This is a genomic window from Clostridium sp. C2-6-12 (assembly GCF_009928485.1).
Taxonomy (GTDB): Bacteria; Bacillota; Clostridia; order Clostridiales; family Clostridiaceae; genus Clostridium.
Genome location: NZ_JAABNP010000007.1, coordinates 1 through 115,343, shown reverse-complemented (window position 1 = coordinate 115,343; position 115,343 = coordinate 1). Strand labels below are relative to the sequence as shown.

The window sequence follows — 115,343 nt, the reverse complement described above, 5'->3', positions numbered from 1 at the left end:
ATGATAATTAAAGATTCAGAAGCAGAAATAGGATGGATATCAAACAAAAAGTATTGGAATAAAGGTTATATGAGTGAAGCTGTTAATGCAGTTATTGATGGTGCATTTAATAAGTTATCCATAGATAGAATAGTAGCAACCTGTACAGATAAAAATATTGGTTCTTATAAAGTTATGGAAAAATGCAATATGGCAAGAGTGAGTTTTGAAAAGGATCATAAGGCAATGCGAAAGGGAATTGAGGTAACATATGATAAACTAACATATGCTATTGATAAATATTAAAATAAAAATTAATTATTGATATATTGGAGGAATAAATAATGTTTCTAAGTAAACAAATAGCAGAAGAAGAACTAAAGATAGCTGGAAAATTGAATCAGGGACCTTGGATAGAACATTCTATTAACGTAGGATTAGCAGCTCAAATAATTGCAGAAAAGTGCGGTAATATTGATTCAGATAAAGCATATGTAGTAGGACTCCTCCATGATATAGGTAGAAGATTTGGAGTAAGTGGAAGAAAACATATTATTGATGGATATAATTTTGCTATTGAAAGGGGCTGGGATGAAGTGGGAAAAATTTGTTTAACCCATTCATTTCCAATACCTGACTTTGATAAAGAAATAGGCAAGAATGATATGAGTGATGAGGAAAGCGAATTTATCAGTCAGTATTTAAAGAATATAAAATATGACGATTATGATAAATTAATCATTGTTTGTGATTCATTAGCTGATTCTCAAGGCTTTTGTATGTTGGAAAAACGTTTTGTAAACACAACAAGGCGATACGGTGTATTTCCATTTACTGTTGAACGCTGGAATGGGACTTTTGAAATGAAAGAATATTTTGAACAAAAAATGGGGTGTTCTATTTATGACGTACTTCCTAATGTAAAGGAAACTACATTTATTGATGCGCCTTTATGGAATTCTCCACTAAAGTAGTAAAAGCAATGGAATAAGTAGAATTTAAAGAATCATATTTAGAAGATAAATTAAAGCTTTAGAAGTAAATAGAAAGGATTTTATACAAAAAAGGTAAAATTAAGGATAATTTAATATTAAAATTAAATTTTTGCTGTATAATCAATAAGTATAAGAAAAAACTGGGGGAGATTATTGAATGAACAAAAAACAAATTATAGGTTTGATAGCAGCTGCTTTATGCTTTGTATTTGTTAGCGGAGCAAGCGTTATCACAAAAGCAGTTTCAGAAAAAATGATTAATAAAAATGGAAAGACAGAAAAATCTTTTGAGTCAATTTTAAATTCACAAAATATTGAATTGCCTAATAAAGATTTTGTTGGAGTAGTTAAAGTAGAAGGTACAATTCAAAGTGGAGCAAATGCGACTGGTATTTTTCAAAATCCACAAGTATATAATCATAAACAAACATTAAAATATATTGATGAAATGATTAAGTCAAAAAATAATAAAGGTATTATTTTATATGTTAATAGTCCTGGTGGAGGCGTTTATGAAAGTGATGAGCTTTATTTAAAGCTTAAAGAATATAAGGAGAAAAAAGGATGCCCTGTGTGGACATATATGGCATCACAAGCATGTTCAGGTGGATACTACATATCTATGGCTACTGATAAGATATATGCAAATAGAAATACTTGGACAGGTTCAATTGGAGTAATTGTATCCTTAACTAATGTAAAAGAATTATATGATAAATTAGGAATTAAAGAAGTAGATATTACAAGTGGACCTAATAAGGCAATAGGAGCTGCAGGAGCAGAAATGACACCAGAACAACGCAAAATTTTACAAAGCTTAGTTGATGAAGCCTACGAACAATTTGCAGGTGTTGTTGCAGAAGGAAGAAAAATGGATATTAACAAAGTTAAACCTATTGCAGATGGACGTATATATTCAGCTAAACAAGCATTGGAGTTAGGATTAGTTGATCAGATTGATACTTATGAAAATATGAAACAAAATATGCTAGATACTGTAGGTAAAAATGTAGAAATATTTACGCCAGATAGTAAGGCAAATGTTTTTGCATCAATATTTGAAAAAGCAGAAAATTTAAAACCTAAATCTGATGCACAGGTTATTTCTGATTATTTACAAAAAGAAGGTAATGGAGGCTTGATGTATTATGCTAAAACAGAATAAGGAAGGTCTATTATATGCAGGTTTTTTTGTAAGACTGTCAGCATATATAATTGATTGTATTATTGTGGGCATTGCATTACTAATTATAAGAATACCTAAGCTTATAATACATATGATGAATCCAGATGTATTTTTGATCAAACCAATTTTATTTGAATTTTCTATATTTGATGTGGTAATTTATTTAATTGGATTAACATATTTTATTTTAATGACATATTATTGCGGTGGAACTTTAGGAAAAAAATTACTTAATCTTAAGGTATGTAAAGGTAATGATGAAAAATTGACTTTATTTACTGTAGTTTATCGTGAAAGTATTGGAAGATATTTAAGTGGATTAATATTATTCATTGGATATATTATAATTGGAGTAGATTCTAAAAAGAGGGGATTGCATGATATCTTAAGTGATACTTTAGTCGTTTATGATATTGAACCTATATATGTTTCTAATAATGATGAAGCAAAAGAACTAATATAAAAATGAAAAGGGCTTTGCCCTTTTTTTCTTAAGAAATAATTACTTCACCTTTTCCAACAATTACAATTCTATAACCAGGTTCTAGAGGAATTAAACTGTAATTTTCTGATTTAGGCGATAAATGTATAGATTGTATCTGACGTTGATCTTCGTCAAAAAGTGCCATATAAACACTATTGTCAGGAGATATATTTTGAATTGTATAACGATTTTTTTGCGTAACATTTAGATTAGATAATTGATAGACTCCTTCCTTAAATGAAGTTGCAGAAAATGCTGGAATTAATGAAATAAAATTGAATATTAGGCATAATAAAACTAATATTACTATAGTATTTTTTTTCATAATATAAAATCACCTTCCAAGTAATAAAATAATGGTTTTATTTTAGTCAATAAATACGTCTCCGTTGCCAACAATGACAATTCTATAATCAGGTTTAAGTGGTAATAAATTATATTTTTCTGATTTAGGATCTAAACGTATAGATTGCAGTTGCAGTTGATTTTCATCAAAAAGAAGTATATAAACGCTATCTTTTGGAGAAACATTTTGAACAATATAGGTATTTGCAGATGAAAAATTAAAATCTGATGCTTTATAAACACCTTCTTTAAAAATGTTAGCAGCAAATGCGTAAAAGGTTATATTTAATAACAAAAACAATGAAATGGAGAATAAAAATATAAATTTTTTCATAGCATAACCACCTTTAGAAGTTAGTATAAACATAATATGAACAAATTTATTATTTGAAAGTTTGAAATTAAATATTCAAACTTGTATTAATTTTTTAAAATTAATATTTAAAGCATATGAGTGAATTATAAGTGTCATAATATTACAATGTTGTGCACTATAAATAAAATAGATAATAGTAATATATAATTAATTAATATACTTTAATGAGAATTATAGTGTGTACCAAGAAGGTATTGAATCTTGGACAATAGTAGTTTCTAGTGATATCTCACTAAATTTTGCCCTTTTTACTGGTTGCCTATATGGATTAATAGATTCTGATAATGAAAAAGGTGAAATTATACTATGGCCTTCAAAATATTTTAAGGATAAATTGCCTGCCCAATTGCCCTTATTAAAGGAACAATAGAATGAATGGTAAAGATAGAGGAGAAAAAGTTATTTCAAAACAAAGGATTGAGTATAAATACAATATGTTTAATCCACCTAGTTTTCCTGACTTTCCGTATTATGAATTAAGAGAATGCTTAATAAATGCATGGCAGCCTTTTAGAGAATGGTGGGAAATGGTTGGTGGAGGAATAAGTTAGAACAGATTGGCTAAAATGAATAAAATTAATTAATGGTAATATATTTCAAAATATTCTTATAAAAAATAGAGTAATAAACAATAGAGAGGTTTATTTATGGATAAGAGCATAACAAAGATTATTATTACAGTGCTAATTGTATATATAGTTTTACTAGCTGGTGGGGCCTGCTTATTAATGCAGGGCGGAAAAATGATGATGAATTCAATGGAGAAGTCAAAGCAAATAGAACAATATAAAGGGAATGGAGATTTCGATGATAATGGAAATGGAAGCCTTCTTCATTAAGTCTTATAAGCTGAAATTATGAACTAGAAGTAATTAATTTAAATTAAACAATTAGTTTTTAATTAGAAAGAAGGGTAGAGAATGAAAAACTTAAAATCAAGAAAAGTGTTATTAAGTGTATTGGTTGCAGTTTCAGTATTAGCTATAATGCCAATTGAAGCAAATGCAGAATTAAAAAGTGATTCTAAGGGCTGGTGGAATAAAGAGGGAGATTCATATTCTATAGGCTGGAAAAACATTGAGGGAGAATGGTATTACTTTGATAATAATGGATATATGAAGACAGGTTGGATACAATCTGATAATAAGTGGTACTATTTATATGACTGTGGAACAATGGCTATAAATACAAATATTAATGGACAGGTAGACTATGAAGGAGTATGGCATAAATCTGATTCAAATGAAAAATCAAGTACAAGTGAAATTTTAGATGCTAAACCTGTTATATATCTCTACCCTAAAGAAAAAACTGATATTAAGGTTAATTTAGATTATGAAGGTCAAATAACATGTTTATATCCTAAATATAATAGAGATAATACTTGGGAAGTAACTGCATATCCTGATGGTAAATTAATGAACAAACTTGATAATAGAGAATATTCATATTTATATTGGGAAGGAAGCTCTGATAATAACTATAATTTATCAAAAGGGTTTGTTATAAAGGGAGAAGAGACAGCAGAATTTTTACATGAAAAATTAGAATATTTGGGTTTAAATCCTAGAGAAAGTGATGATTTTATATCTTATTGGCTTCCTAAAATGAATAAAAATAAATACAATTTAATAAGCTTTCAAAAAGAAGAATATACAGATAAAGCTAAACTAAAAATATCACCAGCTCCAGATAGTATGTTGAGAGTGTTTATGGTATTTAAACCTTTGGATAATGAAATACAAGTTCCAGTGCAACAATTAGAAAAGTTTAATAGGAAAGGTTTCAGTGTTGTTGAGTGGGGAGGATGCGAAGTTAAATAGCAAAGTGACAGAAAAACTTTTGAGCATGAAATCAGATGATAGTTGCTTTTATAATAATATTATGCTAGAATTAATTAGCAAATTTGTGTTGGTAAATTATAAATTTAATATATATAAGTTTTCTAGGGTTCCGCAGTTTATAACTGGCAGGTCCGAGAGAAAACGCACATTTAAATGTGTACACGGAAGGATAAAAGCCTGGGAGATATTTAATAATATCTCTTAGGCTTTTTTTATTTTTTTATTATTAAGGAGGATAAAGGAATGAGTAGTTTCAGTTACAAAGATATTTATATTGAAGAGGGTAAAAGGGTACTTGAAGTAAACATACTCCCTACAAAGAATTGTAATTTTGATTGTATATTTTGTCCTATTGGAAGGGAAGGAGATAAGATAGATACACAGAAGTCCTTTGATGAAATGGATAGTTCATTGAGAGAACTGGAAAGAATGATAGAAAGTACTAAAGCGGAATTAATTTTTATCAACTCAAAAGGAGAAGCTCTAGTAAATGATAAAATTGGATATATAATTGATTTGATTAAAGATAAAGGATTACCTATAAGACTGCTTTCTAATGGATATTTACTAGGTAGAGAAGAATACATAGAAATAGCAAATAAGTGTGATGAAATCATTGGAGAGATAAAAACTATAACAGAAGAAGATTTTCAAAAAGTACAAAGACCAATTGAAGGATACACGATAGCAGAATATATTTCAAATATGGCTTCCTTTAATAAACAATATAAAGGGAAGTTTATATTTGAAATTACAATAATCAAGGGCTATAACGATGATGAAAACTCAATTAAGAAAATAAAAAATATTATCAAGGAAATATCTCCTCATAAGATAATTGTTGCAAGAATGGATGATGAAAGATTTGTGAAAAAACTTGGAATAACGGATGAAAGATTTGAAGAAATTTCAAAGGTATTACTAAACAATGAGTAAAGTTTAAAAATATAGAATAATTATAGTATTTACAGAGGTATAAGGGCCTGGAAAATACTTCAATAATTAGCTAGACTTTCATACTGGTTATCGTTATAATTTATATATGAAAAGATAAGTAATAATTTAGAATCATGGAGGTTAAGAGAATATGGCAAGGGGGATTATTATTTTTGGTTCAGCTGGTTCTGGAAAAACAACTTTGGGAAAATTAGTTGCAAAAAGACTTGATTATCCGTATTTTGATATAGATGATTATATTTGGAGAAAAGATACAGATAAACCTTTTACCGTTATGTATACCCGTGACGAGAAAATTAACAGATTAATGTCTGATATATCAAAAGGAACTAATTTTGTGATGGCAGGTTCAATGGATAGTTTTAATGCACCATTTGTTCCATTATTTGATTTAGCAATACATATTACAGCATCCATTGATACTAGAATTGCGAGAATTAATAAGAGAGAATATGAAGTGTATGGTGATAGAATTATGGAAGGCGGCGATATGTATGAAGAACATTGTCGTTTTCTTGATATATCAGCAAGATATGACACAGATGGCTCTCCTTGTATGAGTACACATGAACAATGGGCTAATTCGCTACCTTGTAAAGTGCTTAGGCTAAATGGAGATGAGGATTTAAATACAAATGTTGAAATTATAGTACATGAATATTTAAATCAGGATACTCAATAAATAAATAAATACATAATCAGATATGCCCTCCTTATTTTAGGAGGCTTTTTCATTATAAGTGAAAGCTTAGGAGCAATCATTTTTATCGGGAAACATTTTTTATAAATAAATTTTCAATAGTATGTTGTTTACAAAATATGCTATGATTGGTCTATAAAGGTTAGTGTACATAGATTATCGATTTGCAATTATAAATTAATAGTCTATTTATTTAATTAACACATGAAAAGGATGGGATTATATGGAGAGCAATATAATAATAGATTTATTAGAAAAGAAAATTAATAATATGAAAAATTTTTCTGGGGTTGTACAGATAAGAAAAGCTGAAAAAACAATTTATGAAAAGGCTTATGGATTTGCAGATATTTCAAATGAGAGATCGAATAATATTAATACAAGGTTTGGAATAGCATCAGGAGCTAAATTGTTAACAGCAATTGCTATATGCAAGTTAGTTGAACAAGGAAAGCTTAAATTTGATTCATTCTTAAAAGATTATTTAGAGGTTCAAAAGTTTGATGATAATGTGACGATTAAGAATTTATTGACACATACTTCAGGCTTGCCAGATTATTTTGATGAAGAAGAATTAACTGATTTTAGTGAGATATGGAATAATAATCCTATGTATATGATGAAGGAACCTAAGGATTTTATCCCTCTTATAGAAGCGCATAAAACTATGTTCAAGCCAGGTGAAAATTTTCATTATAATAATGGTGCATTTGTAATTCTGGCATTTATAGTTGAAAAAGTTAGTGGAATAAGATTTATTGATTTTGTAAAAGAAAATATTTTTGATGTCTTAGATATGAATTCTAGCGGATATTTTAGCATGAACATGCTACCTAAAAACTGTGCATATGGGTATGTAGAAAATAGTGATGGCAATTTAAAAACTAATATATATTCAGTTCCTATAATTGGTGGAGGAGATGGTGGAGTTTTTGTAACAGCTCATGATATAAGCAAATTATGGGATGGATTATTAAACTATAAATTATTAAGCAAGGAGATCACTGAAGAATTATTAACTCCACAAGCATATGTTCAGCATGATGTTTATTATGGTTATGGAATTTGGATTATAAAAAGAAAGGGTAATATTTATAAATATTATATTACAGGCTCAGATCCAGGAGTTAGTTTTAAATCAGCAGTATATCCAAATGAAGAAATAGAGGTAACCATATTGGGGAATCAAGAATTTAGTACTTATGAAATAATAAAGGAAATAGAAAAATAATGAAATAGGAGAGGGGTAAAATGAAAATTAACAATAATATATTTTATATGGCAAGCCTTGTATTTAGTATACTTACAGCTATTTCAATGTTTTTAATCAGTATGGATGTTGCAGGTGTATTTTTGGGATTGACACAATTACTTTTTGGTTTAGATCGATACAAATTTGGAGAAAAAATTGATTTGGAAGAAAATCAAAAGGGAAATAAGTATGTAGGTATCCTTTCTATAGGTGTAGGTATTTTTTGTATAATTATCTCTATTAGTAGATTAATTTCTTAATGTATTATATATTAATATAAAATTTAATGAATCATAATTTGAAAGGAAGTATAATTATGGGAGAATTATCAAAGCTGCCTAACATTGGAAAAGAAGTTGAAAGACAATTAAATGAAGTAGATATATTTACTTATGATGAATTAAAAGCTATTGGAACAGAACAGGCTTGGCTCAAAATACAAGAAATCGATTCGTCTGCATGTATTCATAGATTATTAGCACTTGAAGGTGCAATTCAAGGTATAAAAAAAACTGCTTTACCACAGCAAAGAAAAACGGATTTAAAAGATTTTTACAATTGGCATAAGGAGAAATAGTAATTTGAAAAGTGTGTCAGTTCAGAAGTATAAATAATATATTAATATGATAGCTAATAATTAGGAGAAAATAAAGTGTTATCTAATAGTAAATTTATACGACAATCCTTGGAATTGCACCTTTTTTTCATGAGGATTATGAAAGAACATTCATTTTTTTTAGAAATAGGTTTTACACCAAAAAATTCAAATTATACAGAGGAAGCAGATGCTTTTAGAATGGGATTTGATAATCTTTTATGCGATGTAATAGCTATTTCTGACGGAGTTGTGAGTAAAGATATATTACAATCTGGTGAAGTCATAACCCCTTACACTCTTGATGCAGAAAAAGCCTCAGCTTATTATACAGGAGTGAAAATTGCAACTAATATTACTAAGTTAGAGGAAGAATTAACGGGGGATTCTTTAGGCAGGCATAGTGATAAAGGCCTTGAAGGTGAAGTATCTACTATTAACAAGAGAGCATTGGAATTGACTGCTGGTTTAATAAGATTTAAAACTAAATTATTATCAGAGGTCCTATCATGTAAATTGTTTACTGTTAATTATCCATTACTTATAGATCATATTATGAGAGAAGCAAAGCTTTATTTTACTTTAGTTAAAAGATTGGAAAAACGTGAAGAAATCAATGTAGAGAGAGAATCTTATGCACAAGAGGCTTTTTGGAATAGAATTATGGCTGAACACTCAAAATTTATACGAGGATTGCTAGATCCAACTGAAGAGAATCTAATAAATACAGCTAATAATTTTGGAAATCAGTTTGATATACTCACATATGAAGCAAGAGAAGCAATGGATAAATCAATGCCAATTTCTAAGGTTACAAATGATAGTTTAGAAGCAACTAAAGCAATAAAAAAATTTAAGACACAAGGAACTGAAGGATTAATAGAGTGTAAAATAAAATCAATAATTTTACCATTATTAGGTGATCATACTTTACGTGAAGCAAATCATTATTTACGGTTATTAAAAATATTTAGAAGCGTGCCTGAATGTGATTGTGAACAAATTTAGCTTATAGAATAACAAGAGTAGTCAATCTATACATAAAATGAATGACTACTCTTGTTTTTTTATCCTAACATAGTATTAAATAATTAATTTCTAGATTGTATCCCTTCAGCTTTTCTTATTTCCTTTAAAGCTTTCTTAGAGCCTCTTTCAATATCTCTTTCAAGCTTTCGTTCTTTAAAGCTTACAAATAATTGATTTAAATCATAACCGTCTGGATAAAGCTCACTGGCCTTTATATCAAGCTTTATCCTTTTATAATTTACTTCAATAAATTCATTATTATAGAGTACAGTAACATTATTTAATTTATCTATTTCCTTATACACAATTGCTGATTGGTTTTTATCTAAAAGAATAACTCTGTCTCCTACTGAATACCTATAATAATTCTCATTAATTTGGGGAAGCTTATTTTTCATAACCTTACTTTCTTCAATTAAGGAATAATTATAATTTTTATTATCAAAATATTGTCTGGCTCTATTTATAATAGAATCATCTAAGCCCATTTTTTTAGAAATATATAAGGCATTACTGTGACCTACTTTCCCAATTTTTAGCTTATATAAAGGTTGTAAGGTTTCTTTTTCAAATTCCATAGCTGCATTTTCAAAATCAGGATGATGCTTGGAGAAATTTTTAATCTCTCCATAGTGAGTAGTTGCAATAGTGATGCAGCCCTTATGGTACAGCTCTTCTAGTATAGCAATAGCTAAAGCAGAGCCTTCATTAGGTTCTGTTCCACTTCCAATTTCATCAAATAAAAGTAAGGTTGATTTTGAACTTTCTTTAATAATTTCAGCTAAGTTTTTTACATGGGATGAAAATGTACTTAATGCATTTTCAATACTTTGGTTATCACCTATATCTACAAATATCTTTTTAAATACTGAAAGCTCTGTACCTTCTTCAGCTCCTATATGAAATCCAGATTGTACTGCTAATGTTAATAATCCAATTGTTTTTAATACCACGGTTTTTCCACCTGCATTAGGTCCTGTTATTATTAAGCTTCTATAATCTTTTCCAATCTCAAAATCTAAAGGTATATTATTTTTAATAAAGGGATATGAACCTTTAATTATATTTATATATCCATATTCGTTTAATTTAGGCTCAATTCCATTTATGGCTCTGCTGTATTTAGCTTTTGCCCATATCATGTCATATTCTGATATTACCTCAATGTTAAGTTTTATATCTTTTATTCTTTCAAAGAGCATTTCTGTTAAGTTTGCTAATATTCTATATTCTTCTACGCTTTCTTCTGCCTTTAGGATACTTAATTCACTTGTATATCTTGAAATAACATTTGGCTCCATAAAAACAGTATTTCCTTTAGAAGAGGTTTCGATAACAGTTCCTTGAACATAATTTTTATAAGAAGCTTTAATAGGAACCGTATATTTACCATTTCTTTGACTTATAAATGCGTCTTGGATATATTCTTTGTTTTGAGGATTTTTAAGAAATTTATCTAACCTCTCTTTTATTTTACCCTCACACATGTCAATGTGGCGCCTAATTCTATTAAGCTCCTTACTGGCATTAGAATCTACCATGCTTCCTCTAATTGATTTATTGATTTCCTCCTCAATATATTCTAGATCAGAAATATTACCACCATAGGTGCTTAAAGTTGGTGCATAGCCTTCTTTATCCTTCATAAAAGTCTTAACTTTTCTGCATCCTCTTAGAAAATTAGAGATTATAGTTAAATCTTCTGCTTCTAAAGAAGCTCCTTTTTCAATTTTTTCAATAAGGGGAAGTATATTAAAAACCCCTTCTAATGGAATAGCATATGAAGCATCTAATAATCTACGCCCTTCAGTAGTTTCAGCTAACCTTTGGTTTACAATTTTAATATTACTGCTAGGTTCTAATTTATCAAATAATCTTTTTCCTAATCCGCTTACGCAATATTCTTTTATAATTTTTTTTAATTCATAGTAATGTAATTTATCTAAAGTTTCTTTATTCATAATAATAATCATCTCCTAAAAATCTGTTACATTACAAGCCCGCGAATACTAATAGATTTCTGTAATTAATATAAAATAAAAAAGCCATGGATACTACCACAGCTTAAAATTCAACAATTAATAAAGGTAACTATATTACCTTTGTATAAAGTAAATTCGTGGACTTGTATCTTAATAGTTATAATTAATTCAACAACAAATAAAAGGTATAAAACCTCAATTTTTTTGAATCAATATTAAAATTTACTATTTAGATACTAAACACTCACAAAAATACCTCTCTTTTCTGAAATCTATTAATTAAAATATACATTAAATTCATCTTAGATGTCAATATTAATTTTTGGTTATATATACCTTCTTTTTTATAGTATGTGATATAATATGATTTATTGTATTTTTTTTGATTAAAAAGAAAAATTATATAGTTAGGAGGATTTTTATGAATGTTGATTTGGAAAATAAGGTTGCAGTTATTACAGGAGCAGGAAGAGGAATCGGAAAGTCTATTGCAATATCATATGCTCTCAATGGTGCAAAAGTATGCTGCATATCAAGAAGTCAAAATGAAATAGATGATACTGCAAATTATATAAAAAGACAAAATAAGAGTGCAATAGCATTAGCTTGTGATGTTAGCAATTATACTGAATTAGAAAAAGTGTTCAATAATATTTATAAAACATATGGTAGAGTAGACATAGTAGTTATAAACGCAGGTGTTGATTGTGATAAAGCACCAATTGAAGAATTAGCTATTGAAGAGTGGAAAAAAGTAATGGATGTGAATTTTACAGGAGCATTTTATACAGCTAAGGCAGCAATTCCATATTTAAAGAAACAACAAGGCGGGAAGATAATCACTATAGGCTCAGGACTTGGACATAAAGGGAGAGCAGATAATGCAGCTTATTCATGTTCTAAAGCAGGATTATGGATGTTAACCAGAGTTTTAGCTCAAGAGTTATATAAATTTAATATTAGTGTAAATGAATTGATTCCAGGACCTGTTGTAACAGATATGGGAAACGACAGCATGAAAGATAATGATTCTGCCTTTTCAGTTGACAGTGAATGGATTAAGAAACCAGAAGATGTAACAAATCTAGCTCTATTCATGGCAACACAACCATTAGTTGGACCAACAGGTCAGAGCTATAGTTTGATGAGAAGAGATTTGTAATTTAGAAGTAGATAAATAAAAAAATATATTTTTTGATAATGGAGAAATAATTATGAATAAAGATTTATTAGAAAAAACATTGCTATATATTCAGGAGAGATTTCAAAATGATTATAGTGGGCATGATTATTATCATAGTGTTAGAGTTTATAAATTAGCCACTTCTATTTGCAAAGGCGAAAATGCTGATTTAGAAATAGTACAATTGGCTGCCTTATTACATGATGTAGATGATTATAAAGTATTTGGTGGAAATGTAGGAGCTTCGTCAAATGCAGAAGCATTTTTAAAAAGAAATAAAATAGCTGATACAAAAATAAAGGCAATATGCGAAATAATTGCTACAATATCTTTTAAGGGTATAGATACTCAAATTCCAAAGAGTTTGGAAGGAAAAATAGTACAAGATGCGGATAGACTTGATGCAATAGGAGCTATTGGAATTGCAAGGACCTTTGCATATGGAGGCAGTAAAAATAGAAGTATGCATATACCAAATGAAAAACCACGTAAAGATATGAATGGAGAAGAATATTCTAAATCAAATGGAACAACTATTAATCATTTCTATGAAAAGCTATTAAAGTTAAAAGATTTAATGAATACAGAAACAGCTAAAACTATAGCTGAATCGAGACATAAATATATGGAGAATTTTCTAAAAGAATTTCTTAATGAATGGGAAGGACTAATATAATCATTGAATAGAAAATGGCTCAAATCATCGTGTGATATGAGCCGTTTTTTTATTGGTATAATCCAGCACTTATAAGTCGTTTTTTTATTTGAGGTCCAATTAATGATGCAATTACTATTTTTACTAGGTCTCCTGGAATAAATGGAAGAACGCCAGCTGTTAAGGCTGCATTAAATGTTATATGTGCCTGATATGAAAGCCATGCTGACCCAAATATATATGTAATAATTGTACCTAGTACCATTCCTAAAAAACACATATAAATTTTACTTGAAAATTTGTCAATGAAAATACCACTAATAAATGCCATAAAAATAAATCCAAATAAATATCCACCTGTTGGCCCAAATAATTTAGTAAATCCACCAGAAAATCCTGAAAAGACAGGTAGACCAATAAGACCTATGAAAAGATAAACTATATAACTAATAGTTCCTTTTTTTCCTCCTAGTGCATATATTGCAAAATAAATTGCAAGATTAGTTAATGAAATTGGAACTATTCCAATAGGTAGTGACAGTGGACCTAGGATACAGGTAACTGCTGTCATAACTCCAATCAATGTTAATTGATAAGTATTCATTTTTTTTGTGTTTTCCATAATTAATCCTCCTTTTAATTTTGAATTTCAAAGCCAAGCGTTGTAAACATAAATTTATCTTGCTCAGTGTTATTTCCTACAGTAGTTAACATATCACCAGTAATTGTTGCGTTAGCACCAGATTGGAAGATTTTCGTGCCTCCATCTGTAAAATAGTTTCTGCCAGCTGCCATACGAACATAAGCAGTTGGATTTAAATAACGGAAAATTGCTATTGTTCTTAAAATATCATCATGAGATATTCTTTCTAAATTAGCAAATGGAGTACCTTTTATAGGCATTAATACATTGATTGGTATTGATACAACTCCAAGTTCTGATAAACTAATAGCCATATCAATTCTATCTTTCCAGGTTTCGCTCATTCCTATAATTCCACCTGAACAAACCCTAAGACCTGACTTTTGAGCAAGTTTAATTTCAGCGATTTTGTCTTCGTATGAATGTGTAGTACATATATTATGAAAATTTCTTTTGGAAGTTTCAATATTAGAATGATACATTGTAACTCCAACTTCTTTCAAGCGTGTAAATTCTTCTTCAGTTAAGAAACCATGAGATGCACATAAGTTAATTGAACATTCTTCATGCATCATTTTGTAGGCTTGTATAGCTTTATCAAAATCAGCTCCTGTTAATGACCTTCCAGCTGTAACAATAGAATAGCGATGCACACCATTTTCCTCGTTTTTTTTACAATCGTCTAAAATTACATTTGGATCTAAAAAAGCATATTCATTAATGCCAGTATTATGATGAGCAGACTGAGCACAAAATTTACAGTTTTCGCTACACTTTCCGCTACGTCCATTAATAATTGTACAAAGGTCTACCTTATTGCCGCATAATTTTTCACGAATTTTATTTGCTCCTGAACAAAGCTCTTCTAAGTTTACAGTTAATAAAAATTCTAAATCATCACTTCTAGTCAGGCGTTTCCCTGATATAATTTCTTCGGATATATTTTCCATGTTAGTTCACCCCGTATCAAATTGTCAAAGTAAGTTTAACTTAGTATATAATTAATAACATGGATTGTCAACTCGATTTTGATACGAGGTTTACAATTGCGATAAAATATAAAGAGCATCATAAAAAAGGTGAAAATTAAATTTGCATAGAGAAACCTGATTAATAAACTTGAAATATTTCAAATTTTAAGCAATAATAGAAAAATATAATAAACACAATAGGAGGTAGCAGCAGTTGAATTACTTTAAGGCAACATTTATTTTGGTTTTAGTTTCTATTGGATTTTTTATTACATATCCATTTAACAATACTTTTTTGGGTGGCTTATTAAGCAGTACCTTTTGTGCTGCAATGATTGGAGGCTTTGCTGATTGGTTTGGAGTTAGTGCATTATTTAGAAAACCTCTTGGAATTCCTTTCAAAACAGAGATTATCCCAAGAAATCGTGAAAATATATTTAATGCTTTAAGTGATATGGTAGGAGAGGAACTACTGACAAAGGACAATATAAATGAAATGATTAATAAAAATAGTATATCAATACTATTAATAAAATATTTAAGCATAAATAATGAAAAGCAACAGCTTAAGGAAGTAACAGTAAAAATAGTTGAAGATATAATATGGAATATTAACCCTGAGGACGCAGGGAAATTACTTGAAGGATTAATAAAAGATAATATTCTTAAGCTAAAAATATCACCTATAATTGCAGCTGCAGGTGAGCTGTCTATTAAAAAAGGGTATGATGAAAAATTAATTAATTTTATTATAGATGAATTGAAAAAGCTTGCAAAAACAGAGCAAGGGCTTAAGCTCATTGTTAAGCTGGTAGAGGAAACAATGAAATCTTATGAAAAAGGCATGAAAAGAAGAAGATTTGTAAATACAATAATTTTTGATATGTTATTTCAATTATCACCTCAAGATATTGCTATTATAGTTCAAAACAAATTAGTTGATTCCTTAGAGGAGTTTAAAAATCCTAAACATGAAGTTAGAGAAAAGTTTATGAAATGGATAGATGAAAAGTTTGTGGAGTTAAAAGCTGATTCTGAATTACAACAAAAGATAGAAAACTGGAAGGCTGTTCAGCTAAAGGATGGGCTAAAATTACATACTAAAATAGCTGAAGTTATAAAAAATATAAGAAAGAGTAATTTGGAAAATCCTTCTCAAGTTAATAATTTAAAAGAAAAAATAGAAAAACAAATTGATAAACTTATAGAAGAATTTCAAGTGAATCTAGAATGGCAAAATCAATTAGATTTTAAGGTAAAGGGAATATTAATGGAATTTGCTGATAATAATCATAGTAAACTAGGTATTATGGTTAAAGAAAATTTAAATAAGTTTTCAAATGATATGATAGTAAATCTAATTGAAAGCAAAGTAGGAAATGATTTGCAGATGATTCGTATTAATGGCTCTGTAGTAGGTGGACTTGTAGGCATGGCAGTATTTCTTTTAACATTTTGGATTTAATTGAGGTGTGAATATATGAAGAATAAAAAATTAGCCAATAGAATATTATTGTTTTTATTTTTAGGATTTAGTTTAGTTACACTTTTTAGAATATTTATCTTAGATAATTTTACAGTAAGGATGTTAAGTTTTACAATTGAGGCGGCTTTAGTTGGAGGTGTTGCAGATTGGTTTGCAGTTACAGCCCTATTTAAAAAGCCTTTAGGTTTTCTTTGGCATACAGCAATTATACCTAGAAACCGAGATAAGGTAATAGATTCAGTAGCAGTAATGGTGGAAAATGAACTGCTTAGTTCTCAATTTATTGAGGGAAAAATAAAAGAACTTCATATAATTGATTTACTTATTTCATATATAGATAATCCAAATACAAAAAAGAGTGTGGGTAAATTAATAGAAAAATATGCACAAGATATATCTAGAAAATTTGATACAGGTAATATAGCTGAAAATATTGAAAGCTTTTTAAAAGGTAAATTGAAAAATACTAATATTTCTGTAGGACTAAAAAAACTAGCTGATTGGGCCATTGAAAAAGGTGAATATGAACATGTTTTAGAAACTATAATCAATGGTTTAATAATTCTTGTTAAGAAGGATAGCACAAAAAATGAAATTTACAAAATACTTAATGAAGTTGTTGAAAAAAGAAAAAGTAAAACAACAGGCTTTAAACAGCTGTTTCTAGAATTATCCCTTGATATAGCACAGGGAACTAATAGCATTAATATTCAGGATGCAGCTGATTCATTGCAGTTGGAATTACTTAAAATATTAATTAATATGAAAGATAAAAATGATCCAATGTATATAAAGTTAGATCAGATGATTAAGGAAGCAGTACAAAAAATGGAGACAGATCCTGTAACAATAAAGTCTATTGAAAATTGGAAAGAAGAAATAATAACAAGAATTCAATTAAAAGAAGAACTTGAAAAATTAATAAAAGGTGTAATTGAAGTTTCTGTTAATGCTCCAGCTCAAATAGAAAATTACTCAAAGGGAAATAGTTCTCAAGTAATTAAATGGCTTATGCTCCAAATAAATAAGTATTGGAGAAATTTTAAAGAAGATGAGAATATTAAAAGCTGGCTAGAAGCATATATTAAAGAAAATATCATGAAAGTAATAAAGGCTGAACATCATCTATTAGGCGTTATGGTAAAGGAAACCTTAAGAGGATTTACAAACGAAGCCTTAAACGAATTTATTGAAAGTAAGGCAGGAAATGACTTACACTGGATTAGAATAAATGGTTCCATAGTAGGGGCTGTAGTTGGAATGATGCTATATTTATTTGTGAATTTATTTTATGGTCCTATAGTTGCACCGATAATTAGAGGATGGGTTGGAATGTAAAAGTATAACATGAGAAGTGATTAATATACTTCTTATGTTATATATTTTTTTGATTTGGAATAGTAACTTATATATACATAACTTAATGTCAATAGTATAATCATGTTAACAATATTTTTGTTGAAATTGAGTTTTCATATTTAGGGAGGAATTGTTTTGTCAGAAAAAAATAAAAAATTGAATATTACCAGAGCTCATATAAATGATAAGGAGAATCCTGGAGTTATAGTAGAGGCTGAAAAGCCATTATCACAGTCCATGTTATGGAAATTACAGACGGATTTTTTTGCTAATCAGGGACCAGAGGCATGGATTAAAGGAATCGTACCTCAATACATAACAACAAACCCCTATATTGCAAACCAATATGCTAAAACTGTGTTTGGATATTTAAGAGACTATGCTGCAAGAGAAAATATAGATAAAGACACTGTAATTTATATTATGGAACTTGCTGCAGGAGTAGGTAGATTTACTTATACTTTTTTAAAAAGATTTTTACATATGGTTGAGAATTCTTCTTTAAAAGGAATTAAATTTAAATACATAGTAACAGATTTTGCAGAGAGAAATATTGAATATTGGCAAAGTCACAGCTTTTTGCAGCCTTACTTTGAATCTGGTATCCTTGACTGTGCAACATTTGATATATCTAAAGATGAAGAAATCAGGCTTAGGCATAGTGGTGAAGTATTATCTAGTGGAAATATGAAAAATCCTTTAATCTTATTTGCTAATTACACTTTTGATAGTCTTCCTCAAGATACTTTTTATGTTAATAATGGAGAACTTTTTGAAGGAGTAATTACAGTTTCTGATAAAGAAAAGCGTGATCCAGAAGATAAATCAATTTTGGCAGGCTTGAACTATCATTACACAGATAAAAAAATTGAAGGCAACGATTATTACGAGGATAAGAATTTTAATGATGTACTTATGCATTATAAAGATTCTTTGGAGGATACAGCATTCTATATGCCTGTTATTGGCTTAAGGTGTATTTCAAGATTAAGAAAATTATTTAATGATGATGTTATTTTAATATCTGCTGACAAGGGTTATAAAAATGAAGAAGCTATGATAGGTAATTATCATCCGTTCCTATCAAAACATGGATGCATTTCTATGACTGTTAACTTCCATGCTATAGAACTATATTTTAATGAGCTTGGTGGAAAAGCAATACATAGTATATATGAACATGAAAATGTAAATGTATCTTTATTTTTATTAAGTAAAGATACCAATGAATTTATAGAAACTTCAATGGCTTATAATGATGTCATGGAAACTATAGGCCCAGATGATTTCTATAACATGAAAAAAGCAATTATGCCTTTAAGTAAGTCTTTAACTACTAAAGAACTTTTAACTTTTTTAAGGTTTACAATATGGGATTCAAGAACTTTGCTTGAATTATATAATATATTACTTGAAAGAATACAAACTGAAGAAAACTTCCCTCAAGATGAACTTGTTGATTCAATCAATAAAGTTTGGGAATATTATTTCCCAATTGGAGAGGAAGGTGATTTAGGATATTATTTTGGTTCAATATTAGGTTATTTGGGGCAGGATATTGATGCCTTAAGATTTTTTGAAACTTCATTAGAATTTTATGGTGAATGCTCTGAAACTTATTATGAAATTGCACTTTGTTACTACAACTTACAACTAATTGATAGAGCACTAGAATATACAGAAAAATCTTTAAGTTTAGATCCAAACTTTGAAGATAGTAAAAATTTAAAAAAATTAATTAAAGATATATTAAGGGATAATTAGAATTTGAACTATTCTGCTAGAAAAAGCTACATATATACAACGACAGTTTGCCCATATCAATAGAATTTTGGGCCGCATTTCCTGTAATTATAATTTGTAATATTGGTTAATATAGTACTATAAAAATTATAGTTATTGGAGGTATATTTTATGTCTATAGATGATAATGAAAAGAAAAGAAAGTCAGTGTATACAAAGCAAGCAGATTTAAGTACAGGGAATGCTCAAGGTATTTCAGAAATTGGGTTCCCTAATAATAAAGATAAAGGCAAAGGAAAAAAGGGTGGAATAGTTGGAAAAGGATAGATAAAATTCGATAAATAAAAAGGACCTTGGATAATTGTACCTATATTAAATTTCCAATAAACAAAATTAAAGTATTAAATTGAAAAATAGATTTTTATTATAAGTTTCTACATTTACCATAGCCTGTCTATTGTTTCTGTAGGAACTTTATTTATACATTCAATAAAATTTTGTACAGGCCAATAATTACAATTAATACTAAGAAGCATAAAAATAAGTAAAATATTTAACTAGAGGTGAGATGGTTGGAGAATAATGATTTTATATATGATTCAGAAGAAAGATGTAAGGAAATTCAGTTGGATTTGAAAAATAAGATTAATTTACATATTCCTTTTCAAACAGAGAATATTAAGTATGTTGCAGGAGTAGATTTGGCATACTGGAAAGAGGAGGTAGAGAAAGCTGTGTGTAGCATTGTTGTGTTGGATTACACAACAGGAGAAATAGTAGAAGAAGTACATAGTGTAGGTGAAATTATATTTCCATATATTCCTGGCTATTTGGCCTTTAGAGAATTACCACTTGTTTTGGAAGGAATAAAAAAGCTAAGCATTAATCCAGATTTATTTATTTTTGATGGAAATGGGTATTTACACCCAAGGCATATGGGAATAGCTACACATGCATCTTTTTATTTGAACAAACCAACAATTGGTATTGCAAAAAATTATTATAAGATTAATAATGTTGATTTTGTTATGCCTGAAAACGAAAAGGGGGCATATACTGATATAGTTATTGATGGAGAAATATATGGACGAGCATTAAGAACCAGTAAAAATGTTAAGCCAATCTTCATATCCGTGGGAAACTATATTGATTTGGATACAGCTACTAAGATTACAAAGGAATTAGTAGGAAAAGATAGTCATATACCAATGCCAACCAGATATGCAGATATTGCAACACATAAAATGAGAAGTGTATATATAAAAAAAGAGGTCTAGATTTAAGTATAATAATAGATAATGTTGAATTTATAGAGGAAGATGTTAATACAATTGTGTCTTTTTTATTTTTGAGTTGATACATATTATTAAATAAATGGGGGAATAATAAATGCTTTTAAATTGGAGAAGAATTATTTCAGTAGTAATGGTATGGAGTTTTATTTTAGTAAGTAATGTTGGAACAAAAAAAGCCAAGGCGGAAACGATACCTACAGGTTTTGTTGTAATAGATCAATCAAATTGTGGGGAATTTATTAATGTTAAGATTAATCAACTTTTAAATGATGGAGTAAAAAATATTTATATAAAAAATGGTATTTACAATCTTAATAGCATGATAAAAATAAATAAAGCTGATATTAAGCTAATAGGAGAAGATAAGAACAATACAAAGCTCGTTCAAACTCAAAAAAATTGTGATAGTATAGGTGTGCATAATGCTGATAATGTTATGGTATCAAACTTAACTATTGACAATTCGGCATCTGGCTTCGCAGGATTTTCAGAGGGAAATTCAAATAATATAACTTTGCAAGATTGCATAATATATGGAGATAATAGTACCTTTGCTGTATATTTTTCAGGGAAAAACTATCCGAGTGATATATCTATTAATCCAGTCAGCGGATTTGAGAAGAGCGATATGGATTATAATAACAAAATGATTAGTAACATAGTATATTCAAAGTACTGGGGAGATGGTGTGTCTTTTTCAGTTCAAAAGAATGGTTTAGTAGAAAATAATATAGTGAATGGAACAAGAATTGCTTTCTATATATGTAGAGACTCTCAAGTAAAAAATAATAATATAAGAAATTCTGCTTCAAATGGAATACATGTATCGATTCCTTCAGAGAACAATATTATTACAGGAAATGTTATAGAAAATTCAAAAGCTTCTGCAATCAAAGTGTCAGCAGAAGTGGAATATCCAGTAGAAACAAGTTATTATGGAAATAAAATAACTATAAGCAATAATACTATAAGCAATCCACATTACATGGGAATTGAAATTAATCAATTAGCTAATTCATTTATTGAAAATAATAATATAGATAAGCCTGATAATGTAGGTATTTATCTTTTACGAGCTAATAATGTTAAAGTAAGAAATAACATACTCAAAAATATTGGATACTCAGTAATAGATGGCAACTTGTGGTACTGGAGAGAAGATTGGAATACAGGTATTTTTGCAGATTATAAAGTTACAAATTCAATAATAGATAGTAATACTTTAAATAATCAAGAATTTTATTGTGCTTATGGTATTAGAGAGTTACAAGGAAATTATAATGAAATGAATGTTTTTACTAACAATAATATAGAAGGAAAATTTATAGTTCCTAGTGCTATAATTTTGTAATAAAAGGAATATAAAATAAAGATATACCCAAATAAATAGAAGTATATATATATTATTAAATTTGTTGTGAAGTAGAATATAGGTTTCGTAGTTATTAGAGATTATTAACGGTAGTATGAAATGATTCCATGAATAATAACTAATGGGGCATGAGGAGGAAACAGCATATGAATGGGAATGATAAAACATCTTTAAGCAAAGAAGAGTTAATACAACGTATATTAGAAAAAGATAAAGATTTAAGTGGAAGTAATATTAATGAAGAATTGATGCATGAACTAATCAGTGGAAAAATATCAAAAAATATAAATGAAACAGATGATAAAAATTCAACATTAGGACAAAGAGCAGCTGACAAAATAGCAGCCTTTGGTGGAAGCTGGAAATTTATAATAAGTTTCGGTATGGTATTAGCAATTTGGATTATAGGAAATGCTTTTATTTTAAGCAATAAAGCCTTTGATCCATATCCATTTGTATTTTTGAATCTAGTATTATCATGTCTTGCTGCTATACAAGCACCAATAATTATGATGTCACAAAATCGTCAATCTGAAAAAGATAGATTAACTGCTGCAAATGATTATCTAGTTAATTTAAAATCAGAAATAATAATAGAAGATTTGCACTATAAAATTGATGTGCTAATGGAGCAACAAGAAAAGAATACGAAAACTATAGAAAATTTATTGAAAACAATAGAAGAATTGAAGAATATTAATTAAAGGGAATATATTTATTTTACGTATAAAAGATTGCAGTCATTAAGTTGGCTGCATTTTTAGTATGTTTTTATTTCTAAAAATATCTGATTTTACAAAGGTATTTACAAATGTATGTAGAATACTATATTAAAATCATATTTAAGGAGGTATTATTATGAAAGAAATGGCAGGTTTGTTTGGTTGGATTGGTGTTTGGGGTTATGTAATTGCATTACTTAATTTTTTTATGAAGTATATAAATAAAAATTATGTAAATAAGCTACCTAAAGATAAACAAAAATTTATAGGAATTTATAGAGGAATTATGAAATTTGTAGTAAGGTACCATAAAATTGCTGGAATAATAGCTTCAATATCAATAGCAATTCATTTTTATTTAATGTATAGTTTTAGAGGTTTGTCAATATCTGGCCTTGTTGCAGCAGTAGTAATGTGGATTGTTTTTACTTTAGGTATATATGGATTTGGAATAAACAAAAATATGAGAGGATCGTGGGTAAAAATTCATAAAATATTATCCTTTATATTAATATTATTAATTATTTTTCATGTAGGATTATAAAAGGAAAGTCAGAGCTATAGCTATAACAATGGATTATCAAATATATTTTAAAGTATAAAAAATTACAACAATAGGGGCAGTATTTAGATGATTAACTTTAAATATTACCTCTTTTTATTTGGGATAAATATTTACAAAATACTCTAAATGTAGTAATGTATAAACAAACGTATGTTTGTATAAGTTGATATTTGTATTTTAAATAATCAGGAGATAAGATGATGAAAGTTGTTTCTAAAGAAATTGAAGTTATAGCTTATTTTGATATTGACGGAAGTATAAAACCTATAAAATTTAGAATAGATGAAAATGATACTTATAAAGTTATAAAGATAGAGAAAATTATAAGCACTCAATTAGAAGACAGAATTTTATTATTCAAGTGTAGCTCTTTCATAAGTGATAGAGAAGTTATATTTGAGATTAAATATGATATAGATAATTTTACTTGGATACTATGGAAAATCTAAATAAAATATTATACTTTTAACTGGCATTTTTATTATTAAGAAATTGGAAAAACATTAATATTGGGTAGAGAAAATTTATTACTTAGAATTCATTAATGAATTTTCATCTACTATTGTAATAGAATATGCATCATATTTTATTAATCCATCTTTACGCATTTTATTTAATTCACGAGATAGAAAAGGTCTTTGTATTCCAAATTTTTCTCCTAATTGTTTTTTAGTTAAAGTTAACTTTATAACATTATTTTTTTGAATATATTTTTCGTATAACAAAAAATCAACAATACATTGTCTGATAGATTTTAAGGACAATGTTTTTATTTTGTCTGTTAGGATTAGGGTTTTATCTGAAATCTCCTGAAGAAATCTAACAAGAAAATTTGTATTCCATTGGCATAGTTATAAAACTAGGTCTTTTTTTTAGTTGCAATAAAGTTACATCAGTTTTGGATAAAATCATACTATTAAATTCATTACAACTCGCCATGAACAAGGTGCAGCTATCCCAGCTTTAGATTGTAGGCAATGGAATGGTTTAACTTAGGTTTTGATTATTTTATGAAAAATACTAAAACAGATAAAGCGTATCCAATGCATTTTTGGAATGATAATTCAGTAGTAAAGATGTTAAAGGCAATAAATTGTTCAGAAATGTATCGAGAGAGGATAATTTCGTTTTGATAATTAAAAGGATGAGTATTAATTTATATTTATTCTTTAGAATATTACATAGGGGAATATATGGATCTATGTCAATATTTTGGACACATTTTTTATTAAATTGCTATTAGTACTAAATCTTCTTTCATTTGTGGGGTAATATAACCGATAGAGCCATGAATTCTTTTACGATTATACCACGCTTCAATAAAAGTAAATAAATCTAGTTTTGCACTTTCAAAATCTAAGTATTGAACATTGTTTACTTGTTCTTTTTTTAAAATTGAATGAAAAGACTCAATACATGCATTATCATAAGGACATCCTTTTCTGCTATTTGAGCTTTTCATTCTATATTTTTTTAATCTATTAATAAACTCTGTGCTTGTGTATTGTACGCCAAGATCAGAGTGAAAAATAACAGACCCGACAGGCTTCTGAATCTTATAAGCATTATCTAAAGCAGCAATAGCTACGGAAGAATCTATTGTCTTTGAAAATGAGTGACCTATTATTTTTCTTGTATGCAAATCCATGACAGATGCTAAATAACACCATCCATCCTTTAATGTGTGAATGTATGTTATGTCTCCAACCCATTTCTCATTTATTTTAGTAGTTGAAAAATCTTGATTAAGTAGATTTTCGCGTTCTATAACTTTCTTATTAGCTTTTGATGGTCTAAATTTTTTAATTACTATCGAATGAATATTTAATTGCTTCATAAAACGTTGAACACGCTTAATACTAATACATTTCCCAGATTGTTCAAGGATTTTTTGAATTTTGGGCGCACCATACCTATGATTACTTTCATTATAAATTTCAAGTATATTTTGTTTTAATTTTTCATTTTCTAATGCCCTTCGGGACGGAGTATAGTGATGGGATTGGTAATAAGTACTCTTTGGCATATGCAGTACTTTACACATAACTCTTACCGGATAATTTTCTCTATTGTTATCAATAAATTTGATTATATCTCGTGGTCTTGTGAGAATATGGCTATAGCTTTTTTTAATATTTCAAGTTCCATTTTAACTTTTTCATTTTCTTTTCTTAACTTTGAAATTTCTTCAGCATCTTTTTTCTCTTTTAGCTCATTATTTTTGTTCTTATTAACAGCTATTATAGGTTTTTTTGAAATTTTTTCTTTTGACTGAACTTGATTAATCCAGTTATTAAGTGATGTTGTTGATACGCCATATTCTTCACAAATCTCTTTAATTGGTTTTCCGGTATTATAAACTTCAATTATAGTCTTCTTAAAATCTTCCGTATAAGTTTTCTTTCTCATTTAGACACACCTCTCTTAATTCAATTATAATTTATTTTCAAAATGTGTCCATAAAACTATACTAGCATCAATGGAGGTAGCATTAAGGGAAATTAAACAAAACACTATCTCTTTTTGAATGAATAAGTCAATTATAGGATTAATAACATTCAACTCATAATAAAAAATAAATATATTTATTACATTTTAGAGGAAATTGGATAATAATGTAGAAATATAAATATTATTGAAGTAATTATGAAGGGGGATGTTTAATAATGCAAAAATTTAAAAGACTGATTGCTAGTTTTATGATGGCATTATCATTATTAGCAATAACACCAGTAGCTGCTAATGCAGAATGGAGATCAAATTCTACAGGTTGGTGGTATACTGAGGGGAATTCTTATGCTACTGGGTGGAGACAAATTGAAGGAAAATGGTATTATTTCTATTCTGATGGATATATGGCTCATGATGAATGGATAGGTGACTATTATCTTGGTAGCAGCGGAGCTTGGACTAGTGGATCATTATCATATAGCACAAATAGCATATCCACTACTAATGATAAAAGCCAAATAGTGTATGTTGCAAGTAGTGGGAATGGTAAGAAATATCATTCTAATCCAAAGTGCAGCAATATGAAAGATACAAGACATATTACTTTATCTGAAGCACAATCGGAAGGTTATGGCCCTTGTAGTAAATGTTATTAGAGATATTTTAAGAGATAGCAAAAGTATTAATTTACTCAAGCTGTCTCTTTTTTGATTTGGTTAATGAATTTAATTAATAGAAATGAATATTTTATTATTACAAGAACTGCCTCAAAATAGAAATTATATTTTTATTATAGGCAACTTATTTTATATGTTAATAATACGAAAGAAAATTACGAAATGTAGTTGAAATAAATTGAATATGGTAAAATATAGTTATAACTAAGGTGAATTTTATTAAAAAGCATAAAATAAAAATAAGGATAGAAGAAATTATTTGGTTTTGAATATATAAAATATTGTGTAGTAATACAAGATCAGAAATATGAAGGGAGATTAAAAGAATGACAAGTAAAGAAGATATGAGAATTAGTAAATTTATGAGTCTTATATTAAGACATAAGCCAGAAGAAATTGAATTGAAATTAGATGAATATGGATATATTAAAACTTCGGATTTAATGAATGGATTAAACAGAAAAGGATATAAAGTAACGATATTGGATATTGAAAGAATTGTAGATGAAGATAATAAACAAAGATATTCATTTAATCATGATAAAAGTAAAATTAAAGCCAATCAGGGGCATTCGATTAAAGTAAATCTTGAATTGCAAGCTATAGAGCCTCCCAAAGTATTATATCATGGAACGGCAACAAGGTTTAGTGAATGCATCTGTAAAGAAGGAATAAAGAAGCAAAGCAGACAATACGTTCATCTATCGGCAGATGTTGAGACAGCTGAAAAAGTAGGTAAGAGACATGGCGAATTAGTTGTTTTTAAAATTGATAGTGCACAAATGTATAAAGATGGTTATAAATTCTTTTTATCTGAAAATAAAGTATGGCTGACAGATTACGTTCCAATTAAATATTTAACGAAAGAATTATAGTTAAATTCTATATTTGAATTTCAAATGATATATATGAAAATTAAATAGAAGAATCTATAAAATTTATTTCATTCCTAATGAATTGTTACAATGGGTCAGCTCATCGAACAGAGGTACTTGTTTCAAGCAAAAATAGTTCAGCATATATATGCAATAAGTATTCATTGGAGTAATTAGTTTGAATATTAGAATTATTCTAAGGGCAGCATGGAGATTAATTTTTCTGTGCTGTCCTTTATTTTAGTTAAGAACTTATTTGAATATTTATCATAATATAAAGTGAAAATAATAAGTCTGTTTATAATATCAAGGAGGATGAAAAAATGAGTTGCGGAAGAAAATTAGTAAGAGTGTGCCCAAATAACTGTATAACAGAACAACAGTTAGCAGATGCTTATAATCAAGGGTATTGCGATGGAGTTGAGGCAGCACGTGAAGAAGAATATTGTCGTGGTTATTCAAGAGGTGTTGTAGATGGATGTCAAGAGGCAAAACGAAAAGCTATAAATTGTATAAAATGTATTGATTGTTAATAATTTTGATTTTATTTTATGTAAATAAACTTTTATAACAATTACACAAAAAAGGTGGGGTGAGTGGTGAATGCTTAGCCTACCTTTTCTAATTATCAAAACACAATAATTTTAAATAATTGAAGATGATTTAAAAAGAGATTTTTATACGCCTATGTATATTAATTAGCATTGAGTGTAAGAACTCTAGCTGATAGAATAAATCCTATTAAAGCAAAAAAAGCTGAACTACTCATTATGAACATGGATAGTACAGCTTTTTTTATAGAGTTAGTTTAATATTGCAGCTATAGAATGTTATTATATCTCATCAAATTCATAAAAGTAAAATGAATTAAAAGAAAAAGGTGTAAACATACTTCTAGTCATAGATAGATACTTAATAATAGAAACTTTAGTAAAATGTTTCAGTGTCTTCATGTATTATATTATTAAGATAAAAGTTACTAATATTTTTTAGTTTAACTCGCCAAGGCATAGGAAAATACAAGCTTTGAAGAGTTGGTTTGAAAGCATCTTCTTTTCTAAATAATTGTGTTCAGAAAAATGGTTTTCTATTTGAAAGATGAAATAGAAAACAAAATATAATAATTTTTTAAAAGGCAGTATGGAGATTAATTTCTCTGTGCTGTCTTTATTTATTATGTTTTTAGTATTAGCCTTTAAGGTTATTATTTCATATTATGTTATGAGGAGTGATGATATATGTCGCAGTGGAAATGGTGTGTAACTGATGATAATGGAAAAGTGATCAAGGGTTGGTACAATGATAAAGGTAAATGGTATCATTTAGATGAAATTACAGGAGTAATGAATACAGGCTGGTTTCAAGATAAAGATAGCAGATGGTATTATCTAGACGAAAAAAATGGAGACATGAAAACTGGATGGATTAAGTTAAAGGATATATGGTATTATTTAGAAACCGAAAGTAATGGATATCAAGGCGCTTGTTATATTAATTGCACTGCTACTATAGATGGCAAAGAGTATACTTTTGATTCAAGTGGTCACATGTTAGAAAATAATTTAGTATCAGATGAACTTATCAATTTTATAAAGTCATGGGAAGGCTTTTCAGCAACTCCATATTATGATGAAGCTGGAGTGTTAACATTAGGCTATGGAATGACTGGAGATGAAATCAAAGGATTGAAAAGTGTTACAGAAACCGAGGCAAGTGAAATGTTAAAAAATTTGGTCAATACAAAATATGCAAAAGTTATTAAGGCTGACCTAGACGATAAAGGAATAACACTATTACAAAACGAATTTGATGCACTTGTAAGTTTTGCATATAATTGTGGAACAGGTGCTTTACTTGGATCAACATTATATAAAAATGTAGTTGCTGGTGTAAGGGATGCTGAAACTATAAGATCTAATTTTCAAGCATGGAGTAATGGTGGAGGTAGAAGATTAGAAGGGCTTTACCGAAGAAGAACTAAAGAATATAACCTTTTTATTTCGGGGGATTACACGGGAAACATTTAAAAATATTAATATGTTCTTCTTTCTAATTTTATGTTATAAGTAATATATATACAAAATTAGAAAGAAGGATTTTTATTGAAAAATATAGACTATAAATATTCGGTAAATCAAATAATAATTATGCAAGGTAAAAAGCTTAAAATACTAGAAAAAATTAGAAAGAAAAATTCTCTTAATTCTAATTTAAAGGCATATAAGTATAAATGCTTAGAATGTAATAATATAGATATCATTTTAGAAAATCAGTTGAATCGTGGTACTGGATGTAATTTTTGTTGTACCAACCCTCGAAAAATAATCAAAGGGTTAAACGATATATCTACAACACATCCTAATTTATCAAAATACTTTGTTTATATAAAAGATAGCTATAAGATTTCAAAAGGCAGTCACAAAAATGTATTGCTGAAATGTCCAGAATGCGGATATACTAAAGAAATGCAAGAATACAACTTAGTAAATAAAGGTTTTAGTTGTCCGATTTGCAGTGATGGTATAAGCTTCCCTAACAAACTTATGTTTATTGTACTAAAAAAACTTGAAATAGGCTTTGAGAATGAGTATTCCCCTGAATGGATTAAACCTAAAAGATATGATTTCTTCATAAATGAAATGAATTTAATTATATAAACCATATTACCATATATATTCTGAAGAATATGCGCCTAAAATGCGGCCTTAGAGTGATTTGATAAAAAACAAATAGCTATTGTACTTAGAATTCTAATTTTGAATATTAACTTAACAGTGATTATTATTAAGAAGTTATATTAGATGAATCAAAGGCTAAAACATTAAGAGTGTATATTACATATAGTGGATAATGTGTATTGATTTTATGTGAAAATTGAAGGTTTTAAACATAAAAGTTAGAGTATACTATAAAAATTAGTTGTTTTTTAAGTAGCTTATTTTTATATAACTGGAGGAATATAATGGGGAAAGGCGTTACTATATCATTATTTTTAGTAGATGATGAACTATCAGGGATTGTATTGCATATTTATCTAATTGGACAGGCCGAAGTATTAAAATACCTAGAAATCTTTTAGATAAGGCTGAAGATAGAACTGAAGTAAATGGTATGAGAATATATTTCCTTTTTGGTTATAATATTTAGCAAGATTAATGAGAATATAATATTCCTCTCTAAATAATCTTAACAATTCTAAGAACTTCACTGAATCGTTCTGTTGACAGTGAGCAAAACAACAGTAAAATCGTGGTGTTGCGAAATCGATTTACCTTATATAATCTTTTCTTATAGTTTTTGCAGTATAAAATAGTATTCTGTTATATAATTGTATAAGCACAAGATGAAGCGAATTTATTTAATATGCACAACAAAGTAGGAATACTTTAATCTACAAATACTTGCAAATAATATCGGGTATTTACCCTTAACTTATATTATATTTAGCGTGAAGGGAGGGAACATATGGATACACTTGAAAACATGAGGCATGCAATTATGTGGTAATCAATAGATACTATGTATTAGTAAATTTAGAGGTGGTTTATGGAATATATAGATGCTAAGACGATTGTAAGGAAATGTATACCTAATTGGAATTATCTGTCGTTTGAATATGCTATGGATATATATCGGGGCTGTAGCCACGGATGTATATATTGTTATGCTCGAAGTAGTTATTATGAAAAAACTGATAATTTCCACTGCGTAAGAGCAAAAAGGGATGCATTGCAAATAATTCGCGACGAACTTAGGGGGAATGTAAGAACAGGTGTCGTGTTAATGGGAGGCGTGTCAGATTCATACAATCCTAAAGAAAAGGAACTAAAATTAACAAGGAATGCTTTAGAATTAATCAACGCATTTAATTTTGGAACATGTATTATTACGAAAAGCAATTTAGTGACCAGAGATATAGATATTTTATTAGACATAAAAGAACATTCACCTACCAGCGTTAATTTTTCTATTACCTGTTCGGATGATGAAACATGTAAAAAGGTTGAACCATTTGTATCAACAACAAAAGAAAGATTTGAAGCAATTGAGCATTTGACTAAAAACGGAATAACAACTGGTGTATTAATGGATCCAGTGATTCCGTATATAACAGATACTAAAGAAAACGTACAAGAAATGGTGAAAAAAGCTAAGAATTACGGCGCTAATTATATATACCTTTCAACTCAAGTAACCATGGCTGATGTTCAGCGTGATTATTTTCTTCATGAAGCAGAAAAACATTATCCCGGAATTTCAGAAAAATTTTTGCAACGATATAAGGATTACTACCGCTGCTGGCCGTTTAACAGTAAAAAATTGTGGCATACATTTGTGGAAACATGTGAGAAAGAGAGTATGCACTATGATATGAGGGCAGTTAATCAAAGGTTAAGGGCCGGATATAACTCTACTCTAAATATATTTAAGTAATATTAACATAACAGAAAATAAGCATTTTTAAACTATTAGTAAGTCATGCCCAAGTGTGTAGTTATCTGAATTAACTATGCACTTGGGCTTATAATCTATTTTTTGTAGTCTGGTTTTGGCATAATAAATAATTTTGGTTTCTGTGGGTAATCTTGAACAATTCTAAGGGCTTCACCAAATCGTACAAATGACAGTGAGCCACGACGCCTGTAAAATTAAAATGTCAAGACTATGTAAAAGTTATTGACTTGTAATTCCTTACAGTGAACTATATCAATAATGAAGAAATTTTACAAAAAAATAATACTGACCCAAAATAAAACTTAAATATATATTATAATTGTGTAACTAAGAACAGGAATGCCTGAAGTAATATGAAGCTTTAAGCATTCCTATTTCTATTTTGAAGGAGGAGATATTCATGAAAAAGATATGGAAATTAGAACAGTTAGAAGAGCCGAAATCAAAATATGCAAAAGAGATGTTGCAAAGCATTTGAGAGATTATTACAGTACTTGATGAAAATTACGGAGACGATGAGTCTAGAAATGTCGATTCAGATTTGGGTGGCTATGTAATATGAACTTGGGATTTTGGGATGCATAATTCTTAAAAAGCACCAACAATTTAGCTCTCTAAATGCTGATGTTTACTATAATGGTGACCCATAGGAGAATCGAACTCCTGATTCTGAAAAATATCAATTACATAGCATTATATTTAATTATAAATCTCTACGAAGTAGCTTAAATACTGACTTGTATGCGTATGGATAATTATAATAAATTATATCTATTTAGAACTTAGTCGGGAAAAAGTCGGGAAAATTTTATAGCGTAAAACGTTGATTATTAAAGGTATCCTACATGTTATAACTTAAAAATTTAAATTTAGTAATGAAAAATCACAATATTAGGATAATATTCAAATTATCTTTTATATGAGTTAAATAAGAATTATAGTTATATCTAATGTGTATATCTAATATAATAATTATTAGTTACTGTATTTATACAATTATATGTTTAATATTATAAATGGATATATATAAGTACTTACTTTTAAAATAGAATAGAGGTGATATGAACATGAGTAAATATGATCTTATGTTTTCAATTTTTAGCATATTAGCATTTGTAATTATATGTTTTATGGCTAGAAATAATCATGATTAATTTATTTTCTAATCTTTAGAAAGGAGGGAATCCTCCCCCTCTCTCAGATAAAAGATAAATTATGAAATAAAATAAATATAAAATCATATTCATGTTCTTATCAGAGATTTAGAATGAGGAGCTAACATAGTGTGTTATGCTCCTTATTTAGGTTATAAGTTAATAGATATAGTTTAAAATAAATCATAGGAATTTATTAAAATAGTTATAATTAAAGCCTGAAATAATAACTCTAATTTATATTTGGAGCTGTTATAATAAATATCTAGCTTACTACCTATGGTTACGCAGACAAATATAAATTATTTAAAGAGATAAATTAAAAATATAGAGGGGATTTTTTTATAGTTAAGAGATGAATTATTTTAGTGTTATACAATAACAGATAGGCTTTTATATAAGATGAATGTTGGATATAATATTAATAGCAGATTGTATAAAAGCATGGCAAGATAATGTTATGCTATTTAGAATTTTACTTATATATGTTAAAATTTATTTAATAAATTAAACTCATATAAGTGAAAAGCTTATTAAGAAAAATAAATTAAAGTAATAAAAAAACATTTTTCAGATGAGGAGGTGCATTGGTGAAACAAATAAATTATGAAGATATGATAATGAAAAGAGCAATGGACATATTTGCGGAAGAAGGTTTGAAATTTTTTGGTATAAATAGAAAAGTAAAAGATGCGGGATCTACTGAAATTGTTATTCTTGAAATAAAGAACATGTTAATGGATTATACATTTTTAATGGAAGATGATAGCTATATACACTTTGAGTTTCAAACAACTGAGAAGGGCATTTCAGATTTAAGAAGATTTAGAACTTATGAGGCACTTCTTAATTTTCAAACAGGTAAAGAGGTTGAAACCTATGTAGTTTATTCAGGAGATATTAAAGATCCTATAAGTGAATATAAATGTGGAATGAATTCGTATCAAGTTAAGGCAATCTCAATGGCTAATAAGGATGGGGATGCAATTTTTAATGATATAATAAATAAAATAAACAATCAAGAAGAACTAAGCAAGCAAGATATTATATCATTAACATTTACACCAATAATGGGTGGTAAGCTTAGTAAAAGCGATAAAATAATAAATGCAATTAGAGTAATTAAGGATATAGATAAAGATTATAGATATGATGTAGAGTCAATCCTATATGCTTTTGCAAGTAAATTTTTGGAAGGTAAAGATTTAGAAAAAGTAAGGGAGGAGATAAAAATGACTGAACTAGGTAGAAGCTTAATAAAAGAAGGAAAATTAGAAGGAAAGCAAGAAAATTCAATAGAAATTGCTAAAAGAGCCATTAAAGAAGGCATGAGTGATGAACTTATTAGCAAATTAACAGAATTAACAATTGAACAAATTCAAATAATAAGAAAAACTATTGAAACTAATTAGTGAAAATGGATAAAATAAGTATGACTGAATTAGATAACATGTTAATTGAAAATGGCTATAAACAAGGAATTGAGCAAGAGCAAGTTATAAAAAAAAATTTGTTTTTTGCTAAATATTTTATATTGAAGATAAAATAAAGTGATAGTATACGAAAAAATCAGAAGGCTATAGATATTCGGAAATTGAATGTTTATGGCCTTTTTATAACTACCTTATTAAATTCATCATTATTTATAACAACTTCGAGTTTTGTTAACATTAAGGTATTAAGTAAATTAAATTAATTTAATATGATAAGTTATTGATTTTTTTGTGAATGAGAAAATAAATTGTTACTGCCATAGTAAACCATTGAAACATTAAGAAAGCTATATATAGACAAAAATTTACCTATACTATAGCTTTAAATTTATAATATTTATTAATAAGCCTTTGGACGAAGTTCTATATGAAGTTCTTTTCCAAGACCAGCAGCTATTTTTTCTAAAAAGTCAAGACTCGGATTATAATTGCCACTTTCTAATCTGGAAATATTGCTTTGTTTTAAGCCAAGCTTATCAGCAAATTCCCTTTGGGTTAAATTTTGTGCATTTCTCTCTCTTATTATTTCTTTTATTAATTCATATTTAGGAGTTAAAGCATCGTATTCTTTACGAAATTCTTCATTTTGCAGTTGTTTTTCAAAAAAGTTACTTAAATCACTCATTACTATATCTCCTTTCATAGTCTTTTTTATACTCTAGTGCTTTATTAATTTGACTTCTAGGGGTTTTTTGAGTTTTTTTTAATAAAACCATTAGTAAGAATAATCTTATTTCCTATACGAAAAAAATAAAAAATTCTAGAAATATTGCTAGCAATTTCAATTCTCAGTTCAAATATTCCATTTTCAATTGGTTTTGAATGAGGTTATCTTAAAGCTGGTCCAAACTCTTGTAATATATTCAACTCATGAATAGCTTTTGCACGCATTTTAGAGTCTAGACTTTTTAAAAATTCTTCAACAGGAGCTATATTATCTTTTGTCTTATAAAAATCTACATTCCACATGAGAATCCTTTCTTATAGTTTACTATATGCATCTCTTAATATAAATATACCATATATGATATAAAAATAATACATTATATTATAAATAATGAAAATATAAAATTTCTATATAAAGAAATAGTTAAAGCATTTGATAATATTAAGAGCAATGTAGTTATGGCAGTAAATTCAGAAATGGTAGTTTTATATTGGAATATAGGCAAAATTATTAAAACTGAAATACTGCAAAATGAAAAGGCAGAATACTGAAAATCAATAGTAAGGAGCTTAAGTAAGGAATTAACTAATGAGTATTGGAAAGGTTATAGTCAAGCTAATTTAATAGTGCAGATATAGAATGCCATTATATATCTGCAAATTCGTATTGAACTCCTGCATTTTCTTTTATATTATAATCAAAATTTTTGTAACCTTTAAGCCTTTTATTATATCAATATTTAGGCTTACAATTGATTATAGGTTTATTAAATTCTAAAAAAGATTAAATAAAGTCTAAGTAAAAATAAAAAATGCCAAGTAGATAAATTAAAGAACAAGTAAAATAAATTATAATAATAATTAAAAGTAAAAAATATATTGGAACAAGCAGGATTATTAGACTATAGAATAAAATAAATAAAGACCAAGTAAAAATGAAAAGTGCCAAGTAAGATAAGCATAGGCTAGTTTGTATATAATAATAAGAATAATAAAATAAATATACAGATACAAACCATTGATAAAGGAATTAATGATTTGAGAAAATTTAAGGTATATAAATTACAAGTTGAGCTTGAAATGAATAAGGAAATGGTACCTTTTAAGAAAAATTTTATTATATGAGAAGTAATCTGAAATATAACTAGAAATTATTAATAAATTAAAACAAGGGATTTAGTATAGAAAAATCCATGGAGGCCATATATAATTCATTAGTTTTTCATAAATTAGCAGATATAGAAACGGTATTATATAAGGAAAGTTCAAGTTATATTTATAAATTATTAATTGATGAAATATGTGAAGGTGGATTAATTCAAAAGGAACAATAAATAGTGATAGTGTATATTGTGAACAAAATAAACAAACAATAAAGTGAGGAAAGCAAAATCAAAAGAATAGTAAAAACAGTAAATAGTACTTAGTAAGAAAGTTTTAGATGGAAAGAAAAGTGATAAATTAGATAATAAAATTTAGTAAAAAGAGAAGTACCAAGTAGAAATGGTGCCCATAAAAAGGAAATATTATTGTAAAAGGATTAAAGGTTGTATTATTCACAGAAATGAATGGTATGACTTTTTTTATAATAAATATTTCACGTCCCTATTTGTAAAAGAAATAAGGATTATTGATAAAGTATATTGATATGAAAATAAATTAAACAAATAAAGAAGAATAAAAGAATGGTGAAAATATACCAATAAAACAACAAGAAGAAATTAAGGAGCTTAAACAATATTATCTTTAATGATTATAATATAGATAGTATGGATAAGTTTAAAATACATGAGGTAGTTAGTTGGATTTGAAGTAAGATAGTACATAATTTTAAGACACTTGCATTATGGTGAGTGCTTTTTATATTAAGTATATACTTAACTTGTTTTAATAAAAATATTAAAATTTATCAAAAATAAAGTAAAAACGAATTATTGGTGATAAAATCTCGATAAAATGCGTTAATTATTGAAAGTATGTTAAAAAGTACGCTTTCACTATTTATTTATTTTATCTTCTTTGGTATGAGTGTCTCTTTTGATAAAATACACTAATTTAGAAGACTCGTCAAGTCATTGTATCAATCTTTTTTTCCTGTATTATATGTATTAGGAGATGCATCTCAAATACTATTTAATATGGGAGGAAAACAAATGATTAAGAATTATTTTATTTCGAACTGTTTGTTAATAATTAATGATCTGAGTGAATATCATAGAAACAAAAGCGATAAAGAACTTAAAGATTTTTCAGATTTAGACTTTTCTGAAGCTGATCTTCAAGCAAAATTATATTATCCATTAGGAAACATGGCACAATTAAGACAGCAAGGAAATTTCGGTGATATACGTATCCCATCAAAAGATTTCATTGTAGAAGTTAAGTACTTGAGAAACTTTAATAATGCAAGTAATATTAGAAATCAGAAGGCTGTTTGGAAAGAGGCGTTTGAAAAAGACTATAATTGGCTGACAAATGAAATTAAGCTTGGCAAAAAAGGAAAAAGAGCTTTTATACTTGGCTGGTTTAATTTAGAAGGTCGTAGATTTAGTGATATTATGCAATTAGGTACTGGAATAGGCAAAAATCCTTTAATAAACAAAAAAAGAATGTTATTTTTCCCTTTTCTGAACTATAATCCAGATACGAATAAAATTAATGATATAAGTTATATTTATAATTCACACTTTAAAGAACATGACATTAACATTCCAGGATTCAATGACGATAAAGCAACATGCATGTTTATTGGACAAAAGAATGATAAATTCCACTTTGCTTTATATTATTGAATTTAAAGATAAAAAGGACTTCAAGAACTCTAGAAATAGGGTTCTTTTCATATAATTTGTAATTTAAAGAAGGAATATACCGACTTTTGTATAATTGTATTATATGGAAGGGGTGAAGAAATGAGTAATAGAAAAAATTATAGTGTTTATATGATATTTTTCATATTTTTAGTGTTATTGATACCAATTTTGATATTTGGTCTAGTCAATACGTTTGGTGGAAGTGAATTTGCTAAAAAAGGTGAGTTACTTTCATATTACGGAACAATTATTGGAGCTTGTTTTACAGGTTATATAACTGCTTTAGGTTTATTTTATACGTTAAAGCAAAATGCTGAAACATTTAATGATCAAAGAAATATTGACAAGGGAAATAGAGAAGAAGAAAAAATTAACTCAGTAATGCCAGTATTTAAAATTGGTATAGATTTTAGAACAGGTGCTAATATGTGGTTTAAGACTAATCATCAATTTAATGGCACATCAACAAGTGACCATTTATTATTTTATATAAAAAATATAGGAGTAGGTCCAGCTCTAGATATAAGAATTAAAATTGGAGATGACTATATTAATAATTTATACAACGTAAGTACTGTTTTTGACTCAGGTGTAAGTGAATTAATATCAATTGATGTAAAAACTAAGTTTGATGAAATAGAAAAAACAATAAATGGGAATAAGCATATTGACATGCAATTGGAGTTTAAAGATGTCTATAATAAAAGAATATACAAATATTTCGTTGAACTTATAAAAACAAGTAATTCTTCTCTTTATGAAACAGTTATAATTAAGGACAAGCAAATAATACCAATAGTACAGTAAGAAAACAATAAAGAACTCTAGAAATAGGGTTCTTATTATTATGACATAAAGGAGAGAAATAGTTAAGCAAAGTCATGTGAATGTTAATGGAGTACGAGTGGCAATATTAGAAATATTGCCACTATCAAAAGTTAAAGGTATGCATAAAGGAAGTATATTAATTATATCTTATGGTTGTGAAATACATCCTGAATGTCAAAGATATTGTGATTTGCATGAAATTAGAATATTGAGAATGGATTAATTAAAGGATTATAACTCTTTCTGTAGAATATTGTATTTTGTGGAAGGAGTGATTTTTAATGTTAACTTATATTACTATTGCTGCTGGGATTGCTTCAATAATTTCAGCAGCTGCAGCCTTAATTGCAGTTATATTTCAAATTAGGGAACAAAGAAAAAATGAAAAAGAGAAAAGAGAATTGGCAAAAGCACGTTTTTCTATAATAGGTGGATTTATTAGTGGAAAAAAGCTTTCCATAAATATTCATAATGGAGGAAATAAATATATATATAATATTGATCCTAAATGGAGCCTAAACAATAAAGTAAACTACACAGTATCAAGAGCTATTGATAATAGAGCTCCATATGAATACGTAGTGGAATTAGAATTTGAAGATAATGATACAGCAAATTTAGATGGAGATATCATAGTAAATTATAATACTATTTACGGAAAACTTGAAAGTATGAAAAAGAAGATATTAATTCAAAATGCTGAGTTCAAAGAATTTAAAGGAGATTTTATTGAAAATATTTAATTAGAAAGGGTGATAAAGCCTGTTAATACTATTTGAATTTCCCTAGGATGAAGCAAGAAACAAATAGCGCTTTATCATTACCTTAAAAAATATTATACTGACATATTAATTCCTGAGGATAAAGCTGAGGAATTAACTGAAAAAAGAATACTTGATAACTCTAAGAAAGAATTTGTTTGGGAACCATGGATTGGCATGGAAACTTGGACAAATATCCTTAGAGTTTTTTTGTATGTATTTTATGCAAGACATATATTTTTCTAAAGAGGATAATGCAGCAGTTCCACGTGCTCATGTTCATGAAGAACTATGGTATGATATTCAAAGGTACTGTTCTTATGGATTGGAGAACTTAGCAGCATAAGAATGTGTTACAGTAGGCTTATGAAATCTGATACCTGGAGAAAAAAAGAAAAAGGTGTCTTAGTTGATGATTTTATAGATGATGAAGGCAAGAAAGTAAATGCAGTTGATCATTTATTCACTACTGAATTATGGGAACTACATACTCTTTCTTCTATTTGTTTTTTATTAGCCAAACAATTACATTAATAATAACTAGCTATGTTGTTAAAAAAGAAAAACACCAACAATTTAGCTACCTAAATGCTGATGTTTTCTATAATGGTGACCCATAGGAGAATCGAACTCCTGATTCCACCGTGAGAGGGTGGCGTCTTGACCGCTTGACCAATGGGCCGTACAACAAATATGATTTTACTCTTATTTGGATATTATGTCAATAACTTTTTTATTTTAAAGTGTTTTTATATGATTTTAAATATTGTTAATAGAGAATAAATTAATTTGTACTTAGAAGTGATGCTCATTTATTCAACAAATCATAATTTTCTAAATATTTAAAAAACACTCTTGTATTTCGAGAAAAATGTGTTAAACTATAATATAGTTAGTAATTTTTTATAGAGGTGTATATTATACTCAATATACTCATCGCTCCTCTTGTATAGCAAATAGTTATACAAAATTACGACTCCTTTTTAATATTTTGTGGAATATCCATTAAGATTTAGCTGTTCGCAGGCTAAATTTTTAATGGATATTATTAATTTTAAGCCATTATCTAAATAGGGGTATTATCAGAAAAAAGATTTAATAGATATTTTAATGAAAGTTTAAATGATAAGAAATAAAAATGGAGTTATGTCATTAATACAAAGACATAACTCCATTTTTATAATACTTCAAAAGTAAATCATATAATAATAAATTTATTCCTAAATGATATTATAATAGTAATTTAAATTTGAATTTGCAGGAAATTATTCTGCTAGCCAGTCTAAAACTGCTGGATTTTTGCAAGCTGAAGTTTTGGCATCTATTTTAGTTACAAAGATAATGTCACCTTTATTTGCAACAGAGTTAACTTCTTCAAAGATTTCTTCTGCAGTTGAGTCTGTTTTTACAAAAAAGCCTTCAGGCAAAAATTGAGCCCATGCTCCTAATGATTTGATTTTTCCTACTATATTTCCACGACTGCTACCTTCATGAGAATGTGTATGTTCATGTCCGTGATCTCCTCCACATCCACAATTTTCATCATGTTCATGACCGTGACCAGTAGTATCACTTAAAAAATATGTAATCATATATACTGACATAATTGCACCGCCTTTTAACTTATTTAAGAAAATAATCTTAATTTTTATTATGAATATTTTATTTATAAATAGGATTCATTAAATTTAAGAATCTAAAATATTTAAAATACTCTATGATTTATTATACTAAAATAATGTAATTTGTACATTAAAAATTCATAGAACAAACAAGTTTTAATTATTTGTTCTATGAATTTTTTTATGGGAATTTACATACAACTTGTGCAGACAATCTATTTACTTTTGATAAAAATGGTAGTATTATGAAAAAGGAGGTTTTTGTTTAAAAAAATATATAATAAAGATAAAAAAATGCCTACTTATGAAGTTTTATTTAAAAAAAACTAAAATAAACAACTCTAAGAAAACGTATTCTAATGACTGATGGTAATTTATATTTTTATCAATAGCCAAACAATAATTGATTATGGGGAGGAAAAAATAGTGCAAAAAAAATATATAATTTGTTTAGTTGCAGCTGTAGTATGTGTTGGAGCTGGGTTTGGTGTCTATAAAAAAGCTCAGGCAGAAAATAATAAGGATGCCTATACACTTAAGATAAGTGCAGATGAAAAGAAATTTGACGTAAGTGATATGCTTACAGGAATATTTTTTGAAGATATAAACCATGGTGCTGATGGTGGTTTATATGGAGAATTAGTTGAAAACAGATCTTTTGAATTTAAGAATTCAATGGATTCCTGGCAGTTAGATAAGAAGGGACAAAGCCAAGGTGAAGTTGCAATAAAAAAGGACAGTCCTTTAAATAGCAACAATCCAACTTATGTTGAACTAAATTCAACAAGTGAAGGAGATGGCTTGAGATTAGTTAATGATGGTTATCAAGGAATAAATGTAAACCAAGGAAAGAAGTATTATTATTCCTTTTGGGCAAAAAATGTAGATGGACAATGTCCGTTGAGCGTACAAGTTGAAAATAATGGTGGAACAGTTTTATCAGATGTAAAAACTGTAGATAATATAAATAAGGAATGGACTAAATATGAAGGTGAATTAACTGCTAATAAAGATGAAAAAGCAGCTAAGCTTGTAATTTATACTAAGGGAAAAGGCACCGTAGATTTAGATATGATTTCTTTATTTCCACAAGATACTTGGAAGGATAGAAAATATGGTTTGAGAAAAGATTTAGTGGAAAGAATTGCTGATTTAAAACCAAGATTTATACGTTTCCCTGGTGGATGTGTAGTTGAAGGTCATACTCAGGAACAGATGTATGATTGGAAAAATACTATTGGTAAGGTTGAAGAAAGAAAAGAAATTCAAAATATGTGGGGATATTATCAATCATATGGTCTTGGATTTTATGAGTATTTTCAATTATGTGAAGATGTAGGAGCAGTTCCAGTGCCAGTAGTAAATTGCGGCATGACTTGTCAAGGTGGAGTTCATGGAGGGAAATCAAAGTATATGGCAAAGCTTGGAGATGAGCTTGATACTTATATTCAAGATGCCTTAGATTTAATAGAATATGCTAATGGTGATGAAACTACTACTTGGGGTAAAAAGAGAATTGAAGCTGGTCATAAGGAACCTTTCAACTTGAAATATTTAGCAGTTGGTAATGAACAATGGGGAGATGCATATCATAAAAGATTTGAGGAATTTCAAAAGGTTTTAAATGAAAAACATCCTGAAATAACCTTAATATCTGCAGCAGGACCAATAGCAGAAGGTACATTATTTGATGATGCTTGGAAATGGATTAAGAGTAAAGCAGATAAAACTATAGTTGATGAACATTATTATATGGACCCTAATTGGTTCTTACTTAATACTGAAAGATATAATAGTTATGATAGAAATGGACCTAAAGTATTCCTTGGAGAATATGCTTCACAATCTAATACTTTAAACTCTGCTTTATCAGAAGCAGCTTATTTAACTGGTCTTGAAAGAAATTCAGATGTTGTAAAAATGGCGTCTTATGCACCTTTACTTGCTAAAGTTGATAGTTTTCAATGGAAGCCTGATATGATTTGGTTTAATGGAACAACAAATTATGCAACTCCAGATTATTATGTTCAAAAACTATTTAGTAATAATCTAGGAACCCAAATGCTAAAGGATGAATTACTAAAGCCAGAAGTTCTAAAACAAAATACTCAAGATGCAAATAAGGCTAAAACTCCAGAAATATTTACATCTTCAAGTTACGATGAAAAAACAGGGGAATTAATAGTTAAGGTTGTTAATGTAACAGGAGAAGCTAAAAAGGTTAATATTGATATAAACAGCAACAAGAAAATAGAGTCAAAGGCTTCAGTTGACTATATTAATGGAGATAAAAATGATATAGAAAATTCTTTTGATAAGCCAGAAGAAATTTCTATAAAAAACAAGACTATAGATAATGCTTCAAAAGATTTTCAATATGTGGCTGATAAATATTCAGTGTCTGTAATTAGGTTGAAATTTAAATAAAAATACATTTATGTTAAAAGGTGTAGTAGTTACAAACTTGTAATTGCTACGCCAAATCTATTTTAAACATAGTTAGGTCTATACATGTTAGTAAATATATGGTAAGGTGAAAATGTTTAATAGATTTTTTGGGAGAGTGAATAATGTATGAATAATAAAGATATATGGAAGATTGCTATGGAACAGTCAGCAATAGATTTAAACTGTTCAGTTGATGATTTTATGAATAAAGGAAATACTGTTGTATTATCAAAGCTAAATGAGGGAAGAAAAAAGTGTTATAAAAAACCAATGTTTTGTGGATTTGCTTATTATGGTGATGGATTAGTTGCATCTGTAGATGAAAGAATAAAAGATTTTATAGAAAAGTTTGTTTCTAGACATTCTGAATACAGATGCTTTGATACACCACAGTTAATTGTATTAAATAAGGAGTTTGAAAAGCATGGTAAATCTGTATGTTTTATTGCTGAATTTTTTCTGCCTGATGTAGAAAAGCAAGTTGAAATCAATGAAAGCCTTGAAGTGAAAATATTTTTAGAAGATGAAATTCCTTCATTATATAAAGATGATAGATTTCATATGGCCTTGGGATATGACTGTGAAGGTGATAAAAAAGATATTTTGGCAGCGGTTGGATATATAGATGGAAAAATAGCAGGTGTTGCAGGTGCAAGTAATGATTGTGATACTATGTGGCAGATAGGAATTGATGTACTTCCAGAGTATAGAAGATTAGGAGTGGCATCAACTCTTACAAAGATTCTGACAGACGAAATTATTAAGCTTGGAAAAGTACCATATTATTGTACAGCTTGGTCTAATATTGCATCTAAAAGTAATGCTGTTAAATGCGGATATAAAACTGCATGGGTAGAAATGACTGCAATTGATACTGTAGATGCCATGAAAATGATAGGTGAATAAATAACTAATAAGTGTAAGATGAATTTTGCAACTATTAAGTATTTATGTAATATAAGCACGTAAAAGAATAATTAAAGACAAGGAAGGGGTAGAAAATCTTGGCCAGTATAAAAGGTTTGGAAACAAAATTTAATGAAGTTTATGCTGAATATGATAAGTGGAGACCAACTTATGTTTCTGAGTTATATAAAGATATAATGGATTTTAAGCAAATAAATCAATCCAGTAAGGTTCTTGAAATTGGAATTGGAACAGGTCAAGCTACAGTACCTATACTTGAGGAAGGTTGCTTGGTAACAGCTATAGAGTTAGGAGATAAGTTAGCAGAATATACAAAGCAAAAATTTAGCAAATATAATAATTTTAATGTTATAAATTTGGCTTTTCAAGATTATGAGTGCCCACCTGACTCCTTTGATATGATTTATTCAGCTACGGCTTTTCATTGGATACCAGAAGAAATAGGTTATCCTAAAGCATATGAAATGCTAAAAAGCGGTGGAATATTTGCTCGTTTTGCAAACCATCCATATAAAGATAAAGGAAATCAAGAGCTTGATATTGCTATACAAAAAATATATTCAAAATATATGTCAACTTCAGCACTTTCACCAGAGTACGGAGAAAAACAATGCGAAAAAATGGCTGAGGAAATTAAAAAGTATGGATTTATTGATGTGAATTATAAATTATATCATAGAACAAGAACATTTAATGCCAAAGAATATGTTTCACTCATTAATACTTATTCAGATCATAGAGCATTGGAAGAAAATAAAAGAAATGAATTTTATAAGGAAATAGAAAATGCAATTAATAATAATGGTAGAAAAGTTACTGTATATGATACCATAGATTTACAGCTTGCTAGAAAACCTTAAATATAGAATTAAAGGTATCTATAAAGCTATATTTATAAGAATATAGTTTTATAGGAAAATATTATTATATAAAACTATTTTTATATTTACCTATTTAAAAAGATAACTATGTAAATAGGTAAATATATAACTATTTATAGTAAACATAAGGGTTAAGGAATATGATTAGGATAAAAAAGCTTATGGCAAAAGGTAGTTGAGTGTTGCTGAGATTTATAGTATTTTTTATCGGGAGAGTTGAAAATGAAAGAAGATAAGATTTTTATAAGAGACATAATTGATGAGGATTATGAAATGCTAACAGAGTTTATTGAAGAGTTAGGTTATCCTTCAAACAAAAATAACATATCACAAAGATTATTTAAAATTAATTCAAATAAATCTTACAAAACACTTGTGGCTGAAGTAGATAACAAAGTAGTTGGTTTTATTGGATTATGTAAATTGTATGCATATGAATATGATGGAGAGTATGTGAGAATTATTTCTTTAGTGGTTAATGAAAAACATAGAGGAAATGGGATAGGCACTATACTAATGAAATCAGCAGAAAAGTGGGCTATTAATGAAGGAGCAATTGCAATAGCTTTAAATAGTGGAATTAAACGCGAAAAGGCGCATGAATTTTATAAGAGCAATGGGTACAAGATTAAAGGATATAGTTTTTCTAAATCGCTTGATGAAAATAATAAATGAATATATAAGAAAATATTAAATTTTATTGTGATGAATTAAGATCTTTTATACAGGGAGGAAGAAGAAATGAATTTAGGTGAAGTTTGTTTGGAAACAAACGATGTAATAAAAATTGCTGATTTTTATAGGAAAATCTTAAATATTAATTCTGATTGCAAGGATGAAATACATCAAATCATTATTAAAGAAGGTACAACCTTAACAGTTTATAATAATGGAGACGTAAAAAATAATCAAAATCATAATATTAGTTTAGCATTTACTGTTGATGATGTAGATGAAGAGTATGAAAGACTTCTAAAATTAGGAATACATATTATTGATGCACCTAAAATTCAACCATGGGGAGCAAAGAATATGCATTTTTGCGATCCAGACGGGAACCATATATATTTTAGAAGTTTCGGAGAAAAATAGTATGATACTACATTTTATATTTTAAAGTTGGTGATTAGTATGAAAATTGATATTGGAAAACATGAATTCAGCATTATTTGGGAGGGCATATACTATCATGCCTTATCCAATTATCCTTATATATCAGAATGGGAATTGAATGGGATAATTAAATTTGTAGACTATGAGACTTTGCATGGGAGAAAAACTGAAATTGTTAGTGACAACCAAAAAATAATGGAAAAAGTAAACTATGCTTTATCAAACAAAAAAGAGTTCATGAAGGTAGAAAAGCCAGAAAAAATAACAGAATGCACTGCATGTAAACAAAAAGGTTGTATGACTAAGTATCTTTGCCACACAGCACCAGTTGAAAATGCTTTGTCTATTATAAAAAGTGGAAGCATACTTTCTGCTGTAAAGGCAAGAAATATATCTGGTGAACAATTAAAATTAGAACCAAGAAATGCAGCAAAAGATCCCGCAGATTATTTTGAATATTTAATGCTATCTTGGGGGAATTGTCAGGCTGGTGATAGACTAGTTATGGAAAGAAAATTAGAGCGTGAACCGAGTGAAGAAGATTTAAGTAAGGGGTTTACTCCAGGAGTGCGTTTCTTTTTCAAATATGATGAATTAGTAAAACATCCTAATGCTGTTTTTGATGGATACCATCCACTGAAAATTAAAGATGAATTAATATTAAAAGATAATGTATTTGCTATAATAATTCCTAATGCATATAGAGAGAGCTTTGAAGGTATAATGGCTGATGATATTAAAGCTAGAGTTTATTATATGGATAGTAAAAACAAAGATATATGGGAATGGTCAGAACAGGTTTATAAATTTATTGATACATTATAGATTGTAAAGTATGAGTAAGACTATTTGTTAAAGCTTTAAATATGGGATGGAGAAATAATTATGAGAACTGAACAAGAAATGATGGATTTGATAATGAATACAGCTAAGGATAATGATAAAATTCGTGCTGTATATATGTCTGGTTCAAGAGTAGATTTTAACGCAACACATGATAAATATTCAGATTTTGATATTGTTTATATTGTGAAAGATATTCAGACATTTACAAGCAATGAGCAGTGGTTAGAACGTTTTGGAGAAAGATTAATTATGCAAAAGCCAAATGATTGGTATAGTCATCCTTATGATTATAACAGTAATCAGGAATTTGTATATTTAATGCAATTTAAAGATGGAAATAGAATTGACCTAACTCTTGTGGATATTGAAAATATGGAAAGTAGAATATTTAATAAAGAACCAAGAATTTTATTACTTGATAAGGACGGAATAGATGGATTAAATACTATTGAAGTTAGTGATTATTATTATATTGGAAAACCTACAACAGAAGAATTTAGAGATTGTTGCAATGAATTTTGGTGGTTAAGTGTAAATGTTGCAAAAGGGCTATGTAGGAAAGAATTGATGTTCACTAAGTTTTTTATGGAGCATTATGAAATGGAAATGTTTTTAAAAATGCTTAATTGGAAAATAGGAATTGATTATGATTTTTCAGTTTCTACAGGTAAGTGCTACAAATACTTTGAAAGATATTTAAGTAAAACTAATATGGATAGATTTACAGACATTTTTCCCAATGGAACATTTGAAGATATTTGGGAAAAGCTATTTAAAATGTGCAAATATTTTCATGAAATTTCTTTGGAAATAGCTATGTATTTCAAATTTGAATATTGCAAAGATGAAGCAGAAAATATTATGTTATACATTAAAAGAATGCAAGAAGAGGCATAGTAAAAGGAGGTAAGAAATAAATATGGCATATCCTGCAAAGCAATTATTTTCATATGAATTGTTATAGTTTGGGAGTGTAATTTTATTAAATGTTTTTAGCTTATTTTTTGAGAAGGAGAGTGTTTATATGGGCATTTTATCTAACAGTGTACATACTGGTTTATTTGTTGAAGATGTTGAAAAAATGGTTAAGTTTTATAGGGATATTTTGGAATTTGAAACAGATTGGGATGGAGGACCTTTTGCAAGTTTCAAAGTGAAAGATGGAGGGTTATTTATGTTTGATAGAAAACAATTTGCTAAGGAAATGAATCAACAGTACTACCCACCAAGTGGATTCAATCTTACAATGCAAATAGGTATAGGTGTTCCGACTAAAGAAGATGTTGATAAGGAATATGCACGTCTGATATCACTTGGTGTTCAATCCCTAACAGGAGAGCCAGTCACACAACCCTGGGGACAAAGAAATTTTTGGATTTCTGACCCAGAAGGTAATTATATTGAAATAGGCTGCTAAACTTATGAAGGATTCGAGGGGCAATTTTACAAGATGAGAGCTATTTAATACAATGAAAAACAAAAAATGAAAAAGTTTGCATTTTTGCTGGGATTATGTTACTGTATAATTAGAATTTTATGGAAAGGAAGTGTTTTTATGATGAAAAAAATGAGCAGTGTATTAAGGGTGGTAATTAAATAACACGCCTGAGATATAATATTTAAATATTAATATAAAATATCACTTTGCGTGTTGTTTTTTTATCATCTTAGGATACAAGTAAAAAAATAACATATCAAAGGAGATTATTAATAATGAGAAATTTTAAACGTTGTGAAAAGTATTATGAAAATTATAGTAAGTTTTTTGAAGAAAATAAAATGATGGGGCCAAATGCTTTGTGGCTTATAGAGATACTTTGTGAGAAAATGGATTTGAAGCCAGGAATGCGTGTACTAGATATGGGATGTGGAATGGGACTTACATCAATATTTCTTGCTAAAGAATTTGGTGTAACTGTATTTGCCAATGATTTATGGATAAGCCCAACAGATAATTATAATCGTTTCGTTGAAATGGGAGTAGAGGATAAGGTGTTCCCAATTTCTGCAGAAGCTCACTCATTGCCTTATGCAGATAATTTTTTTGATGCGGCCATTAGTATAGATGCATATCATTATTTTGGAACAGATGAAATTTATTTGCCTAACCATTATTCAAGGTTAGTAAAAAAGGGAGGACAATTTGGAATTGTCAGTCCTGGTCTTACAAGAGAATTTAGTGATGGATTGCCAGAAGCCATGAAGGAATTTTGGGAGAAAGATATGTATTGCTTTCATAGTGCTAAATGGTGGCAAGATTTATGGGGAAAAACTGGCATTGTTGATGTAACTTATGCAGAAACTATTGAAGATGGTAAGGAAATATGGAGAACTACTTCTGATTTTGATTTACATGATGCAGATAAAGAAAGTTATCTTACGCTTATAGCTATGACAGCTATAAAAAATTAAGGATATTTAACTTGCATATAGAATATCTAAATTACTTTAATACTATAACTATATAAAATAAGAATTAAATTGAGATATCGCATTTTCTAATGAATTTGCGATATTTTCTATATAGTACACCTGACATGAAAGAATTGAAATTAATTTGATTCATAATCTGTAAAAAGTACGTAGTAATTAAATTGAAGTGATGTTCTTAATAAATATATTTGTTTGTGCATTGGAGTATATATGTTTTGTAGCAAAATAATTATATATATTGTGCATTTCACTTTATTTAATTTTAAATCATGAAGAATTAAAGAAGAATGGGGATAAGTAACATGAATGAAAAGCATAGAGTTATTTTAAATGAATTGCTATCAAATATAGATGTAAAATATAATGAGATGTTTTTAGAATTAGCTGAATATGCAATAAATCTCGGTTATAATCCTGTAAGAAATAAAACCAGTGATATTTCTATTGATTTTAGAAAGAACAAAATAAAAAAGACAATACTAAAAATGGAGGCTAAAGAACAAAAGCATGATGGTTATAAATACAGTGAAAGAAATATACCAGGAGTAAGACTACGTTTCTTTGCAGCAAAAGAATATTCTGATATTTTTAAACATGGAATTCAAAATGTTATTGAAGAATATGAAGGAAAATATACTGGATGCTATGGGTGTGGAAGATGTGATGGAGCAGAAGGATATAATTATTTGTATCCAGATGGAAGAAAAGTATATCGTTGTGGAAGCGAGTTAATATCTATTTTTAATTTTACAGAAAAAGACATGCCTGAAATTAAAAAGCTATTGAAAATACAAGATAGTTATTACATGGAAAAATTAGAAAGTAATACAGCTCATAAGAAAAAGTAACATTCACTTTAAAATACCGCATTTCAATGAATTTGCGGTATTTTGTTATATTTATAATAAAGTATAAGTAAGTTTATTAAGCCTCTTAGAAAGTAAATTTAGATATTTATTTTTCTAGCATACATTTAATTTGCTCTAATTCTGCTGTTAGCTGATTTATACGTAACTCTAATGCCTTAATTTTATCAACGTTATCTTCAGAAGATGATTTTGCATTAGAATCAGAAGTTGAATTTTTGTTATTAGCCTTTGAACTAGAGTTTTGAGTAGGATTTGTAGAAGTAGTGTTGCAAAATGGATTGGTTACATTATAGTATTTAGGATTAAAATATCTTCCTGGTCCTCCTTGAAAATATTGCTGTTGAGCATTATATGTTTCAATTGCTTGGCCAACTAGCTGTAACCAGTTACCAACTGCATTTTGAACATTAAATGGCATATTTCCAGCTAGTATATTTCCAAGCACTTCACCTATTACCACGAATAAATCAGGATTTAAAGCTTGAAATCCATTTGGTATATCACAGCATCCCATATTACCAGAATTATTTGTTGAATTATTATTATTATTATTATTGTTATTATTATTTGCTTCATTTGAATTGCTATTAGAATTAGTATATCCGCAAGCCTTTGCTAAATCCTCAAAACTACTCCATCCGTTGAATTCCATTGCTTCCTCTAATATAAGTGCTTTTATTTAATATATTATTTGATATTTCTATATGTTACTCTAAAATTAAATGAGTTCTTTTCCTAATTAATCATTACCCAAATACAAATTTGTTGGATTTTCCTTCGATTCATTCTTTTTAAAAGTACCTTCCATTTGTGTATTTTCTTTAAAGCATCCTACTTGTGATAATGCTAAAATGGAAATAAAACAAAGAGTAAATATTTTTCTGAGCATTATTTTTTCCTCCAAACGAGTTATTATACAGTCAGTATACTATATTTTACATCATAGGCCAAAATAGGAAATTAAGTTATATATTATATGCAAATAATTAGAATTAATTTAAATATAGGAGCTTATAGTTACTTTTTACTTGAATAAAGGATTGTAGTACTTTATAATTTAAAGATAATTAAAATTGATTTTTAGGTTTTTAAAGTGCATTTTATTAAAATGTTTTTAAGATTAAAAGGGAAAGTAGTGAAAATCTACTACAGCCCCCGCTACTGTAATGGAAGACTAAACTCTAAGACAGCCACTGAGATATTATTCTTGGGAAGGTGGAGATTCTAGGATGAGGCCAAAGTCAGGAGACCTGCCTAAAAATATACGAAAATGCTAGCTTCGGAGGGAAGTCAAGAGCAAAGGTTAGAATATATAATAATATTATATTCTTAATTTGTTATGTGTCCTCTTTATCTGAAAAGGTAACGGGGATTTTTTTGATGCCTAGGAACATATAAAATTAAGAGAAATGCTGTGCATTTCTTGCCTAAATTTTTATTTATATATTGTCAACGCAGCTACTTTGTTTTCGAAGAAAGGAAGGGATATTATAATGAAAAAAGCTATTTTAGTTGTAAGTTTTGGAACAAGTCATATTGAGGCATTGAGAAATTCAATTGAAAAGATTGAAAATAAAATTAAAGATGAATTTAAGGAATATGAAGTTTTTAGAGCTTTTACAGCACATAGAATAATAAAAAAATTGAAAGAAAGAGATAATTTAAATATATTTACCCCAGAAGAAGCCTTAGAAGTATTAAAAGATAAAGGATTTGAGGAAGTAATAGTTCAGCCCCTTCATATAATTCCAGGAGAAGAGTTTGATTATATAAAAGGAATTGTAGAAAAAAATAAAGATTACTTTAAAGCTTTAAAGCTTGGAAGACCTATATTTTTTTATCAAGGAATGAATGGGCTTCCAGAGGATTATTCCTTGTTTATAGAAAGTATTAAGGATATTCTACAGGGAGAAGAAAGTGTAATACTATTTGGACATGGAACAGAACACCCTGCAAATGCAGTTTATGGAATGCTTCAAACTGTTTTAATAGATGAAGAATATGAAAATGTATTTGTGGCTACAATAGAAGGCTATCCAACTATAGAAAATGTAGTGAAGAAATTAAAGAAAAAAGGAATTAAGAAGACAAAGCTTGTTCCATTACTTCTTGTTTGTGGTGATCATGCAAAAAATGATATGGCCTCAGATGAAGAGCATTCTTTAAAAAGCAAATTACAAAAAGAAGGAATAGAGGTTTCCTTACATATGCACGGTTTGGGAGAATTTGATAATTTTCAAGAGCTTTACATAAACAGAATTTATGATTCAATTAATAATAAGTACGTAAATGCAGGAAGAACAAAAAAATTAAGATAATTATCATGTGTGAATTCGATTATAAATTATAATGAAATACGAATAACAGTTATAGTTAACAGTTAAAACCATTCTCTGTAGCTTTGAATTCATAACTATTAACTCTTAACTGAATAAAGGTACGGTGTTATATGAAATCTATAATAATAGCTTCTAATTCAAGTGGTGGAGGAAAGACTACATTTACACTTGGTCTTATGAAAGCTTTAAAAAATAGGAATTTAGAGGTTCAAGGCTATAAGGTTGGACCAGATTATATAGATCCAGCTTTTCATAAAGAGGTTACGCAAAAAGCTTCAAGAAATCTTGATTCATATTTAATGGGAGAAGAAGGCGTAATAAGGAATTACCTTGAAGGAAAAGGTCATATTGGTGTAATTGAAGGGGTAATGGGTCTTTATGATGGAATAGGTATAGGACATAAAGCTTCAACTTATGAAATATCAAAAATACTAGGAAACATGCCAATTATATTAGTGTTATCACCTAAGGGACAAAGCAACAGTATATGTGCTGAAATTGAAGGCTTTAAAAATTATAAAAATGCTAATATTGCAGGGATTGTATTAAATTCTGTAAGTGAAAAATATTACAAGCTATTAAAATATGCTATAGAAGAAAATTGTAAGGTTAAAGTTTTTGGATATCTTCCTAAAGAAGAAAAAATATCCTTAAGCAGCAGGCATTTAGGGCTTGTACAAAGCATGGAGATTCTTAATCTTGAAGAAAAGTTGAATATGTGTGGAAACCTTATTGAAAAATATGTTGATTTAGATGGCATTATAAATAAAATGCAAGAGTTTAAAGGTAAGGTTAAAACTAATAAAGATTTTAAGAATGAAAAAAATTCATTAAGAATTGGTGTAGCTTTAGATAAAGCGTTTAGTTTTTATTATAAGGATAATTTAGAATTTTTAGAGAGCCTTGGGAAAGTAATTTATTTTAGTCCAATTAAAGATAAGACTTTACCTGAAAAATTAGATTTTTTATATATAGGTGGAGGATATCCAGAAGTATTTAAAGAGGAATTAGAAAACAATTATTCTATGAGAAGCAGCATAAAAAAAGCCTTAGAGAAAGGGCTTAAATGTTATGCAGAATGCGGTGGATTAATGTATTTAACTAAATCAATAGATGGAGCAGAAATGGTTGGATTTTTTAATGGAAACAGTGAAATGACAAAGATGCTTCAAAACTTTGGTTATTGTAAGGTGAAGGTTAATAAAAAATATTTCGATAAATCCTTAGACTTATCTTTAAATTATTCCAATAAAAATATGGATAGTACCCAAGAAAATTCAAAGAAAACTTTGCAAGAAGAATTCTTTGAAATAAATGGACATGAATTTCATAAGTCGAAAGTGACTTTACAAGAAAATAAGATATATGAAGTTGAAAAAACTCAATATGATGGAGAAATAATAAAGTGGCAATGTGGATATATTAAAGGAAATACTTTGGCAGCATATGCTCATATTAATTTTCAAAGTAATATTGAGTTTGCAAAAAAAATCTTATTTGGTTAGAAATTATAAGTTAATGCAGAAAAGCTTAGTGCTTTTCCAGAGTTGTTATAGATATATGAATATGTTGTTTAAGATTAAAATGGAAAGAGGTGAACTTTAGCAGAAATCTTTCAATGGTTTCTGTTAAAAAATATATGGACTATTTAAAAAATCCTATGGGAATTGAAGAAAGAAGCTTTGAAATTATTGGAGAGGAAATGGGTTCTCATTCTTTTACACAAGAAGAATTACTTATAGTTAAGAGGACTATTCATACTACAGCAGATTTTGAATATAAAGATTTAGTTGAAATAAGTAAGGATGCTATTGAAACTGGTAAAGAGCTTTTTAGAAAAGGTACAAAAATTTATACAGATACTAATATGGCCTTAAATGGAATTAATAAGATGGCTTTAGCTAAAACAAATAGTAGTGTAATTTGTTATGTTAATGAAGATGTTGTACATAAAGAAGCTAAAGAAAAAAATATAACAAGAAGTATGGCTGCAGTTGAAAAAGCTTGTAGTGACCAGGTTGATATTTTTGTTTTTGGAAATGCACCAACTGCATTATTTAGGCTTAAGGAATTAATAAAAGAAGGAAAAGCAAATCCAAAGCTTATAATAGCAGTTCCAGTAGGTTTTGTTGGAGCAGCAGAAAGTAAAGAAAATATGGAGGAACTGAATATTCCATATATAAGAGTTAAAGGAAGAAAAGGCGGAAGCACTGTTGCAGCAGCTATAATAAATGCAATTATGTATATGGTGGTTGAAAGATAAACTAGAAGAGTGACTGTAATCATATGTTCTTTGAAAATTAAATAATGGTATTTGCAAAGTATGTTATAATTGATTGATAATGGAAAAAATATTTTATTTGTAACTTTTGAAGCAGGATTTTCTTCAGGTGCAGTGCTTCTAAAGTGGTAATGATTATAGTAATTTAATACTTTAGGAATGAGAGTTGGAATAATATGAGGTTTGATAATTTTAAAGCTGATTGTAGCAAATGTTTTGGATTATGCTGCACAGCGCTTTACTTTTCAGCTAACGACGGTTTTCCAGTTGATAAGGAAGCAGGAAAACCATGTATAAATCTTCAAGAGGATTTTAAATGTAAGGTTCATAAAAACTTAAACAAAAAAGGTCTTAAAGGGTGTATTGCATATGATTGTCTTGGAGCAGGACAGAAGGTTGCTCAGGTCACATTCAAAGGACAGGATTGGAGAAATCATCCAGAAACTGTAACGCAGATGTTTGATATATTTATTATTATGAAACAGCTTTATGAAATGCTTTGGTATTTAAATGAAGCATTAATATTACAGGGTGAAAATAAATTAAAAGAAGAATTAATTTTAAAAATAAAGGAAATTGAAAATTTAACTGAAGAAAATGTAGAAGCTTTAGGTAAATTAGATTTAGTACCAGTTAGAATGAGTGTTAATAAACTGCTTTTACAAACAAGTGAATTTGTAAGAAAAAAAGCAGGTAATAAGAAAACTACTTTAAAAGGCAAAAGAACCTTTGGTGGAGGTTTTGACTTTATTGGTGCTGATCTTAGAAAAAAAGACTTAAAAGGGGAAAATTTAAGTGGAGCATATCTTATTGCTGCTAATTTAAGAGAGGTTGACTTAAGTTTTACAGATCTTATAGGTGCAGATTTGAGAGATGCAGATTTAAGTGGAGCAAATCTTTCAAGGAGTATTTATTTAACTCAAGCTCAAATCAATACAGCTAAAGGAGATATGAATACGAAACTTCCTAAAGTCATTGTAAGACCCAAAGCCTGGGAAAATGAAAAATAAATATAGATACATTATATGAAGACTATAAATACCGTATTATTCATTCGCGATATGCTAATTTTAAGATAGAGAATTAAAAAAACTGTTATTAAAGAGCATATTTCATAAGAATCTGCGGTGTTTTTTGTTTATAATAAAACTTAATAGATTTGGAGGTGAGATTTATGTTTGAAATGTATATTGATACTGGAGGAAAAAGATTAAGGTGCGGATATACCACTGGTTCTTGTAGTGCAGGGGCTGCTAAAGCTGCTGCTATGCTTCTCTTTAATAAAGCAGATACTTTAAGTGAAATAGAAATATCAACTCCAAAAGGAATTAATATAACAATGCCAATAGAAGCTGTAGCAAGACTCGAAGATTATGTAGAATGTACTATTTTAAAAGATGGTGGAGATGACCCAGATAGTACTCATGGAATTGAAATAAAGGCTAGAGTCAGAAGGATTGTTCAAGGTAAAGAACAAAATACATATACTGATTTAGTGAAGAATAATGAACTATGTGTTGAAACTAGTGAACTAGAAGATTTGCATAGAGTTATACTAAAGGGGGGAATTGGAGTAGGAAAGGTTACAAAAGAGGGACTTTTTGTGCCTAAGGGAGAGCCAGCTATTAATCCAGTTCCAAGAAAAATGATAAAGGAAGAAGTTCTTAAGGTTTTACCAAAGGATGAAATGGTTGAAGTGACAATTTTAGTGCCTCAAGGAGAAGAAGTAGCTAAAAAAACCTTTAATCCAAGGCTTGGAATTGAAGGAGGAATTTCAATTTTAGGAACTACAGGAATTGTTCATCCAATGTCAGAGGATTCTCTAAAAGCTTCTATAAGATTAGAAATTGTTCAAAAAGCATTAAAGAATAAAAGATTAATTTTAGCCTTTGGAAGTTTAGGTGAGAATTATTCTAAAGAACGTGGTTTTAAAGAAGAAGAAATAGTAATATGTTCAAATTATATAGGATTTGCTCTTGAAACCTGCATATCTTGTAAGGTTAAATCTGTTATAGTAGTTGGACACATAGGAAAAATGAGTAAAATAGCTTATGGCTGCTTTAATACTCATAGCAAAGTTGCAGGGGTAAGGCTTGAGGTTATGGCATTAGAACTAGCACTTCTTGGATATGATATTTCTCTTGTAAAAGAAGTCTTAAAAGAAAAGACCTGTGAAGGCGCAGTTAAAATGCTTGGTGAAGGCTATTCTGAGCTTTATGAGAATATTGGAAATAAAATTGTTGAAAAAATTAAAGAACATGTTTATGGAGAATTAGAGGTTAAAGCCGTTATGTATTATGGAGCATCAAAGCCTATTTTACTTTGGAAGTCTGAAGGAATTAGTTAATAAAAACAGAATTAAGATTTAATTATATAATAAATAAGCTTTTAGGTGGTTGTAAATAACTTATATAGTGGTATAATATATATTAAATTCGAGAGGTAGTATTATGAAAGCAGATTTGATAACCACTATTAATATATTATTTGTTTTGTTATTATTTGTAGGTGTTGTTGCTTATGCAATTACATATTATAAAAACAATATAAGAAGATTTCATTTTAAATTTGTAAGGAAGATTTATAGTAAATTATTAGAGTTTTCAAAGATTATGGTCATAGAAGATTATATTTCTTATGAAAAATATGACGTTTGGCGATATTGTGTTAGGTTTTAAATGAAGTGATGTTTTTTATGAACTTTAAATTTTAGGAGGTAAAATATGAACATCATTTCAGATTTATTAAATTCTTCACTTAATTATTTTTTTAATATTACAGGAGACTTAGGTATAGCAATTATACTACTGACTATATTAGTAAGGTTATTACTTATGCCTTTGTCATTTAAACAAAAACTTAGTATGCAGGCGCAACTAAAGCTTTCTAAGGGATTGGAAGAAATTAAAGAAAAGTATAAAAAAAATAAAGAAAAGCTAGATATGGAAACTAAAAAATATTATGAGAAAAATGCAAAAGGAATGTTTGGTTGTTTAACAAGCTTACTACAGATTCCTGTGATTTTCACATTATATAATGTGATCTTAAATATGCCCATGCAGGTAGGAACAATACTTTTACCTTGGGTGGTTAGCATAAAGATGACAGATAATTTGTTTATTGTACCTATGGTATATACAATATCAATGCTTAGTCCAAACATATTACCGTATATACCATTTCTAAAAATAACTACTCAAGCAAAATTAAGCAAAACTAATGTTATAATAACTACTGTAATGAGTGCACTAATAACTTTCAAAGCGCCTGTTGCTTTAGGAATATACTTTATAACTTCAAGTTTATTTTCTTTTATTGAAGAAGTGATTTTTAGGATGTATATAAAAAGAACAGAATTAACAGCATAAATAATATTATAATTTATGATATTATTATACTTTGTAAGTGTAAGTGTTACATTAGCTTGATTGGCTAACACTTACACTTGTTTTATTTATACTTAATAGAATAAAAAAATTAGCAAATAATGATATAATCTCATTATAGGACTAAATAAATGTAAAGGAATTTTGTAGGAGGTAAAATGATTTATATTGTAGGGCTTGGACCAGGACACCAGGATTATATTATGCCTAAGGCTTTAGAAACTATGAAAAAGTCAAGTATGATAATAGGTTTTAAAAGAGCCTTAGATTCATTAGATTTTATTAATAATAAGAAAGTTTATATAAATAAATTAAGCGATCTAGATAAATTTATATTTACTGATAAAAATACATACAGTGAAATTGAAAATATTCAGGAGAATATTTCAATAGTAGCTTCTGGAGACCCAACCTTTTATGGTATAACTAATTATGTAAAGAGTAAATCACCTTTAAATTTCGAAATAATACCTGGAATAAGTTCTTTTCAATATTTAACTTGTAAGGTAAAGGTGCCTTGGAATAATGGATTTTTAGGAAGTCTTCATGGAAGAAGTGAAGAGTTTCTAGAGCAGATAAATAGTAATCAATTAAGCATTTGGCTTACGGATAAGGTAAATAATCCTGCTGTTTTATGTGAAAAGCTTTCTAGCAGTGAAATTAATTGTAGGGTTATTATTGGAGAAAATTTATCTTATGAGGATGAAATAATAAGTGAAGGAAATCCAGAGGAATTTATTAATAAAGATTTTAGTTCATTAAGTGTTCTTATAGTTCAAAACCTTGATAAATAAAAGAACGTAATTGAAGCTTTAATTCAAGTAGTAGTAATTAATATTTAAAGGCTTAAATAAAACGCAGGAGGGAACTTTTATGATTTTTATAAAAGATGAGGAATTTATTAGAGGGAATTGTCCAATGACCAAGGAAGAAGTAAGAATGCTTTCAATTGGTAAGATGAATCTAAATGAAAATTCATTAGTATTGGATATTGGAAGCGGTACAGGAAGCATCACTGTGCAAGCATCTAAAATTGCCAACAAAGGAAAGGTATTGGCAGTAGAAAAAGATGAAGATGCTTACGAGATCACTGAAAGCAATGTTAGAAAATTTGAATGTCATAATGTTAAGATAATTAAAAAAGAAGCAACAAAGGTTTTAGATAATTTAATATGGCAAGGAGTAAAATTTGATTCAATATTTGTTGGAGGAAGCAGTGGGAATTTAGAAGCAATATTGCGTAAGGCAAATTCAATATTAAATAAAAATGGAACTATAGTTATGAATTTTATTACTTTAGACAATGCATATAAAGCAATTGAAGTCATTAAAACTTTAAATTATAAATTTGAGGTATCTTTAGTTAATATAAGCAAAAATCGTGAAAATACTTTAATGATGATTGCAAATAATCCTATATACATAATCCAATGTATTAGAGGCTAAAGATATCAAAGAAGTAGTTGTTTTAGAGAGTTAGTTAGAAACATTATGTAGTATATAAATAGATACGTTAACTAAATCAAAATTATTATTAATTTATGAATTAGTTATATAAGAGGAGAGGAATTAGAAAAATGGCAACATTATATGGAATAGGCGTAGGACCAGGAGATAAAGAATTATTAACAGTAAAAGCTGTAAGAACAATAGAAAGGTGTCAAGTTATAGTTGCTCCATCAGCAATTGAAGATGGAGAAAGTATAGCCCTTGAAACTGCAAGTGAATATATTAAACCTGGAACAGAAGTAATAGTGAAACATTTTCCAATGGGGAAAAAGGATAGAGTACAAAAGGCTTTAGAGGCATATGAATTTATAGAAGCAAGACTTGCAGAAGGTAAGGATGTAGCATTTTTAACAATTGGAGATCCTTATATTTATAGTACATATAGCCATATGTTAAAGCACGTAAGAGATTGTGGCTTTGAAGTTCAAACTATACCAGGAATAACTTCCTTTTGTGCAGCAGGAAGTTTAGTAAATAGAACTCTTGTTGTAGGTGATGAGAAATTAGTAGTTATGCCAGCAACTAAAGTAAAGGAAATAACAGACGAAAAGTATGTTGTAATAATGAAGGTATATAAACATGAAGAAGAAGTTCTTGATGTTTTAGAAGAAAAAGGCTTTGATTATGTTTATGCAAGCAGAGTAGGAAGAGAAGGTGAAACTGTTTTAACTGAAAGAGATGAAATACTAAAACTTAGAGATTATATGTCACTAATAATAGCAAATAAGATCAATTAACAGTTAACAATTGAGGAGAAAATCTCTACGAGATTTTTTTGATTATTATATTTGTAGAAATTGCAAAGTAATTTCATACTTAATTATAAATTGTGCATTGTTAATTGAAAGAAAGGGGTTTATTATGATTTATTTTATAGGAGCAGGCCCAGGGGCCGCAGATTTAATTACAGTTAAAGGTCGTGATTTATTAGAAAGAGCAGATGTTGTAATATATGCAGGTTCTTTAGTTTCTAAGGAACATTTAGAATATTGCAGACCTGATGTTCAAGTTTACAATTCTGCAAATATGACCTTGGAAGATGTAATAGAAATTATGACAATGGAAGATCAAATGGGTAAATTAGTTGTTAGATTGCATACAGGAGACCCATCTATTTATGGTGCAATAAGAGAACAAATGGTGGAATTAGATAGAGTGAGTATACCTTATGAAGTTGTACCTGGAGTTAGTTCCTTTACTGGAGCAGCAGCAGCTATTAATAGGGAATTCACTTTGCCAGGAGTTTCTCAAACAGTTATTTTAACAAGGGTTCCAGGAAGAACTCCAGTACCAGAAAATGAAGATTTAGAAAAGTTAGCATCTATTGGTGCATCAATGGCAATATTTTTATCTATATCAATGATTGATAAGGTTGTAGAAAAACTTAAGAAGGGTTATAAGAAAAATGTCCCTATAGCTGTTGTTGAAAGAGCTACGTGGCCAGATCAAAGAATAATAATGGGAACTTTAGATGATATAGCAGAAAAAGTTAAGGAAAATAATATAACTAAATGTGCTCAAATATTAGTTGGAGACTTTATAGGAGATGAATTTGAAAAAAGTCTTTTATATGATAAAAGTTTTTCACATATGTTTAGAGAAGCACAAAATGATTAAATTAGTTAATTATTAGGAAGATATAAATTATATTTTACTGCATAAGGAAGCGGAGTTTATGAAAACTGAGAAGATTCAAAGTGATATAGCAATAATATGCCCATCACCAAAAGGTAAAGATATAGCTTTAAAGCTTCAAAAACATTTTGAAGCAAAATTATATATAAAGGAGCCGAACTCTGAAGGGAATAATGAAATTTATAAAACAACAGAAGAGGCAGAACTATGTAAACAAGAAAAAAGTGAAAAGTTAAATAAATTTAACTTAAGCACTATTACTAAAAATGCCATGGAAGCTTCAAAGGGAGTAATATTTATATCATCTACAGGTATTGCTGTAAGAGCAATTGCACCTTTTTTAAAAGGTAAAGATAAAGACCCGGGAGTTGTTGTAGTTGATTTATCCAGTAAATATGCAATTAATATTTTAAGCGGACATTTAGGCGGGGGCAATGAGCTTACGATTAAAATTGCAGAAATATTAGGTGCTCAGCCTATTATTACTACTGCAACTGATAACTTAGGAATCATTGCTCCTGATGTTCTTGCAAAAAATAATAATTTGATTATAGATGACTTAAAGAAGGTAAAATATATAGCTTCGCTTTTAGTCGATGGAAAAATTGTTGGAATAAAAGATGATTATAAACAAATTCAAAGAAGTAATGGGTATGAGGAAATAGAGGAGCTAAGAGAAAACTCTATTTGGATAACCCATAATTTAAAGTTTACTCTTGATAGTTATATTAACGAAGAAGGAAATGAAGATTTGAATTTAATTAATAAAGTTGAGAGTCTAGGGACAAATGATAGTTCTAGACTTAAAGAATTAGATTATTCTAAAATACTTAAGCTTATAAAAAGAGACTTGGTTTTAGGTATAGGTTGTAGAAGAAATACTGAATATGAAAAGCTTTATGAGTTTATTAACAGCAGTTTAATTAAGTATAATTTAGATATAAGGGCTGTAGCTGCTATAGTCTCGGTTGAAGTGAAAAAAGATGAAGAAGGGATAATTAAATTAGCTGAAAAGATTAATTGTCCATTTAAAACTTTTACTAAAGAAGAAATAAAAACTGTACAGGATAAATATGAAAAAAGTGAATTTGTGTTTAAGACTTTAGGAATAACTGGAGTTTGTGAACCTTCTGTAGACCTTGCTGGAGCAAAGGTTATTATAAGCAAGGTAAAAAGAGATGGGATGACTTTGGCTATTGGAGTATTGAATAATAAATAAACAGAGAAAATAAAAATATATGTGTTGTTAGATTTTACTATATTGAAAAATCCATGATGAATGTGTTAAAAATTATGATATAATATTTTCAAGTAGAAATTATAAATATATATTTTTAAAACCTGTTAATAATACATTTTTAAGGGAAGAGGGATGTTATGACAATTATAGATATGCTGATGAGTACTCATGAAAATAATAGTTTAATAACTAAATCGTTAGAAATCATTAAAGACGATTATACTGGATTAGTGAATGATAACTATGAACTTACTGCTAATGAAATGGGAGAATTAGTAGTTAAAATTCCAAGTTTAGAGAAGAGAAATGAATTTGTGTATAAAAGTGTAACTGAGTATGAATATGGATTAGTTATGTGTATGAGAATTTCAGAAGCAAATACTAAGGAAAAGTATGCTTTTATATTTGGAAAGTTTATGGAATTATACAAGGACAAGTTAGAATTATTCTTTAAGGATGTAAGAACTGTTGAGACTTTGAAGGATAGAATTGTAAAAGCTAAGGCTAATATAGATTATGCAACATATATTTCAATGGGTCTAATGGTTATAACAGGATTAATTTTAATTATAGGAAATATGACTTCATTAGTAAGAATAGTTCTTACAGCAGCAACAATAATATTTGGGTTAATACCATTAATACTTCAATTTACAAAAGACAATCAAATCAAAAAAATTATAGATGGATATCTTAGTTTAATAAAAACAGAGTGGTATTCTAAGCAACTGAATAAACAATATGTATTTTTATGTAATTTTATTGGTTAATACTTGAAAGTGTAAAATAGTAACGCCAATAGAAATTGGGGTGAAAATAAATTAATAATATGGTCATAGTCACTAAAAAGAAAAGCCTTTTGCTAATAATGAGATTTCATATTAGCAAAGGGCTTTTCATATTTTTCATAATAAATTAATCACTTTTTCTAATAGAAGAAGATTCAACAAATACAAATTTATCTGGTCTATGACGAGATTCTGTATATTCAAAAAGCTTTCCAGAATCAGTATAAGCATAGGTTTTTACAACTGCAACACAGTCATATGTTCCTAAATCTAAAAATCTCTTATCTAATTCAGTAGCGTGTTCAACAACAATAACCTTTTTTGAAGCAAGAATTTTTGTATGTAACTCTTTTTCAATATATTCATAGACAGAATTTTGAGCTATTTCTATTGATAAATCTTTTACAACATCAGTACTGAAGTAATTAATATCTAAAATAATAGGCTCATTATCATAAAATCTTATTCTATTAAGATGATAAACTTCTGTGTTTAAATTTAAAGCAGTTTTTTTAGACAAAGATTCATCTATAGTTATTTTTGAAAAATTTACAACGCTTGTAGTAAATTTCTTTTTCAAATGTAATTCTTGTAAGCCTAATAAGTTTCCAATAGGAAGCTCTATAGATTCTCTATTTTCTAATAAAATTACACCTTTACCTTTGACACTTTTAACATAACCATCCTTACTTAATTCGCTAATTGCTCTTCTAACAGTATTTCGACTGCAGTCAAACTGGCTTACTAATTCCATTTCAGTAGGAAGCATCATAGAAGCATCATATTTTCCATTATCTATATTATTTTTTAATGTCTGATATATATCTTTAAATTTTACGCTAGGCAAAAGAAACACTCCTCTTAAAATATTAGATTTATGGCTAAAAAATTCTGATTATTTTAAAATGTATTAAATCTATTTTAAATCAGAATTATATATTGCAATTAAAAATATACAATTATCAATAGCTCATAGAATATCCATAAAGAAGTCAAATGTATATCATAAATTACAACATATATATTATACTGTATTTTTATTACCTATTCTAGAAATATGTATGTGATTTCTAGAATTAAATCTATTTTCTATTATTTTAACTGTATTTCTGCTCCATTAAGTTTTTTAATCTTAATATAATATGCAACCATTAAAATAACTTCTGCTCCAAGCCAAGCGGCTACTTCTGCAAAGTATATTCCGGTTTGGCCAATTAAGAGAGGAAGTAATAGAGCTACTGAAATACGCATAGTCAATTCAACAATTCCTGAAATCATTGGAATAATAGTATCACCCATTCCTTGAAGGGCATTTCTATATATATGAAGCATGTACAAAATAAAAAGTAAGCTACTCATTATAGTTAGATAATTACTTGATATATCAGTAACTAGTCTAACTTCTTCAGGATTTCCTGATATAAACATAGCTACAATATAACGACCAAACATAATTAAAATTACTGAAAGCAGTAGAGAGGTTCCAATTGCCATCTGTAGGGCAGAATTTATTCCTTTGCGTATACGGTCATATTTCTTTGCACCTAAGTTTTGTCCAGTATAAGTAGCTGTTGCATAGCCTAATGAAACAGCTACTAATTCGAGTAATCCATAAAGTTTATTAGTTGCTGTAAAACCTGCCACGAATATAAATCCAAAACCATTTACCACATATTGTACAACAAGGCCTCCAAAACCTATTATTCCATTTTGGAAAGATATAGGTATCCCCAAATATATTAACTTCTTAATTATGTATGTATCAATTTTAAAATCTTCACGAGTAAATTTTAATATGGATATATGTCTTATATTATTTAAGCAATATATAAATGAAAATAATTGGGCTATCACAGTTGCTATTGCAGGTCCTTTAATTCCCCATTTAAATCCAAGGACAAAAATGAAATCTAATACTAGATTTATAATAGATGCAATTATCATAGCTATAAATGGAGTTTTGCTATTTCCTAATGCTCTAAGGATTGCTGAACAAGTATTATATGCTAAAATTGCAGGTATTCCACAAAAAGCAATCCTTAGAAAAATAAGTGCATCATGAATTATATTGTTAGGTGTATTTAATAGAATTAAAACAGGTTCAGCTACCACTAAAGTTAATATTGTCATTGAAATACCCATTATGGAAGCAAGAATCACGGACATGGTTATAGTTTTTTTAAGTCTCATAATATTATTTTCTCCAAAGTACTGAGAAATAAGTATTGAAAAGCCTTGAGTAAATCCAATTATAACATCTATAGACATCCAATTTAGCCAAGCTCCTGAACCAACTGCCGCTAATGCTTCTACTCCAATGAATTTTCCGATTACTACAGTATCTACAACATTATATAACTGTTGAAAAACATTTCCCAAAATCAGTGGTAATGCAAATAGAAAAATAAGTTTTATAGGTTTTCCTTCCGTCATGTTTTTTACTTTATCATTCATTAAGTTACATCTCCTATAAATAGTTATTGTACAATGTATATTAGCAGATGACTGCATCTAATTAGCTTAATAAGTTTTTTGTTTATTTTGATTTACCATTATACATTGTATAATTATATACTACTTAATCATGAATATTCAAATATCTAGCGCAATTATATTTGGAATGATTGTGACAAATTATCCATATTGGCAAAATGGGAGTTTTATTATTTATAAAATTATGCATAAGATATTTTTGTGAACAATTATTGTATATTTGAAAATATGTTTAAACATATTTAAGGGCGTTTTGGTAATTAAAATACACTAATAAAGAGACCTAGAAAGATTTATAAAATTTGTTTAAACAAATTTTATAAAAACTATTGACTATATGTTCAAGATAAATTAAGATAAAGATGTAAACATTTAAATGTGAAAAAGAAAAAACTAAAAATAATATTAAATCAATATTAAAAACAGATCTGTGTCATGAACTAAGAAATTATTCATTAGGTATTAAGATAAAATTCAGGAGGTTTTAATTTATGGGTAAATTTGAAAATGATGCAAAAGAACTATTAGAATACGTTGGTGGTCGTGAAAATATATCAGCTGTTACTCATTGTGTTACAAGAATGAGATTTGTATTAAATGATCCAGATAAGGCGGATAAAGATAAAATTGAAAAGTTAAAAAGTGTTAAAGGAACTTTTACTCAAGCAGGTCAATTTCAAGTTGTTATAGGAAATGAAGTATCGACTTTTTATAATGATTTTATTAAAGTTTCAGGTATAGATGGCGTAAGTAAAGATGAAGTTAAAAATGCAGCTAAAAACAACATGACTTTTATGCAAAAGCTTATGGCAAACATAGCAGAAATATTTTCTCCACTTATTCCAGCAATCATAGTTGGAGGTTTGATTTTAGGTTTTAGAAACATTATTGGAGATATGAAATTATTAGAAAATGGTACAAAATCTTTGGTTGAAGTGTCTCAGTTCTGGGCAGGAACAAATAGTTTCTTATGGCTAATTGGAGAAGCTATATTCCACTTCTTACCTGTTGGTATAACGTGGTCTATAACAAAGAAAATGGGGACAACTCAAATCCTTGGTATAGTATTAGGTATTACATTAGTTTCACCACAACTTTTAAATGCATATGCAGTAGCAGGTGCTGATAAGATTCCTTATTGGGATTTTGGTTTTGCACAAATAAAGATGATAGGGTATCAAGCACAAGTTATACCAGCTATAATGGCAGGCTTTACATTAGTATTTCTTGAAAGAGGCGCAAGAAAAATAAGTCCAGCTTCAATATCTATGATAGTTGTACCGTTTTTAGCTTTAGTACCAGCTGTATTAATAGCTCATACAGTAATAGGTCCTGTAGGCTGGGCAATTGGTTCAGTAATCTCGAAAGCAGTATATGGAGGACTTACATCATCTCTTGGTGCAGTTTTTGCAGCAGTTTTTGGTTTCTTATATGCACCATTAGTTATTACAGGACTACACCATATGACAAATGCAATAGATCTTCAATTAATGGCACAATTTAATGGAACATCACTTTGGCCAATGATAGCTCTATCTAATATTGCTCAAGGTTCAGCAGTGTTAGCAATGATATATTTACAAAGAAAAAATCAAGAAGCTCAAGAAGTTAACGTACCAGCTTGTATTTCAGCATATCTTGGAGTAACTGAACCAGCAATGTTTGGTGTTAATTTAAAATATAGTTTTCCATTTTTCTGTGGAATGGCAGGATCAGCAGTGGCAGCAGTAATTTCTGTAGGAAGTGGTGTAATGGCAAATTCAATTGGTGTTGGTGGACTGCCAGGAATATTATCAATTAAACCTGCATTTATGGTTATGTTTGCAATATGTATGGTAGTAGCTATAGTAATACCTTTTATCCTTACTGTGATAGTAGGAAAAAAGAAAGGCATTAAATAATACTAAGCTAAAAATTATATTAATTATAGACTACATTATTTACATGTAGTCTATATAATAACTAAAATCAAATAGTATAAAAGCAAGTGAAAGCGATATTGTTGAAAGGATAAAAATTATGAAGGATTTTAAGAAAAGTACTGTCTATCAAATATATCCTAAATCATTTTATGATACAAACGATGACGGAATTGGAGATTTAAACGGAGTAATAGAAAAATTAGATTATTTAAAAACTTTAGGAATAGATTATATATGGCTTACTCCTTTTTATCCTTCTCCTCAAGTAGATAATGGTTATGATATATCAGATTATTATAATATAGATCAATCTTTTGGGACTTTAGAAGATTTTGAAAAGTTGGTTAAGGAAGCTAAAAAAAGAGATATTTATATAATGCTGGATATGGTACTTAATCACACATCAACGGAGCATAATTGGTTTAAAAAAGCTTTAACAGGAGAAAATAAATATAAAGAGTTTTATATTTTCAAGGAACCAGTTAATAATGAACCGCCTACAAATTGGCAGTCTAAATTTGGAGGGAATGCTTGGGAGTATGTAGAAAAGTTTGATGAATATTATTTACATCTTTTTGATAAGACACAGGCTGATTTAAATTGGGACAATGAAGAAGTGAGAAAAGAAATATATAATATAGTAAACTTTTGGTTAGAGAAAGGTGTTAAAGGTCTAAGATTTGATGTGATAAATTTAATTTCAAAACCAGAACTACTTGAAAATGATTTAGAAGGCGATGGTAGAAGATTCTATACAGATGGACCAAGAATTCATGAATATTTACATGAACTTAATGAAAATACCTATGGAAAATATGAAGATATCATTACAGTTGGTGAAATGTCATCAACAACTATTGATAACTGCATAAAATATTCAAATCCTGAAGAAAAAGAATTGTCAATGGTATTTAATTTTCATCATTTGAAGGTAGATTATTATAAAGGTGACAAATGGACAGTAATGGATTTTGATTTTAAACAATTAAAGGAATTATTTAAAACCTGGCAAGAGAGGATTCAAGATGGAAGTGGATGGAATGCTTTATTTTGGTGTAATCATGATCAGCCTAGAATAGTTTCAAGATTTGGAGATGATAAAGAATACTTAAAGGAAAGCGCTAAAATGCTTGGGACTGCAATTCATATGATGAGAGGTACTCCTTACATTTACCAAGGTGAAGAATTTGGTATGACTAATCCATATTTCGATACTATTGAAAAATATAGAGATGTAGAGTCTATAAATTACTTTAATATTTTAAAGGAACAAGGAAAACCAGAAAGAGAAATATTAGAAATACTAAAAGAAAAATCTAGAGATAATTCGAGAACACCTATGCAATGGAATGATGAAGAAAATGCTGGATTTACAAAGGGGACTCCTTGGATTCCAATTTGCAATAAATATAAAGATATAAATGCTAAAAAAGCTTTAGAAGATAAAGCTTCAATATTTTATCATTATCAAAAATTAATTCATTTAAGAAAAGATTATGAAGTTATTTCAGATGGGCAAATTAAATTCATATTAGAAGATAATAAAAAGGTATTAGCATATGTAAGAACTTTAGAGAATGAAACCTTAATTGTTATAAATAATTTCTTCAAGGAAGAAGTGAATATTCAAATGCCAGAAGAAATTTTAAAGAATATGTCTAATAGTAAAATCTTATTATCTAATTATGAAGATAGCAGCAGCTTAAATAATAATATAGTTTTAAGACCATTTGAATCAATAGTATATCATTTAGAAGTTTAAAAATTTGAAGTGATTAATAAAATGTTATATAAAATATTCCTTTCAGAGCAAACAGTTTAGAAGTGGGTACTGTAGTGTTTTGAAAGGAATATTTTTGTTTATTTAATTTTATAGAAAGTATTTTTGTACAAATTTTAATTTTAAAATTAAAATTTGTATTTATTTTATTATAGAAATATAAATAAAATACAAATAACTAAAAAAAGTCATAATTAATAATTTTAATGATAAAATTATTACAAATTGACACTAAGATAATAATAACGTTTACATTAAAACCGATGCTATAATGTAAACAAATACATGGTAAATATGAATTAGCCAATGTATAAATATTAAGTTTTATAGGGGGAATAATTTATGAAATTGAAAAAAATTATGGCAGCTGTAGTAACTGGTATGATGGCAGTTAGTTTAATGGCATGTGGCTCATCAGCACCAAGTGGAAATGCAGGCTCATCAGCAAGTAAAGGAAAAGATGATAAAAAAATTACAGTTTGGGCTTGGGATGATACATTTAACATTAAGGCCGTAAACATGGCAAAAGAAAGATATTTAAAAAATCATCCAGATGTAACTATTGATGTTGTAAGTATGGCTCAAGAGGATGTTGTACAAAAATTAAATACAAGTCTTTCATCAGGTACATACGATGGACTTCCAAATGTAGTATTAATTGAAGATTATAGAATTCAAAATTATTTACAATCTTATCCAGGTGAAATTAAAGATTTAAGTAGTAAAGTAGACAAAACTAAATTTGCTGATTACAAATTAAATGTAATGTCAGATGGAAATAAATTCTATGGAGTACCATTTGATAGTGGTGTAGCAGCTCTATTCTACAGAACAGATTTAATTGAACAAGCAGGATATAAGAAAGAAGATATGAAAGATCTTACTTGGGAAAAATACTTAGAAATTGGTAAAGCAGTTAAAGCTAAAACAGGAAAAGCAATGCTTACTATTGACCCTAGTGATTTAAATCAACTTAGAATCATGATGCAATCAGCAGGTTCATGGTATGTTAAAGAAGATGGTAAAACAGTAAATATTCAAGGTAACGAAGCTTTAAAACAATCTATTGAAATATACAAACAATTAGTTGATGCTGGTATCACTAAACAAATTTCAGGATGGGATGCATTCTTAGCAGCTTTCCAAAAAGGTGAAGTTGCAACAGTACCAAGTGGATGTTGGATTTCTTCTTCTGTACAAGCAGCTGAAGATCAAAAAGGTAAATGGGCTGTAACAGCAATTCCAAGATTAGGTTCAAATCCTAAATCAGTAAATGCATCAAACAGCGGTGGTAGTAGCTGGTATGTATTAGATAAAGTTGGTAACTCAGATTTAGCAGCAGATTTCCTAGCAACTACTTTTGCATCAGATACAGATTTAATGAACGACTTAGTTCCAGCTATTGGTTTAGTTAGTACATTAAAAGCAGCAAGTACAGCTCCAAACTATAGCAAACCAGTAAATTTCTATAATGATCAAGAAGTATTTAAAGATATGGCAGCTTGGACTACAAAAGTTCCAGCAGTAAACTATGGTCTTTACACTTATAAATTAGAAAGCGTTATGGCAGAAGGAATGCAAAAAATTGTAGCTGGTGGAAATATAGATGAAACACTTAAGGATACACAAGCTCAAGCAGAAGCAGCTGTAAGCAAATAATAATATCATAACTATAACTAAAAAATAGAAGTTTATGGAGACTATTTGTTAAAACTTTAAATAGATATTTAGCAAATAGTCTTTATAAATCTTAAGGAGTTGAAAAAAATGAAGCGTAAAGTCAGTGCAGGTATTAATAGCAAAGAAAATTTGTGGGGATGGATTTTTATAGCCTTAGGTACATTTTTAATAGGGTTATTTGTTTTTTATCCAATGGTGCAGTCTTTATTCATGTCAATGCAATCAGGTAAAGGAAATAATTTGAAGTTTAGTGGCGTAGACAATTACATAAGAATGGCTTCAGATCCAACATTAATTAAAGCAATTGGAAATACATTTATATATTTATTAGTTCAAGTTCCAATAATGATTATTTTTGCACTTATTATTTCATCAGTTCTTAATGATAAAAATTTAAAATTCAGTGGATTTTTTAGAACAGCAATTTTCTTACCATGTGTAACTGGTCTAGTTGCATATTCAATAATAATGAAAAGTATATTTGCTGCTGATGGGCTAGTAAATAAACTACTTATGAGTATTCACATTATTTCGGGGCCTATTGAATGGGTAACACATCCATTTTGGGCAAAAATATTAATAATAATTGCAATCACTTGGAGATGGACAGGGTATAATATGATTTTCTATTTATCAGGATTACAAAATATTGATCATTCAATTTATGAAGCAGCTGAAATAGATGGAGCATCTCCATTTAAGAAATTTACTAATATAACAGTTCCATTATTAAAACCAATTATTTTATTTACAACAATTACTTCAACAATTGGTACACTTCAATTATTTGATGAAGTTATGAACATTACAAAGGGTGGTCCAGCAAATGCTACAACTACCATTTCAAAATATATATACGATTTAAGCTTTACTTATACACCAGACTTTGGATATGCAACAGCAGTAGCTTACCTAATTGTTGTTATGATTATAATTTTAGCAATTATCCAATTTAAAGTAGGAGGGGACAAGAATGACTAAGAAATTTTATACAGCAGTTAAATATATTTTTTTAAGTGTAATATCACTGATTTCTATATTCCCATTCTTTTGGATGATTATTAGTGCTACAAACAAATCAGTTGATGTAACAAGAGGTAGATTGCTTCCAGGAAGTAATTTTATGAGCAATTTAAATAATCTTTTAAAACCAGAATTGGGATTTATTAATTCTTTAGGAAATTCAGCTAAGATTGCAATTATAGCAACTTTGCTTGCATTACTTGTTTCATCTATAGCAGGTTACGGTTTTGAAATATTCAGAACACCTGCAAGAGATAGAGTTTTTAACTTTTTACTTTTATCAATGATGGTTCCATTTTCAGCGTTAATGATTCCTTTATTTAAGTTTTTTGCAGGTTTGAAATCTACACCATTAAGTTTTATGGGATTAAATACAATGTTTGCTGTAATTTTACCTAGTGTTTGTACTGCTTTCTTAATATTCTTATTTAGACAAAATACTAAATCTTTCCCTAAGGAAATTTTAGAAGCAGCAAGAATTGATGGTTTGGGGGAAGTAGGTATTTTCTTTAAAATATTCGTTCCAACTATGAAAACAACTTATGCAGCAGCAGCTATTATTACATTCATGGGAAATTGGAATGCATATTTATGGCCATTAATAGCACTTCAATCACCAGAAAAGAAGACAGTTCCATTAATTATTTCAACTTTAGGCTCAAGTTATTCACCTGATTATGGCTTAATAATGATAGCTATAGTAATTGCAACTATACCAACTGCGCTTGTATTCTTTGTAATGCAAAAGCATTTCGTTGCAGGAATGACTGGATCAATAAAATAGTTACACCTATAAAAAGAGTGGCTATGCCACAATACGGAACTTTTCTGTAATTAGAAACTTAAAATTAGTTAAGAATTGAGAGTAGAGGATGAAAAGTCATTAGATCAATTCAGAGTTAAGAGTTATTGATGAAAAGCCTTCGGGCTTTTCTATATATTTTATAAGAAATAGATTTGCTATTTCAGCATATAATTGTTAATTGTGCTTTGTAAATTGTGAATTCCAATTATTCATCATGAATTATTAATAAAAATTATCATCATGAAACAATAAAAAATCAAAATATTGGAGGGTAGCTATGAATAAAGAATATTCAGCATTAATGAATAAGGTTACTGGTCTTTTGCATGGAGGGGATTATAATCCAGATCAATGGTTAAAGTATCCAGAAGTTTTAAAGGAAGATGTTCGTCTTTTAAAATTAGCAAATTGTAATTGTGTTTCTATAAATATATTTGGGTGGAGTGCAATTGAGCCAGAAGAAGGAAAATATACTTTTGATTGGCTTGATAAGATTATGGATGACATGGCTGAAAATAATATTCATGTTATTTTGGCTACTCCAAGTGGAGCAAGACCAGCTTGGATGTCAGAAAAATATCCAGAAGTTTTAAGAGTAAATAAGGATAGAAGTAAAAATCTTCATGGTCAAAGGCATAATCATTGTTTTACTTCATCAGTTTATAGACAAAAGACTTATGAAATAAATAAAATTCTAGCAGATAGATATAAAGATCATCCAGCTTTAATAATGTGGCATATTTCAAATGAGTATGGTGGTGACTGTCACTGCGAGCTTTGTCAGGAAGCTTTTAGAAATTGGCTTAAGAAAAAATATGATAATGATTTAGAAAAATTAAATGATGCATGGTGGACAGGCTTCTGGAGTCATAGATTTAATAGCTGGTCTCAAATAGAAAGTCCATCAGAAAAAGGTGAAATGTATGTTCATGCTCACAACCTTGACTGGAATAGATTTGTTACGGACCAAACAATAGATTTCTACAAAAATGAAATTGCACCAATAAGAGAAATTACCCCAGAGGTGCCTGTGACAGCTAATTTCATGGGTGGGTATCCTCATATGGAATTATTCTTAGGTTTAGATTATTGGAAATTTGCTAAAGAAGTAGATGTGGCATCTTGGGATAACTATCCTGCATGGCATAATGATTTTGAAACAACTGAAGAATTAGCAGCTAATGTAGGTTTTGTACATGATATATATAGATCTTTAAAGGGTGGACAGCCATTTTTAGTTATGGAAAGCACGCCAAGTCTTGTAAACTGGCATGATACAAATAAGTTAAAGCGTCCAGGAATGCATTTCTTATCTTCAATGCAAGGCTTAGCTCATGGAGCAGATTCAGTTTTATATTTCCAATGGAGAAAGGGAAGAGGAGCTTCTGAAAAATTCCATGGGGCTGTAGTAGATCACTGTGGACATGAAAATACAAGAGTATTTAGAGAAGTATCAGAAGTTGGAGAAGCTTTAAAGAAATTAAAGGAAATTCAAGGAGCAACAGCAGAATCAAAAGTAGCAATAATCTATGATGTAGAAAACAGATGGGCTATTGATGATCTTCAAGGGTTGAAGAAATTTAAAAAGGGTTACGCAGAATGCTGCCAAGAAGCCTATAAGGTATTTTGGGAAAATGGAATATCAGTTGATGTAATAAATATGGACTCAGATATTTCAAAATATGATTTAGTAGTTGCACCAATGCTTTATATGGTTCGTTCAGGTGTAGCTGAAAGAATAAATGAATTTGTTAAAAAAGGCGGAACCTTTGTAACAACTTACTGGAGCGGAATAGTAGATGAAAATGATCTTTGCTTCTTAGGAGGCTTCCCAGGACCACTTAGAGAAGTTACAGGAATTTGGTCAGAAGAAATAGATTCTTTATATGATAATGAAACTAATGAATTGGAATTTGTTACTGGTAATAAAGAAAACTTAAAAGGAACTTATGAGGTTAAAGATTATTGCGACTTAATTCATGCAGAAACAGCAGAAGTTCTTGCGGTTTATAAAAATGACTTTTATAAAGATATGCCAGCAGTTACTGTAAATAAATATGGCGAAGGAAAGGCTTATTATATAGCAGCAAGAACAGAAGAAGACTTTAATAATAATTTCTACTCAAAGCTTATTAAGGATTTAGAAATTAAGAGTGTTATAGATGGAGAATTACCAAAGGGAGTTACAGCTCAAAAACGTAGTAACGGAAAAAATGATTTTACCTTTGTAATGAACTTTACTGAAGAAGAAAAGATTGTGTCACTTGGAAAAGAAAAATATATCGATATGCTTTCAGGAGAAGAAGTAAAAAATGAAATCAAATTAAATAAATATGGAATTTGTATTTTGAAACAATAATTTTATTAGTGATGAACATAGGATTAAAAGTGCTTGTAATCACAATAAAATAAGAAAATCACTATAAATCAAAAAATGATTTATGGTGATTCTTTTAAATAAATATTTATTTAATGATTATCATAGCAGGAGGGGTAAAATGAAAATTAGTTTTAACATTTGTTATAATTGTAAGTATAATTTCAGCAAGTACGTTTGCAGTTATTTATACTAATATTAATAAAATTGCATATTCAAATTATGAGCAGACTGTAACTACTATTAATAATTTAGGATATGCATATTTAGATAAGCAGTATATAGGTAAATGGAAGGTATCTGATGGAAAGCTTTACAAAGGAGAAATGAAGATTAATGACAATAATCAATTGGTAGATTCTATAAAAACTCAAAGTGGAAGCTCAAGTATTATATCAATATTTTTAGGGGATACTAGAATTGCTACAAATGCAGTGGATCAAAGTGGAAATAGAGCTTTGGGTACAAAAGCTTCTGAAGAAGTGGTTGAAGCAGTTTTGAAGCAGGGGAAAGTATTTGTTGGGAAAACTAAGGTATTAGGAAGAGATACCTTATGTCAATATACTCCAATAACAGATGCGCGTGGAGATGTAGTAGGTATATGGGCTGTTGGTATTGACTATGGAATTATTTCGCAATATATATTTAAAATAATTTCAGTTATTGCAGCAGTTATGCTTGTACTTACGATTGTAGGAATAATAATATTCACTAAAATTGGGGCTATTATTGTTAAATCCATTGAAAAATTTAATGGACATTTACTTCAGATATCTGAAGGTGATTTTACTATTCCAGTAAATGACAAGCTCTTAAAAGCAAAAGATGAAACTGGATCAATGTTTAAAAATTTAAAACTTATGCAAAATAACATTAAGCTAATTTTAAACAATGTAGAAGAGCAAGTGGATTCTACCTCAAAAACAAGTAAAGAATTATTAGGAACCGTTGCAGAGTTACAAACTATTGTAGAAGAAATAAATGTTGCAACAGAAGAAATTGTAGCAGGATTAGAGGAAACTTCTGCATCAACAGAAGAAATAAGTGCAACTACAAGTGAAATGGGAAATTCAGTTGAAAAAATTACGGATAAAACTAAAAAAGCCTTATTGTATTCAGAAGAGATCAAAAATAGGGCAGATAATTTCAGAAATGAATCAATTATATTAAAAAATCAAACGCTTGACTTATGTAGTAATAACAGTAGCAAATTAAAAGTAGCTATTGGACAGGCATCTAGAGTAAATGAAATAAGCAATTTATTAGATTCAATATCAAATATATCCGAACAAACAAATTTACTTTCGTTAAATGCATCTATAGAAGCTGCAAGAGCAGGAGAAGCAGGATTAGGATTTGCAGTAGTTGCATCAGAAATTAAAAAATTAGCAGAAGAATCTAATCATACAACAGAAAGCATAAAAGTTATAATTGGTCATGTAATTCAAGCGGTAGATAATTTGGTTAACAGTTCAAATGAAATATTAAAGTTTATAGATGAAACTGTTATTGAAAACTATAAACAATTTGATGAAATTGGTAACTTATATAGCAGTGATGCCAATTATTATCATAAGGTTTCTCGAGAAATAGAAGTTGAAGCAGAACAGCTCTTATTAGCTGCAAAAGATATTTCAGCTGCAATTGCTAACGTTGGTGTTGCAGCAAGCGAAGGAGCTAATGATGCTGTTAATATTGCAAATAAGATTAATATATTATGCGATAAATCTCAAGGTATAGAAAATAGTTCAAGAGATTGTGAAGAAGTATCAGTTAAATTGGCTGATGCAATAAAACAACTTAAAATTAGTTAATAATTAAAAGTTAAAGAGCCAGAAAGAAGTGACTGTCTACTTATTAAAATGAATAACTATAATAAAAAACGTGGCCAGTGCCACGTTTTTTTAATTCTGAATAAATTCTTTTTGACCAGGAATGACAACTCTAACGTTAGTACCTTTATTTTCTTCACTTGTAATTGTTACACCATATTCATCTCCATAAAGGAGTTTAATTCTATCATTAACATTGTTAATACCTATACTCGTAAAATGATCATGGTTCTGATCAGTTTGCCTAAGAATTTTTCTCATGTCTTCATTTTTTATACCAACACCATTGTCAATTATTTCGCAAACTAAATTATTGTTTTGTTCGTTTATAAATACATGTATTGAACCATTTGATTTATCTGTGAACCCATGGAAAAAAGCATTTTCAATAAAAGGCTGCAATATTAGTTTTGGAATAATATATTCTTCACAATTTGGCATTACAAAAAAATTAACATTAATATTATCACCATATCTAATATGATTTATTAAAACATAATTTTTTAAGTTGGTTATTTCTTCTAATATAGTTATCATTTCGTTTTTATTACTTATTGTGTTTCTAAGTAGAGATATAAAAGCATCGATGGTTTCAGTTGATTTTTCTATTTTGCCTTGCCAGATTAGCCATTTAATAGAGGATAATGTATTATAAATAAAATGAGGATTTATCTGCATTTGCAAAGCATGTATTTCTGCTTTTCTCTTTTCTTTCTGCATTTTTATCTGAGCTTTAACATATTTATTTAACCCATCTAACATATAGTTGAAGGCAGTAGATAGTTCCCGGGTTTCATAGCTTCCTTCAACAGGTATGTGATTGTTAAAATCTCCATTGATTATTTTAGGCATAGTATTAGCTAGAGCAGAAATAGGTTTTGTTGTTCTTCTTATTATAAAGAAAATAATAATGATAAATATTAAAGCTATAATTAAACTGGAGGCAAAGATTTCAGAAGTATTATACATTTCATTTAAAACAATATCCTTATTAATTGTACCAACTATATTAAAATTATAAGTTGGTAGATGTTTGGCGAGTATTGTAACATCGGAATCTTCTAATCTCGTATTAAGATATTTAAGATTATTATTTAAAATATTTTCTGATATATCATGTAAGGGTTTATTTTTAATACCTACCATTAGGGGGATATTTGAAGAAACAACTGTTCCATCAGGAGCAATAATTGCAATGCTGTTACCATTACCAACAAAATAATCATAATATTTATTTAAGGTACTTTGTTTAATTACTACATAAACAAAACCATAAGGTTCTTTTGTAAGTTTGTTACATAAAACTTTTATAGTAACAAGACAGCTAGAATACTTGGAATACTTTGTAATACCATTACTTAAGTACTGATAATAAACTAGGTTTTTATTTTTTAAAGCATTTTGAGTAATCTCATTATTTAACAACTCTTGAGTGCTGGGAATAAGACGATCACCATTTTGCTGTATATAGCTATTCCCATTAAGTCCTACAGTCACAACTGTAATATCATCAAAATCTTTTTTGGGAACCATTTTCCCTAAATTATTAACCATATTATATAAGGTTTTGTAAGTTACTTGTGGAGATAAATTTGTTTCTGTAAAATATCTTTCATAATCGGGAATATTATCAATTGCATCCATTATAGTGATAATTCTATCATTAAAATCTATTAAGTTATTACTAATTTGGGTTAATACTTTGTAATTTGATTTACTAAAAGTATCGACAAGGGTATTTTTTGAGATATTAATTGTAATTGTACTTATAGAAAGAGATACTAATAAAAAGCTTATGAGCACAATTGAAGCAACTCTAAAAAATAAAGTTGTAGAGTGCAGCTGTTTTGAAAATTTTGACATATAAATATGATCCTTTCTTAGCTAAAGGGTTTAATACCGTTTTTTCTAAAGTTACTTGGAGTAAGTCCAGTAAATTTTTTGAAAACCTTGCAAAAGTAACTGTGATCAGAATAACCTACCATACTGCTAATATCTGAAATAGGAATATCCTGTTTTAAAAAATCGCAAGCTTTTTGTATTCTGATTTTATTAAGAAATTCATTAAAACCTTCTTCATTATGAGAGCTGAAATAAGCTGATAAATAAGAGTAGTTAAAGTTAAATAACTTAGATACATCAGCTAAAGTAAGCTGTTCATCATAATGATCATGAATATATTGAGTAATTTTATTAATCATATGAGAATTTATTTTATTTTCATGTTTATCCATTAAATCACTAATATTATTTATTATTGATTTATAAATTATAATTAAATCATCTGAATATTTAATGCTGTCTATTTTATGAAAGCATTCCTGTTTTAAAGTATTTAAACTAGTAGAATCGAAATTTAAATACTCCAATGATGAAATTACATTATAAAAAGAATTTTGAATTAGAGTCTTTAATTCAAATTCCGTAAGAGCTTTGGTTTCAATTGCATCTATAATATATTCACTAAGCATATTAAATCCATTTTGAAACTGCATTATAGATATATATTCAGAAAAACGCTTAAAATTAAACTTTTCAATTGGAGCAGGTTTTTCAAAATTTCGTGAATTTAACAAATGAATATTTTTATGATAAAAATATTGTTGAGTTAATAATAAAAAATCATTTTCGTATTTATCTTTGATATTTTCAATTAAATCGAAATCTTCACTTATAACAAAAAAAGCTTCATTGAAACTTTTAGAAACTTCTTCTGAAATATTAGTTAACTTATCGAGAAGAGAAGTATAAGTTTCACTCTTAAAATTTAAAACGGCAACAAGTATTTCATTTTCAATATTAGCCATTTGCATAACGTAATTTTGATTATTTTCACTAACAGAAAATTCTGCGTTAATTTCGTTAATAGTAAGCTTAATAATTTCACTGCGCTTATCGTAATTGTCATATATTTTTTTTGCATTTAACCCAAATAGACAAAAAGAAGGCTGAGTAAATAAGCTGTTTAAGTGCTCGTAATCAATGTTTGCATCAAAACCAAGAATAAGTCGGTTTAGCATATTGTTTGTATTTAAATTATTGTCAACAGCTTCAGCTTCAACAATCTTATTTTGGTTAGATATTTTTTTTAGTGTTTTCAGCATTTCCGCAGGATTTAGAGATGGCTTTAAAATGTAATCTACAGCACCATTTTGGAAGGAGGATTTAACATATTCAAAATCACTATAACTGCTTAAAAATATAATTTTTATCTGAGGATAATTGGTTTGAATAAATTTAGCCAATTCAATACCGTTTACTTGTGGCATTACAACATCTGAAATAATAATATCAGGAACAGTTTCTTTAATCATTTCTAATGCCTCTTGGCCATTTGAAGCCTGACCTATTATTTGAAAGCCCTCTTGTTCCCAATCGATCATATGAGATATACCTTGCCTCATAATAAATTCATCATCAACAACTAAAATTTTACAATATTCATTCAATAATCAACACCCCTATTTTTCGCATATGTAAGTAGTATAATAATGATTATATCCTATTGATTAAAGGTTTTCAATGATTGGCATAATTGCAAAAACTGTAGTAAAATCATTTGATTGGGTGTAAATTAACAAACAATATAAAATATGGATTTTTTATAGAAAGCAATGGCATTAAATAGAAAATAAACAAAGTGTTGTTGTACATTTATGTATATAATTGTATAGTTATATATATATTAGAAAAACATAATATTGATTTACTAACTTTAATTATAAATTAGTTTTATTAGGGGGTTCCAAATGGAAGTTTTATATGATAAAGTAAAAGAAAAATTACGGATAAAAGATAATATGTATGATTTCATGAGAGTTATTGATCCTATAAACAAAAAAGTAATGAATATTAGTAATCAATTAGGGCTAATGAAGGATTGCAAATGTTACGATTTTCTCAATAGAGGAGAAGTATGTAAGAATTGCATTTCTCTAAGAGCTGAAATTGAAAAGAATACTTTTGTAAAACTAGAATATATTTCTGATGAAGTCATGTTGATAATTGCAACTCCTCTTGATATTGATGGAGAAATGTATATTGTTGAAGCAATAAAAAATATAACAACGAAAAAGAATAATATATTAAATCATAATTTTAAAAGTATTATTGATAATGTAAATGAAAAGGTTATTGAAGAAAAACAAGAATGTATAGTCAAGGTAAATAAAGAAGAGAAATTATCAATTTTAAACTATAGAATTCAGGAATTAAGAAATATGTTAAATGAAATGAACATATCTTCTAAAGATGAAGATGGATATAAAGAAACTTTAAGAATTAGTCAAGATTTAGACGATTTAATTGTAGAATATATGAAAAATGCAATATAAATTATATACAAGCATACGGAGGATTAAATGAAAGAAATTAAAGCAGTTTTGTTTGATATGGACGGAGTAATATTTGATACAGAAAGAGTATACTTAGAGGATTGGAAAAAAGTTTTTAAGAAATATGGATATGAAATGAAAAAAGAGATTTATGTATCTGTAATGGGCACTGGCCGCATTAATGTAAGTGAAACGTTCTTGAGTATATATGGTGAAGATTTACCCATAACACAAATGTATGAAGAAAAGGATAGAGAGTTATTTAAAGCAATTGATGAAGGTAAGATCCCTTTAAAGGAGGGTGCTAAAGAAATATTAATGTACTTAAAAGAAAAAGGATATAAAACAGCACTTGCAACTTCAGCCAAAAGAGAAAGAGCTATGAAGCAGTTAAAAATGGGAAAAATTGAAGAGCTATTTGATGCAGTTGTAACTGGTGATGAAGTAGAAAAATCAAAACCAGATCCAGGAATATTCTTAACAGCAGCTAAAAAACTTTCTGAAGAACCAGAAAATTGTATTGTTGTAGAAGATTCTTCAGCAGGTATTAAAGCGGCATATAATGCTAAAATGATAGGATTTCATGTAGAGGACTTAAAAGAAGCTGATGAAGATATTCTAAAGTATTGCCATAAGAATTTTAAAAATCTATTAGAGATTAAAGAATATATAAATGAGTTGGATGCAAAAGATAAGATAGTTAATAAATAAAAATTCAGTATGAAAAAAGGCTGAGATTTTTCTAAGATTAAATTAAGTGAGATATTTCGAAGGAGGAGATAAAATGAGTTTTGGAAATCTTCAAAAAATAAGAGAAGGTAAGAGAACTTTTGCTATTACACCGCATATTCCAGGCGGATTTGTAACAACTGATACTATGCAGAAGATTGTAGATGTAGCTAAAAAATATAATGGAGTATTAAAATTGACTTCAGGTCAAAGAGTTTTAATAACTAATTTAAAGGCAGAGGATCTTCCTGAAGTTTGGGCTGAACTAGGTATGGAACCTGCAGTTAAATCACAAAATTCTGTAAAGAATGTTGAAATGTGCCCAGCTGGTTATTGTAAAAGAGCGAAATACAATACCATTGGAACAGGAATGAAGCTTTCAAAAAAATATCAATGGATGGAAATGCCATGCAGAACTAAAATAGGAGTTGCAGGCTGTAGAAATGCTTGTGGAAGTGTATACAGTAAAGATGTGGGGGTAATTGCTGATAAAACAGGATTTATGGTTACCGTTGGAGGTTCAGCAGGTTATAATCCAAGACTTTCAGATATTATTGCTCAAGATATATCTGAAAAAGAAGCTTTAGATTTAGTTGATAATATTTTTAAATATTATAAGGAAGTAGCAGAGCCAGGAGAAAAGCTTGGATTTCTAATTGATAGAATTGGAATTGAAAAGTTTAAAGAAGACTTAAATCAGTTAAGAGTTGAGAGTTAATTTTATTTAGGGTGCCCTAGGGAGTTGTGAGCTAAGGATTAAAAGCCTTTGGATTTTCTAAAATATATAAAAAGATTACCCCACGAAAATGAGGTAATCTTTTTTATGTACAAAAATTAGGCACATGAACTTATAATTTTTTGATTGTGCATAATAAATGATTATTTTATTAGATAAAATTTTAGTTCTACGCTGTCAGGGAATCTTGTAGCTTTACAAGTAAAGATAGATTGAGTTAACCATTTAAGGCTTTCAGAATAAACTTCAAATTTTGGTGTAGTACAAAAATAATAAAGTGATGGGTCTATAAATTCACCTTTTTTAACTGATTCTACATATTCTTTTGGAACAGTACGAATTCCGTTATTTTCTATGTAAAAACTAGAACCATCAGCTAATTTTACAGCATATCTAGCAGATAATTCGCATGTCCCATCAGGGAGTATAATTTGACTGTCAACTCCTCCTGGAAGGATAATTCCATGTTGATCTTTACTAGTGAATTCACCACTAATAATTGGAATTAATTGTCGCCTTCCAACAATATCATCTTGGCCAACAACAATCGGCGTGTCTACTTTAACTATAATAGAAAAAACTTCTTCTAAAGAACTCATATTTACCTCCAATTATTTCATAAGTAATTTATTTGATTGAATAATTATATCACAAATAACTGTTGTATAATTTCACAAAACTAATAATGTGAGATAAAAAATGTAAATATATACATTAAAAAGCATATTATTTTGATATAATGATATTACATTTAAAGAAATCCTTTTCTATAAAATATTAATGAAAGTAGGAGATTAATTTATGAGTATTAAATTTTTTGAGGAACATAAAGTCTTTAAACTTGATGGAAAAAATACTTCTTATATTATTGCCGTAGTAGATGAAGAAAAGTTTTTAGGACATGTTTATTTTGGGAAAAAGATAGTGGATGAAAATGTAAATTATTTAATGAGAACAGAAGAATCACCATTTGTACCATCTAAAAATAATCGTGATAGAGTATGTTTTTATGATAGTTTTCCAATGGAATACTCAACACATGGGATTGGGGATTTCAGAGAAACATGCTTTGCAGTAAGAGATGCAAATGGACATACTGCTTGCAGACTTCAATATAGTTCACATAGAATATTTGGAGGAAAAGAAAAGCTTCGCGGCATGCCTGCTACCTTTGGAAATGAAAATGAATGCACTAGTCTTGAAATAACATGTATAGATAAAGATTTAAATTTGGAAGTGAATTTAGTTTACACAGTTTTTGAAGAGTTGGATGTAATAACTAGAAGCGTTCGTATAAAAAATTGCAGTGAAAACTGTATTACTATTACAAAAGCACTATCTATGTGTGTAGATTTCGATGGAATAGATTATGATATCATATCACTTCATGGAGCATGGGCTAGAGAAAGGCATATTTCAAGAAGAAAAGTTACATATGGAACCCAAGCTGTTTCTTCAATAAGGGGAGAATCAAGTCATCAAAATAATCCATTTATTGCTCTTTTAGATAGGACTGCTACTGAAGACAGTGGAAATGTTTATGGTTTTAATTTTGTTTATTCAGGTAATTTTTTAGCACAAGTAGAAGGGTGTCAATTTGATACTACAAGAGTCCAAATGGGAATTAATCCAATTGATTTTTCATGGCTTTTAGAGTCTAATAAAGAATTTGTGGCTCCAGAAGTAGTTATGGTGTATTCTGATGAAGGATTAGGAAAGATGACAAGAACCTTCCATGATTTATACCGCAATCATTTAATAAGAGGAAAATATAAAGACAAAAAGCGTCCTATACTAATTAATAACTGGGAAGCTACTTATTTTGATTTTAATACAGAAAAATTATTAGCTATAGCTAAAGAAGCTTCAAAGGTTGGAATTGAAATGCTTGTTATGGATGATGGCTGGTTTGGGCATCGTAATAGTGATAATTCTTCTCTTGGAGATTGGATAGTTAACGAAGATAAAATACAAGGTGGGTTAAAGTATCTTGTAGATGAGGTTAATAAATTGGGCTTAGAATTTGGTATTTGGTTTGAACCTGAAATGATATCACCAGATTCTGATTTATACCGTAAACATCCAGACTGGTGTATACATATTGAAGGACGTACTCCTGCTTTATGTCGTGAACAATATGTACTTGATTTAACACGAAAAGAAGTTGTTGATTATATTTATGAAAGTTTAAAGAGGGTTCTTTCAAGTGCAAATATTAAATATGTAAAATGGGATATGAATAGACAGCTTACCGATTTAGGAAGTAATAATATTCCACCAGAACGTCATGGTGAGATATTCCATAGATATATGCTTGCAGTATATGAAATGATGGATAGATTAACGACAGATTTTCCAGATTTGTTATTGGAAAATTGCTCAGGAGGTGGAGCGAGATTTGATCCTGGAATGTTATATTATAGCCCTCAAATTTGGTGTTCCGATGATACAGATGCAATTGAAAGACTAAAAATCCAACAAGGAACAGCTATGGTTTACCCATTATCAGCTATGGGGGCACATGTTAGTGATTGTCCTAATCACACAGTAGGAAGAGCTACTCCTTTTGAGACTAGAGGTTATGTAGCTTTATCAGGTACTTTTGGATATGAATTAGATATTACTAAAATATCTCAAGAGGATAGAGATATGATACCTAAACAAATTGAAATGTATCATAAATATAATGATCTAGTGCGAAGTGGAGACTATTATCGTATTTCTAATTTTTCGGAGAACAACTGTTTTGATGCTTATGAAGTGGTAGCAAAAGATAAAAAAGAAGTATTAATTACTTGTATTCAAGTCTTGGGAAGACCTAATTATCATAGCAGAAGAATAAAACTAAAAGGGCTTATTGAAGATGTGCTTTATAGAAATGAAGAAACCAATGAAGTTTACTCAGGTGGAGCATTAATGTATGCAGGAATGAATATTACAAATTTACATGGGGATTATTCAGGAAAAATAATTCGTTTAGTATGTGAATAATTTAACTATGTTATAGTACGGTTTTTGTGAAATAAAACTTGACAGTTTGTAAAAAAACTAGTCAGGTTTTATTTATTTAACATTAGATTGTTTATAAATAGAACTTTACTAATAGCTAAGGAATAAGTATAATTAAAGTAGTTTTATTCTTAATTAAAGATAAAACCGTCATAAACACAAAATACAAAATATTAAAAAGTTCCAAGAATTAAGGAGTGAATACTAATGTCAGAGAAAAAAACAGCTTTAATTCAAAGTTCATTAGGATCTGTTTTCACAGTTTTTAGTGAAGAAGAATTAAAACAAATCACAAATAGCGAAAAAAGAACTGTTGCCATTTGTGGAAAAGTTAACAATCCGGGTATAGTTGAGGTACCAGAAGGAGCTACACTTGCAGATATAATCGAGCTTTGTGGAGGTTTAATAAATAATAGCGGCTTTAAGGCGGCACAAATAGGGCTTCCATTTGGAGGTTTCTTAACTGAAGATAGCTTAAACAAAGAATTTGATTTTGGTTTATTTTATGAAAATATTAGTAGAACTATTATTATATTATCTCAAGAAGATTGTATAATTCAATTTGAAAAATTCTATATCAGATATTTGCTTGCAAAAATCAAAGATGGATCATATAAAAATTATGAAATAGTTAAAGATGATATAACTGCAATGTACAATGTTATAAACAAAATAAGTAAAGGTGTATCTGATATGCGTGAAATCTACACCTTAAGAAATCTTGCAATAACTGTAAAAACTAAGATGCATCAAAAGCATAACATTATGGAAGAAATAATTGAAAAGTTTTATGCTGAAATTGAAGAACATATTGAAGAAAAGAAATGTCCAACTTCTCAATGTAGTCATCTTATTAAATTGACAATTACAAAAAAATGTATAGGCTGTGGAGCATGTAAAAGAGCATGTCCAGTAGATTGCATTGATGGAGAATTAAAAAAGAAACATGAAATAGATTATAATAGATGTACACACTGTGGAGCATGTGTATCAGCATGTCCTGTAGATGCAATATTTACAGGAGATAATACAATGTTATTCCTTAGAGATTTAGCTACACCTGATAAGGTAGTAATTACTCAAATGGCACCAGCTGTAAGAGTTGCTATTGGTGAAGCTTTTGGATTTGAACCAGGAGAAAATGTTGAAAAGAAAATAGCAGCTGGTCTTAGAAGACTCGGAGTAGACTATGTATTTGATACAAGCTGGGGAGCTGACTTAACTATAATGGAGGAAGCAGCTGAACTTCAAGACAGACTTGAAAGACATATGGCTGGTGATAAAAATGTTAAACTTCCGATCCTTACATCTTGTTGTCCTTCTTGGATTAAATTTATAGAACAAAATTATGCAGATATGTTAGAAGTTCCATCTTCTGCAAAATCTCCAATGGAAATGTTTGGAATAGTTGCTAAAGAAATATGGGCTAAAGAAAAAGGTTTATCAAGAAGAGAAGTTGCATCTGTGGCAATTATGCCTTGTATAGCTAAAAAATATGAAGCTTCAAGACCAGAATTTTCTGTAGACTTAGACTCAGATGTTAACTATGTAATTACAACAAGAGAACTTATAAAGTTATTCGAAACTTCAGGTATTAATTTAAAAGAACTTGAAGATGAAGAAATAGATACAATCATGGGTGAATATACTGGTGCTGGAATAATCTTTGGTAGAACTGGTGGAGTTATAGAAGCAGCAACAAGAACTGCCCTTGAAAAAATGACTGGAGAAAGACTTGATAATATTGAATTTGAAGGTCTTAGAGGTTGGGATGGCTTTAGAGTATGTGAACTTGAAGCAGGAGACATAAAGCTTAGAATTGGTGTTGCTCATGGTCTTAGAGAAGCAGCTAAGATGTTAGATAAAATAAGATCAGGAGAAGAATTCTTCCACGCTATAGAAATCATGGCTTGTGTTGGAGGTTGTATTGGTGGCGGCGGTCAGCCAAAGATAAAGGGAAACAAACAAGCAATACTTCAAAAGAGAGCAGAAGGATTAAATGAAATAGATAGAGCTAAGACTCTTAGAAGATCAAATGAAAATCCTGAAGTTCTTGCAATATATGAAAAATATTTAGGACATCCACTAAGTCACAAAGCACATGAATTACTTCATACAACATATTTCCCAAGAATAAAGAAAAATACCGAAAACGAATAAAAGGATATATCATTTAAGCATGTAAAATTTGATTTTACATGCTTTTATTGGTATTTTTTATAAAAAAGAACCAATAAAATATAAAAATAAAGTATTTTTATATTAAATTTAGGTTAAGTTTTATAAAAAATAGTTTAAAAATTATTAAAAATAGAATATACTTGAACAGGACTATAATAATTAATAATATGTCGAATGTTTATATTTTACAGGGAGATGTGATAATAAGATGTTTAACTTAAAACCAAAGGAAGATAAATTCTACAAATTATTTTTAGAAGCAGCAGAAAAGGTTAATGAAGGAGCAGTGATTTTAAGAACAAGTCTTGATAATTTATCAGATAAAGAAAATAATGTTAATAAAATAGAAGATTTAGAGCATGAAGGCGATAGATTAGTTAATATTGTAGTTAAAGAATTAAATGAATCATTTATAACACCAATAGACAGAGAAGATATTTATGCATTAATTAAGAAATTAGATGATGTATTAGATTTAATAAATTCAACAATGCATAGATTTTTAATGTATGATATTAATCAAAGCAGTAATGAAGCTAAACTTATGGCAGATATGATAGTAGAATGTACAAATCATATTTTAAAATTAATGAAAGGCCTAAGTTCAGTTGGTAATAAGGCTCAATACATAAGAGAAAAAATTGAAACTATTCATAAGATTGAAAGTGAAGCCGATAGTTTATTTAGAAAAACTGTAGCAGAATTATTCAAAAATGAAACTAATCCAATTGAAATTATTAAATGGAAAGAAATTTACCAAATTCTAGAAAATACAATTGATAATTGTGAAAAAATTGCAAATACTGTAGAGGGAGTTGTAATCAAGAATGCTTAGTATGACTATGATTATAACAGTATTAATAGTAATCTTTGTATTGGCTTTTGACTTTATAAATGGTTTCCATGATACAGCTACAGCCGTTGCAACTACTATTACTACTAGAGCGCTTAAACCAACAACTGCTATTATATTATGTGCTATATTTAATTTCGCAGGTGCATTTGCTGGAACAGGAGTAGCTAAAACCGTAGGTGAAAGCATTGTTAGTCATAAAAGTATAGAACAATGGGTTATACTAGGAGTTTTAATTTCAGCAATAATTTGGAATATAATTACATGGTATTATGGTATTCCAAGTAGTTCTTCTCATGCATTAATAGGTGCATTAATAGGTGGAGGAATGGCTTACAATAATAGTTTTAATGTAGTTAACTGGAGTAATCTTTTCCATGAAGTAATAGTGTGGATATTTATTGCGCCAGTCATAGGGTTTACAGTTGGATTTATTTTGATGAAATTATTAAATTATATTTTAAAACCATTTAAACTTAGAATAGTAAATAAGATATTTTTAAAGCTGCAAATTGCTGCAGGATCACTTATGGCCTTTAACCATGGAAGTAATGATGCTCAAAAATCAATGGGATTAATTACAATGGCCCTATTAAGTGGTGGGTTAATTAATACTTTTGAAGTTCCTAAATGGGTTATTGCGTCTTGTGCAATAGCTATGGCACTTGGAACGGCTTCAGGAGGAAAGAAGATTATTAAAACTATGGGAAGTGGAATGGCCAAATTAACTCCAGTAAATGGCTTTGCAGCTCAAACTGGTGGTGCAGGAGTAATATTTCTCGCAACTTTATTCCATGCTCCAGTTAGTACTACTCATATAATTTCAACAACTGTAATGGGTGTTGGTGCATCTAAAAGGCTTAAATCAGTAAAATGGGGAGTTGCTCAAAATATAGTTTGGGCTTGGATTATTACTATTCCAATAACAGCGGCTCTTTCAGCATTAATAATATATATAATGAAATTATTTATGTAATTTGAAAAAATAGTTTCATGGCTAAATTATGGATATAATAATTAATTATGATTCCATAGGAAAAATCAAAAATAACATGTTGTTTATTTAAAAAAATTTATTTAAATTAAAAAAACCTGCAGATTTTCAGAAGTGAAGTATCTGCAGGTTTAATTTTTGTCGTAATAACATACGCCAATATTAAAATTAGGTTAAGTTTATTAAAAATGGTTTAATAATTGGTTAAAAAGGCATATACTTGAATATGGGCTATAATTTTAATAATATGTCGAGTGTCTATATTTTTATAGGGAGTGATGGTATGTTTAGTTTAAAGCCAAAGGAAGATAAGTTTTATAAGTTATTTTTTGAAGCTGCTGAAATTGTAAATGAAGGAGCAATACTTTTAAGACATAGTTTAGACAATCTGCAGGATAAGGAACTTAATGTTAGTAAAATTGAAGTATTAGAACATAAAGGAGATAGGCTAGTTAACATTGTAGTTAAAGAATTAAGTGAATCATTTATTACTCCAATAGACAGAGAAGATATTTATTCTTTAATAAAAAAATTGGATGATGTCTTGGATTTAACCAATTCAACAATGCATAGGTTTTTAATGTATGATATTACTAAAAGCACTGAAGAGGCTAAAATTTTTGCAGACATGATAGTGGAATGTACTCAGCATATTTTAGAATTAATGAGAGGCTTAAATTCAGTAGCAAATAAAGCTCAGTGGATACGTGAAAAAATAGTATGTATTCATGATATTGAAAGTAAAGCAGATCGCTTATTTAGAAAGACAGTATCGGAATTATTTAAAAATGAACCTAATCCAATAGAAATAATAAAATGGAAAGAAATATATCAAATTTTAGAAAATACTATGGATAAGTGTGAAAAGATTTCCAACACTGTAGAGGGAGTTGTAATAAAAAATGCATAGCACAATGATCATAACAGTATTTATAGTAGTTTTAGTTCTAATATTTGATTTTATAAATGGATTTCATGATACAGCAACAGCCGTAGCTACATCAATAACAACAAGGGCGCTTTCACCTAAAGCTGCTATAATAATATGCGCTATATTTAATTTTATAGGAGCATTTAGTGGAACGGCTGTTGCCAAAACTGTAGGTGATGATATAGTAAAACATTCATCCATAGAACAATGGGTTATACTTGGGGTATTAATTTCAGCTATCATATGGAACTTAATTACATGGTATTTTGGTATTCCAAGCAGTTCTTCTCATGCCTTAATAGGAGCGCTAGTTGGCGGAGGAATAGCATATAATCATTCTTTTCAAGTGGTAAATTGGTACAATCTTTTTCATAGTGTTGTAATATGGTTGTTTCTTTCGCCACTTATAGGCTTTATAGTAGGTTATGCAATAATGTTTTTATTGAATTGGATATTAAAACCATATAAATATCATGTTGTTAATAAGATATTTTTGAAACTTCAAGTTGTAGCAGGATCACTTATGGCATTTAACCATGGTGGAAATGATGCTCAAAAATCTATGGGGCTTATAACTATGGCTCTATTAAGTGGAGGATTTATCAGTACTTTTGAAGTGCCAGTTTGGGTAATAGCAGCCTGTGCATCAGCTATGGCACTAGGGACTTCTGTAGGTGGAAAAAAGATAATTAAGACTATGGGAAGCGGAATGGCAAAATTAACGCCAGTAAATGGATTTGCAGCTCAAACGGGAGCAACAGCAGTAATATTTCTTGCTACGTTATTCCATGCTCCTGTTAGCACCACTCATATAATTTCAACAACAGTAATGGGAGTTGGTGCATCAAAAAGATTTAAATCAGTAAAATGGGGAGTAGCTAAAAACATAGTATGGGCTTGGGTTATAACAATCCCAATAACTGCAGGTTTTTCAGCATTAATAATAACTATAATGAAGCTTTTTATGTAAATAATAATGAAGCTTATATTGGAAAGTTGAGTTTAATTTTAAACTTTAACTTTTATACATATTAGAAATATGAATATTTCTAAATTATTTAAATTCATACTTATATAAAGTAAGATGAAAAATATTTTACTTAAAGCCACCTATAGATATAAAAAAACAATATTGAAATTAAGAATTTTACGCATAAAAACAGTTTAAACTGTAAATTAAATAAAACTCTCATGATTTTAAATAAATCATGAGAGTTTTATTTAATTTAGATACAGTTAATTCCATGATTACATGTACTGCATGCCTTATCAGAAGACTCTAAATGAATCATAACCTGAGTGTTGTTTAAAACTTGAGCTATGTCGTATTCTATTTTATCGCATATGTCATGGGCTTCTTTAATTGACTTGTTTTCAGGAAACACTAAGTGTAAGTCAATATAACGTATGTGACCAGATTTTCTAGTTTTAAGATCATGAAAATTACAAAACACAGAAGAATATTTACTTATAGTGTTTTCAATTATATCTATTTCTTCATCGGATAACTTTATATCTAAAAGAGGATTGAATGCAGATTTTAATAACTCAAAAGCTTCTTTTAATATAAATATTGCAACTAATATTGCAACTACTGGATCTAAGAAATTTAAATTAGTAATCCAAATTAAGAATAATCCTATGCCGACACCAAGGGATGTGTAAACATCTGCCTTTAAGTGGAGGGCGTCAGCTTCCAAAGCAATAGAATCCTCTTGTTTTGCTATTTTGTATAGTTTTTTTGAAACCATAAAATTTACAGCAGCAGAAATAAACATTACTACAAAGCCCATTCCAACAGATTCGATTTCGCCTGGATTAACGATTTTTTTCACAGCTTCAATTATTATCCATATAGAAGCGGTAAAAATAAGCAGAGATTCTATAACACCAGATATATTTTCTATTTTCCCATGACCATAGGGATGGTTATCATCTGCTGGTTTATCTGATATTTTTACAGAAAAAAAGGCTATTATTGCAGCAAGTAAATCCATAGTAGAATGTATCGCTTCAGATATTATACTTACTGAACCAGTAAAAATACCAACAATTAATTTCATGATTATTAAACTTGTATTTGAAATTAGAGACATACGAGCTGCTTTAATTTTAGCATTCATATAAATGACCTCCATAATTTTATTATTTGTTATCACTTGATAAATTAAAGTAATATAATAATATACCTTAATACTCCTTAAAGTCAAGGGAATTAGCCAATTAGAATGTTTTATCAATTGATAATGAATTGTAATTTTATATCATTATTATTCTCCTTTTATTTAATGAAAATAATGGGAATTTACTAAAATATAAGGTTTCTTTTATTGATTATTGAATAATTTATTATATAGATATTATTTTTATGAGTTTAGGTGAGGTATAATGAGTGAATTGACACATGAAGAATTAATACTTTTAGATAATTTAATATATCTACAACTAGATGCAGTGGAAAATGAAGAGCTTATGAAGATTGTAGAGAGGCTTATAATTAGTGGCAAATTTGAAGAAATGGATGTCTGCAGCATAAAAATGTCTGCAGAGGAGTGGAAAAAGATTTTACTTCAAATTAGTAGTAAACCTAGGCTGATGGAGTTAAGGATTACACATATAGATAATAAATATACCAGGAGTATGAGAGCAGCATGTTTTGTAGATAAACAAAATAATGCAACAGTAGTATTTAGAGGGACTGTTACGGAAGGCGAATGGAAGGATAATGGACAAGGAGCTTATGAACACGATACAAAAGAGCAAATAGAGGCTTTAGATTATATAAATAATTTAGAATTTAAGGATGTTATTGTTACAGGACATTCAAAGGGAGGCAATAAGGCACAATATGTAACTATATTATCTGACAAAGTAAGCAAATGTATATCTATAAATGGACAAGGATTTTCTAATGAATTTATTACTAAATATATAAATGAAATTAATAAAAATAAATCAAAAATAATATGTATCAATTCAAAGTATGATTATGTTTATTGCCTTTTTAATCAAATAGGAGGTGAATTTCATTATATAGAAACAGACTTTAAAATTAATCCCTTAGATTATCATAGGGCAAATGTGCTTTTGGATAAAAGTGGAAAGCTAAATAAGGAAACAAATCAAGCAATTATCCAGCAAGAAATCAATCGCTTTTCAATATCATTTATATCTTTTTTGCCAAAGGATATACAAAGTTTAATTATTAATGCGGCCATAAATTCAATAGAGCTAGTTTTGTGTAATGGACAAGACAAAGATAGAATTCTTAAAGCTGCAAGGGAATTTTTAATAATGTCATGTTATGAAGATTATAATAAAAACGATAATAATTATAATATATGTGTCCAAGTATTTGAAGTTTATATTTCTCCATTATTATTTTGGGAGGAACTAATAAATGTAGAAGAAACTAATTCAAAAGAGTTTCTAGATAAATTTTTAAGTAACTTAAATCTATTAACAAAGGGAGTAATAAAAAATATAGATATTATAGGGAAGGATCAAAAAAAGTTAATAGATAACATTTTAAATCAAATTACCAACTTAAGCTTTAAGCTTAAAAATAAAATGTTGGAATAAAGGTCAATAGAAAATAAAATTAAGACAGTAATTATTTGTGTAATGAACAAAATAGTTACTGTTATTATTGTTCTTTAGAATTTGTTAATATATAATAGGTGCAAATAAGGAAAAGTGTTGTATAGTATAAAATATATAGATTATTGAGATTAAAGAATGATTTCATAAATAGCTAGTTTTATAAGTGATACATAGAAATGGAGTAAAATATGTTAGAAGGTTTAATTGTTGCGGGAGGAGCCGCTTTGCTAGCTGCAAGGCTATATGTAGATAATACATTAATAGAAGTTTCAAAATATGAAATTAAAAATAATAAAATACCAAAGGAGTTTAATAAATTTAAGATTGTACAGCTATCAGATTTCCATAGCTATGGTTTTGAGAAGGATGATTTTATATTATTGGAGAAAATTTACGAAGAAGAACCAGATATGATTGTAATGACAGGTGATATGGTAAATAAATACGATACTAAATTTGAAAAGTTTTTAAATTTAGCAGAGACTTTAAGTAAGAGATATAAAATATATTATATTGTTGGAAATCATGAAATAAGATTAAAAAAAGAAGACTTAGAATATTTGTTAAATAAGCTTAGGACATTTGGAATTAAAATATTAAATGATGAAAAAATAACTATGGTTAGAAAAAGTAATCATATTAATATTTATGGACTTCATATACCACTTGCTTATTATAAAGTAATTAATAGGCCAGATAATGTAGGGAAAGTTATTAGTAAGGTTCTTAAGAATTGTAAAGAGGAAGAATTTAATATTTTACTGGCACATAATCCATTATTTTTTGAAGAATATTCAAAGTATAATGTAGATTTGACATTATCAGGTCATGTACATGGAGGAATGATAAGGCTTCCGCTTTTAGGTGCAATTCTTTCACCAGAAAGAAAGTTTTTCCCTAAATATAGTCATGGGATTTATGAAGTGAAGGATAAAAAACTAGTAGTAAGCAGAGGGCTTGGGCATAGTAAAAGAGGAATAAGATTTTTTAATAAGAGAGATTTGGTTAGTATAACACTATACCATGTTGATAATGGAATTAATTAATCTTATTATTATTTTTTAGAAATAAGAGGTTATTAATATTTTTATATAAAATAATTACAACTTATGAATTCTATGGTGTGAAAGGTTAAAAGCTCCTAAGTTGAATATAATAATAACTTTAATAATGATTATATTTTTTTTTATTATGGGTAAATTATAATTACACCTAGATTTAATTAATTTTTAAGGAGGTAATTATATATGGTACATCATAAAGAACATACTACTGGAGAACATGTTGAAGGTAAAGGTATTTTAGGCTGGGTAGGAAGAATGTTGTTAACAGCTGTAATTTTAGCAATAACTTCATTTTTTACACCAGGTTTTTCAATTAGTGGATTGTGGTCATTTATATTAGCTGCAATAGTAATAAGTGTATTAGATTATTTGGTGGAATCATTTATGGGTGTTGATGCATCACCATTTGGAAGAGGAATAAAAGGATTTGTTATAGCAGCAGTGATTATATATGTGGCTCAATTTTTAGTTCCTACTATGAGTGTTTCTATAATAGGTGCATTGTTAGCAGCGTTAGCAATTGGAATATTAGATGCAGTAATGCCAGGAAAAGCGATGTAAAAGTTAGTTTAATAATATATTAAAGAAAAAACAAAGGACTGTAACACTAAAGGATTTATATACAATATATAACCTCAAAGAAGATGTGAGGAATATTATTGTATTATTAAATTTCAGTGTAACAGTCCTTTAAAATTTAGCTGAAGATGTATTCATTTAATAATTGCTTGAATTACTCATGTAATTCTAATGGCAAACCATCTGGATCGTTGAAGAAGGTGAATTTTTTATTAGTATATTCATCTATTCTAATTGGTTCAGTTAAAATACCTTTAGAGTTTAATTCTGCAATAACTTCTTCAATATTGTTTACCTGAAAAGCTAAATGCCTTAAACCACAGGCTTCAGGCCTTGTAAGTCTTTTTGGAGCTTCGTTCATTGAAAAAAGTTCAATTTCGCTGTCACCTATTTTTAAATCTAATTTATACGAGTTTCTATCTTTTCTATAATTTTCACGTATTATTTCAAAACCTAGTAAATTTACATAAAAATTTTTAGAAACTTCATAGTTAGAAGCTATAATAGCAATGTGGTGTATTTTGTTAAAGTTCATAATAATTCTCCTAATGTAATTAAGTATTTTTGATTAACATAGTTATTTGTTTATATTATAGTACAAAATATATATTTATTGATTAATTATTTTGAGATTCTACGTGTGTTTTATTTTGAAGTTTATCAAATCTGCTCATAATTTCAGTATAAGTATCTTTGCAAATCTGAGGTAAGTCACTTGTAGTTGCATCTTTAAAAATTAACCCGGCTTGTGAAAAACCTTCTTCTACAGCATCTCTCATTTTTTGTAATTTATCCTTATCATCTCCTGCTATAGCTGTTGCCATGCTCATAATACGATCTGCAACGGCATTTACAGAATATGGACCACCTTCAGTAATTGCTGCTTGAGCACCTTCTGGAGTTGTAGCAATTGGAGGATAAGCATTTTCTAAAGAACCAAATATTTTAATTAGTAAATCTTTTGAAGATTGTGGGAGTCCATTATTGTCATTACTTGATTTACCTAATAAATTATTTTGATTTTTTATAGTATCACTTATAAATTTTTTTATAAGTTCTTTTTCAGATTTATCTTGTTCATCTTTTAAAGCTTCAATTTCTTCAGGAGTAAGTTTTTTCTTTATTGGTTTGTAAGTTGAATTTTTTATGTCATCTTCTGTTGATTTTACAAATGAATCATTACCTAAAACTTGAGAAACTTCCAGATTGTCTTTAGAATAATTAATTTCATTACTTTCTGCACTAGTTTTCTTTGTTTCACTGCTAGAATTATTATATTTAGATGCGCCTAGTCCTTTTGAATCTGCAATATTCATAACCATAAAAAGTCCTCCTTTTAGTTTGATTTATCATTTAATTTTCGTTTTATTTTCAATATACTTTATGTAAAGCAAAAATATTGATTAGTATTGACAAATTTTATTATAAAGAGTAAGATATAAAAAAATAAAGAATAAAATTCTTTGAAGGGAAGAGTAGATATTATATTAGTATCTTAAGCGAGTAGAGGAGGGTGAGAGCTCTATGAGAAAGTTTTTATCGAAGACATCCTGGAGAAGCTTATCTGAAATTTTTAGTAGGGTAAGCCGGCGGCAGTCGTTATAATGTTTGAGATGACTTAGTTTATTAAATTTTGTCAAAGTAGAATGGCACCGTGAAATATAGCTTTCACTTCTATAAAGAAGTGAAAGCTTTTTTATATTAAAATGAAAATGGCCAATTTTATTTTAGTTATGTCATTAACTTGATAAAATTTTATAATATAAGGATATGTTAAATGCAGGGAATATTAGTGTTAGCATTAATGCATTTATATCCATAAGTAAAAAAGGGTGGTACCGCGAAGAGATTTGCCCCTTGAGTTTTATAACTCAAGGGGCTGTTTTTATTTAATAGAAAATTTAAGGCTTTTTATAAAATTATTGCGCAGTAAAATTATAAAGAGTTATTAAAAGTATGAATATTAGTAAAATAATTTAAATCAAAGAGTATATTTAAGTTTGAAAGAAATTTTATATTGCCTAAAGAAAGGAATGGAAATAATAATGAAAAGAATAATGATAAATCAATTAAAGAATTATATAAATAAAACAGTAACTATTAAAGGCTGGGTTCATCGCATAAGAAAATTGAAATCAATAACTTTTGTTGTACTAAGAGATAGAACAGGATTAGTACAATGTGTTTTAAATAATAATGAGCAAGAATATAGTGAGGTTAAATTAGAGTCGGTAATTGAAATCTCAGGAATGGTTGTTGAAAGCAAGAATAATTTAAATCCATTTGAAGTTGCTGCTGAAGCTATGAAAATTATTAATAGTACCATTGAAGAGCTTCCTATTGAAATAAACAAGGAAAATTTAGAGGTGAATTTAGATACTATGCTAAATAATAGAATGCTAAGTATAAGACATGAAAAAGTAAATGCAATATTTAAAATACAAAATATAATAGTTGAAGGTTTTAGAGAATTTTTAAAAAGAGAAGATTTTACAGAAATATCTACACCAAAGCTTGTAGAAGAAGGTGCAGAGGGTGGTACAGAAGTATTTAAGGTTCAATATTTTGAAAGAGAAGCATATTTAGCTCAAAGTCCACAGTTTTATAAGCAAATGATGGTTGGCGCTGGCTTTGAAAGGGTTTTTGAAATTGGGCATGTATATAGGGCAGAAGAACATAATACTAATAGACATTTAAATGAATATATTAGTATGGATTTAGAAATAGGATTTATAGAAGATGAAAAAGAGATAATGGATTTAGAAGAAAATTTATTAAAATTTATTTTGAAAAAAGTTAAGGAAGAAGGGAAAAAATACTTAGATATTTTAAAAGCAGAAGTACCTGCTATTGAAGATAAAATCCCAAGAATAAAATTTTGTGAAGCCTTAGAAATATTGGAGAAAGAATATAATAAAACAGGTTTAGATGGAGATATGGATCCAGAAGGCGAAAAATTAATTTGTAAATATGCAAAGGAAAAGCTGGGATGTGAATTTATATTTTTAACTCATTATCCAAGGAAAAAGAGACCTATGTATACAATGCCTTGTGGAAACACAGAAACGCATAGCTTTGACTTATTATTTAGAGGAATTGAAATTACAACTGGAGGGCAAAGAATTCACGATTATAGTATGCTTTTAGAAAATATAAAATATAAGGGATTAAATCCTAAAAATTATGAAAGCTATACTTCAAACTTTAAATATGGGATGCCGCCACATGGAGGATTAGCAATTGGTCTTGAAAGAATAACTGCTAAGATTTTAGGCTTTGAAAACATTAGGGAAACAAGTTTGATACCTAGGGATAGAACAAGATTAGTTCCATAAAATTAATTGATATACAGCCTATCATGTAAACAGCCTTTTTGTTAACAGCATGATAGGCATTTTTAGTGTTAAATGATAAAATAGATTCTTAAAAGATATGAAAGGTTTTATCATTCAACAAAATTTATAAAGTGATGCATTTTTACAACAAAATTTTTCATAAAGCTTAAAATAAAGCAATAATTTATGATATACTAAATATGGTGAAAAATTGGTTATTAAAAGATGTTGAATGGGGATGTAGTAAGATTATGATGCAAAAATATCAATTAGCAATATTTGCATTTGGAATTATAGGAATAGTTATTTCGTTTATTTTATTGATAAGGAGTGTAATTAAACATAAGAAAGGTTTAAAAATTATATCGGCTTTTCTTTTTATAACATTTATAGGAACAACAGTAGGATATTACTATGAGACATTAAAGGATGTTACTAATAATGTGAACAAGGTTAATGATGAAAAAGAAGCTAAAGTAGAGAAAAAACCTACAAGTGGAAGTAGTGATGATCCACTTATAATAACAGAAAAAGAATTTTATGATGATGCTAATTATTATTATACTGATTTTGAAGTAAAGAATAATTCAGATGTAGAAATATCAAAACTTTCTTTTCATATAATTTTTACTTATGAAGCAAATATGCAAACGGCTACTCATGATGAGCATATATTTCTATTGGATTCAGTAATTCCTCCTAAGATGACTCTAACTAAAAATTATCTTTGGAGAAAAAGTATGGTGGAGAGAAAATTAGGTGTTAAAAATATAAAGATGAATAAAATAGAAAATGTAATTTGTTATGTAAATATTAATGGTGAAGAAAAACCAATGAAAGTTGATGAATTAAAAGTATTACTAAAAAGTACTAAGTAATATATAGATATAAATGAATATTATAGTCAATTTTACCATATATATATGGATTGTTGAGCATTGTTAAAAGTGCTATAATTATGTAATAATAGGGGAAACAAAGGGGGAAGAGGTTTAAAAACCGAAATATATGAAGAAAAAAGTTTTAGCTATTGCATTAGCAGCTGTAGTAACATTTAGTGGTTCCATGCCTGTATTTGCAGCACCCAGTAATGCTCAATTAAGTGATTCTAGACAAAAATATGCTGAAATTGAGGATAAAATTAGAAATATTGAAAATCAAATTTATGATTTGAATTCCCAAATGGAATCATTACAAGCAACTGTAGAAAAAAATAAAAGAGATATACAAAACATAAATATGGTAGTTGAAAATACAAAAAAAGATATTCAGCAATGTAAAAAGGACATCAGTGATTTGGATTTAGCTTTAGGAAAAAGACTTAAGGCCGTTTATACAGCAGGAGATTTAGAATTCAACTATGTTAAATTTGTTTTGGAGTCTAGTTCATCTACAGAGCTTTTTTCAAGGCTGGAAGCAGTAACTAAAATTGTAGATAAAGATAAAGAAGCTATTGAAAAAGTTGAAGGTAAGAAACAAGAATTAAATACAAAGATTAAATCTTTAGATGATAAAAAGAATGAAATTAATAAGCTTAATAAAGAGGTTCAGGATAATTTGAGTGAACTTGAAAGAAAGAAACGAGAACAATTAAATTTAGCAGCTCAAGCTCAAAATGAAAAGAGTAAATTTGACGCAGAATATTTATCACAATTGGAAAGGGATGCAGTAAAGGCTCAATTTGATGTTATAGATAGTACTAATAGTTCTTCGGCAGAAATTCAAGGGGCTATTACTCAACTAGTAAGTATTAAAAATAGCCAAATTAAAAGTCCAATTGTAAGTAAAGAAATTGATGCTAAAGTAGAAAAAGCAAAAGTATTAGCAAGTCAAAAGAAAGCTGCAGAGGAAAAAGAAGCTGCGGATGCTAAAAGACAGGCTCAAGCAGCAGCTTCGGCAGCAGCAGAGGCAGTAAATTCATCTTCAAGTTCGGCATCAAGTTCAAAATCAAGCGTTAAAAAATCTGGGAAATCAATATCAGCTCCAGCAGGTGGAAATGCTCAAGCTATATTAAATGAAGCATATAAACATTTGGGCGCAAAATATGTATGGGGAGCAACAGGACCAGATACTTTTGACTGTTCAGGCTTTACTTCATATGTGTACAAGCATGCAGCCGGAATAGATATATCGAGAACTACATATACACAGATTGATGAGGGACAGCCGGTTAGTGAAGATCAACTTAAGCCAGGAGATTTGGTATTTCCTCATACAGGACATGTTGGCATATATGTAGGAAATGGACAAATGATTCATGCTCCACAAACAGGGGATGTTATCAAAGTAAGTCCTGTTTATGGTTTTTATGCAGGAAGAAGAATACTTTAATGAACATAAGATTTAATTAAATATAATAAAAAATAGAGTTAAAAATGAGGATTCTTAACTCTATTTTTTATATTTTAAAATTGTCTAGTACGAAAAGATAATATAAATTTTTGTGGGATACTATTACAATTAAATCTAGTTAATATTTAAGAATAATTATGAGAGAACTACTTTCATGATGATTTTGACTTAAGAAAGGAACTAATAATTATGAAGATTCAATTCAAATATTTGGCAATTTTCGTGGTTTTACTTATTATAGAAATATATATAGGAGTTTTTGTTCATGATAATATAATTAGGCCATTTGTTGGTGATGCTTTGGTAGTTAGCGTTTTATATTTCTTTATTAGAAGCTTTATGAAAAAGTTAAAGTTTCTACCTCTAGGTGTATTTTTATTTGCATGTATAATTGAAGTGGGGCAATATTTTAATTTAGTATCAATATTACATTTGGAAAGTTTTAAACTTGCTAGAATAATAATTGGAGCAACTTTTGATTTTAAAGATATTTTTAGTTATTTAATAGGTACAATACTCATATACTTGTATGAATTCATAGAAGAATTGAATATAAAAAATATATATAATAGAAATTATAAATGAGTTATAGATTAAAAATTTTTAGATTATGCTTTTGATAGTAGAAATACCGTTCAAAGCATAATTTTTTTAGTATAACAAAAAGTTACCTGTGGGAGAATACAATTGAACAAAAAAATAGGAGGTAACATATGGGACAAAAATGTTTAGGATTAAATGAGACGATGCAGATACACGAAATGTTAAATTTAGTAACTATTTGCATGACTACGGAAAAAATGATGGAGGGCGTAGTTTTTGATCAGGAACTTAAGGGATTATTAGAAAAAGATGTTCAAAAATCTATTATAAAAATACGAGAACTACAAAATTTATTAAAGAAAGCTCCTCAACTTAAGTAGAGGAAACATAAAAGAAGATTTTTTCAAGGAGGAGAAAAATGATCAATGATTATTTAGAAATAAGAAATGCAGAAGGAATGCCTAAACTTGTAGATGCATCTATGTCATTAGCTTTATTATTAAACTCTAAAAGTGTTGTAAGAAATTGTGCAATAGCATTAACAGAAGCAGCAACTCCAGAAGTTAGATATTTATTTGAAAAACAATTAGAAGAAGCAATTACTACACATGAGGAAATATCAAATCTTATGATTAAAAAAGGATGGTTTCATCCAATTAACTTGAGTAAACAATTCCAAATGGATTTGGAAGCTTCTGAAACAGCAGCTCAAATTGCAGGTTTGAATCTATTTCCAGGAGATACAAGTAGAATAGGTACATTTGCAACACCAGAAAAATAATAAGATTGGAGGAAAACATAAATGAAAGCTGTAACATTTCAAGGAATAAAAAATGTAAAGGTTAAAGAAGTTCCAGCACCAAAGATTCAAAAGAAGGATGATATTATTGTAAAAATTACAAGTTCAGCAATATGTGGCTCTGATCTTCATTTAATTCATGATATGGTGCCAAATTTACCACAAAATTATATTATTGGCCATGAACCAATGGGAATTGTTGAGGAGGTAGGACCAGAAGTTAAAAATTTAAAAAAGGGAGATAGAGTTATTGTACCGTTTAATGTAAGCTGCGGAGAATGTTTTTATTGCAAACATGACTTGACATGCATGTGCGATAATTCAAATCCAAATGGTGAAAATGGAGGCTTTTTTGGATATTCAGATACATTTGGAGGATATCCTGGTGGTCAGGCAGAATATATGAGAGTTCCATATGCTAATTTTACTCCTTTTAAAATACCTGAGGATTCAGAAGTAGAAGATGAAAAGTTATTATTAATGTCTGATGCTATGGGAACAGCCTATTGGAGCGTAGAAAATTCAGGAGTTAAGAAAGGCAGTACAGTAATTGTATTAGGATGTGGACCTGTTGGGTTATTAGTTCAGAAATTTTGCTGGCTCCATGGAGCAGAAAGAGTAATAGCAGTTGATTACATAGATTATAGATTAGAACATGCAAAGAAGTATAATAAAGTAGAAATAGTAAATTTTGAGCAGCATAAAAATACTGGAGAATATTTAAGAGAAATTACCCATGGAGGTGCAGATGTAGTAATAGATTGTGTAGGAATGGATGGGAAAATGACACCTCTTGAATTTTTAGGAAGTGGTTTAAAACTTCAAAGCGGTTCTTTAAGTGGTTTTATTATTGCTACTCAAGCAGTTAGAAAGGGGGGAATGATTCAGGTTACAGGAGTTTATGGTGGCAGGTACAATGGATTTCCATTTGGTGATTTGATAAATAGGAATATTAATATAAGAACTGGCCAGGCACCTGTAATTCCATATATGCCAATTCTTTATAATTTGCTTGCAGAAGGTAAAATAGATCCTAGTGACATTATTACTCATAGACTTCCATTAAGTGAAGCAGAACACGGTTATGAAGTATTTGATACCAAAACTGAAGGATGCATTAAGGTTGTTCTGAAACCATAATGAAATTAATAAGAGAAAGAAGGTTTAATAGTTGAATATTCAAGAAATAACTGTTAATGAAAATAATCAGATTCATGAATTACTAAACTTTAAAAATATTTGTTTGACAAAATCTATTACAATGTCACCGTTAGTTTCTGATGAGGAATTAAAAGCAATTTTAAATGAAGATATTGTTACAACAAAACAGCATATTGATGACTTAAGAAGTCTCATGGAAAAATCAAATAGTGAAAGGAATTAATTTATGAATGCACTAATAGAAAGTCTTACAGGTATGAATAAAATGAGTGATCAAGTTATTGCAACTGATTTTTTAATTGCAGCTAAAAGTGGCGTGAGAAATTATGCAATTGCATTAACCGAAACAACAAATCAAGAGGTTAGAGGCATTTTAAGAAAACAACTAAAGGATGCAATAAATACACATGAAAGAATTTTTAATTATATGGTGGAAAGAGGTTACTACGATCCATATAATGCTGAAAAACAGGTTGAAATTGATTTGACGACAGCAGAAACATCATTAAACCTTACAAAAGGTTTTATATAAAAATATAAGCAGATTCATTAATGTTTTTAATATGATGCATAAAGTAAAGAAGTGCTACAACATTCTATGCCATGTTGTAGCACTTCTTTTAATAAAAGTAGTACTATTAAAATTTGTAAATTTAAATAATAATTTAATAATTATTTTACAACTCTTTTTAAAGTAGTGTTATTATAAGAACCTAAAAATAAAGGTACATTTTCTATATCAACATCACTAGTTTCGAGTCCAAACCATTTTGTTGGAGAGACTGTAAATTTTTTAATAAATAATTTAGTTTTATATAAGAAAGCATCCCAAAAACTTAAGTTTGAATTATATGAAAGCTGTTCTACAATCATAGTGAAGCGGAAATCTCCAATTTTTCTGTCTGGCATTATAGTGTAGTTTCTTGATTGGATTTCTATTTCTCCACTCTTAACTAAGTCGGTTGAAATTTGACGTAAATAAACATTTAGTTTTTGATCTACTCTAAAACCAAGTCTTAATTGGACTTTTACAATATATGATGTTCCAAAGGTTTCTATTTCATATTCAGCGTCATAAGGATTATCAGTTACAATAATATTAACAAACCAGTATACATCTGCTTTTTTAGGTCTTTTATCTAAAATAGAGTACATTATATTTCTTTCAATTTTCTTAGAATATTCAGAATTAGTTAAATACACAAGATTTGTTGCATGTTTAGGGCGATCAATATCTTGACGTAAAAGATTTAGCTGCTTTTTATAATCTTCAATATTAACATATTCTAATAAACGAATCTTAATGTAGTGACTTTTAATCCAAACATACATAAGTGATAAAATTGCAAAAGCAATTAAAACTGCGACATATCCACCATGCATAAACTTTATAGCATTTGAAATGAAGAATGAAAATTCAAACATACCAAAGAAAATAAGCATACTTCCAGCAATAGGAGGGGAAACCTTCTTCTTTAATAAATAGTTGAATAATAAAATAGTTGTCATCAGCATAGTGACTGTAATTGCCAATCCATAGGCAGCTTCCATGTGATCAGAGCTTCTAAAGTAAAGAACAATTCCAATACAAACAAGCCATAAAACTTTATTGACTGATGGCATATACAGTTGTCCTTTAGAACTAGATGGATATTTAATGTGCAATCTTGGAAATAAATTTAATTTAATAGCTTCAGACACAAGTGTAAATGAACCTGATATTAATGCTTGGGAAGCAATAATAGCAGCTAGTGTTGAAATTATTATACTAAAAATTAGTAATTTATCTGGAACCATTCTAAAAAATGGATTCAAACCTTCTACATTTAAAAATGCAGGATTTTTTTTTGCTGCTAATATCCAAGCGCCTTGACCAAAATAATTTAGTAGTAAGCATACTTTAACAAAAGGCCAAGAACCATAGATATTTTTCTTGCCAACATGACCAAGATCTGAATAAAGAGCTTCGGCCCCTGTTGATGATAAAAATACACCTCCAAGAATAAAGAAACCTAATTTATTATCATCACTAAATAGAATACCTATTGCATAATGAGGTGAAAGTGCACGTAGCAGTGTCCAATCATGTGAAAGATTAATAATTCCAAAGAATGCTAAGGTGCAAAACCAAATAAGCATAATTGGACCAAACAATTTTCCAATTAGGTCAGTCCCAAAATGTTGAATGAAGAAAAGAAAAGATAATATTGCTATTACAATTATAATAATAATATTTTGGTTATGTCCTAAAATAGCATCAAATTTTGGGATTATTTCTAAACCCTCTACTGCAGAAGTTACAGTTACAGCAGGTGTTAACATTCCATCAGCAAGCAATGCAGAACCACCAATCATTGCAGGAATGATAAGCCATTTTCCTTGTCGACGTACTAATGTGTAAAGTGAGAATATTCCTCCTTCACCATTATTATCTGCATTTAAAGTTAAGAGAACGTATTTTATTGTTGTCAAAATAGTAATTGTCCAAAAAACCAATGACAGTGCTCCAAGAATAAAATTTTCTGATACGTTTTCCAAACCTCCATTACCTTGAATTATTGATTTCATTACATATAGTGGTGAAGTTCCAATATCCCCATAAACAACACCTAATGCAACCAAAATTCCACTTAATTTTAATTTGGAAAGGTCATTTTTTTTCATAATTATTCTTCCTTTACATCGAATATAGTTATAATTTTTGTAATGAATATATTTACATTATTATTGCAAATTAAAATACTATTATTGTTCAAAGTCAATAGAAACATTAAACAATAATAGTATTTCTTATTCTTGAAATAATATTTATCATATCACTATTGAAAAATAAGTCAATGTTTGCCAAGAAATAAATGTGTTAATATTTTGTTAACATTAATAAAAAAATTATTAAGTGGAAAGACTATTGCTATGTATCTATGCTTTTTTATATAATATACTTCATTTAATTACTCTTTATGCAGAATAATATATGCATAAATATGATTTTATCAATATAGTTATAAAACATTAAATACGATAATAAATTTAAGGAGGTTTTGACTATGACTAAGGAAAGTGATGGAGAAAAATTTCGCAATATGATGAGAGTAGGCAACTATACTAAACATGCCATAGAAAATTTTGAGGAAAATATAGTAAAACAAAAAGACTATTTAGAAAAGGTAAAAGAACATGAATCGTCTGATCATATGAAATAAATTTTTAAGAGGTGTGAAAATATGGGAGATATATTAGGATATTATTTAATGCCACATCCACCAATAATTATTCCAGATATAGGCAAGGGTGAAGAAAAGAAGATAGAAGCAACAAGTTTAGCTTGTAACGAAATAGGTAGAGAAATAGCAGATATTAAGCCAGATACAATTATTGTAATAACTCCTCATGGAACTATGTTTTCTGATGCTATTGCTATATCTGATGAAGAAATAATATCTGGAGATCTAAGTCAATTTAGATGTTCAAATATAAAGATGAATATCCCTATTGATAAGCAATTTAATATTAAGTTAGGAACAGCTTGTCATTTGGAAGGAATACCATCAGTACTTGTAAATTCTGAGTTTTTAGATAATTATAACGTTAATTATGAATTAGATCATGGTACGATGGTTCCTTTGTATTTTATCAATAAATATTATAATGATTACAATATAGTACATATTACATATTCAATGATTGGGAATATTAATTTATTTAGGTTTGGAATGGAAATAAAAAAAGTAGTAGAGGAATTAAATAGAAGAGCAGTAATTATAGCAAGTGGAGATTTATCTCATAAGCTTAAAGATGAAGGACCATATTCTTATTCACCATATGCAGAAAAATTTGATCAAGAATTACTAGAAAAACTTGAAAAGGGAGATATTATAGGTACATTTAATATGGATAAAACCATGATTGAAGAGGCAGGTCAATGTGGATTAAATTCTATCTATATAGTTTTAGGTGCTATGGAAGGAAAAGAAATAAAAGGAAAGCTCTTATCTTATGAAGGAACTTTTGGTGTAGGTTATGGAGTGATGAAGCTTAAGCGTGAAGGAAACAATAAAAAATATTTAGATGAGCTTATTAAATGTAAGGAAGAAAAATTTAAGGAAAAGCTAAATGTAAAAAATCCATATGTTAGACTTGCAAGACAAAATTTAAATTATTACTTTTCACATGGTAAAAAACTTAATGAAATATCTAGTTTATCTCCTGAACTACTAAATGAAAAACATGGGGTGTTTGTATCTTTAAAGAAATTCGGTCATCTTAGAGGTTGTATAGGCACAATATTACCTACAACTGATTCTGTAGGAGAAGAAATAATAAGAAATTCTGTAGAGGCTGCTCTGCATGACCCAAGGTTTCCAGCAGTTACAGAAGAGGAAATGGAAGATATAGATATATCTGTGGATGTGCTTATGGATCCAGAGCCGTGTGAAAAAGAGGATTTAAATCCAAAAAAATATGGAGTTATTGTATCTTTAGGTGGAAAACGCGGATTGTTATTACCTGATTTAGAAGGTGTAGATACAGTAGATGAACAATTAAGAATTGCTTGCGATAAAGGTAATATAGATTTTGATGAAGACTATAACATAGAAAAGTTCGAAGTTGTAAGATATAAGGAAGACTAAACTATTTTTTTAGAAGTATAAGAGGAGGTTTAATTAACTTAAAAAAATGTTAACCAAACCACCTCTTAAAATATACACCTATAAAGGGAGCAGCTATGCTGCAATACGGAACTTTATTGCAAATAAGATCATTTCACTTATAAAAAGAGCAGCTATGCTACAATAAGGAACTTCTCTGCATATAGGAACATATAGTGGCAGCATGGACTTGTTATTTATTTTATTGTACCTAAAGAAAAGAAACTATATAAAAAATAAAGTTACATATTAAATTTTGGACATATATAATATATTATTCGAAAAACTGCAATATACCTATTAAAATCATTAAAATACCAGCTACAATAGTAGGTTTTTTTCCTAAATTAAATTTAGAAATAAATTTTAATGCATAGTTGCCACAGAAAAATATAGATAAACTAATTATGAAATAAGGTAAGGATGTCATAAATGCACTATATCCTATTAAGGAAGAGCTAACAGAACTACTGATATCATCAAGGGCTAGAGCAATACCTACAGAAAAAGCTTGTTTAAAGTCTAGTTCTTTTATATTATTTAAATCATTATTTTTTTTCTTAGAAAATGATGTGTAGATCATATTTATACCCATTAAAATCAAAAGTATCATACTTATAATAGAGCACTCTGTATCATTAAGGTAATACGATATTAGCTTCCCAAATAAAGCAGCTAAAAAAGAAACAATAAATGCAAGAAATGCTATTAATATATTTTTTGATAATTTAACTTTTATACCAGCAATACTGTATGCTACTCCAACTCCAATATTGTCAATGCTATTAAGGATTGCTATAAGAAATAAATACACTAGTTGCATAGTTTCACCTCCTTTAAAATAAAGTAAGTAACAATAATGTTTTTGTTAAAACAAAATCTTATTTAAATAAATAGTTTCAGCATTTATTTTGAGGATGTTATACTATGCTCTTTTAGTTTTATATATTATATGCAATAAAATACATTATGTTATTAATAGTAAATAATATAGTATCAATACATATATCAGATATTTAAAAGAAGGTGATCAATATGGATATCAAGGTACCATTTTATGAAGAACATAAAGATAAGATTAGATGTAAAATATGCCCTCATAACTGTATGTTGGATGAAGGGAAATTTGGAATATGCAGAGTTAGAACTTTAAAGAACAATGTGATTACTGCTGTAAATTACGGAGAGGTTACATCAGCTGGAGTTGATCCCATAGAAAAGAAGCCATTATATCATTTTAAACCTGGGAAAAACATTTTATCCCTTGGAAGCTTTGGTTGTAATATGACTTGTACATTTTGTCAAAACTATGAAATATCCCAAGGAAAACCAGAGACAGAATATGTGGGGATAGAAAAATTAATTCATATGATTACAAAAGTAGAAAACAATGCTGGAATTGCATTTACTTATAATGAACCTTTTATGTGGTATGAATATATTTATGAAGCAGCTAAAAAAATAAAAGAAAATGATCCAAATACAAGTGTAGTTATAGTAACAAACGGATATATAAATGAAGAACCATTATTAAAGCTTCTACCATATGTTGATGCAATGAATATTGATTTAAAAGGATATACAAATAGATATTATAATAAAATTTGTGGAGCAAAATTAGAACCAGTTTTAGAAACTATAAAAAAAGCTAATGATCATTGTCATGTAGAAATAACAACTTTACTAGTTAGTGATGAAAATGATTCTATAGAAGAAACAAGAGAAATATCAGAATTTATAGAAAGTGTTAATAAAAATATTCCCCTTCACTTAAGCAGATATTTTCCAAGATATAAAATGGAGAATGTTGCTACTCAAATAGAAAAAATAACAGAAGCTCAAAATGAAGCTAAAAAGTATCTGAAGTATGTATATATAGGAAATGTACAGGAAGTGGATAATAATACTTATTGCCCAAAGTGTAAGGAGTTGCTAATTAGACGGAATGGATATAATACAGAAGTGTTTATAAAAGATAATAAATGTAAAAAGTGTGGAGAAGAAATAAATATAATAATATAATTTTATAATCAAGTATATATAGGTTGCAATTAGAAACTTACATGCAATAAAGTATATGGATGGAAATTTTATGAATGAATCATTTTAAATCAAATGAAATTCTTTGAACTTTTTATTGACAAGTTATTTTAAAAGAGTATAATCATAATCAAAATATTTAAATAAATGCCAAGAAAAGGAAAGTAACATTACGAATACTTATACAGAGAGTTCTTGTTGGTGAGAAAGAGCAATGGATATTAATGTGAAAATGGCCTTGGAGCTGTGCACCGATATTTTGTCCGATAGCTATCGGATAAGTTCAACTAAGATTCAGATGTGGATAAACCCAACCTGAATTAAGTTTCACTTAATAATTTAGGCTGCAACGTATTCACCCGTTATAGTGATATAGTATAACCATATTTTTATGGCGTACTTGAAGAGGTCTATATTGTGAAGTGTAGATAAATTAGGATGGTAACACGAAGTTAACTCTCGTTCCTAGGATTTATTTCTTAGGAGCGGGAGTTTTTTTATATTTAAAATCATGAGGAGGAATTAAAAATGAATATTTTAATTGGAGGGGCATGGCCTTATGCAAATGGGTCATTGCACATAGGTCATATTGCAGCGTTAATACCAGGAGATGTTATAGCAAGATATTATAGGTTAAAAGGAGAAAATGTTTTATATGTTTCAGGAAGTGATTGTCATGGAACACCCATTGCCATAAGAGCAAAAAATGAAGGAATATCACCAAAGGACATTGCAGATAAATATCATAAGGAATTTAAAGAATGTTTTAATAAACTTAATTTTTCATATGATTATTATTCCAGAACAGATGAAGATCATCATAAGGAGGAAGTTAAAAAAATAATAAAACAATTATATAAGAATGGACTTATTTATGAAAAAGAAATAGAACAAGTTTATTGTGAACATTGCAATCAATTTTTGCCAGATAGGTATGTAGAAGGAATATGTCCACATTGTAAGAGTCTTTCAAGAGGTGATCAATGTGATAACTGCTCATCTTTATTAGATCCATTAGAATTATCCGATAGAAGGTGCAAATTATGCGGCAATGAACCAATAGTTAAATATTCTAAACAATTATACTTTGCTTTATCAAAATTTGAAGAGGAAATAAGAAGTTCATTAAAGGAGACTAAAGATAACTGGAGGATTAATGCAGTAAATAATACTGAAAGATATATTAATGAAGGGTTAAAGGATCGAGCAATATCAAGAAATTTATCACTAGGAATAGATATACCAGTAGAAGGATATGAAGATAAAAAAATATATGTATGGATAGATGCGGTGCTTGGATATTTTACAGTAAGCAAAAAATGGGGAGAAGAAAATAAGAGGGACTGGAGCAAATTTTGGAACGAGGAAAGTATTTCTTATTATATTCATGGAAAAGATAATATACCATTTCATTCAATCATATTACCTGCCTTATTAAGTGGAGCAGGGTATAAAAAATTTCCTAATAGAATTATTTCCAGTGAATATATGACTCTTGAAGGAAAGAAAATATCTACGAGTAATAATTGGGCAGTGTGGGTACCAGAGATTATTAAGAAGTATAACAGTGATTTGATTAGATATTTTTTTATAAGCAATGGACCAGAAAAGAGAGATACGGATTTTTCATGGAGGGAATTGATAAATAAAAATAATGGTGAATTATTAGGTGCTTATGGAAACTTAGTTAATAGAACCTTAGTTTTTGTAAAGAAGTATTTCAATAATAAAGTTCCAGATGGTATAATTCTTGAAAAAATAAATGAACAAATTAAAAGTATATACAGAACAACAGGAGAAAATATAGAAAAAGGAAATTTAAAGACAGCTTTAGAAGATATATTTGAATTTATTAGGGAAACTAATAAATATTTTGATGAAGAAACACCATGGATTACTATAAATAATAATATAGAAAAGTGCAGCAATACAATTTATAACTGTCTTCTTTCAATTATTAATATTTCTAATTTACTGTATCCATTTTTACCTGAATCCTCTGAAAAAGTTAAAGAATGGCTCAAGGATAATTCAGGAAAATGGGCTAATATAAGCTTAAAGTCAGGGATTACAATAGGGAATTTTGAAATATTGTTTGAGCGATTAGATAAAAAGTTAATAGAGGAAGAGTTAAAAAAATTGCAACGAGAATAAGGAATGAATATGCTAAGCTAAAAGTTTTTAATTATGAAATAGATTTGAGGATAATATTATTTTAAAAGTAGAAAGCAGAGTAATTGGCATATAGGAAATAAGGGAGTGTTTTATCATACTCCCTTATAATTTAATGGTTCATAAATTGAATTATATGAGTTATATAAATTAAAAAGATTTATACAATTTAATATTTAATAATTAGTTTATGGAGTTTTTTAAAGCATTTTTTCTCAAAAGACTAGCTTTTTTTACTAGCTGCTTAAGTTCTAAATCATTGTAAATGCAACGGGAAATATAATCTTCAAGTATTTCTGAAAAATTAGACCATAGTAATGGAAAGTTAATTTTTATATAGTGATACAAAGCTTCTTTTTCAGAAATCGTTGGAATTATAGTTGCCTGGGGAATAGGAATGTATTCTTTTTGTGAAAGTGTTTCAGCATCCTTAAAACCATAGTGCTCAAAATTATAGTATCGTTTTTTCATTTCACTCATTGTTAGTTCATATCCCCCCTTGTCATTTAATTGAATTCTATCAAAATTTGCTGATATAAGCTTAATTGGTAATTTATTAAATGTTTCATAATATAATAAGACAAATAGAACTTCTTGACTTGCAAGATAAGAAACTGGTTTGTAAAATTTGCTTTTTGGTACAGGTATCTTATATACTTGATTATCTTTTGTAATATAAAGACATTTAATGCCTGCCATAAAAACACCTCAATCTAAAATAATTTAAATTATATTTAAATTGTTGACAATAAGCATTTATATAATACAGAACTAAAGGATAAATTTTAGCTTTATAGTTTTAAGGTTGTCTATTTAAATAAATTTATATTATAAATAAGTAAAAAATGAACCATTCATCGATATGTAAGAAATTAATTTCATAATAAAATAGAAAACTCTGCCATGTGTATCTTTATATTAAAAAGTGAGAAAAATAAAGAATTATGATGAAAATAAGTTTTAATAGTGTTTAATTAATAATGATGTAGTAATTAAAATATATTAAATGATGTTAAGATAAAACACGTCGCTAAGAGACGTAAGCAATTGAAAAAAATCAAATAAAAACCTTTTTTAAAAGAGTTTTGAAAGATTTGAAAAAAATTGTTGACAAGATTCAAACCAAGTGATAAACTAAGTAAGTCGCTTGAGGGTGACA

General features: G+C 28.4%; 120 protein-coding genes, 1 tRNA gene, 2 riboswitches and 2 other annotated features (1 of these 125 running past the window's edge). Of the genes, 96 read left to right on the top strand and 25 right to left on the bottom strand.

Going from position 1 to position 115,343, the window contains the following annotated elements:
* The 4 genes from GXK56_RS07955 to GXK56_RS07940 all read left to right on the top strand — a co-directional run.
* A protein-coding gene (locus tag GXK56_RS07955) for a GNAT family N-acetyltransferase (RefSeq protein ID WP_160686930.1) crosses the window boundary here: on the top strand, positions 1-285 show its 3' portion. The gene continues 240 nt to the left of window position 1, outside the view; the window shows 285 of its 525 coding nt (coding positions 241-525); its start codon lies off the left edge, out of view; its stop codon occupies positions 283-285.
* 38 nt (positions 286-323) lie between these two features.
* Positions 324-953, top strand: a complete 630-nt coding sequence (locus GXK56_RS07950; RefSeq protein WP_160686929.1) for an HD domain-containing protein — start codon at positions 324-326, stop codon at positions 951-953.
* Between the two features lie 178 nt (positions 954-1,131).
* Positions 1,132-2,139, top strand: coding sequence for a signal peptide peptidase SppA (sppA, locus tag GXK56_RS07945; protein WP_160686928.1), 1,008 nt, complete (start codon positions 1,132-1,134; stop codon positions 2,137-2,139).
* Positions 2,123-2,623: an RDD family protein gene (locus GXK56_RS07940; RefSeq protein WP_160686927.1), complete on the top strand. Its 501-nt coding sequence runs from the start codon at positions 2,123-2,125 to the stop codon at positions 2,621-2,623. Before sppA ends, GXK56_RS07940 begins: the two co-directional genes overlap by 17 nt.
* A 28-nt stretch (positions 2,624-2,651) precedes the next feature.
* Here the strand turns inward: GXK56_RS07940 and GXK56_RS07935 are convergent, their stop codons facing one another.
* Positions 2,652-2,969, bottom strand: a complete 318-nt coding sequence (locus GXK56_RS07935; protein WP_160686926.1) for a hypothetical protein — start codon at positions 2,967-2,969, stop codon at positions 2,652-2,654.
* 42 nt (positions 2,970-3,011) lie between these two features.
* On the bottom strand, positions 3,012-3,323 hold the full coding sequence (locus GXK56_RS07930; RefSeq protein WP_160686925.1) for a hypothetical protein: 312 nt from the start codon (positions 3,321-3,323) through the stop codon (positions 3,012-3,014).
* Positions 3,324-3,543: 220 nt separating this feature from the next.
* Between GXK56_RS07930 and GXK56_RS28095 the strand changes: the two genes are divergently transcribed.
* The 10 genes from GXK56_RS28095 (at position 3,544) to GXK56_RS07880 (ending at position 9,721) form a co-directional block, all read left to right on the top strand.
* Positions 3,544-3,735: a hypothetical protein gene (locus tag GXK56_RS28095; RefSeq protein WP_243156053.1), complete on the top strand. Its 192-nt coding sequence runs from the start codon at positions 3,544-3,546 to the stop codon at positions 3,733-3,735.
* Position 3,736: 1 nt separating this feature from the next.
* Positions 3,737-3,916 carry a hypothetical protein gene (locus GXK56_RS28090; RefSeq protein ID WP_243156052.1) on the top strand — a complete coding sequence of 60 codons (180 nt, stop codon included), beginning with the start codon at positions 3,737-3,739 and terminating at the stop codon, positions 3,914-3,916.
* A 96-nt stretch (positions 3,917-4,012) separates the two neighbouring features.
* Positions 4,013-4,204: a hypothetical protein gene (locus GXK56_RS07920; RefSeq protein WP_160686924.1), complete on the top strand. Its 192-nt coding sequence runs from the start codon at positions 4,013-4,015 to the stop codon at positions 4,202-4,204.
* A gap of 81 nt (positions 4,205-4,285) precedes the next feature.
* Positions 4,286-5,188, top strand: coding sequence for a hypothetical protein (locus tag GXK56_RS27720; protein ID WP_202127844.1), 903 nt, complete (start codon positions 4,286-4,288; stop codon positions 5,186-5,188).
* Between the two features lie 111 nt (positions 5,189-5,299).
* Positions 5,300-5,395: riboswitch (guanidine-I (ykkC/yxkD leader) on the top strand.
* Positions 5,396-5,452: 57 nt separating this feature from the next.
* Positions 5,453-6,145 (top strand): radical SAM protein, encoded by a 693-nt coding sequence (locus tag GXK56_RS07905; protein ID WP_160686923.1) that lies wholly within the window; start codon positions 5,453-5,455, stop codon positions 6,143-6,145.
* Positions 6,146-6,296: 151 nt separating this feature from the next.
* Positions 6,297-6,848 carry an AAA family ATPase gene (locus GXK56_RS07900; protein ID WP_160686922.1) on the top strand — a complete coding sequence of 184 codons (552 nt, stop codon included), beginning with the start codon at positions 6,297-6,299 and terminating at the stop codon, positions 6,846-6,848.
* A 241-nt stretch (positions 6,849-7,089) separates the two neighbouring features.
* Positions 7,090-8,097, top strand: a complete 1,008-nt coding sequence (locus GXK56_RS07895; protein ID WP_160686921.1) for a serine hydrolase — start codon at positions 7,090-7,092, stop codon at positions 8,095-8,097.
* Between the two features lie 20 nt (positions 8,098-8,117).
* On the top strand, positions 8,118-8,378 hold the full coding sequence (locus tag GXK56_RS07890; RefSeq protein WP_160686920.1) for a DUF3953 domain-containing protein: 261 nt from the start codon (positions 8,118-8,120) through the stop codon (positions 8,376-8,378).
* Positions 8,379-8,434: 56 nt separating this feature from the next.
* Entirely contained in the window at positions 8,435-8,695 is a 261-nt protein-coding gene (locus GXK56_RS07885; protein ID WP_160686919.1) for a TfoX/Sxy family protein, read from the top strand.
* Positions 8,696-8,770: 75 nt separating this feature from the next.
* Positions 8,771-9,721: a DUF2935 domain-containing protein gene (locus tag GXK56_RS07880; RefSeq protein ID WP_160686918.1), complete on the top strand. Its 951-nt coding sequence runs from the start codon at positions 8,771-8,773 to the stop codon at positions 9,719-9,721.
* Between the two features lie 83 nt (positions 9,722-9,804).
* On the opposite strand, the gene GXK56_RS07875 is transcribed toward GXK56_RS07880, so the two are convergent.
* Positions 9,805-11,703: an endonuclease MutS2 gene (locus GXK56_RS07875; RefSeq protein ID WP_160686917.1), complete on the bottom strand. Its 1,899-nt coding sequence runs from the start codon at positions 11,701-11,703 to the stop codon at positions 9,805-9,807.
* Positions 11,704-12,145: 442 nt separating this feature from the next.
* On the opposite strand from GXK56_RS07875, the gene GXK56_RS07870 reads away from it, so the two are divergent.
* Both GXK56_RS07870 and GXK56_RS07865 read left to right on the top strand, forming a co-directional pair.
* Entirely contained in the window at positions 12,146-12,886 is a 741-nt protein-coding gene (locus GXK56_RS07870) for an SDR family oxidoreductase (RefSeq protein ID WP_160686916.1), read from the top strand.
* Positions 12,887-12,938: 52 nt separating this feature from the next.
* Positions 12,939-13,583, top strand: coding sequence for an HD domain-containing protein (locus GXK56_RS07865; RefSeq protein WP_160686915.1), 645 nt, complete (start codon positions 12,939-12,941; stop codon positions 13,581-13,583).
* Positions 13,584-13,632: 49 nt separating this feature from the next.
* Here GXK56_RS07865 and GXK56_RS07860 read toward each other — a convergent pair whose 3' ends face one another.
* Positions 13,633-14,184: a biotin transporter BioY gene (locus GXK56_RS07860; protein ID WP_160686914.1), complete on the bottom strand. Its 552-nt coding sequence runs from the start codon at positions 14,182-14,184 to the stop codon at positions 13,633-13,635.
* Between the two features lie 14 nt (positions 14,185-14,198).
* The gene (gene bioB, locus GXK56_RS07855; RefSeq protein WP_160686913.1) at positions 14,199-15,155 is read right to left on the bottom strand and encodes a biotin synthase BioB; all 957 of its coding nucleotides are present in this window, start codon (positions 15,153-15,155) and stop codon (positions 14,199-14,201) included.
* A 235-nt stretch (positions 15,156-15,390) separates the two neighbouring features.
* Between bioB and GXK56_RS07850 the strand changes: the two genes are divergently transcribed.
* The 9 genes from GXK56_RS07850 to GXK56_RS07810 all read left to right on the top strand — a co-directional run bounded on the left by GXK56_RS07850 (position 15,391) and on the right by GXK56_RS07810 (position 24,167).
* The gene (locus tag GXK56_RS07850) at positions 15,391-16,641 is read left to right on the top strand and encodes a DUF445 domain-containing protein (protein WP_160686912.1); all 1,251 of its coding nucleotides are present in this window, start codon (positions 15,391-15,393) and stop codon (positions 16,639-16,641) included.
* Positions 16,642-16,656: 15 nt separating this feature from the next.
* Complete coding sequence (locus tag GXK56_RS07845) at positions 16,657-18,000, top strand: DUF445 domain-containing protein (protein WP_160686910.1); 1,344 nt, start codon at positions 16,657-16,659, stop codon at positions 17,998-18,000.
* Positions 18,001-18,156: 156 nt separating this feature from the next.
* Complete coding sequence (locus GXK56_RS07840; RefSeq protein ID WP_160686908.1) at positions 18,157-19,785, top strand: tetratricopeptide repeat protein; 1,629 nt, start codon at positions 18,157-18,159, stop codon at positions 19,783-19,785.
* A 150-nt stretch (positions 19,786-19,935) separates the two neighbouring features.
* Positions 19,936-20,091 carry a hypothetical protein gene (locus GXK56_RS07835; RefSeq protein WP_160686906.1) on the top strand — a complete coding sequence of 52 codons (156 nt, stop codon included), beginning with the start codon at positions 19,936-19,938 and terminating at the stop codon, positions 20,089-20,091.
* 293 nt (positions 20,092-20,384) lie between these two features.
* The gene (locus GXK56_RS07830) at positions 20,385-21,041 is read left to right on the top strand and encodes an endonuclease V (protein WP_243156056.1); all 657 of its coding nucleotides are present in this window, start codon (positions 20,385-20,387) and stop codon (positions 21,039-21,041) included.
* Between the two features lie 112 nt (positions 21,042-21,153).
* Positions 21,154-22,410, top strand: a complete 1,257-nt coding sequence (locus GXK56_RS07825; protein WP_160686902.1) for a right-handed parallel beta-helix repeat-containing protein — start codon at positions 21,154-21,156, stop codon at positions 22,408-22,410.
* A 167-nt stretch (positions 22,411-22,577) separates the two neighbouring features.
* Positions 22,578-23,135 carry a DUF1003 domain-containing protein gene (locus GXK56_RS07820; protein WP_160686900.1) on the top strand — a complete coding sequence of 186 codons (558 nt, stop codon included), beginning with the start codon at positions 22,578-22,580 and terminating at the stop codon, positions 23,133-23,135.
* Between the two features lie 154 nt (positions 23,136-23,289).
* Positions 23,290-23,697 carry a hypothetical protein gene (locus tag GXK56_RS07815; protein WP_160686898.1) on the top strand — a complete coding sequence of 136 codons (408 nt, stop codon included), beginning with the start codon at positions 23,290-23,292 and terminating at the stop codon, positions 23,695-23,697.
* Between the two features lie 218 nt (positions 23,698-23,915).
* A complete protein-coding gene (locus tag GXK56_RS07810) occupies positions 23,916-24,167 on the top strand; it encodes a hypothetical protein (protein WP_243156051.1) in 252 nt (83 codons plus the stop codon).
* A 78-nt stretch (positions 24,168-24,245) separates the two neighbouring features.
* On the opposite strand, the gene GXK56_RS28085 is transcribed toward GXK56_RS07810, so the two are convergent.
* Complete coding sequence (locus GXK56_RS28085) at positions 24,246-24,443, bottom strand: helix-turn-helix domain-containing protein (protein WP_243156050.1); 198 nt, start codon at positions 24,441-24,443, stop codon at positions 24,246-24,248.
* Between the two features lie 252 nt (positions 24,444-24,695).
* Between GXK56_RS28085 and GXK56_RS07800 the strand changes: the two genes are divergently transcribed.
* Positions 24,696-24,851 (top strand): hypothetical protein, encoded by a 156-nt coding sequence (locus tag GXK56_RS07800; protein WP_243156049.1) that lies wholly within the window; start codon positions 24,696-24,698, stop codon positions 24,849-24,851.
* Positions 24,852-24,946: 95 nt separating this feature from the next.
* On the opposite strand, the gene GXK56_RS07795 is transcribed toward GXK56_RS07800, so the two are convergent.
* A protein-coding gene (locus GXK56_RS07795; protein ID WP_160686896.1) for an IS3 family transposase occupies positions 24,947-26,127 on the bottom strand; the annotation gives its coding sequence in 2 pieces (ribosomal slippage) (positions 24,947-25,851 and positions 25,851-26,127; 1,182 coding nt in all).
* A gap of 257 nt (positions 26,128-26,384) precedes the next feature.
* Between GXK56_RS07795 and GXK56_RS28525 the strand changes: the two genes are divergently transcribed.
* From GXK56_RS28525 to GXK56_RS28520, 8 genes are all read left to right on the top strand, one after another.
* A complete protein-coding gene (locus tag GXK56_RS28525) occupies positions 26,385-26,825 on the top strand; it encodes a cell wall-binding protein (protein WP_160686894.1) in 441 nt (146 codons plus the stop codon).
* A gap of 347 nt (positions 26,826-27,172) precedes the next feature.
* A complete protein-coding gene (locus tag GXK56_RS07785; RefSeq protein ID WP_160686892.1) occupies positions 27,173-27,721 on the top strand; it encodes an RNA 2'-phosphotransferase in 549 nt (182 codons plus the stop codon).
* 323 nt (positions 27,722-28,044) lie between these two features.
* Positions 28,045-28,254 carry a hypothetical protein gene (locus tag GXK56_RS07775; protein ID WP_160686890.1) on the top strand — a complete coding sequence of 70 codons (210 nt, stop codon included), beginning with the start codon at positions 28,045-28,047 and terminating at the stop codon, positions 28,252-28,254.
* A 705-nt stretch (positions 28,255-28,959) separates the two neighbouring features.
* Complete coding sequence (locus GXK56_RS07770) at positions 28,960-29,748, top strand: lysozyme (RefSeq protein ID WP_160686888.1); 789 nt, start codon at positions 28,960-28,962, stop codon at positions 29,746-29,748.
* 75 nt (positions 29,749-29,823) lie between these two features.
* Positions 29,824-30,378 carry a zinc-ribbon domain-containing protein gene (locus tag GXK56_RS07765; RefSeq protein WP_160686886.1) on the top strand — a complete coding sequence of 185 codons (555 nt, stop codon included), beginning with the start codon at positions 29,824-29,826 and terminating at the stop codon, positions 30,376-30,378.
* 964 nt (positions 30,379-31,342) lie between these two features.
* Positions 31,343-32,155, top strand: a complete 813-nt coding sequence (locus GXK56_RS07760; RefSeq protein ID WP_160686884.1) for a radical SAM protein — start codon at positions 31,343-31,345, stop codon at positions 32,153-32,155.
* Positions 32,156-33,920: 1,765 nt separating this feature from the next.
* Positions 33,921-34,742 carry a hypothetical protein gene (locus GXK56_RS07755; protein ID WP_160686882.1) on the top strand — a complete coding sequence of 274 codons (822 nt, stop codon included), beginning with the start codon at positions 33,921-33,923 and terminating at the stop codon, positions 34,740-34,742.
* A 5-nt stretch (positions 34,743-34,747) separates the two neighbouring features.
* A complete protein-coding gene (locus GXK56_RS28520) occupies positions 34,748-34,879 on the top strand; it encodes a hypothetical protein (RefSeq protein WP_279283095.1) in 132 nt (43 codons plus the stop codon).
* A 284-nt stretch (positions 34,880-35,163) separates the two neighbouring features.
* Here GXK56_RS28520 and GXK56_RS07750 read toward each other — a convergent pair whose 3' ends face one another.
* Genes GXK56_RS07750 through GXK56_RS28715 form a run of 3 tightly spaced genes read right to left on the bottom strand, consistent with a single transcriptional unit; the run spans position 35,164 to position 35,792 of the window.
* Complete coding sequence (locus tag GXK56_RS07750; RefSeq protein ID WP_160686880.1) at positions 35,164-35,448, bottom strand: helix-turn-helix transcriptional regulator; 285 nt, start codon at positions 35,446-35,448, stop codon at positions 35,164-35,166.
* Between the two features lie 56 nt (positions 35,449-35,504).
* Positions 35,505-35,591, bottom strand: a complete 87-nt coding sequence (locus GXK56_RS28720) for a type II toxin-antitoxin system RelE/ParE family toxin (RefSeq protein ID WP_347707946.1) — start codon at positions 35,589-35,591, stop codon at positions 35,505-35,507.
* Between the two features lie 60 nt (positions 35,592-35,651).
* Positions 35,652-35,792, bottom strand: coding sequence for a hypothetical protein (locus GXK56_RS28715; protein ID WP_347707944.1), 141 nt, complete (start codon positions 35,790-35,792; stop codon positions 35,652-35,654).
* 890 nt (positions 35,793-36,682) lie between these two features.
* Between GXK56_RS28715 and GXK56_RS27715 the strand changes: the two genes are divergently transcribed.
* The 7 genes from GXK56_RS27715 to GXK56_RS07710 all read left to right on the top strand — a co-directional run bounded on the left by GXK56_RS27715 (position 36,683) and on the right by GXK56_RS07710 (position 40,425).
* Entirely contained in the window at positions 36,683-36,823 is a 141-nt protein-coding gene (locus GXK56_RS27715; protein WP_202127843.1) for a hypothetical protein, read from the top strand.
* A gap of 819 nt (positions 36,824-37,642) precedes the next feature.
* The gene (locus tag GXK56_RS07735) at positions 37,643-38,281 is read left to right on the top strand and encodes a hypothetical protein (RefSeq protein WP_160686878.1); all 639 of its coding nucleotides are present in this window, start codon (positions 37,643-37,645) and stop codon (positions 38,279-38,281) included.
* A 120-nt stretch (positions 38,282-38,401) separates the two neighbouring features.
* Entirely contained in the window at positions 38,402-39,109 is a 708-nt protein-coding gene (locus GXK56_RS07730) for a hypothetical protein (RefSeq protein ID WP_160686876.1), read from the top strand.
* Between the two features lie 97 nt (positions 39,110-39,206).
* On the top strand, positions 39,207-39,353 hold the full coding sequence (locus GXK56_RS07725; RefSeq protein ID WP_207710260.1) for a hypothetical protein: 147 nt from the start codon (positions 39,207-39,209) through the stop codon (positions 39,351-39,353).
* A 58-nt stretch (positions 39,354-39,411) separates the two neighbouring features.
* Positions 39,412-39,873 carry a hypothetical protein gene (locus GXK56_RS07720; protein WP_160686872.1) on the top strand — a complete coding sequence of 154 codons (462 nt, stop codon included), beginning with the start codon at positions 39,412-39,414 and terminating at the stop codon, positions 39,871-39,873.
* A gap of 241 nt (positions 39,874-40,114) precedes the next feature.
* Positions 40,115-40,237 (top strand): hypothetical protein, encoded by a 123-nt coding sequence (locus GXK56_RS28515; RefSeq protein ID WP_279283094.1) that lies wholly within the window; start codon positions 40,115-40,117, stop codon positions 40,235-40,237.
* Between the two features lie 20 nt (positions 40,238-40,257).
* Complete coding sequence (locus GXK56_RS07710; RefSeq protein WP_160686870.1) at positions 40,258-40,425, top strand: hypothetical protein; 168 nt, start codon at positions 40,258-40,260, stop codon at positions 40,423-40,425.
* A gap of 73 nt (positions 40,426-40,498) precedes the next feature.
* Here GXK56_RS07710 and GXK56_RS07705 read toward each other — a convergent pair.
* Positions 40,499-40,573, bottom strand: a tRNA-Glu gene (locus tag GXK56_RS07705).
* 583 nt (positions 40,574-41,156) lie between these two features.
* Positions 41,157-41,495, bottom strand: coding sequence for a hypothetical protein (locus tag GXK56_RS07700; RefSeq protein ID WP_160686868.1), 339 nt, complete (start codon positions 41,493-41,495; stop codon positions 41,157-41,159).
* A gap of 444 nt (positions 41,496-41,939) precedes the next feature.
* Here GXK56_RS07700 and GXK56_RS07695 point away from each other — a divergent pair, with 444 nt between their 5' ends.
* The 10 genes from GXK56_RS07695 to GXK56_RS07650 all read left to right on the top strand — a co-directional run bounded on the left by GXK56_RS07695 (position 41,940) and on the right by GXK56_RS07650 (position 51,009).
* On the top strand, positions 41,940-43,940 hold the full coding sequence (locus GXK56_RS07695) for an alpha-L-arabinofuranosidase C-terminal domain-containing protein (RefSeq protein ID WP_243156048.1): 2,001 nt from the start codon (positions 41,940-41,942) through the stop codon (positions 43,938-43,940).
* A 147-nt stretch (positions 43,941-44,087) separates the two neighbouring features.
* Positions 44,088-44,867, top strand: a complete 780-nt coding sequence (locus GXK56_RS07690) for a GNAT family N-acetyltransferase (RefSeq protein ID WP_160686845.1) — start codon at positions 44,088-44,090, stop codon at positions 44,865-44,867.
* 116 nt (positions 44,868-44,983) lie between these two features.
* The gene (locus GXK56_RS07685; RefSeq protein WP_243156047.1) at positions 44,984-45,748 is read left to right on the top strand and encodes a methyltransferase domain-containing protein; all 765 of its coding nucleotides are present in this window, start codon (positions 44,984-44,986) and stop codon (positions 45,746-45,748) included.
* Positions 45,749-45,991: 243 nt separating this feature from the next.
* Positions 45,992-46,444, top strand: a complete 453-nt coding sequence (locus GXK56_RS07680) for a GNAT family N-acetyltransferase (RefSeq protein WP_202127842.1) — start codon at positions 45,992-45,994, stop codon at positions 46,442-46,444.
* Positions 46,445-46,510: 66 nt separating this feature from the next.
* Positions 46,511-46,861, top strand: a complete 351-nt coding sequence (locus GXK56_RS07675) for a VOC family protein (RefSeq protein WP_160686841.1) — start codon at positions 46,511-46,513, stop codon at positions 46,859-46,861.
* Positions 46,862-46,900: 39 nt separating this feature from the next.
* Positions 46,901-47,707: a phosphate ABC transporter ATPase gene (locus GXK56_RS07670; protein ID WP_160686839.1), complete on the top strand. Its 807-nt coding sequence runs from the start codon at positions 46,901-46,903 to the stop codon at positions 47,705-47,707.
* A gap of 60 nt (positions 47,708-47,767) precedes the next feature.
* Entirely contained in the window at positions 47,768-48,625 is an 858-nt protein-coding gene (locus tag GXK56_RS07665) for an aminoglycoside 6-adenylyltransferase (RefSeq protein WP_160686837.1), read from the top strand.
* A 127-nt stretch (positions 48,626-48,752) separates the two neighbouring features.
* Positions 48,753-49,145, top strand: coding sequence for a VOC family protein (locus GXK56_RS07660; RefSeq protein WP_160686835.1), 393 nt, complete (start codon positions 48,753-48,755; stop codon positions 49,143-49,145).
* Between the two features lie 296 nt (positions 49,146-49,441).
* On the top strand, positions 49,442-50,140 hold the full coding sequence (locus tag GXK56_RS07655; RefSeq protein WP_160686833.1) for a class I SAM-dependent methyltransferase: 699 nt from the start codon (positions 49,442-49,444) through the stop codon (positions 50,138-50,140).
* A 323-nt stretch (positions 50,141-50,463) separates the two neighbouring features.
* Positions 50,464-51,009, top strand: a complete 546-nt coding sequence (locus GXK56_RS07650; protein ID WP_243156046.1) for a hypothetical protein — start codon at positions 50,464-50,466, stop codon at positions 51,007-51,009.
* Positions 51,010-51,115: 106 nt separating this feature from the next.
* On the opposite strand, the gene GXK56_RS07645 is transcribed toward GXK56_RS07650, so the two are convergent.
* Together GXK56_RS07645 and GXK56_RS07640 are read right to left on the bottom strand one after the other, a co-directional pair.
* Positions 51,116-51,682 carry a hypothetical protein gene (locus tag GXK56_RS07645; RefSeq protein ID WP_160686829.1) on the bottom strand — a complete coding sequence of 189 codons (567 nt, stop codon included), beginning with the start codon at positions 51,680-51,682 and terminating at the stop codon, positions 51,116-51,118.
* Positions 51,683-51,769: 87 nt separating this feature from the next.
* Positions 51,770-51,919 carry a hypothetical protein gene (locus GXK56_RS07640; RefSeq protein ID WP_160686827.1) on the bottom strand — a complete coding sequence of 50 codons (150 nt, stop codon included), beginning with the start codon at positions 51,917-51,919 and terminating at the stop codon, positions 51,770-51,772.
* 176 nt (positions 51,920-52,095) lie between these two features.
* Positions 52,096-52,303: riboswitch (cobalamin riboswitch) on the top strand.
* A 220-nt stretch (positions 52,304-52,523) separates the two neighbouring features.
* On the opposite strand from GXK56_RS07640, the gene GXK56_RS07635 reads away from it, so the two are divergent.
* The 13 genes from GXK56_RS07635 (at position 52,524) to GXK56_RS07575 (ending at position 64,190) form a co-directional block, all read left to right on the top strand.
* Complete coding sequence (locus GXK56_RS07635) at positions 52,524-53,348, top strand: sirohydrochlorin cobaltochelatase (RefSeq protein WP_160686825.1); 825 nt, start codon at positions 52,524-52,526, stop codon at positions 53,346-53,348.
* Positions 53,349-53,479: 131 nt separating this feature from the next.
* A complete protein-coding gene (locus GXK56_RS07630) occupies positions 53,480-54,874 on the top strand; it encodes a cobyrinate a,c-diamide synthase (protein ID WP_160686823.1) in 1,395 nt (464 codons plus the stop codon).
* A 134-nt stretch (positions 54,875-55,008) separates the two neighbouring features.
* Complete coding sequence (locus GXK56_RS07625; RefSeq protein ID WP_160686990.1) at positions 55,009-55,632, top strand: precorrin-8X methylmutase; 624 nt, start codon at positions 55,009-55,011, stop codon at positions 55,630-55,632.
* 194 nt (positions 55,633-55,826) lie between these two features.
* On the top strand, positions 55,827-56,660 hold the full coding sequence (locus tag GXK56_RS07620; RefSeq protein ID WP_160686821.1) for a pentapeptide repeat-containing protein: 834 nt from the start codon (positions 55,827-55,829) through the stop codon (positions 56,658-56,660).
* A 164-nt stretch (positions 56,661-56,824) separates the two neighbouring features.
* Positions 56,825-57,997 (top strand): cobalt-precorrin-5B (C(1))-methyltransferase CbiD, encoded by a 1,173-nt coding sequence (gene cbiD / locus GXK56_RS07615; protein ID WP_160686819.1) that lies wholly within the window; start codon positions 56,825-56,827, stop codon positions 57,995-57,997.
* A 103-nt stretch (positions 57,998-58,100) separates the two neighbouring features.
* Entirely contained in the window at positions 58,101-58,328 is a 228-nt protein-coding gene (locus GXK56_RS07610; protein ID WP_160686817.1) for a hypothetical protein, read from the top strand.
* Positions 58,329-58,373: 45 nt separating this feature from the next.
* Positions 58,374-59,018: a membrane protein insertase YidC gene (gene yidC / locus GXK56_RS07605; protein ID WP_160686815.1), complete on the top strand. Its 645-nt coding sequence runs from the start codon at positions 58,374-58,376 to the stop codon at positions 59,016-59,018.
* Positions 59,019-59,194: 176 nt separating this feature from the next.
* Complete coding sequence (cbiE, locus tag GXK56_RS07600; protein ID WP_160686813.1) at positions 59,195-59,830, top strand: precorrin-6y C5,15-methyltransferase (decarboxylating) subunit CbiE; 636 nt, start codon at positions 59,195-59,197, stop codon at positions 59,828-59,830.
* 79 nt (positions 59,831-59,909) lie between these two features.
* The gene (gene cbiT, locus GXK56_RS07595) at positions 59,910-60,482 is read left to right on the top strand and encodes a precorrin-6Y C5,15-methyltransferase (decarboxylating) subunit CbiT (protein WP_160686811.1); all 573 of its coding nucleotides are present in this window, start codon (positions 59,910-59,912) and stop codon (positions 60,480-60,482) included.
* A 131-nt stretch (positions 60,483-60,613) separates the two neighbouring features.
* Positions 60,614-61,282: a cobalt-factor II C(20)-methyltransferase gene (locus tag GXK56_RS07590; protein WP_160686809.1), complete on the top strand. Its 669-nt coding sequence runs from the start codon at positions 60,614-60,616 to the stop codon at positions 61,280-61,282.
* 124 nt (positions 61,283-61,406) lie between these two features.
* On the top strand, positions 61,407-62,162 hold the full coding sequence (cobM, locus tag GXK56_RS07585; protein ID WP_160686807.1) for a precorrin-4 C(11)-methyltransferase: 756 nt from the start codon (positions 61,407-61,409) through the stop codon (positions 62,160-62,162).
* A gap of 58 nt (positions 62,163-62,220) precedes the next feature.
* Positions 62,221-63,399 (top strand): cobalt-precorrin 5A hydrolase, encoded by a 1,179-nt coding sequence (gene cbiG / locus GXK56_RS07580; protein WP_160686805.1) that lies wholly within the window; start codon positions 62,221-62,223, stop codon positions 63,397-63,399.
* Between the two features lie 158 nt (positions 63,400-63,557).
* The gene (locus GXK56_RS07575) at positions 63,558-64,190 is read left to right on the top strand and encodes a hypothetical protein (RefSeq protein WP_160686803.1); all 633 of its coding nucleotides are present in this window, start codon (positions 63,558-63,560) and stop codon (positions 64,188-64,190) included.
* A gap of 145 nt (positions 64,191-64,335) precedes the next feature.
* Here the strand turns inward: GXK56_RS07575 and treR are convergent, their stop codons facing one another.
* Together treR and GXK56_RS07565 are read right to left on the bottom strand one after the other, a co-directional pair.
* On the bottom strand, positions 64,336-65,064 hold the full coding sequence (treR, locus tag GXK56_RS07570; RefSeq protein ID WP_243156045.1) for a trehalose operon repressor: 729 nt from the start codon (positions 65,062-65,064) through the stop codon (positions 64,336-64,338).
* Between the two features lie 236 nt (positions 65,065-65,300).
* Positions 65,301-66,662 (bottom strand): MATE family efflux transporter, encoded by a 1,362-nt coding sequence (locus GXK56_RS07565; RefSeq protein WP_160686799.1) that lies wholly within the window; start codon positions 66,660-66,662, stop codon positions 65,301-65,303.
* A 530-nt stretch (positions 66,663-67,192) separates the two neighbouring features.
* On the opposite strand from GXK56_RS07565, the gene treP reads away from it, so the two are divergent.
* The 7 genes from treP (at position 67,193) to GXK56_RS07530 (ending at position 78,102) form a co-directional block, all read left to right on the top strand.
* Positions 67,193-68,602 carry a PTS system trehalose-specific EIIBC component gene (treP, locus tag GXK56_RS07560; RefSeq protein ID WP_160686797.1) on the top strand — a complete coding sequence of 470 codons (1,410 nt, stop codon included), beginning with the start codon at positions 67,193-67,195 and terminating at the stop codon, positions 68,600-68,602.
* A gap of 118 nt (positions 68,603-68,720) precedes the next feature.
* Positions 68,721-70,385 (top strand): alpha,alpha-phosphotrehalase, encoded by a 1,665-nt coding sequence (treC, locus tag GXK56_RS07555; protein ID WP_160686795.1) that lies wholly within the window; start codon positions 68,721-68,723, stop codon positions 70,383-70,385.
* A gap of 360 nt (positions 70,386-70,745) precedes the next feature.
* Positions 70,746-72,062: an extracellular solute-binding protein gene (locus tag GXK56_RS07550; protein WP_160686793.1), complete on the top strand. Its 1,317-nt coding sequence runs from the start codon at positions 70,746-70,748 to the stop codon at positions 72,060-72,062.
* A gap of 108 nt (positions 72,063-72,170) precedes the next feature.
* On the top strand, positions 72,171-73,064 hold the full coding sequence (locus GXK56_RS07545) for a sugar ABC transporter permease (protein ID WP_160686791.1): 894 nt from the start codon (positions 72,171-72,173) through the stop codon (positions 73,062-73,064).
* Positions 73,057-73,890 carry a carbohydrate ABC transporter permease gene (locus tag GXK56_RS07540; protein ID WP_160686789.1) on the top strand — a complete coding sequence of 278 codons (834 nt, stop codon included), beginning with the start codon at positions 73,057-73,059 and terminating at the stop codon, positions 73,888-73,890. The genes GXK56_RS07545 and GXK56_RS07540 overlap by 8 nt, the downstream gene beginning before the upstream one ends.
* 298 nt (positions 73,891-74,188) lie before the next feature.
* Positions 74,189-76,270 carry a beta-galactosidase gene (locus GXK56_RS07535; protein WP_160686787.1) on the top strand — a complete coding sequence of 694 codons (2,082 nt, stop codon included), beginning with the start codon at positions 74,189-74,191 and terminating at the stop codon, positions 76,268-76,270.
* 164 nt (positions 76,271-76,434) lie between these two features.
* On the top strand, positions 76,435-78,102 hold the full coding sequence (locus GXK56_RS07530) for a methyl-accepting chemotaxis protein (RefSeq protein ID WP_347707945.1): 1,668 nt from the start codon (positions 76,435-76,437) through the stop codon (positions 78,100-78,102).
* A 90-nt stretch (positions 78,103-78,192) separates the two neighbouring features.
* Here GXK56_RS07530 and GXK56_RS07525 read toward each other — a convergent pair whose 3' ends face one another.
* The gene (locus GXK56_RS07525; protein WP_160686785.1) at positions 78,193-79,983 is read right to left on the bottom strand and encodes a sensor histidine kinase; all 1,791 of its coding nucleotides are present in this window, start codon (positions 79,981-79,983) and stop codon (positions 78,193-78,195) included.
* A gap of 17 nt (positions 79,984-80,000) precedes the next feature.
* Positions 80,001-81,569, bottom strand: coding sequence for a response regulator (locus GXK56_RS07520; RefSeq protein WP_160686783.1), 1,569 nt, complete (start codon positions 81,567-81,569; stop codon positions 80,001-80,003).
* A gap of 300 nt (positions 81,570-81,869) precedes the next feature.
* Between GXK56_RS07520 and GXK56_RS07515 the strand changes: the two genes are divergently transcribed.
* From GXK56_RS07515 to GXK56_RS07505, 3 genes are all read left to right on the top strand, one after another.
* Complete coding sequence (locus tag GXK56_RS07515; protein ID WP_160686781.1) at positions 81,870-82,454, top strand: aspartyl-phosphate phosphatase Spo0E family protein; 585 nt, start codon at positions 81,870-81,872, stop codon at positions 82,452-82,454.
* 27 nt (positions 82,455-82,481) lie between these two features.
* Positions 82,482-83,165, top strand: coding sequence for an HAD family phosphatase (locus tag GXK56_RS07510; protein ID WP_160686779.1), 684 nt, complete (start codon positions 82,482-82,484; stop codon positions 83,163-83,165).
* 73 nt (positions 83,166-83,238) lie between these two features.
* The gene (locus GXK56_RS07505) at positions 83,239-83,901 is read left to right on the top strand and encodes an NAD(P)/FAD-dependent oxidoreductase (RefSeq protein WP_160686777.1); all 663 of its coding nucleotides are present in this window, start codon (positions 83,239-83,241) and stop codon (positions 83,899-83,901) included.
* A gap of 161 nt (positions 83,902-84,062) precedes the next feature.
* On the opposite strand, the gene GXK56_RS07500 is transcribed toward GXK56_RS07505, so the two are convergent.
* Positions 84,063-84,518 (bottom strand): DUF3237 domain-containing protein, encoded by a 456-nt coding sequence (locus GXK56_RS07500; protein WP_160686775.1) that lies wholly within the window; start codon positions 84,516-84,518, stop codon positions 84,063-84,065.
* Positions 84,519-84,720: 202 nt separating this feature from the next.
* Here GXK56_RS07500 and GXK56_RS07495 point away from each other — a divergent pair, with 202 nt between their 5' ends.
* The 6 genes from GXK56_RS07495 (at position 84,721) to GXK56_RS07470 (ending at position 92,857) form a co-directional block, all read left to right on the top strand.
* The gene (locus GXK56_RS07495; protein ID WP_160686773.1) at positions 84,721-86,910 is read left to right on the top strand and encodes an alpha-galactosidase; all 2,190 of its coding nucleotides are present in this window, start codon (positions 84,721-84,723) and stop codon (positions 86,908-86,910) included.
* Positions 86,911-87,135: 225 nt separating this feature from the next.
* A complete protein-coding gene (locus GXK56_RS07490; protein ID WP_160686771.1) occupies positions 87,136-89,088 on the top strand; it encodes a [FeFe] hydrogenase, group A in 1,953 nt (650 codons plus the stop codon).
* A gap of 229 nt (positions 89,089-89,317) precedes the next feature.
* Positions 89,318-89,944, top strand: coding sequence for a DUF47 family protein (locus GXK56_RS07485; protein WP_160686769.1), 627 nt, complete (start codon positions 89,318-89,320; stop codon positions 89,942-89,944).
* Positions 89,937-90,938: an inorganic phosphate transporter gene (locus GXK56_RS07480; RefSeq protein WP_160686767.1), complete on the top strand. Its 1,002-nt coding sequence runs from the start codon at positions 89,937-89,939 to the stop codon at positions 90,936-90,938. Before GXK56_RS07485 ends, GXK56_RS07480 begins: the two co-directional genes overlap by 8 nt.
* A 301-nt stretch (positions 90,939-91,239) precedes the next feature.
* Positions 91,240-91,866 carry a DUF47 family protein gene (locus GXK56_RS07475; RefSeq protein ID WP_160686765.1) on the top strand — a complete coding sequence of 209 codons (627 nt, stop codon included), beginning with the start codon at positions 91,240-91,242 and terminating at the stop codon, positions 91,864-91,866.
* A complete protein-coding gene (locus GXK56_RS07470) occupies positions 91,859-92,857 on the top strand; it encodes an inorganic phosphate transporter (protein WP_160686763.1) in 999 nt (332 codons plus the stop codon). Before GXK56_RS07475 ends, GXK56_RS07470 begins: the two co-directional genes overlap by 8 nt.
* 256 nt (positions 92,858-93,113) lie before the next feature.
* On the opposite strand, the gene GXK56_RS07465 is transcribed toward GXK56_RS07470, so the two are convergent.
* Positions 93,114-94,010: a cation diffusion facilitator family transporter gene (locus tag GXK56_RS07465; RefSeq protein ID WP_160686761.1), complete on the bottom strand. Its 897-nt coding sequence runs from the start codon at positions 94,008-94,010 to the stop codon at positions 93,114-93,116.
* Positions 94,011-94,275: 265 nt separating this feature from the next.
* Between GXK56_RS07465 and GXK56_RS07460 the strand changes: the two genes are divergently transcribed.
* The 3 genes from GXK56_RS07460 to GXK56_RS07450 all read left to right on the top strand — a co-directional run bounded on the left by GXK56_RS07460 (position 94,276) and on the right by GXK56_RS07450 (position 97,115).
* Positions 94,276-95,469 (top strand): Mbeg1-like protein, encoded by a 1,194-nt coding sequence (locus tag GXK56_RS07460; RefSeq protein ID WP_160686759.1) that lies wholly within the window; start codon positions 94,276-94,278, stop codon positions 95,467-95,469.
* Positions 95,470-95,678: 209 nt separating this feature from the next.
* Positions 95,679-96,536 carry a metallophosphoesterase gene (locus GXK56_RS07455; protein WP_160686757.1) on the top strand — a complete coding sequence of 286 codons (858 nt, stop codon included), beginning with the start codon at positions 95,679-95,681 and terminating at the stop codon, positions 96,534-96,536.
* 201 nt (positions 96,537-96,737) lie between these two features.
* Complete coding sequence (locus tag GXK56_RS07450) at positions 96,738-97,115, top strand: phage holin family protein (RefSeq protein ID WP_160686755.1); 378 nt, start codon at positions 96,738-96,740, stop codon at positions 97,113-97,115.
* 172 nt (positions 97,116-97,287) lie between these two features.
* Here the strand turns inward: GXK56_RS07450 and GXK56_RS07445 are convergent, their stop codons facing one another.
* Positions 97,288-97,668: a VOC family protein gene (locus GXK56_RS07445; RefSeq protein ID WP_160686753.1), complete on the bottom strand. Its 381-nt coding sequence runs from the start codon at positions 97,666-97,668 to the stop codon at positions 97,288-97,290.
* Positions 97,669-97,750: 82 nt separating this feature from the next.
* Positions 97,751-98,455, bottom strand: coding sequence for a hypothetical protein (locus tag GXK56_RS07440; protein WP_243156043.1), 705 nt, complete (start codon positions 98,453-98,455; stop codon positions 97,751-97,753).
* 132 nt (positions 98,456-98,587) lie between these two features.
* Positions 98,588-98,812: a binding site (T-box leader), on the top strand.
* Positions 98,813-99,178: 366 nt separating this feature from the next.
* Here GXK56_RS07440 and aspS point away from each other — a divergent pair.
* The 9 genes from aspS (at position 99,179) to GXK56_RS07395 (ending at position 105,855) form a co-directional block, all read left to right on the top strand.
* Positions 99,179-100,468, top strand: coding sequence for an aspartate--tRNA(Asn) ligase (gene aspS, locus GXK56_RS07435; protein ID WP_160686988.1), 1,290 nt, complete (start codon positions 99,179-99,181; stop codon positions 100,466-100,468).
* Positions 100,469-100,668: 200 nt separating this feature from the next.
* Positions 100,669-101,346 (top strand): hypothetical protein, encoded by a 678-nt coding sequence (locus GXK56_RS07430; RefSeq protein ID WP_160686751.1) that lies wholly within the window; start codon positions 100,669-100,671, stop codon positions 101,344-101,346.
* Positions 101,347-101,476: 130 nt separating this feature from the next.
* Positions 101,477-102,799 carry a C40 family peptidase gene (locus tag GXK56_RS07425; RefSeq protein ID WP_160686749.1) on the top strand — a complete coding sequence of 441 codons (1,323 nt, stop codon included), beginning with the start codon at positions 101,477-101,479 and terminating at the stop codon, positions 102,797-102,799.
* A 210-nt stretch (positions 102,800-103,009) separates the two neighbouring features.
* Positions 103,010-103,405 (top strand): DUF2809 domain-containing protein, encoded by a 396-nt coding sequence (locus tag GXK56_RS07420; RefSeq protein ID WP_160686747.1) that lies wholly within the window; start codon positions 103,010-103,012, stop codon positions 103,403-103,405.
* A gap of 128 nt (positions 103,406-103,533) precedes the next feature.
* A complete protein-coding gene (locus GXK56_RS07415; RefSeq protein WP_160686745.1) occupies positions 103,534-103,743 on the top strand; it encodes a spore coat protein in 210 nt (69 codons plus the stop codon).
* A gap of 38 nt (positions 103,744-103,781) precedes the next feature.
* Positions 103,782-104,144, top strand: a complete 363-nt coding sequence (locus GXK56_RS07410) for a spore coat protein (protein ID WP_160686743.1) — start codon at positions 103,782-103,784, stop codon at positions 104,142-104,144.
* A 21-nt stretch (positions 104,145-104,165) separates the two neighbouring features.
* Positions 104,166-105,302: a zinc-dependent alcohol dehydrogenase gene (locus GXK56_RS07405; protein ID WP_160686742.1), complete on the top strand. Its 1,137-nt coding sequence runs from the start codon at positions 104,166-104,168 to the stop codon at positions 105,300-105,302.
* Positions 105,303-105,333: 31 nt separating this feature from the next.
* Positions 105,334-105,546 carry a spore coat protein gene (locus GXK56_RS07400; protein ID WP_160686741.1) on the top strand — a complete coding sequence of 71 codons (213 nt, stop codon included), beginning with the start codon at positions 105,334-105,336 and terminating at the stop codon, positions 105,544-105,546.
* 3 nt (positions 105,547-105,549) lie between these two features.
* A complete protein-coding gene (locus GXK56_RS07395; protein ID WP_160686740.1) occupies positions 105,550-105,855 on the top strand; it encodes a spore coat protein in 306 nt (101 codons plus the stop codon).
* A gap of 140 nt (positions 105,856-105,995) precedes the next feature.
* Here the strand turns inward: GXK56_RS07395 and GXK56_RS07390 are convergent, their stop codons facing one another.
* Positions 105,996-107,987: a KUP/HAK/KT family potassium transporter gene (locus GXK56_RS07390; RefSeq protein ID WP_160686739.1), complete on the bottom strand. Its 1,992-nt coding sequence runs from the start codon at positions 107,985-107,987 to the stop codon at positions 105,996-105,998.
* Between the two features lie 383 nt (positions 107,988-108,370).
* Between GXK56_RS07390 and GXK56_RS27710 the strand changes: the two genes are divergently transcribed.
* A complete protein-coding gene (locus GXK56_RS27710; RefSeq protein ID WP_202127841.1) occupies positions 108,371-108,526 on the top strand; it encodes a hypothetical protein in 156 nt (51 codons plus the stop codon).
* Positions 108,527-108,547: 21 nt separating this feature from the next.
* Entirely contained in the window at positions 108,548-109,954 is a 1,407-nt protein-coding gene (gene amrA / locus GXK56_RS07385) for an AmmeMemoRadiSam system protein A (protein ID WP_160686738.1), read from the top strand.
* 292 nt (positions 109,955-110,246) lie between these two features.
* On the opposite strand, the gene GXK56_RS07380 is transcribed toward amrA, so the two are convergent.
* Positions 110,247-110,795, bottom strand: coding sequence for a manganese efflux pump (locus tag GXK56_RS07380; protein ID WP_160686737.1), 549 nt, complete (start codon positions 110,793-110,795; stop codon positions 110,247-110,249).
* Between the two features lie 212 nt (positions 110,796-111,007).
* On the opposite strand from GXK56_RS07380, the gene amrS reads away from it, so the two are divergent.
* Together amrS and metG are read left to right on the top strand one after the other, a co-directional pair.
* Complete coding sequence (gene amrS / locus GXK56_RS07375; protein WP_160686736.1) at positions 111,008-111,994, top strand: AmmeMemoRadiSam system radical SAM enzyme; 987 nt, start codon at positions 111,008-111,010, stop codon at positions 111,992-111,994.
* Between the two features lie 161 nt (positions 111,995-112,155).
* Positions 112,156-112,482, top strand: a binding site (T-box leader).
* A gap of 58 nt (positions 112,483-112,540) precedes the next feature.
* Positions 112,541-114,166 carry a methionine--tRNA ligase gene (metG, locus tag GXK56_RS07370; RefSeq protein ID WP_160686735.1) on the top strand — a complete coding sequence of 542 codons (1,626 nt, stop codon included), beginning with the start codon at positions 112,541-112,543 and terminating at the stop codon, positions 114,164-114,166.
* A 201-nt stretch (positions 114,167-114,367) separates the two neighbouring features.
* Here the strand turns inward: metG and GXK56_RS07365 are convergent, their stop codons facing one another.
* The gene (locus GXK56_RS07365; protein ID WP_160686734.1) at positions 114,368-114,883 is read right to left on the bottom strand and encodes a hypothetical protein; all 516 of its coding nucleotides are present in this window, start codon (positions 114,881-114,883) and stop codon (positions 114,368-114,370) included.
* Positions 114,884-115,343 lie beyond the last annotated feature (460 nt).

Coding starts and splice junctions, on each gene's coding strand:
- aspS (WP_160686988.1), top strand. CDS start 99,179: ATGAAAAGAATAATGATAAATCAATTAAAGAATTATATAAATAAAACA.
- GXK56_RS07620 (WP_160686821.1), top strand. CDS start 55,827: ATGAGGTTTGATAATTTTAAAGCTGATTGTAGCAAATGTTTTGGATTA.
- GXK56_RS07675 (WP_160686841.1), top strand. CDS start 46,511: ATGAATTTAGGTGAAGTTTGTTTGGAAACAAACGATGTAATAAAAATT.
- GXK56_RS07645 (WP_160686829.1), bottom strand. CDS start 51,682: ATGGAATTCAACGGATGGAGTAGTTTTGAGGATTTAGCAAAGGCTTGC.
- GXK56_RS07950 (WP_160686929.1), top strand. CDS start 324: ATGTTTCTAAGTAAACAAATAGCAGAAGAAGAACTAAAGATAGCTGGA.
- GXK56_RS07490 (WP_160686771.1), top strand. CDS start 87,136: ATGTCAGAGAAAAAAACAGCTTTAATTCAAAGTTCATTAGGATCTGTT.
- GXK56_RS07395 (WP_160686740.1), top strand. CDS start 105,550: ATGAATGCACTAATAGAAAGTCTTACAGGTATGAATAAAATGAGTGAT.
- GXK56_RS28520 (WP_279283095.1), top strand. CDS start 34,748: ATGGATAAAATAAGTATGACTGAATTAGATAACATGTTAATTGAAAAT.
- GXK56_RS07495 (WP_160686773.1), top strand. CDS start 84,721: ATGAGTATTAAATTTTTTGAGGAACATAAAGTCTTTAAACTTGATGGA.
- GXK56_RS07475 (WP_160686765.1), top strand. CDS start 91,240: ATGTTTAGTTTAAAGCCAAAGGAAGATAAGTTTTATAAGTTATTTTTT.
- GXK56_RS07930 (WP_160686925.1), bottom strand. CDS start 3,323: ATGAAAAAATTTATATTTTTATTCTCCATTTCATTGTTTTTGTTATTA.
- GXK56_RS07815 (WP_160686898.1), top strand. CDS start 23,290: ATGAAAGAAATGGCAGGTTTGTTTGGTTGGATTGGTGTTTGGGGTTAT.
- treP (WP_160686797.1), top strand. CDS start 67,193: ATGGGTAAATTTGAAAATGATGCAAAAGAACTATTAGAATACGTTGGT.
- GXK56_RS07590 (WP_160686809.1), top strand. CDS start 60,614: ATGGCAACATTATATGGAATAGGCGTAGGACCAGGAGATAAAGAATTA.
- GXK56_RS07665 (WP_160686837.1), top strand. CDS start 47,768: ATGAGAACTGAACAAGAAATGATGGATTTGATAATGAATACAGCTAAG.
- GXK56_RS07750 (WP_160686880.1), bottom strand. CDS start 35,448: ATGAGTGATTTAAGTAACTTTTTTGAAAAACAACTGCAAAATGAAGAA.
- GXK56_RS07500 (WP_160686775.1), bottom strand. CDS start 84,518: ATGAGTTCTTTAGAAGAAGTTTTTTCTATTATAGTTAAAGTAGACACG.
- sppA (WP_160686928.1), top strand. CDS start 1,132: ATGAACAAAAAACAAATTATAGGTTTGATAGCAGCTGCTTTATGCTTT.
- GXK56_RS07455 (WP_160686757.1), top strand. CDS start 95,679: ATGTTAGAAGGTTTAATTGTTGCGGGAGGAGCCGCTTTGCTAGCTGCA.
- GXK56_RS07405 (WP_160686742.1), top strand. CDS start 104,166: ATGAAAGCTGTAACATTTCAAGGAATAAAAAATGTAAAGGTTAAAGAA.
- GXK56_RS07940 (WP_160686927.1), top strand. CDS start 2,123: ATGCTAAAACAGAATAAGGAAGGTCTATTATATGCAGGTTTTTTTGTA.
- GXK56_RS07890 (WP_160686920.1), top strand. CDS start 8,118: ATGAAAATTAACAATAATATATTTTATATGGCAAGCCTTGTATTTAGT.
- GXK56_RS07575 (WP_160686803.1), top strand. CDS start 63,558: ATGACAATTATAGATATGCTGATGAGTACTCATGAAAATAATAGTTTA.
- GXK56_RS07865 (WP_160686915.1), top strand. CDS start 12,939: ATGAATAAAGATTTATTAGAAAAAACATTGCTATATATTCAGGAGAGA.
- GXK56_RS07380 (WP_160686737.1), bottom strand. CDS start 110,795: ATGCAACTAGTGTATTTATTTCTTATAGCAATCCTTAATAGCATTGAC.
- GXK56_RS07365 (WP_160686734.1), bottom strand. CDS start 114,883: ATGGCAGGCATTAAATGTCTTTATATTACAAAAGATAATCAAGTATAT.
- GXK56_RS07860 (WP_160686914.1), bottom strand. CDS start 14,184: ATGGAAAACACAAAAAAAATGAATACTTATCAATTAACATTGATTGGA.
- GXK56_RS07835 (WP_160686906.1), top strand. CDS start 19,936: ATGTCTATAGATGATAATGAAAAGAAAAGAAAGTCAGTGTATACAAAG.
- GXK56_RS07515 (WP_160686781.1), top strand. CDS start 81,870: ATGGAAGTTTTATATGATAAAGTAAAAGAAAAATTACGGATAAAAGAT.
- GXK56_RS07610 (WP_160686817.1), top strand. CDS start 58,101: ATGAAAGCAGATTTGATAACCACTATTAATATATTATTTGTTTTGTTA.
- GXK56_RS07895 (WP_160686921.1), top strand. CDS start 7,090: ATGGAGAGCAATATAATAATAGATTTATTAGAAAAGAAAATTAATAAT.
- GXK56_RS07730 (WP_160686876.1), top strand. CDS start 38,402: ATGAGTAATAGAAAAAATTATAGTGTTTATATGATATTTTTCATATTT.
- treC (WP_160686795.1), top strand. CDS start 68,721: ATGAAGGATTTTAAGAAAAGTACTGTCTATCAAATATATCCTAAATCA.
- GXK56_RS07870 (WP_160686916.1), top strand. CDS start 12,146: ATGAATGTTGATTTGGAAAATAAGGTTGCAGTTATTACAGGAGCAGGA.
- cbiG (WP_160686805.1), top strand. CDS start 62,221: ATGAAAACTGAGAAGATTCAAAGTGATATAGCAATAATATGCCCATCA.
- GXK56_RS07825 (WP_160686902.1), top strand. CDS start 21,154: ATGCTTTTAAATTGGAGAAGAATTATTTCAGTAGTAATGGTATGGAGT.
- GXK56_RS27710 (WP_202127841.1), top strand. CDS start 108,371: ATGACTAAGGAAAGTGATGGAGAAAAATTTCGCAATATGATGAGAGTA.
- GXK56_RS07420 (WP_160686747.1), top strand. CDS start 103,010: ATGAAGATTCAATTCAAATATTTGGCAATTTTCGTGGTTTTACTTATT.
- GXK56_RS07935 (WP_160686926.1), bottom strand. CDS start 2,969: ATGAAAAAAAATACTATAGTAATATTAGTTTTATTATGCCTAATATTC.
- metG (WP_160686735.1), top strand. CDS start 112,541: ATGAATATTTTAATTGGAGGGGCATGGCCTTATGCAAATGGGTCATTG.
- amrS (WP_160686736.1), top strand. CDS start 111,008: ATGGATATCAAGGTACCATTTTATGAAGAACATAAAGATAAGATTAGA.
- GXK56_RS07785 (WP_160686892.1), top strand. CDS start 27,173: ATGACAAGTAAAGAAGATATGAGAATTAGTAAATTTATGAGTCTTATA.
- GXK56_RS07635 (WP_160686825.1), top strand. CDS start 52,524: ATGAAAAAAGCTATTTTAGTTGTAAGTTTTGGAACAAGTCATATTGAG.
- GXK56_RS07440 (WP_243156043.1), bottom strand. CDS start 98,455: ATGGTTATGAATATTGCAGATTCAAAAGGACTAGGCGCATCTAAATAT.
- GXK56_RS07905 (WP_160686923.1), top strand. CDS start 5,453: ATGAGTAGTTTCAGTTACAAAGATATTTATATTGAAGAGGGTAAAAGG.
- GXK56_RS07640 (WP_160686827.1), bottom strand. CDS start 51,919: ATGCTCAGAAAAATATTTACTCTTTGTTTTATTTCCATTTTAGCATTA.
- GXK56_RS07550 (WP_160686793.1), top strand. CDS start 70,746: ATGAAATTGAAAAAAATTATGGCAGCTGTAGTAACTGGTATGATGGCA.
- amrA (WP_160686738.1), top strand. CDS start 108,548: ATGGGAGATATATTAGGATATTATTTAATGCCACATCCACCAATAATT.
- GXK56_RS07480 (WP_160686767.1), top strand. CDS start 89,937: ATGCTTAGTATGACTATGATTATAACAGTATTAATAGTAATCTTTGTA.
- GXK56_RS27715 (WP_202127843.1), top strand. CDS start 36,683: ATGGAGGCCATATATAATTCATTAGTTTTTCATAAATTAGCAGATATA.
- GXK56_RS07670 (WP_160686839.1), top strand. CDS start 46,901: ATGAAAATTGATATTGGAAAACATGAATTCAGCATTATTTGGGAGGGC.
- GXK56_RS07465 (WP_160686761.1), bottom strand. CDS start 94,010: ATGAATGCTAAAATTAAAGCAGCTCGTATGTCTCTAATTTCAAATACA.
- GXK56_RS07800 (WP_243156049.1), top strand. CDS start 24,696: ATGGAATGGTTTAACTTAGGTTTTGATTATTTTATGAAAAATACTAAA.
- GXK56_RS07445 (WP_160686753.1), bottom strand. CDS start 97,668: ATGAACTTTAACAAAATACACCACATTGCTATTATAGCTTCTAACTAT.
- cbiD (WP_160686819.1), top strand. CDS start 56,825: ATGTTTGAAATGTATATTGATACTGGAGGAAAAAGATTAAGGTGCGGA.
- GXK56_RS07655 (WP_160686833.1), top strand. CDS start 49,442: ATGAGAAATTTTAAACGTTGTGAAAAGTATTATGAAAATTATAGTAAG.
- GXK56_RS07545 (WP_160686791.1), top strand. CDS start 72,171: ATGAAGCGTAAAGTCAGTGCAGGTATTAATAGCAAAGAAAATTTGTGG.
- GXK56_RS07650 (WP_243156046.1), top strand. CDS start 50,464: ATGAATGAAAAGCATAGAGTTATTTTAAATGAATTGCTATCAAATATA.
- cobM (WP_160686807.1), top strand. CDS start 61,407: ATGATTTATTTTATAGGAGCAGGCCCAGGGGCCGCAGATTTAATTACA.
- cbiT (WP_160686811.1), top strand. CDS start 59,910: ATGATTTTTATAAAAGATGAGGAATTTATTAGAGGGAATTGTCCAATG.
- GXK56_RS07720 (WP_160686872.1), top strand. CDS start 39,412: ATGTTAACTTATATTACTATTGCTGCTGGGATTGCTTCAATAATTTCA.
- GXK56_RS07510 (WP_160686779.1), top strand. CDS start 82,482: ATGAAAGAAATTAAAGCAGTTTTGTTTGATATGGACGGAGTAATATTT.
- GXK56_RS07710 (WP_160686870.1), top strand. CDS start 40,258: ATGAAATCTGATACCTGGAGAAAAAAAGAAAAAGGTGTCTTAGTTGAT.
- GXK56_RS07680 (WP_202127842.1), top strand. CDS start 45,992: ATGAAAGAAGATAAGATTTTTATAAGAGACATAATTGATGAGGATTAT.
- GXK56_RS27720 (WP_202127844.1), top strand. CDS start 4,286: ATGAAAAACTTAAAATCAAGAAAAGTGTTATTAAGTGTATTGGTTGCA.
- GXK56_RS07660 (WP_160686835.1), top strand. CDS start 48,753: ATGGGCATTTTATCTAACAGTGTACATACTGGTTTATTTGTTGAAGAT.
- GXK56_RS07415 (WP_160686745.1), top strand. CDS start 103,534: ATGGGACAAAAATGTTTAGGATTAAATGAGACGATGCAGATACACGAA.
- yidC (WP_160686815.1), top strand. CDS start 58,374: ATGAACATCATTTCAGATTTATTAAATTCTTCACTTAATTATTTTTTT.
- GXK56_RS07845 (WP_160686910.1), top strand. CDS start 16,657: ATGAAGAATAAAAAATTAGCCAATAGAATATTATTGTTTTTATTTTTA.
- GXK56_RS07410 (WP_160686743.1), top strand. CDS start 103,782: ATGATCAATGATTATTTAGAAATAAGAAATGCAGAAGGAATGCCTAAA.
- GXK56_RS07885 (WP_160686919.1), top strand. CDS start 8,435: ATGGGAGAATTATCAAAGCTGCCTAACATTGGAAAAGAAGTTGAAAGA.
- GXK56_RS07810 (WP_243156051.1), top strand. CDS start 23,916: ATGATGAAAGTTGTTTCTAAAGAAATTGAAGTTATAGCTTATTTTGAT.
- cbiE (WP_160686813.1), top strand. CDS start 59,195: ATGATTTATATTGTAGGGCTTGGACCAGGACACCAGGATTATATTATG.
- GXK56_RS07900 (WP_160686922.1), top strand. CDS start 6,297: ATGGCAAGGGGGATTATTATTTTTGGTTCAGCTGGTTCTGGAAAAACA.
- GXK56_RS07770 (WP_160686888.1), top strand. CDS start 28,960: ATGTCGCAGTGGAAATGGTGTGTAACTGATGATAATGGAAAAGTGATC.
- GXK56_RS28090 (WP_243156052.1), top strand. CDS start 3,737: ATGAATGGTAAAGATAGAGGAGAAAAAGTTATTTCAAAACAAAGGATT.
- GXK56_RS07425 (WP_160686749.1), top strand. CDS start 101,477: ATGAAGAAAAAAGTTTTAGCTATTGCATTAGCAGCTGTAGTAACATTT.
- GXK56_RS07760 (WP_160686884.1), top strand. CDS start 31,343: ATGGATATATATCGGGGCTGTAGCCACGGATGTATATATTGTTATGCT.
- GXK56_RS07820 (WP_160686900.1), top strand. CDS start 22,578: ATGAATGGGAATGATAAAACATCTTTAAGCAAAGAAGAGTTAATACAA.
- GXK56_RS07625 (WP_160686990.1), top strand. CDS start 55,009: ATGGACTATTTAAAAAATCCTATGGGAATTGAAGAAAGAAGCTTTGAA.
- GXK56_RS07470 (WP_160686763.1), top strand. CDS start 91,859: ATGCATAGCACAATGATCATAACAGTATTTATAGTAGTTTTAGTTCTA.
- GXK56_RS28715 (WP_347707944.1), bottom strand. CDS start 35,792: ATGTGGAATGTAGATTTTTATAAGACAAAAGATAATATAGCTCCTGTT.
- GXK56_RS07920 (WP_160686924.1), top strand. CDS start 4,013: ATGGATAAGAGCATAACAAAGATTATTATTACAGTGCTAATTGTATAT.
- GXK56_RS07525 (WP_160686785.1), bottom strand. CDS start 79,983: ATGTCAAAATTTTCAAAACAGCTGCACTCTACAACTTTATTTTTTAGA.
- GXK56_RS28515 (WP_279283094.1), top strand. CDS start 40,115: ATGCAAGACATATATTTTTCTAAAGAGGATAATGCAGCAGTTCCACGT.
- GXK56_RS07565 (WP_160686799.1), bottom strand. CDS start 66,662: ATGAATGATAAAGTAAAAAACATGACGGAAGGAAAACCTATAAAACTT.
- GXK56_RS07390 (WP_160686739.1), bottom strand. CDS start 107,987: ATGAAAAAAAATGACCTTTCCAAATTAAAATTAAGTGGAATTTTGGTT.
- GXK56_RS28525 (WP_160686894.1), top strand. CDS start 26,385: ATGCAAAAATTTAAAAGACTGATTGCTAGTTTTATGATGGCATTATCA.
- GXK56_RS07485 (WP_160686769.1), top strand. CDS start 89,318: ATGTTTAACTTAAAACCAAAGGAAGATAAATTCTACAAATTATTTTTA.
- GXK56_RS07630 (WP_160686823.1), top strand. CDS start 53,480: ATGAAATCTATAATAATAGCTTCTAATTCAAGTGGTGGAGGAAAGACT.
- bioB (WP_160686913.1), bottom strand. CDS start 15,155: ATGGAAAATATATCCGAAGAAATTATATCAGGGAAACGCCTGACTAGA.
- GXK56_RS07540 (WP_160686789.1), top strand. CDS start 73,057: ATGACTAAGAAATTTTATACAGCAGTTAAATATATTTTTTTAAGTGTA.
- GXK56_RS07450 (WP_160686755.1), top strand. CDS start 96,738: ATGGTACATCATAAAGAACATACTACTGGAGAACATGTTGAAGGTAAA.
- GXK56_RS07430 (WP_160686751.1), top strand. CDS start 100,669: ATGGTGAAAAATTGGTTATTAAAAGATGTTGAATGGGGATGTAGTAAG.
- GXK56_RS07690 (WP_160686845.1), top strand. CDS start 44,088: ATGAATAATAAAGATATATGGAAGATTGCTATGGAACAGTCAGCAATA.
- GXK56_RS07460 (WP_160686759.1), top strand. CDS start 94,276: ATGAGTGAATTGACACATGAAGAATTAATACTTTTAGATAATTTAATA.
- GXK56_RS07875 (WP_160686917.1), bottom strand. CDS start 11,703: ATGAATAAAGAAACTTTAGATAAATTACATTACTATGAATTAAAAAAA.
- GXK56_RS07775 (WP_160686890.1), top strand. CDS start 28,045: ATGAGTTGCGGAAGAAAATTAGTAAGAGTGTGCCCAAATAACTGTATA.
- GXK56_RS07700 (WP_160686868.1), bottom strand. CDS start 41,495: ATGTCAGTATATATGATTACATATTTTTTAAGTGATACTACTGGTCAC.
- GXK56_RS07535 (WP_160686787.1), top strand. CDS start 74,189: ATGAATAAAGAATATTCAGCATTAATGAATAAGGTTACTGGTCTTTTG.
- GXK56_RS07735 (WP_160686878.1), top strand. CDS start 37,643: ATGATTAAGAATTATTTTATTTCGAACTGTTTGTTAATAATTAATGAT.
- GXK56_RS07505 (WP_160686777.1), top strand. CDS start 83,239: ATGAGTTTTGGAAATCTTCAAAAAATAAGAGAAGGTAAGAGAACTTTT.